Here is a 115,343-nt window from a genome sequence, read left to right on the forward strand (position 1 = left end):
GCGTGCTGTTGCTTGTTCTTGAGAGCGATGCCAAGCGCCAGATAGGGCGTGAGACCATTGATATGGCGCCGATGCAGCGCTTCGACATAGGCATTCAGTTCGTCGCGACGGACGCGAAGCCGCTCGTTGATCGCAATCCACTCCGCTGCGCCCACGCGCACGCCGCTTTCCCAGCTGATCCTGAGCTGGTTGAGAAAGTTGCGTCGGTCCGCCTTGCTGGAATGGAGTTCGAGACAATGCGCGCCCAGGCCATGTTCGCGAAGGCGGCGATACACCACATCGAGCGCCGCCGTCTTCTCGGCCACGAACAGCACGGTTTTGCCAACTGAAAGACAGTTGGCAATCATGTTGGCGATGGTCTGGCTCTTGCCAGTACCGGGAGGACCGATGATGACAAAGTCGCGACCCTCAGCGGCGGCAAGGCTCGCCGCGGTCTGTGAAGAGTCGGCCGGCAGCAGCGAAACGATATCGGACGGGGCATAGTGCCGATCGAGTTCGCGCTCGTCCCGGAATGATGAACCATTGCCCTCGAACGCTATCTCCGGCGTATCGATCAGGTGGCGTACGACGCGGTTTTCGCGCAGCGCATCGGTACGCTCGACCAGATCCTTCCACATGAGAAACTTGGCGAAGGAGAAGGTTGAGAGCGCCGTCTCGTCTACCACCTCCATGCCGGGGACGTCGCGCACTGCCTGTCGCATGAGACTTAGCAGACGCGGCACATCAACGCCGCTTTCGTCTTCGGGCAGCTCACCAGAGAACTGTGGCAGTTTGAGCTCGAAGTCGCGCTCAAGAAACTGCAACAAGGTTGCGTTGAACCGCGGCTCATCTTCATGAAAGCGCAAGGTAAAACGCGATGTTGCGCTGCGGCGCTCGATTTTGACCGGCACGAGCAACAATGGCGCGCGATAGCTGCGCTCGTCCTCCGGTTTTTTCTTCCAGCGCAGGAAGCCGACCGCCAGGAAAAGCGTATTCGCGCCGCCCTCAGCAAAGTCGTTGCGAACTTGTCGGTAAAGATCGATCAGTCGGGATTCCAATTGGTGTCCATCGAGCGTCGATGGGAGCTCGTCGCGCAGGAGCGCTTCTGCTGCAAAACCGCGCTGCAGGTCGCGTCCATGGACTTCGCGATAGAGGGCAGCATCACGCTCGCCCAATGGATTCTGTTCGGGTAGCGAAATGAGCCTGATCGAAGCGCCCGCCATCAGGCGATCCTCGAGATAGCCGACGTCAGTACAAAGAAACGGAATTGTCTTTTTGGAGTCCGGAAAATTGAGCAGGCGGTTCCGCAGCGTCAAATCCAGGAGCTTTTTCTGCCAGCGGTCGATCCGCCCGGCCGCCGTCGTCGGCTTCACCTCGACGATGTCGGCAGGCAGGGCTGTTACGGACGGTGCCGTTGGCAGCGGCAGCACGATTTCGGTTGCTACTTCGGCATCCACGCTGCGACGCATCGGTTCGTGCGAGGCAAGCGGCGTAATGCCGCCGCTACGGGAGCGGCGGATATCGATGGCGGCGACAAAGGTGCCCACCTGCGCTTCGTCGAGCCGCTGTTCGATTGCTCGTTGCGCAGCCTCCAGCGTCATCGCGGGCCGATGCGTTACGCCGGTCGTCTCGAATACGATCAGTTCGCGCGATGCCAGCGCCTTGCGGATCTCCATGGCATCGGCTTCGATGGCGTTGGCGAGCGTCTTTTGTGTCATCCATGCGCCGACGGCAGCGTGGCCTTGGAACATGAGCACGACGGGGTGCAGGCCCGTAGCCTCCAGGGCGGACGCGAACAACAGACTGGCATCGAGACAGGTTGCCAGCCTCTCCGCGGCAATTGTCGAGGGGCGTCGGATTTTTTGGCCTCGGCTTTCGAAACTGGCAGGTGGCTCAGCATAATGGAGCGATAGACCGGCAATGGCCGAATAGATTGCGGCCGCCAGCATGAATGCGCGTTGCGGATTGCCGCTTTGATAGCCATCGAGGCTGGAGGCATGACCATGCGCTGCGAGCCGCTCCGCTGCGGAACGCAGCAGTCCTGCGATCGCCGGGTCGTTCGGCATGACGAACGCGGGCAGCAATTGCGCCATATCGATGACGCCACCCCATTCGTCGCGAGCAAGCAGGCGCACCGCAACGCGCTGTTCGGCCAGCACTGCGCCTCCTGAGGTTAGGCGCAACGTTATCTCCCCGCGCTCAGCCTCGTTGAGACCGGCCAGATAGCTGGCATCGAGATCGATTTTTCGATCGCTTAAGGGAAGCAGGTCGCCAGCAACGATCCGATCAATTGTCCAGCTTTTGGCGCGCAAAAAAGGGGGGTTCGATGTCAGCTCGAGAGTGCATTTTTCGAAAGCCTGCTGGGTCGGGTTATTGAGTGCGATAGACCGGATCACCGGAATAGCATTTTGGAAGGACGCATATGTAAAGCTGGCGGCGATGTCCGCCATGACTTCTATTACGGGCGCGGCTGATATACCGGCGGCATCGCCAGTGTCCGAACTCGTTTCCATGCCCCGTCCCCTATTTTCATTTACGATAGAACTTTGCGGCCAGAATTTGAAAGTGAATTCTCGGTATGGTCGCCGCTTAGCTCTTCAGCAGCATGAATCTCTGAACTCGAAAACGCCTCCGTCAGCTCGACAGTTGTCGACCTCTGCAGGGATTGGTGATCCTTGCCGCCGGTGCCTCACGATATTTGTGATGAGGCAGTTGCTCGAGGAGCTTTCGAGGCAGCCGCGCTGCCTCCACGTTTCGTTGAGCCGCGCTGATCGCTCGCTTGAGGCCGGACTGCGGCGTTCGTCCGGACACGAATGGCGGGAGTGCGTCGAAGAGGCCGACTTACACGCATTTGTTCACGAGCCGCATATTGCGAAGAATTCAGTGTATCCAGTGTCTCGCATAGCGCCATGGCATTGACGGCTGTGGGTGCTGTCCAGTCTATTGTGGCCAATTCTAAGGGGTCCTACCGTGGCAGATGAAAATGAAGCCGACGACTTCAACACCGAGGCTGAAAACGATGAGGTACCGTTCGTCGAGTTCGATATCTCCGTCGCGCCATCGGACCCCACGCTTGAACTGCTGGCAAACCAAGTCACCCGCGGCGATATCATTGTTCCCTTCTACCAGCGCAAGTATGTCTGGAAGATCGAACAGGCCTCGCGATTGATTGAGTCCTTCCTCATGGGGCTGCCGGTTCCGCAGGTGTTTCTCTACGTCAACGACGAAGACCTGCTCGAAGTCATCGACGGCCAACAGCGCATCATGAGCGTGAAGTACTTCTTCGACGGTCTGTTCGGCGAAGCCGACAACCAGAATCGCAGGCAAATCTTCAAGCTGAAAGGTTTATCGGAACGCTCGGAATACAACGGCAAAACGTTCAACGAGCTCTCGCCGCGCGACCAACGCAAGCTGCGGAATGCGACGCTGCGCGCCATCAATATCAAGCAACTGAAGCCGAGCATCAGGAACGACAGCGTCTTCCACATCTTCGAACGCCTGAATACCGGCGGTACCCAATTGAAGCCGCAGGAGATCCGCAACGCCGTATACCGGGGCAAGATTGTCGATGCCATGAAGGCCCTTAATTTGACGCCCGGATGGCACAAGATCCTGGGCATTTCGAAACCAGACAAGAACCAGAAGGACGTCGAGCTGGTTTTGCGCCTGTTCGCCCTGTTCGAAGTGTGGGCCGACTACGAAAAGCCGATGCTCAGGTATCTCAACAGTCAGATGGACGCTAACCGTTCCTTCGATTCGGATCGGGCTAAGCGCTTCACTGAGCGTTTTCCCGCAGCGGTGGCCACTGTCAATGCTGCGCTGGCCAGCCCCTTCCGTCCCAAGGGCATTATTAACGCCGCGGTGCTAGAGGCTGTGATGGTCACCCTGCTCGAGCATCCGGAAATTACGGCGGAACAACTCAAGGTACGGTATGAGACGCTGGTCGACGACGTGTTTCTGTCCGACTTCGTAAGCCGCGCCACAACAGACACGGCTGTCTTGCGGCTACGACTTGAGGCGGCGAGAAACATCCTGACAAATGCCTAGGGCAGATCTCGATGTCCATTTCGATCGAATCGAGAAGCTTGTCGTCGAGATGGAACAGTTCGTTCCTCCGGCCACCAAAGGCGTCGCCGGTTTCCGCGCAGACCTTGCCGGACTCTTGGTTGTGACGATCGCCGCCTCATACGAATCCTGCGTTAAAGAAACCTTGGTCAGCTACGCCGGCCGTCACCACATTGCGTTCGCGAATTTCGCCACCAACAACTACAAGAAGCTGAACAGCCGGATCACGATCAATGACCTGCACGGCTACACAGGAACGTTTGACGACAACGTCTCCGTAAGGTTCAAGGCCCTGCTCAATGAACGACGGAAGCGTATCGACGCCCGCGTTGGCAAGAATATCGAGCAGGCCTATAAGCAGATGCTGAGTTGGCGGCATGACTTCGCCCACGCCGGCGTGCGCAACACCACCATCGAAGAGGCCATTGCCACCCACCGCCTCGCAAAGAGGGTTCTCTACGCATTTGACGATGCCTTCTGCGGCAAATGAGGGCGGTCGTTCAATCGTTGGGTGGCGCCAGTATCGGACGAGGTCAGCGTCTTCTGGTGTTGGTGGGAGCAGGCAATCTTGCCTGTTGTAGGAGAGCCGCGTGGATGGCTGCACTTGTCCTAATCCCGCATTACCCTGCAATATGTGGTGCCTGGAGACAAGTCTTGTCGAAAGAGAAACTCCTACGACGCTCGGAAGAAGCTTCTTCCTTGGTCGTAACTTTCAGCCTGCCCAAGCCGCACCAGGGATTGAAGGACGTCGCGCACATCGGCGACGGTTTCGTCCGGGGATGTGAAGGTTACGGCGATTTCCTCTGCTGATAGGGGCGCTTTCGCACGCGCCATGAGGTCGAGGACGACCCGCGCCTGGTCCAGTCGTGCCGCCGGGAACGGTGTCATCTTCGCCTTGACCTTGGTCGCCAGGATGGCTTGGACGCGGTCGCCACGATGCGCCAGCGGCCCGATCTTGTCGATCTGATACTCGGACCGCAGCCATTTGATGAAGCCCCGGCTCTCTTCGGCGGCACGCACTTCGTTCAGCCTGACCAGGCTGTCGAGGATTTGTTCGACGCCAATATCCGCGTGCCACCCATAGGATTTCGCAACGGCGGCGTCCAGCCGATCATGAAGCTCGCGCAGGATTAGAACACGGCCTTGGCTTCGGACATCTTGATCCTTCTGCGAGAATGCACCACCCGTCCGGACAGCTTCGAGAACATTATAAAGCGTGGTCAGAGTCAGGTCGGGATGCTCGGCAAGAACCCGCTTGCGCGTCTCATCGAGTTCTTCAGCGATGGCACCTATTTCGGCGCGGGCCGAGGCGTCGGCGTCGGGGAACGGGAAGGGATCGAAGCACAGGGATTTCGAATACCTCGGATCGTTGCCAACGCCCTGGCGGCCTCCGGTGCGCAAAGCCCAAGCCACATGCACCTTCGAAGATAGCACGCCGAGATGGAAGGAATCATCCGATGCAATCGCGACCAGCATGTTGTCTGGAAGCACTTCGGCCTCCATGAACTGGAAGATGCGGTGCTTCATGGTTTCGACAGTGGCGATGTAACGGGACAAGCCGTCCAATGCTGGCCGGAGTTCCCTTCGTGGCTCTCCGAACCACCACCATTTCTCTCGATATGAGGCCCGATTGTTTCGGTCTCGCTCCGGCTTCACCGTATCCAGCAGGTGTTGATAGACCTCGGGGAATTCTCGTCTGACCTCATCAGCGGCGGTGCCGAACAGGTCGATAACCATCACCCCACGCGGCCGTGATGTCAGATCCTTGCCGTTTCGGTATTCGCGGATATGCCGATCAAGACCCGGCCGCTTTCCAAGGCCGAGTTCAAAGGCTATTTCACGCGTGATGATGAAGCCATTTCCATGCAGCTTCACGCCCGGTGAGCAGATCGCGTCGTTGGCTACCAGTGCCTTCGATTTGGTGACATCTACGCCGATCGTGAGATCGGGATTGATCTTCCCCTCACGTTCAGCGAACTCGATCGTGGGCTCGTCGGTATCAAGGTCTGCCTCTCTCGTCACGTTGCGCACAACCCCATCTCGTTCACCGGCTTCAGCTACGGTCATGGCAATCCTGACCGCAGCGGCGTCCTTTGACGCCTTGGTCCATGGATGGTCAGGAATGGCGAACACGAGCGAAACTGGAGAAGTGCCTGCCAGATGTCTCTCAAGGACTCGCCGCTGGAATACCTGCGTTATAGAGTTCGTGGTAACGAAACCGAAGCGGCGCAGCCGGGTTTCCTTCCTGACGAGCAGATCGGCTGACCGATCCCACCAGTACATCACGAAATCCGCTGCAGGATTCATCTGCGGGTTGGCACTCCACAAGGCCTCGGCATAACCCGCGCCCAGCCGCCCGCGAATATCCTTCCCGCCTATGAACGGGGGGTTGCCGACAATGAAGTCGGCCTCCGGCCAGTCGGCGCTCATCGCGTTCGGATAGAAGTAGGTTTCGTTGCCTTGACCGTCGGGCACGGGCTTGCCGAGCGCATCGCTCTTGAGATGCGGATGGGGATAGCCCGACCAGGTAATCAGTGCATCCTTCGCGTGAACATGGTCGCTGCTGCCCAACACCGGTTCGGAAGGCACGGTGGACCGGGTCCGCATGTGCCACTGGATATATCCGATCCAGAGTACCAGCTCGGCAATCTCAACCGCCCGCCTGTTGATTTCCATGCCGAAGAACTGCTCCGGCTTCACCGAGATGTCAGCGACGCGTGCGACCGCTTCGTCGCCGCCGATATCCTGCAATTGCTTGAGCGCCTCGCCTTCCAACTGCTTCATCCGGCGGAGGGCGACGTACAGGAAATTCCCCGTGCCACATGCCGGATCGAGCACCCGCACGGATGCTAGATGCCTAAGGAAGTCTTCAACCTCGTGAATGGCGGCCGCCTTTGAGCCGTTGCGAATCGCACGCTCCGCTGCCGATTGATGGCCGATCCAGTCGTTGGTGAGGGGTTCGATAACTGTGGCATCCACAACCCGTTCGACATAGGCGCGGGGCGTGTAATGCGCACCGAGACGCTTGCGCTCGATCGGGTCCAGTGCCTGTTCGAACAGAGCGCCGAATATTGCAGGTTCGAGATCGCGCCAATCGGCATCCGAGGCATCGCGGAGAAGGCGTATTTCGTCCTTGGTCAGCGGCAGCGACGCGGCATTCTTGAAGAGTTTGCCATTGAACCGAAGCAGTCTCTCGCCGATGCCGGGCGAATAGTCTCCGCGATCCATATGCCGCCAGAGGTCGTCGATTTCGAAGGTAAACCGCGTGGGATCGTCGAGGCACTTCGTCAGAAGCTGCGTGAAGCCCTTCTTGCGGAGCAGCCCCACGTCTTCGACGAACATCGTGAAGAGGCACCGCATGAGGAAAACTGCTACGCTGCCGGCCTCGAAGCCTCGTCCTTCGAGGGCCTTCGAGATTTCTGCCAGCTGCCCGGCAATCTCTCTGGTAACCTTGGCCGTCTTCTGTGCTGGATCAAGTGATTGAGGTTGTTCCCATACCGCACGCAGCAGTTCGCGGGTATTCGGGCAGGCTAGCTGGCTGAGTTCGATGCGAAACTGCCGCGCATCGGGAAACTGGGCGTAGTGGCGTCCGTGACCGGAAAAATCAGCGTAGAGCTCGACCGCTCGTCCCACATCGCACGCGATGATGAAGGGCGGATATGGATGGTCGGAGGGCAACGAAGCTGCATATCGCTCGGCCTGCCGGCGCGCCTGGACCATGACGTGATCGAGGCCAGGCACCACCGTGTCAGCGGGTCCTCGTTCCGCAGCGGCGAACAGGTCTGCCTGGCCTTCAGGCACCGCTTTCTTGCCGCCACGGAGGCGGCTCTGCTTTGCCTCGAGTATAAAGCAACCTCGCCTGTAGAGATCGATGCGCCCAGCTTCGGTCGTACCGTCCGGACGTTTTCTTTCAACGCGCCGTTCGAATACGTAGTCGTTGAAGTCATGGGCGGCCAATGCAGGATCGGGTCGCCGGACTCCTATCACATCACACAGCTCTGCCAAGAAAAGAGAATAATTTGCCCGTTCTTGACCGCCATCAAGATTGGACCATCGCCTGATAAAATCGGCGATCGGTAATTCTCTATTAATATTCTTTTCTTGTTCCACGCAATAATCTGGCATTGCGTAGTTACCAAACCGATAAAGGGGGTGAGTTCCGTCCTCTGCTGATAAAGTGCTACTGACTTCAGGCTTTGACGGCGCAGTCGCTTGCGAGAAAGGAGAGATGCGGCCGAATGCTTCTACACACCTCAATGATCCTATTTGTCGTCTGCTTTTTGATGAGTTCTCTTGAAGCGGGCCGTCGGCTTACTGCCCCGTTGTGGCCATTTCTGAACTCCCCCATTTTGTTTTTTTCCAGCGCGAAATTGGCCTTGGGCGATGAATGGAAACCGGCCAGATGTTCCTGGTTTGTGCTCGAAAAGTCGCATAAATGGCAGTGTGGAACTTCAGTGCTGCCTCGGCTGCCCTGCGCGCTCGACGATTTGGTCGATCTGTCATCGCCGAACTGCAGCGGGGGCGGCCCCGTCCATAGCGTGCTGTCTTGCGATTGGTCGAGCTCGCCAAGAACATGCGAAGGGAGTACAAGACCGGGATGCGCGAGGGGAGCGTTGCTTCACGAGCCATGCTCGCCTGGCTGACGCGCGATCGCTTGCCGGAGAAAGCGTCGCAGGAGCGACGCGTCAGGGAGCATTCCCGGCGCTGACCATGCCGCGGATCGCCTTCACGCTAGAAACCGCGTTTCAGGGGCACATTGGCACCATAGGGTCAGACCCCAAGCCTGGTTACGCGTCAGGACCTCGTATCTATTTCACCCACTTGCGTACGCGGCGCACGATCTCTGATGTTGAGATCCCGTAGCGGTCGTGAAGTGTCGGTAGCGCGCCGGCGTCGAGAAATTCGTCGGGCAGTGCGATCTGGCGGAAGACAGGGGTCACGCCCTCGCGCATCAGCAGGCCAGCGACACCTTCGCCCAACCCGCCGATCATCGTGTGGTTCTCCGCAACGACCACCATCCGTCCAGCCCGGCGCGCGGCGGCAAGGATTGCGTCCGTATCGAGCGGCTTGATGGTCGGCACGTGCAGCACCGCGCAGTCGATGCGGTCCGCTTCAAGCGCCTTCGCGGCCTCCAGCACGCGCATGGTCATCAGCCCGCTGGAAATGAACAGCACATCCGCACCGTCGCGCAGCAGCCGCGCCTTGCCGATCTGGAATGTGTAATCATATTCGTCGAGCACGACGGGGACCTTGCCCCGCAACAGCCGCATGTAGACCGGCCCCTTGTAGTCCGCGATCGCCTCCGTGGCCTGTTCGATGTCGAGCGCGTCGCATGGATCGATGATCGTCAGGTTCGGCATGCCGCGGAAAATCGCGATGTCTTCCGTCGCCTGGTGGCTGGGGCCGTAGCCGGTGGTCAATCCCGGCAGAGCGCAGACAATTTTGATGTCGAGGTTCTCCTCGGCAATCGCCATGCATATGAAATCGTAGGCACGTCGCGAGGCAAAGACCGCGTAGGTCGTGGCAAAGGGCGTAAAACCCTCCCGCGCCAGGCCTGCGGCGGCGCTCATCAGCACCTGTTCGGCCATCCCCATTTGATAGAAGCGGTCGGGATGCTCCTGCGCGAAGACATGAAGGTCTGTATACTTTGCGAGATCCGCTGTCAGCCCGACGATCCCGGGCCGCTGGTGTGCCAATCTGGCGAGTGTGTGCCCAAACGGCGCGTTGCGGGTCGCAATGCCATCGGGCGCAATCGAGGCGATCATTGCCGACGTGGTTTTGCGCTCACCCGCGTTGACGGCGTGGCGCGGTGCGAACTTTGACAGCCTCACTGCGAACGTCCCCTTTCCAAAGCTTCGAGGGCCAGCGTCCATTCGTGCGGCTCGACCCGAATGAAGTGTGCGATGTCGCGGGATTCAAGGAACGGGACGCCCTTGGCCATGCGAGTGTCGCAGACGATGACACGCGGGCAGGGTTCCTTCAGCCCGCGCGCTAGATCGAAGGCCATGCGGACTGCCTCAATGTCGTTGCCATCGACACGCTGTGCGTGCCAGCCGAACGCCTCGAACTTGTCGGTTACCGGCTCGGAGGAAAGCATCGCGGTCGATGGGCCGTCGGCTTGCTGATTGTTGAAGTCGACGATGGCGATGAGATTGTCGAGCCCGTGGTGTGCGGCCGACATCGCTGCTTCCCAAGTCGAGCCCTCGCCGAGCTCACCATCGGACATCAGATTGTAGACGAAACTGCCGCTCCGCTTGCGTTTCAGCCCCAGGCACATGCCGACGGCGATGCCAAGGCCGTGGCCAAGCGAGCCGCCGGTGATCTCCATGCCAGGTGTGTACGCCGCCATGCCGGACATCGGCATGCGGCTGTCGTCGGTACCGTAGGTCTCGAGCTCTTCCTCCGGCAGCACGCCTGCTTCGATCAATGCCGCGTAGAGTGCGATCGCATAGTGTCCGATGGATAGGAGGAAGCGATCGCGTCCTTCCCACAGCGTGTCGTCCGGCCGGTAGCGAAGTGCATGGAAATAGGCGACCGCAAGCACATCGGCGACGCCGAGCGCCTGCCCGATATAGCCCTGGCCCTGGACTTCGCCCATGCGCACGGCATGTCGACGGATGCGATAGGCGCGTTCGGCAAGGCTGACATTGCTGCCCGCGCGTGGCATCTCGAATTCCGTTGTCCCGTCAGCCATGGATCAGCATCCCCCCATTGACGTCGATAACGGCGCCGGTGATGTAGCTGGCCAGATCGGAGGCGAGGAAGAGGTAGGCGCCCGCCACGTCACGCGCATCGCCCAGGCGACTGAGCGGGATACCCTTGATGATGTCAGCGCGCATGGCATCGGTCAGTTTGCCGCCGGTTATGTCGGTCTGGATCAGGCCGGGCGTGACGCAGTTGATACGAATGCCGTCAGGCCCGAATTCGCGTGCCATGGCCTTGGCGAGCCCGAGCACACCCGCCTTGGCGGCTGAGTAATGCGGGCCACCGAAGATGCCGCCGCCGCGTTGCGCTGAAACCGACGACATGCAGATGATCGAGCCGCCGCCAGTTTCACGCATATGCGGGATGAAGGCCTGGCTGAGATAGAGCACGCCGCGCAGATTGACATCGAGGATGCGGTCCCAGTCGGCCGGGCCGATGTCCAGTGTCTTTACGGGCTGCGTGATCCCGGCAATGTTGCATAACACATCGACCCTTCCGAACGCTTCGGTCACTTCTGCCGCAGCCCTCTTGCAGGCATCGAGGTCGGCGACATTGCAGGCGAGGCCGATGTGCTCGGGTCCAAGCGACGCCGCGGCGTCACGGGCTTGTTCCTCATCAAGGTCAAGAATAGCAATGCGCGCGCCTTGCTCCGCCATCAGCGTTGCCGTGGAGCGGCCAATTCCCCGGGGGCTCGCGGCACCCGAAATCACGACGGCCTTGCCCTTCAGCAACATGTCAAAGTCTCCTGCTGTTTCAATTGTTTCGGCGGATGGTCTAGAGCCGGTAGTACCGGGCTGCGTTGTCATGGAACAACGCAAGCCGCTCCTCGTGCGGGTAGTATCGTGTGATCTCCTTGAAGGCGTTCACGACCGCGTCGAAGCTCGAGAAAAGCTTGTCGACCGGAAAGTTCGTCGCGAACATGCTGCGGCCAACACCAAAGGCCGCGATCGCCTCCTCGACATAGGGGCGGATCGACGCCGTGGTCCAGGACCAGTCGCCCATGCCGAGACCGGAGATTTTGCAGGCGACGTTCGGCGCTTGCGCCAATCGGTGCATGCCTTTTTTCCAGGCCTCGAAACGCTTAGGGCCATCGACCTGCATGCCGGTGTGATTGAGAATGATCTGGACGTCGGGAAAGTCGCGCGCGAGCTGGAGAAACTCTTCCATCTGCGGATAATAGAGCTGCAGGTCGAAGCTTAGCCGGCGCTTTGCCAGTTCCCGGAAGCCGCGTCGCCATTCTGGCGTCCGGCTGACCTCTGGCCGCGCCTGATAGGTCTTGGCGGGGTCTGCATGATAGTTCATCGACTGCCTGATACCCCGGAAGTTCGGATACTCCAGGTGCCTGTCGAGGAGTTCGCCGACATCGGGTTTGGACAGGTCGGCATAGCCGACGATGCCATGCGGAAAGCCTCGCTTGTTGGCGATCTCCTGCAGCCAGCGCGTCTCCCCGACCGGATCGCTGGGATCGAACCCAACGTCCAGATGCACCGATTTCACGAGGTTCTGGTTCCTGGCGTCCTCAAGATAGTCGTCGAGACGATAGCTCTTGCGGATCGCTTCGTAGTCGCCGAAGGCCGACGGCTTAACCCCGTCGGTCAGCCACGGATAGTAATTAACTTCCAGGTCCCAGAGATGATGGTGCGGATCGATGAACGGCAGCTCGGCCACGGTCAGGATTCCTCGCTCGGGATCTGGACCCGCCGGCCTCTGCCGGCGGGTCCATTGGGTGGCGGTCAGTTGCTCGGGGGAAAGACGCGGGCGATGACCTTCTTGGCCTCGGGACTGTCGACCTTGTCGGCGGTAACGAGCGGCATGACCAGGGCCAGATCCTGGGTCACCGGCGCGCCCGTCAAGGCGTTGTAGACCTGTTGGGTGCCGTCGATGCCTTGGCCGACCGCCTCCTGGAAGAAGATGCCCTGGATCGCTCCCTTCTTGAGCAGCGCGATCGTCGTGGGCGAGCCGTCTGCAACGGTAATGCCGATCTTGCCGGTCAGGCCGCGGGTCTCGGCAACCTTGGCGGCGCCGGTGCCGGCTTCGTCATACATACCGTAAATGGCCTTGACGTCGGGATTGGCGGTTAAGAGGTCGTTTGCCTGGGTGACGGCTTCGTTGATGGTGAGGCCGCGTGTTTCCAGTATCTGGACGAGGTCGCACCCGTTGGCGGCGAAGGCTTCCTTGGCGCCCTTGAGATATTTCTGCGCATTCTCCCGATCCTGCGGCAGCGACAGCATGCCAACCTTGTTGCCGCCACGCTCCTTGGCGAGCTCGCAGGTGAATTTGCCTTGCGCCTTGCCGGTCTCATAGTTGTTGGCGGTGACCGAGCATGTGTAGTTGGTGAGGCCTGGCTGCGGCCCGATGCCGGCGAATGCGATCGGCACTTTCTGCTTCGCCAGATAGTCGAGCAGCGGCGGTGTCGATGTCGAGCTGACGGGGCCGATCACGATGGCCGAGACGCCTTTGGTCACCGCGGTCCTGGCATTGTCCATCTGCTTGGCGGGTGAGTTTTCCGACGTGTACTCGACATAGTCCATGCCGAGTTCCTTGGCCTTCTCCTTCACGCCGTAGCCGACCCATTGCCAATAGGAAATGTCGAGCGATGGGGCGATGTAGGCGACGGTCTTCTTGTCTTCGGCGTACGACGCGCTTGACAAGGCGGCCGTCGCCAAAGCTGCAATCAGGATGCTCTTCAACTTCATCTTGGTTCCTCCCGTTGATGATCTAGATGCGGTTCTTGTTGCTGAAGCGGTCGATCAAAACCGCGAGCAGGATTGCGGCGCCTGTGACGGAGCCTTGCCAGAAGCTGTTCACGCCAATGAGGTTCACACCGTTCTGGATGCAGGTGATCATCAGCGCGCCCAGCACGGCGCCGATCGCGCTGCCGGTTCCGCCAAAAAGGCTGGCCCCGCCAATGACCACAGCGGCAATCGCCTGCAGCATCAGGCTCGCCCCTGCCGTGGCTTCGGCGTTGAGGATGTAGCTGACCGTCAGCAGCCCCGCCAAAGAGGCAAGCAGGCCCGAAGCGACATAGGCCGCGAACTTGATGCGCAGAACCGGGATGCCAAGCAGCCGGGCCGCAATTGCCGACGAGCCGACGGCATAGAACCAGCGTCCGACCACGACCTTGCGCAGCACATATTCCAGCGCGACCATCAGTACGATGCAGACCACGAGATGGTTGGGCATGCCGGGGACGATCTCGCCGGAATTCAGGAGCCAGAAATCCGGTGCGCCGATCGGCATCGAACGGCCGTTGGTGACGATGAAGGCCAGGCTGCCCGCCACCGCGTAGGTGATGAGCGTGACGACGAAAGGCGCGAGCCCGACGACCGTGACCAGAAGACCATTGATCGCGCCGAACCCCAAGCCGACCGCCAGGCCGGCGGCGCTGGCGGTCAGTCCGTCAGCGCCATTGGCCATCGCCAGCGCGGTCACCATCCCGGTCAGGGAAAAGACTGAACCGACCGAAAGATCGATGCCGCCGGTGACCACGACCAGCAAAACACCGAGCGACATGATGATGAGAGGCGCGGCGGCCTGGACGATGTTTTGCAAATTACCCATGCTGAGTGCGGCGGGCACGAACATGCCAACGGCCAGCAGCAGGACCACGATTGCCGCTGCAATCGCGGCTTCCGTGCGGTAGGACAAAAGAACTGCTGGGACGCGTGACGTGGCGCTCCGGAGTTTGCTGGTGGTCGTGTTGCCGTTGGTCGCGTCGGTCATGCCGCCATCCCCGTCAGTTCGGCGAGCCCGTCTTCGGTGTAGTGCTCCTCAGGCAGGAATCCCTTTGGCTGCCCATCGGTGTCGAAGGCGAAAATGGCATCGCAAAGCTCGAGCAGTTCGACATTCTCGGTCGACCACCAGATGATGATCGCGCCGGCGTCGGCCATCTCCCGGATCAAGCCGTAAATGTCATGCTTGGTGCCGATGTCGACGCCCCGCGTCGGCTCTTCCAGCACCACCATCCTGAGCGGCAACCCAAGCCAGCGTGCGACGAGAAGCTTTTGCTGGTTGCCGCCGGACAGCGAAGCCGGCAGGTCCCAGATCGAGGCGGCTTTCAACTTCAGCGCCGAAACGAGATCGCGACATTCCTGCCTCTCGGCCGCGGCAACGATCCGCCGCCTCTCGCGAACCCTGCGTGCTGCAAGCACGTTGTCGACGATGGGAAGCTGAGAAAGGATGCCCTTGGTTGCCCGGTCGCCCGAGACGAAGCCAATGCCTGCGCGCGCCGCTGCCGCTGGAGACGAGAACCGGTCGGCAAAACCCTCTCCGGAAAGGCGCCAGCCAGCTCCAAGCCCGGCGCCCACAAGGGGAGCTATGAGACCGGTCGGACCCGCGGGTGCGCCGGCCAGTCCCAGGATGGTGCCAGACGAAATCGCGATCCTGACATCTCCAGGGCCAAGGAGTTCGACGGGGGCGCCCTGTCGGCGGCGTTTTTGCGGGTTGCGGTGCATTGCCGGACCCTGTGCGGGTTGTCCCATCTGCTGGACGATCTCGGCGTCGCTAAGCAGGGCAAGTGACGTGGCATTGGCGATCGTGGCGCCATCGCGCAAAATCGTGCAGACATCGCAGAGCGCGCGGATTTCCCGCATGCGGTGAGAAACAAAGACGATGCCGATGCCTTCCTCGTGCACCAACCGCTTGAGCACCCAGAAGAGTTTGGCTGTCTCGCCGGCGGTGAGGTTGGCCGTGGGCTCGTCGAGAAGCAGGACTTCTGCTCCAGTGGAAAGGGCACGAGCGATCTCGACAATCTGGCCTTCATGAAGCGACAATTTGCGTGCTGGCAGATCGATGATCTCTTCGCCGATCGCCGGGTCGATCAGCTGGAGCGCTCTAAGGGCAATTTCACGCATGCGGCGACGGCTGATCTGCGACCAGCCCGACCTTGCATGTACGATGCCGATGTTTTCCGCGACCGACAGCTCGGGCAACAGCGCTAGCTCCTGATGCACCACCGCGATGATCGGGCTGGTGCGGCCGGCCTTCGACGAGGCGACGTTAATTTCGCCGGCATCGCGTGATGTCAGCCCCGTGATGATGCGGATGAGAGTGCTTTTGCCGGCGCCGTTACCTCCCAGGAGCGCGTGGATTTCGCCAGCCCGGACCTGAAAGCTCACACCTCGTAGGACACGGGTTGCGCCATAACTTTTTTCGACATTGGCAGCTTCGATCAGGGGCTTCCTGGTCGATACCTGTCCAACTCCCGGCACGTTGCCGGCGCTACCCAAGCTTTGGGTTGAACCCGGTTCCATCCTGTATCTCCTCCCGAGACGACAGGATCATGCGACTGATTGACATTCGGCTCAATTCTCGTTTCTTAACATTCTGTGTAGCTGAACTTAACTAACTGACCAGAAAGATGTCGGATATCAAGTTCAATTCGATGACCCATTTCGAGGCCGTCGCCCGGCTCGGCGGCGTGGCAAAGGCTGCGCAGGAGTTGCAGGTGACACCTTCAGCGGTCAGCCAGCAACTGCGGTTGCTCGAACACCAACTCGGCGTGCGGCTTTTCCAGCGAGAAAAGCGCCATCTCTCGCTGACCATCGACGGCGAACGACTTTTCCAGACCACGACCCAGGCCTTCGAATCCATTCGTGAGGTGCGAAATGCCATTGTTCGCCAGCGCGAAAGCTTCCAGCTCAGCCTTCGCGTCAGTCCTTCTTTCGGCGAGAAGTGGTTGGCGCCCCGGTTGGCTGAGTTCAGCAAGGACTATCCGAGCTGGAACCTGCGGGTGGACGCCACGCCCAATTTCTCGGACTTCGAAACCGAGGTCATCGATCTCGATCTACGCTATGGCGACGGTGGCTGGGCTGGCCTTTACTCCGATTGCGTCGTCAACGACCTCATCCTTCCGATGTGCTCGCCATCCTATCTGGCGGAGCTGCGCGGACTGTCAGTCGATCCGCGCGAGCAGCTTCGCCATGCGAGACTGATCGACAGCGTGAAGGCCTATTTCCGGTGGGACTATTGGCTGCCGCGCAACGGTATCCAGGGCGCCCGCATGACGTATCCCTACCGTTTCGACCGTTCGTCAATGTCGGTTCAATTGGCCAAGGACGGAGCAGGCGTGGTCCTGGAAAGCACGACAATCGCGTTCGAGGATCTCGTGTCGGGTTCCCTGGTGCCGGTATCGACCGAGTTCGACGTCATTGAGTTTCCCGGCTATTGGCTGGTCTGTCCTTCCAGGCACATGAACCGGCGCGCGGTCCGCCTGTTTTCCGATTGGGTATCTCGGGTTGGCCAGCGCGACACCGATCGCGCACGTCAGTTTTTGTCGGAGAGCGGGCTGCATATATCGTTCGAACGACGCCCTCATTTTGGCACGCCGGATGACAGAGCGGCAACGATGTTGTGATCAGGATTTCAGAAGAGAACTGGTGGTCTTTCGCTTGCATCGTTCGGAATAATCGAGGCAGCTCTCGGCCCTCCCGCGAAATTTCAGATCAGGCGTACTGACACAGCCTTGCGCTTGTGGCCTCCGGTCGCACGTTGCAGTTCGCAGCGAAGGTCGACCGGATTTTCGCAGCCTCATCGACACCGTGGCAGGGTCTAGGCCACAGCGAAGCAATCTTTTGAAATGCGACGCTTGAAATCGGTCAATATGCGCATTGGGCTCACCCGCCCAGGCGGAATCCAAGCGGGGGAAATCTGGACTTAGTTCTAAGCGGTTAGCGCTGGCCGACGGCCGCTCAAGCCAACAGAAATACCAACAAAATTCTTCAGTGGATTGGTTCTGTTCCCGAATATTGCCGTTCCCCCAGCCCCATCGCTCCTGAACCTTATCTCTGGGGCCGATCCGACTATTTCTGAGTTTGGCTCGGATTGTCTCCTCGATTGCTTTCACAAATCGGGAGAGCCTCGAACGATCGCCGTCACCGAAGTGTTTGCCGGTCCGACTGCGCAGGAGCTCGCGGCCTCGTTCATCGTCAGTCCGATCATGTACCATTTGGGCGTATCCAGGTGCCTAAGAACGCAGGCTGCGGTCAGGTCGGGACCTGTCAATCGGGCGCAAAATGGATCGATTCTCTATTCACGGCGGAGACATGGAGTGAGACATGGATGAGAGGTGGCCGGATATCCCATATCTGCCGTGGCGCGATACAGCCGCTGCGCTGCAGCTCTACGCACAGATCGTTGGCAAATATCGGCTCGCGCGAACACCGTGGGTGAACCACTCATGGCATGCGATGTTCTACCCGAACGCCCGTGGGTTCACCACCGGCCTGGTGCCGGATAGCGTGGGTGAGATCGAGTTGAGCTTCGACCTTGTCGATCACCAGCTTGTCGGTACATCCACCGATGGACGGACAGCACGCGTCGCATGCGCTGATCGAGCGGCCCTATGACAGCGAGGCTGTCGCGCGGTCTTTAGGGCGTTCATATCAGTGTCGGTAGTGGTCCAAAGGTTCCGGGCCTCATATTTGGGCAAAGTCAGCCCCGTTCATCTCTTCTGGGGTAGCTTCGGGTATGCGTCGCATTCTTGCATCTACACGTTCGACGAGCTGCGGCAGATGGAGCTGCGGATTGCTGAAGTCAACCGCGAGGCGATTGCCTTTCAAAGCGATACCGCACGTCGATTAATGACTATCCCGGGCATTGGTCCACTCGCGGCGAGGGCGCTTTTGGCAGCAGCTGGATCTGCCCGACAGTTCAAAGAGGCCCGCGATATGGCAGCTCGGGTCTTGTTCCCAGAGAATACTCTACGGGAGAGAAACGAAGCTGTTGGGAATAAGCAAGCGCGGCAACCGATATCTGCGCCGGATGATCATCCATGGCGCCCGCTCCTGCGTGACACACCTTGATCGCTCGCGATATCACCTTGGCGCCTGGCTTGATGGACTTCAGGCACGCATGCACACTAACAAGGTCACCGTCGCCTTGGCGGCCAAGATTGGGCGGATCGCATGGGTAGTGATGACTAAGCCCGGCGCAAGCTACGAACGGCGGGATCCGGCCTCTAGCTGATCCCATTTGTTCCAGACTGCGAGGCTCGTGAAAGTGAGGACGAGACAGTCGATCGGCGCGCCATAAGCCCTGTGCAAAAAAGCGGGTTGTGAGCCCGACCACCATTTATTTGGGAACCGCACGGGCGGATCTCATCATGGCCTGGCCGCGACAGCGGCCCACTTGCAAGAGGCCGGATACATTTGTGCAGACTGCATCGTCCTGATCGAAACGACCCTTACACGGGGCGGGTCAACATTTTTTGAAAGCAGCTCGCGAAGGGCGGCCGCGTCGAGCATCTGCTCAGCCAGAAGCTTCTTCAGCTTCGCGTTCTCCTTTTCCAAGGCCCTCAGCCGCTTCGCCTCGGAAACGTCCATGCCGCCGAATTTGGCCTTCCAATTGTAGATCGTCGCTTCGGAGATCCCATGCTTGCGAGCCAAGTCCAGCATGTCCGATCTATCCATATTACGAGTGTAACCCGTTTCGACGTTGACGCTTCAGAATTTTGGATCTTCATTAAAGGACACGCTCAAATCGGCGCATTCGATATTGAACGGAGGTCCACTTGCCGCTCGGAAAACTTACATCATCTCACCCGAGGCTCAGTCAAAGTGGAAACAGCGTTCGGCTATCACGTGGATTGAGTACGCTCCTTGATAATGGCGGGTATTTTGCCGCTTGTGAAGCAGATACTTCCCCCCGGATCCCATTGCTCTCGGTCACGGCGAGAAATATCTCGATCTTGCCGATCAGGATCAGTGTCGGGTCCAACATGAAGCCGGAACTTCAGCTCCGGTAGAGGAAGCGCAAACTGGAGCGGCCGATGAGAAGGAGCAGCCATGGCTACCGTGAAAGTCGATATAAATAACTTCCAGTCGGAAGTTCTGGAATCCGCAGCACCCGTCGTCGTCGATTTCTGGGCCGAATGGTGCGATCCCTGCAAGATGATTGCTCCGAGCCTCGAGGAAATCTCCGTCGAGATGGAAAGCAAGATCAAGGTCGCCAAGCTCAACATCGATGAAAACCCGGAACTCGCCGCCCAATTGGGCGTGCGCTCCATTCCGGCGCTCGCGATCTTCAAGGGCGGCGAAGTGGCCGATTTCTCGGTCGGCGCCAAACCGAAGACAGCTCTTTTGAACTGGATTTCGAACGCTGCCTGATCGATATCGCTCAATCTGTACCGCAATGAAAAAACCGTAGATTCTCCCCGTAAAGCGGTAGGGTTCACAGTGATTTACGGGCCTTTGTACAGGGCTCAGCCCTTTGAGCTTCAGCCTGATGTCGAAGCGATCGAGTGGCGAAGAAGCTTTTCATTGCGGCGTTGTCGAGGCAGTTGCCGCTGCGTGAATGCTGCGGCTTTCAAGCATGCCGTTGCAGTCTCGCGTGACCGCCCTCAAACCAATGATGCCCTGTTGTTCACAGGCTTTAGGCGATGCGTTTTGCTGGATCGGAGAGGGAATATGGGCAGCACCGGAGAGTTGGTCGGACAAGCAGGGCGTCCTGATAGTGAAGGAGGCCCGCATCGCATCTCCGACGCAATGTCGGACCAGCATAAGGCGCGCGAAGAGACGCTTGCCATCGCCGGCGCGGTGGTTGCCCGCGACGGCAATCTCGACGGATTTTCGGATTCAGAGTTGGCCGATTTGGTGAACGGCTTCAGCAGATGGCCGGACCAGCAGAAGACGCGCGAAGCGACTGTTGCCATCGCCGGCGCGGTGGTTGCCCGCGACGGCAATCTCGACGGATTTTCGGATTCAGAGTTGGCCGATTTGGTGAACGGCTTCAGCAGATGGCCGGACCAGCAGAAGACGCGTGAAGCGACGGTTGCCATCGCCGGCGCGGTGGTTGCCCGCGACGGCAATCTCGACGGATTCTCGGATCAAAAATTGGCCAATCTGGTGAACGGTTTCGGCAAGTGGCCGGAAGAAGAAAAAGCACGCAAGGGGATCGTTGCCATCGCCGGCGAGCTCGGTTCCAAGGGCCGTCGTTTCACTACTTTCAGCACGCCTGCGCTAGCCAGGATCGCCAACGGTCTGTCGCGCGGTATCGAGGAGGGAGAGACCGCCGGCGAGGTCGCGGAACCCGCCTTGCTGAAGGACCGGCTGCATCAGCTGGCGCACTACCTCCAATATGCCGAGGATCGGCTGCAGCAGGCCGATGTCCATGCCATCGCGAGCATATTCAAGGCGTTGGGCAAGGCGCAGTTGTCGGACGATTTCGGTGCGCTGGCACAGCCGGGGCTGGACAGGCTCGAGGTGTTACGTGCCGCTCCCGGGTTTAAGCTCGACAACAACCTCGAGACGATGGGCAATCTTTGCGCCTCCCTGCTGCCACTAGCTCGCAGCCCGAAGCCGGTGTTGCGCTGGCACCGCAAATCGACGCTGAACCTGCTCAACGCCATCCAGCCGGTGGTGGAACACAAGATCGATGCCCATCTCAAACGAGGCCAGGCCGAGCGCACCAGCGACGCCAATGCAAGCCGCTGCCCGGCGCTTTCGATCTATCAGGTGCTCAAGACCCGGGCGGTGCTGGAGACGCTCTATCGGCGGCCCTATGTCGACGGCGACGAGCGCGCCTTGCAGGCCAGGCAGGAAGAGCTGCACGGCAAGACCAGGCAGATCCTGGACAGTTCCCGCGCCCTCATCTACGCCGACCTTTCCCACATGAGCTGGAGCGTGATCGCCGAGATCGAGGCGAAGGAGCCGCTCGAAGCGCTCGACACCTTCATGGCGCAGAACGCATCGATGATCCAGGCCCAGCATGCAGCCGCCAGCTTCGATGTCCATGGCGTCCTTCAGGCCATGGACCACGAGCCGAAACCGCCGCAAGGCGATGCCGGACTGATGCGGCTGCCGGTGGTCGACATGCAAGGCCGGCCGCTGGCCAGCGAAGCCGAGTTGCGATATTCCATTTTCCACCGCTTGACCTCGGGCTCGGTGAAGGTGTTGGCGGTGCAGCTAAAGGGAACTCCGACTGGCGCCATGCTGACACGCACGTTCACCGTGGAGGGCGTGCCCTACCGCATGGACCTGTTCGGCGGCAGCAAACTGAAGCCGCCGCAAAAGAGCCTGAACCAGCTTGCCTCTCACCTGCCCTTCACGGCCGCAGAGGCCCCAAGCGGCAAGCTTTTGGCGATCCCCTATGCCGAGACGGCTCCGGGTACGGCCTTTGAGCAGCTGTCGCGGGACTGGGCGCCATTCAAGGAAGCCTATTACTATACCCAGCGCCGCGGATTTGCTGCGCCGCCGGGCATCCCCGACATTGGCCCGCATGATTATGCGCTGGAAGGGTGCTTCAAGCTGTCCCTTCTGCCCGACCGCCCCGCAGGCGCAGTGCATCCCTTCCGGTTAGAGGGGCGAGACGGCGAGATCGCCTTGCGGCCGCATGACGGCTGCGGCTTCATCAGGGCCTCACTGGCCGAGCGCATGCCGTCCATTGCCCGGGCTCGCCACGACGCTCCCGAGCGGATGCCTGCCTATGCCGATAAAAAGCAATCGGCGGTACCGCCCTCGGCGCTGCAACATTATCCGCGCAGCGTCGAGGTGGCACAGGAGACCCGCGAGAAGGCTCTGGCTTGGCTCGAAACCCATCAAAGCCTCACCGCCGAGGAGCTGTTCCGGACGGTCACGGGCGGGCATATCGAGGGTCCGGGCGCTATCGCCGTGCCGTCCAGCGACGAATGCCTGCATGTGCCGACCGGCAAGAGCAAGACCTTGACCCGTGACGCTGGCGTGCTTGTCGGACGCTCCCCCTATGACAAGCCCAACCTGCGCCCGTTCGCCGCCGACCGGGTCAGGTCGGCGCGCGATGGCGATCGGACCGCGGCGTTCCTGGATCGGTGCGTGGCCTTCCAATACAGCTTCAACGTCGCGCACAGGTCGGGGGCTGGGCTTGCCGCCGACGACCCGACCTTCTTTGCCAAAGGCATCTTGATCGTTGTGCCCGACGAAATGTGGCCAGCGGCCTTCGCCGAGCGCGGGGTGGTGATGTCTGCCGAGGACGTAAAGTGCCATTCGCGCTGGCTGGAGAAAAAGGACCGGGTCAAGGCCGACACCGCGCTCGAGTGCGTCGGCATCCTGCAGGCGACGGAGGTGTTCGCGCCCGGCTCTTTGGTTGCGGTTCCGAGCGTCGAACAAAAAATGCTCGACGGCGATTTTGACGGCGACCCGGTCGTCATCATCGGCGACCAGCCTCGTCTTTACGAGCATGTGCGCCAGTTCGACGCGCAGCTGCAGGCGCGCGGCATCGCCTCGATGAAGCCGCCGAAGTCGCACACGCCGGCCATTGAGAAAGGCGGCTACCAGTTCAGCCGGTCCAAGCAGATCCTGTCGGCCACCGGGCTGGTGCTGGAGACCTACAGCTGCCTGCAGCGCGACCTGCTGGCGCAGCCGCTGGAGGCGCAACGCTGGTTTGCCGAGCGTGCCATCTTCGGCACCTACGAGGGAATTCATCATGAGCTCAAGGCCGACATCCGCGCACTGTTGCAGGAAGATCGGCCAGATGGCCAGACCCTCCGTGAGCTCATCGCCAGGGCGGGGGAAGACAGAAAGGCCGCCAGGCATCCGGTGGCCTGCGAACTGGCCGGGTTGCTAGTGGCCGAGCTCCAGGACTGGAACCTGCAGCTCAAGAGCGAGCCGGCTCATGAGCAGTCGGACGTCAAGCAGCAGTTAGCGCTATCCGTGGCCTCAACCGGCGCGAAGCCTGCCGTCAGCGCCGACGCCGGCGCGCTCTTGCCGCAACTCAGCGAATCCTATCCGGCAACCGCTGACGCCAGGAAGCGCATCGATTTCCTGCTCAACTGCTACCAGCCGCGCATTGATCCGCGGCCCGACGGCTACAAACCGGACGATCTGCATGAAAGCGCCATCAATCTGTTGAGCGTCGGCATCAAGGTCGGCACTGACGCCTACAAGTCCGATACCGGTGCGCGGATGTTCATGCAAAAAACCACCGGATTGCAGCGGCTCTTGGAGCGGAGGCCGGGCTTCAAGTCGGCGCCCTATGTCAAGGCGCAGGCGGCAAAGCTCCACCAGGGCCTGTTCGACGTCGATGGCAGCCTGGCAAATCTGAAGGACAACCCCACGCTGGCGGCCTCGGTCATGGAGGCCTCGATCAGCCTCGCCGTCGAAAAGCGCATCCTGCCCAGCGCCTTAGCAATCTCGGCCGACGACGACCGCGCCAGCAGGATAACGCTGAGCAGCGAACAGGCCCAGGAGCGCGCCAGGCTCGAAGCCGCCCCCGCCGAAGCGCAAGAAAGCGCGATTAACGAAACTGTGCATGCGGTTGCCGAGCTTTTGCGGCAGGACGGCATCGAGGTGAAGGTGCCGCATCTGGATCAACGGTCGCGCGGGCAGGTCTGGATAGCCGACGAGTTGACCGATCAGAGCGTGAACGCGCCGGAGGCCCAACTGGTCACCAATGCCGTGCGCCATGTCTTCGAGATCCCGGACGAGGCTTTTACGCGCGCCTTCAGGAAGGCGGCACTGGCCTTCGAGGAGCGGGACTGCAGCGAGGTCGAGACCACCAACTGGTTCATCAGGAAGGAGACGCCGGGGTTACGCGGCGTTCACACGGCGTTCAGAACCGCGCAGAACTATCGCTTCGAGGTCGAGTTCCATACGCCGGCCAGTTACCGGGCCGAGCTCGCGCAGCGCGCGCAGGGCGAATGCGAGGAGGTCCCCATTCCCCGTGGTGCCTGGGAGATATTACACTGGAGCTCGTCAGGAGAAAGCAGGTCGAGGGCGGCAGGGACCTCCAGATCGCCCACCGTCGCAAGACAACAGATTGCGGTCGCTCGCTCGCCGCAAGCCGGCGAGATCCTCGCGGCCCTCGGTACGCGGCCGGTCGTGCTCGTCGGCATGCCGGCGAGCGGCAAGTCGACCATCGGCGCTCAGCTTGCCAAGGAGTTGGGGGTGGAGTTTGTCGACATCGATAAGCGTATCGTCGCCGAGCACGGCAATCTGATGGAGATGTTCGCCGACCCTGACCGCGGCGAGGCGCACTTCAGGGACCTGGAGACCAAAGAGCTCGCCAAGCAGTTGGAGAGAGGGTCCATCGTCATCGCAAGCGGCGGAGGCTGCTTTGGCAAGGAGTCCAATCAAGCCCTGATTCTTAACAAGGCGAGGTCGATCTGGCTCGACACCGATCTGAAAGAGCTCCGCAGGCGCCTCAAGAAGGACACCAGCCGGCCGCTGCTGCAAGGCGCCGACATCGAGCAGAAGGTTGACCAGCTGTACGAAGAGCGCAGTCCGTCCTACCAAAAGGCCGACATCAGGTTGCCCCTCGTCCCGCCCTTTCAAAAGGACAAGAAGGACGCCCGCATTTGCGTGAAGGAACTCTACGCTTTCCTGTGCAGCGACAGAGAAGCCGCTCTGCCCGCTGCCGAGGGTTCACGTGTCTCCGGTGCTTCCGGCACAGCCATCAGCATGTCCCCAACAGCGCAGCGCATGCACGATGATCATAACAACGGCTACGATCGCGGGGGCGGCGTCGTGGAAATCATCCAGGCGCCGGCGGCACCATTGAGTGAAGGGGAACGCCCGCCGCCCCTCGACACCCTCACCGCCGACCCGCAGCCTTTGCTGGCCGGCAATAACGCACGAGCGGATTTAGCGTCTTCCACGAGAAGCAGAGAACGCTCAAGAGGACAATAAGCTTTAGCGGCGACAATCAAGGGTTCTTTCGCAGGTTTAGCGCAGGATGCGGGTTCGCGCCGAATGCTAACAAAAAGTGGGAATCGCATGCATAAGTCGTGAGAAGCCTGATGGCCGAGTTGATGCGGCCTGGATGACACAGGAGGATTCGCCGCACAAAGACGAACCGCCGGTGCCGGGTCGCGAGCCAAATCCTGGTGATAGACCGGGAAGGATCAGCTCCGAGTCTAAACGAGGGCATTACGTTGAAAGTACTTAAACAACGCGCTAAGGTCGAACGGAGAGTGAACGCCCGGATGTTCGCTGTCGATACGCCATTTGCGTCTTGTACCGTTACGCCGCTTTGGACAGAGGCTTTGCCACGACCGTTCTGGAGTGGAGTGGAAAGTGGCCCGACGAGCGCTTCTCAAAGAACACGAGCGAAAAGCGCTATTCGACATTGCGGTGAAGCCAGTCTGACCCTCCACTATTCTCCTTCGCCGGCCGATTTGATGGAAATCCAGCTACGGCGCCGTGAACACAATCAGCTCGGCTTTGCGATCCAACTTTGCATGTTCAGGTTGTATGCTCGTCGTGAGGAAACCCGCAGCAATCACCTTGCTCACCTCCTGGGTTATTTGCAGAAGCGAAACGCAACAGCCGAAGATCGGCGTGCCGCATTGCTGTCGGCAATCGAGAAAGCCTCAACAACAGACGCGGGTGCTTCGATAGCTGGCGTCATCGCAGCGGAGTTCCGCAATCGAAATTCGCTGCTCCGGCAGCCAACATCATTGAGCGGATGGGGATCGCGGCGCGGGCCATTGCCCGGCGACGGGCAGAGGGGCCACTGATCGAAGCGATACCAGCTGATCGGCTTGCATCGTTGGACGTGTGTTTGGAGGTCGACCCGACGATCAGTCAAACGCGCTTTCATTGGTTGAGATCAGCGTCAGAAGCGCCTGGAGCGTCAAACCTGGTTGGACTGACCGAGCGGATCACGTTTCTGCCGACGCTGGAGATCGACCCCGCGTTACATGTCCGCATTTCTTCGGGACGTTGGGATCAGATGATATACGAAGGCAATGCCACGCCAGCATGGCTGGCCAACGACTTCAACGCCAGCCGTCAGCACGCTCTGATCGTGGCGCAGGTCATCAAATTCGGCCAGAAGCTTACCGATGATGCCGTGACGATGTTTATCAAGTTGATGGGGAGGCTGTTCTCGCAAGCCAACAGCCGCAAGAAGCAGCGGCACATGGACTGACGACATGCCGCCCCTTCGCGTCGATTGCAGTGATATCTCGAAATCCATTTCGGATCCGCCGTCGACACACCTTAGCCCAGGCTCGATCACGTCAAGGCCGTTCCTGAGGACGCGTTGCAGGGCGAACTCATCTCTCTCTTATATCAAGTCATCGGATAGAGACGCGAGCCGGAATGCAGTTCTTGTTCCGATCCCTACAGGCGTCCCCGGTTACTCCAGACTGCCCGCCGTTCCCAATACGGGCTTTCTTGCTCGCAGAGAGTTCCTGAGCGTTGATCCAAGTCAACAAGGATATTCATTTTGAGCCTCCCCTCGCTCCAGGTCCGCGCGCGAGGGTTCTCCACATCTGCGCTGCGCTCTGCCCAGCACACAAGCACGGTCATCGACCGTACCGATTTCGGCGTGTGATCGATCCGCAAAAGGGGTAGCGATCTGCCGATCGCAAACGAACTCCCTGTAATGGCCGGAAAGGGCATAAGATGACTAAAAAGACAATTGATCGCGAAACGCTGCCTTATCGTCCCTGTGTCGGGTTGATGATCCTCAGTATCGACGGCCTGGTCTGGGTCGGGCGCCGCAATGCAGAACAGGACAATGAATATGCCGGTGCAACGCAACTGTGGCAGATGCCGCAAGGCGGAATCCAAGTAGAGAATATTTGAGTTCGTTTTCAATCGCCTCGGCATGGAGACTATTATGCTGGCATGGGTCGACCATCCGGAATTGGAGAGCTGCAATCAGGTAGTAGGTATCCCAGGTCGCGAGTTTTCGCTCCCTTGATGGATTGTTTTCCGGACATGGCTCGGATGAGGTTGAGGGCGAGGTGGCGGACCATGGCCATGTTTGTGGCGCGTGGCCTGGTCCTCCTTGAATTCACGTAGCCCTTCTCGATCCCCAATGGGGTGGCCTCGGCGAAGGTTTTTGCGGTGAGGATGCGAGAGGAGATGTAGCATCGTCGCTCGACCCTGACCTCGGCGCGGGTCTCGATGTGGGTCTCGACCATAGCGATGGTGATGAGGCCCTTGAAGCGCGGCTCGTCGGGATAGCGCCTTCTGCCACTCATCCAGTCGACGCGCTGTGAGACGAGATGACGGCGCGTCTAGATCGGCCATGGCCCCTTTCGACCTCGGTCATCTGCAACACGAGTGCCAACCTTAACGGACGTGGGTTCTTTCCGGATGCCGCGGCAGCCTGTGAGTGGGGACGCGTGGACCACGTTTGGTGCAATGGGCTGCTATTGACCAACCTGAAAAATCAACGACCGGTTGGCGAATGTGGTGCAAGCCGTTGAAATGACGTGAGCGCCAGAAACTTCTGACCGTCCGCTTCCGCCTGGCGGTTACGTGCGTGTAGCCGAATGGCGGATGATTCCTATGAGGGTAGTTGATGGCGCTGGCGCGTACTCTCAGACGGAAAAGGGTGCAGCGGTCGGCGGCCTGGGCTTCGCGGCCATAGGCGCTGCCGTGGCAAATGATCCGGTGCAAGGCGCCGTTGTCGGTGGCGCCGTCGGCGCCGTTGCCGGTGCGTTGATGGGCCGGGCCAATGAACCGGACCGCTGCCCCTGCCGGGATCGCTACGGGAAATTGTATGCGAAAGTCTTTGGTGGGGCGGCAGCGTTGCTCGCTGCCTGGCCGCCGATGGCCAGTGATGCGGTGTCGGCGGCGTCGTCATCAACGACATCGAGGCCCACGAGCTAGTCCGGCGGGAAATCTTCCTGGCGGGCTTCGTCGAATGCTTAGCATCTCGACAGCTTTGGCGGCTGGATCTCGTATCATGCCGCTGGGCGAGCCACTGGCTGGCTCAAACGCGACCGAAAAAGCCGAGGTCGCCGACAAGATCGAGATGCTTAAGGCCGACAATGTTTCCATTCTGCTGGTGGAGCACGACATGCGATCCGTGATGCGTCTTTGCGATCGGATCGATCCTCGAGAAGTGAGCTGCGCAACACTTCCGATCCGAAGCATCTCGCGCGCTGGGGGCTCGGAATGGCCCTGCCGGGCCCAGATGCGTCTCGCCTGGCAGCCGCCGCCTCAAAACATCGTTGATTTGTAGGTCCTTGGCGCGCTGTGCAATTTGGCGGACCATGTGTCGCTCAAGGGAGCGGATCAGCTTGCTTCGGCGTCGCACCTGATTTCCTTCAAGAAGAGATGCAAGAGCGTTCGATCCGGCACTGACCCTTAAGTGGGGGGCTGGTTTGAGCCGATGCCGGACCGAACCGTCTCAGGGCAACGCCGGCTTTCTGGTGGGCGATTGCGAGCAGGTCGCGGCTAAAACGTGGCGATAATGTGTCACGGAATCACCGATTCCAACACGCACTTCGAAAATGTGACTAGACGTTTGGGAAACGGCGCAGCGCAGCTGGCTTTGCTAGAGGTCTGCAGTTCGGCCGCGAAAGTGCGACTTTGGCTGTGGGAAGAGAACTGACCAGTTACAGCGATCGGATGGAGGATGGGGAAACGTTCACAACAGTGAGTCGGTAGCACGACGGGCGACATATACGGCGGCCAGCCGCCGCAGCTCGACCGGCGCGGACTCGACCAGATCCTCAGGCCTTAAGACTCACAATGGCACTGAGTGACGCGATCATCTTGCCGGTTGTCCTAGCCTCCCCGAGCGACGCGGACGATCGCCAGACTTGCCTGGTCAGGTAAGACGACGCGGCCCCATCGCTCGCTGTCGCGTCGACCCAGGTACTCACAGGAATGGTGAGTTCTGGGTGGCGGCCGCGAGAACTTCTGAATGCTCAGATGATCGCAAGTAATGAGTCTATGGTGCGCTGTCTTTGCGCTCGTCGACACAGCCGCCCATCTTAGCAGATGGGAGCGACCGGCTCGATCTTCACAACGTAGCTGTCGGTCAACAAGGCCTGAACGAGTTAGCGGTGGCAGCACCGGCTCGACTCCCCAACCGCCCGAAGGAGCCGGCGAGCACAAGGACCCTAGCGGACGCTGCCATGCTATCGCCACGCGGGCGCCGGACCACCCAAAGATCAGGCAGCAGTCGAGGAGCTCAAGGCGAAAGACATTCCGGTTTTCGCCGTTTCCGACTTCGCCCCCGGCGTGCGCGAGAGCTATATCGGCCTCAACAACCGCAAGGTCGGGGGGCCGCCGCTTGGATGTTTTCCACGGTCGCAAAACGGCCCGGCAACGGGCGGTCTTCGTCGGCAGCCACCGCTTGCAGGGGCACGAGCTACGCGAAATCGGCTTCGCTCCTATTTCCGTGACAACGCGCCGAGTTTCGAGGTGCTCGATACGCTCGTGACCCTCGAGAAGCGGCAGATCACATACGAGACCACGCTGGATCTCATGCACGGCAACCTGAGCTCGTCGGCTTCTGTATGGTCGGCGGGGGCAGGGGGCCATCAGGCGCTCCGCGAGTTGCGCAAAGCTCAAGACGCCGTCGCGATTGTGAATGAAATCATGCCGGAGTCGCGGTCGGCCCTCGTAGATGAGATCGTCGCGATGGTGGTCGCCACGCCACTGCGCCAGCTTTGCCAGGAGCTGATCAGGCTGATGGCCCTTGCCATCAGCACCGGCATCGCGGGGACGCCGGGGCAGACATTCTGTCGTTCGATATCATCTACCGGAGATATGAAACTGATGGAATTCTATCATGACCGCAGAGTTTCCTTGCGCGAATGAAAGAAAGCTCGATTGACTCTCCCGGCCCATTCCGGTCTCGTGAATCAACGTGCGGTTGCGTCGTGCAGAAGTCAGTCGACGGTCGCGATTCATGAAAGGAAACCCATGCGCCAGGCATCGCACCGCTGTGCACTCGACCACGTCGCGGCGCCTCGACTTACGGCTACAGCGTTTTTCGCGCTCGCCCGTGATCAGTCAAAATCCGCAACCAAGCGGTGGATCCGGCCTTCAACGCAGCCGACAAGGACGTGCTCGGGGCGTCCGACAACATGAAAGTGTCGTTCATCGGTGTACCCGTTCGCGTCGATGCGAACGTCGTGGGCACGCCGACCATCGACCGCATCCTGGACAACAAATCAAGTTCCCTCCTCGATTACGACCTCCGCCTCCTCACCACAATCGCCAATCTGGTTGGGCAGACAGTGAAGCTGCATCGCATGTTCCTGGCAGCGGGAGCGTCAATCGGCAGAAACGACTTTGACTGCTGCCACGGACAGTGTTTTTTCGCGGCGCCGTGGAAGAGCGGACCGGGCAACAAGGTGCCGCAACTGGGCCGATGATGCCAGACAGGCCGGCCACGCGGCCGACTGAGGCTGCTCCTTGGGCCGCCGCTACGGTCCCGTCCGTCGTCAGCGACCAGGCACCGCTGGCGCCTCCCAGCGCAGCCTCTTTAAAGGTACGAGTATGTCAAATCGCGAGCGTGTCATCGCGGCCGTGAAGAGATGGCTCGGTGCAGACAAAGGCGGCGCCTCCTTGGACTGACGCCGCGCCAGATTGGATACACGCTGAGGAAATACGGCATCAGATCAAGCGTCCTTGAAAGGCTGACCGAGGCAAATATCAGGGACAAATCAAGCGTTGGTGGTTGGCGGAGCCTTGGCCCGATGACGAGTGGATGCGGACTGAGCGTCGGGCCAATCCGACCCGGGAGGACAGCCCGCCCGACCTCGCGGGGTCAATGTGCTGACAACGGCGGTGTGAATGCACTGTTGGTCGGCCATGTGCTCTAGACCATCAGTTCATCCCGGATTCCCTCTGCGACTGAAACGGAGAAAAACATGTCCGATGCAAAACTTCAGAGTGTGCTGTCGTCTCTTTCGCAAGTGGCGAGACAGTTAGATGCTCTGCCATCCGATACACAAGCGCCGGATTCAAGTTGGGTAAAACTAAACACGAATGAGAACCCCTTCCCGCTTCCGGCAATCATAATGCAAAGTGCGATTGCAGCTCTCGAACGGCAGTATCTATATCCAGAAGACGATAACATCAGCTTGAGGGAAGCAGCCGCGAATGCCTACAGCGTTTCCATGGATCAGGTGATCGCCGGCAACGGATCGTCTGAACTGCTTGGACTTGTCTACAGAGCATTCCTTACCCCGGGGGATAGCGTGGCGATGATGTCGCCAGGCTTTTCGTTCAACCGCAAACTTGCAACGTTGCAGGGTGCTCAATTTGTCGAAATCGAATTTAGCGAAGATCATTCCTTGCCGATGGAGCAATTGCTCTTCGGTCCTGCAAAGGACGCCAAGTTCATTCTGCTAGCCAATCCGAACAATCCGACTGGAACGTTCGTTCCGGTGGCCGATATCGAACGCCTGGTAGCGAAATCGGACCGCTTGATCGTGCTGGATGAGGCCTACGTCGACTTTGCACCCGAGAATGGTCTACGCCTCATCAATCGCTATTCGAACCTTCTGGTCTTAAGGACATTTTCGAAAAGCTATGCTGCCGCCGGCGTTCGCGTCGGTTTCGGTTTCGGTCATCCTGAAATTATCGGCAGGCTACGCAACATCCAGAACGTCTTCAACATGAATGTGATCGGGCAGGCGGTTGGTATCAGCGTCCTTGCGCACCGCGCCGCCTATGCAGACAACCACAGACACATCAGGCATGAACGACGGCGAGTGATGCTCGCGCTGTCGCAACTTGGATTTTCCGTAATCCCTTCCCACGCAAACTTCTTGCTTGCCCGCGTGCCAACGGGACAGGACGGCTCATGGTGGCAATCAGCCTTCGCAAGGCAAAAAATACTTGTTGCCGTCTTTCCAGATAAAGGTTTGGAAAATTACATCCGCGTCAGCATCGGTACAAAAGAGCAAATGGATGCGTTTCTTCGTGCCGCTAGTCGTATTATCAGAATATTGAATATGTCAACACCCCCGCATTAGGTTGCTAAGGCTCTGCTTTAGCATTTCGCAGGCAATAATCCGAGCGATTACACGGCGAGAAATCTTTAAATTGCTTGGAATACGCAAGCAACCTGACTTGTTGCGTCAAAAATGGAGACAATATCATGGATAAGGCCTTTCCTTCAGGCCTAGCTGTCGGAATCTTCGATCATCTGGACGAGGACGGCCCCGATATCGCCCGACAGTACGAAGATCGCCTGATGTTAGCGGAGGCGTGCGATCACCTTGGGTTCTATGCATATCATCTCGCAGAGCACCATTGTACCCCACATGGGAGAGGTCCCTCACCGAATCTGTTCTTGTCGAGCGTAGCCCAGCGAACCCGGCGCCTTCGTGTCGGCCCGTTGGTAATGCTGCTTGCCCTCTATCATCCGCTACGTGCGTTCGAAGAGATCTGTATGCTGGACCAATTGAGCGGTGGCAGGCTCGAACTTGGGATAGGGCGCGGCTCGCTCCCGATCGAATTGGGTTACTTCGGGATTGGCTCGGACGCGGCGCCAAACCACTATGCGGAAGCCAGCGAAATTCTTATCAATGCGCTGAAGGGCGGCACGCTATCCTATCAAGGTCGCCATTTTGAGTTGAACAGCGTTCCGCTGACGCTAAGAACTCATCAGCGTCCACATCCGCCGACTTGGATCGCCACCAATCGACCGGAATCGGCAGTCTGGGCCGCTGCGAATGGCGTGAACATCGCGTGCGTGGGACCTTCCTCTTCCGTTCGAAGAATCACTGATGCCTTCCGCGCCGGTCGAGAGCACACCAGTGAGGCGGACGACCAAACGCCATTTCTTGGATTGCTCCGCATGGTCGTGATTGGGCGTTCTGAAACAGATGCACGTTCACTCGCCGCACCTGCTTACGAACGGTGGCTAAAGAGCTTTAAATTCCTTTATGATCTCAATGGCATGCCGTCTCCACCAAACCTGCCGCTGACCTTCGATGCAGCAATCGAGAAGGAATTGTGCGTAGTAGGAACGGCAGCTTCTGCGGGACAAGCTCTTCTTGATCAGCTGGAAGCGGCAGGTGCAAACTACCTCCTTTGTCAACCGGCGTTTGGGAATCTGTCGTTAGATGCTTCCCTATATACCGCAACGGCGATTCAATCCGCAATTATGGCTCGAGTTGGCTAACCCCGGTTCGAACGTTCGCTCACCCAACAACGTGCCAAGCGGCATGCGGTCGCTAGCGACGACTAGGTGCGGGTTTCGGATGACCCATCAACCTGTTGGCACAGAGGCATGCGGCTCCTTCTCAAAGCGGCGTGTTGTTCATGGGCGAAAGCGACCGTGTATGCCGCATTTTCACCCCTCGGATAGGGCCTTCATGTCCTAGAAGTAGACCCACGATCGCCTGCCAGACTTGATCGGAGCGTTGGATACGTTCGGCCCGATCAGCTTATCGGCCCGATGTCCTTCGATCCGGCAAGCGCATCGAAAACATGTTGCTTGGCTTGGCGCACGCTCGCTTCCAGCGACGCTCCAAGAGCAAGCGAGGCGGCGACTGCGCTGGCCATCATGCAACCCGTTCCGCGCATCCCACGCGGCAAGCGGGGCGCCTCGAACCGAACTGCAGGTTGGTTCGGCTGCAAAAGCACGTCGACGCAACGGGTTCCTTGTGCATGGCCGCCCTTGACGAGTACGGCGGTCCTCACCGTCCTCGATAGCTCTTCAGCCTGACGACAAGCCCCTTCTTCGTCCGCGGCCGGTGACGAGCCGGTAAACGCAGCCAGCTCGACCAGGTTAGGCGTTACAAGCCGGCAGATCGGCATCAGATCGTGGCGCAGCATATTAATGGCATCGTCCGCCAGCAGATTGCGTCCCGAGGTAGAGGCCAGGACCGGGTCGAGTACCACAGGCACTTGGCAGTTGACCAAAACAGCGCCGACTGCCTCAACAGCCGCCGATGTCCCAATCATGCCTATCTTGACGGCCGCGACAGCGTTGGCAGCGAACGCGGCGCGCATCTGAGCGGCGACAAGCTCCGACGGCACAAGCTTGACGTGCTCGACAGCCGAGTGCGTCTGGACTGTCACGGCGGTGATGGCAAGACAACTGCGCAGCCCGAAGGCGGAAACCGTTTCTATATCGCGGGCAATTCCAGCTCCACCGCTGGAGTCCGACCCGCCAACGACAAGCACATGGGGTTCTCGCCTCAGCGCCATCGCTCCGTCTTTTCGATCCATTCTCGTGTGCGCCCTTCGGGATCGGCATTCAGCGTGATGTCGGTGACCACCGCCGCGCTGTCGGCGTCAGCCGCGAAAACTCCGTCGAGCCTGTCAGGGTTGAGACCGCCAATCGCGACCAATGGGATTGGCGCTACCCGATGCTTCCACTCTCTGATCCGTTCGAGCCCCTGCGGCGCCCATTTCATCTTCTTCAGGATGGTCGGGTAGATGGGCCCAAGCGCGATATAGTCAGGCTCGGCGGCCATCGCCGTGTCCAGTTCGACACCATCATGCGTGCTCAGTCCGAGCCTCACGCCGGCTACCCGAATCCGCGAACGGTCGGCGGTTTGCATATCCTCCTGACCGAGATGAACGAAGTCGCAGCCTTCCTCGATGGCCAGTTGCCAGTAATCATTGATGATGAGCTGGCACCCGTATCGAGCGCACAAGGCCTTCGCTGTGCGGATCTCAGCGCGCAATCCGGCTTCGCCCATGGTCTTGATGCGAAGCTGCACCAGCTTGACGCCGAGCGGCACCAGCCGATCGATCCAGGCTGCACTTTCGACGATCAGATAGAAGGGATCGAGCTTCATGAAAAAACTGCCCTGCCGAATGTCGGTGTCGATGGCACGGCGACGTCACGCGGTTCAAGCATTCCCGAAATGAAGGCTTCGCGACCGGCGGCGACCGCCTTGCCGAACGCACGGGCCATGCCGACCGGATCGGCCGCCTTGGCGACCGCCGTATTCAGGAGCACGGCGTCAAAGCCGAGTTCCATGACGGTGGCCGCGTGCGACGGCCGTCCGAGCCCCGCATCCACGATCAGCGGGACGCCAGGGAGATGGCCGCGCATCGAACGCAGTGTCATCACGTTGACCGGCCCGAGGGCGGAACCGATTGGTGCGCACCACGGCATCAAGACCTTGCAGCCCCCCTCCAGCAGCCGCTCGGCGACGACAAGGTCATCGGTGGTATAGGGGAATACATCAAAACCGTCCTCGCACAGGATGCGGGCGGCTTCGACCAGGCCGAACACGTCCGGTTGCAGCGTGTCGTGGTTGCCGATCACTTCGAGCTTGATCCAGCTCGTGCCGAAGACGTCGCGCGCCATTTTCGCAGTGGTCACCGCTTCCTTGACGGAATGACAGCCAGCAGTATTGGGCAGGATTCTGACGCCCAGCGAGCGGATCAACGACCAGAATTTCTCGCCGGCCCGACCGCCTGCCGTCTCACGGCGCAGCGAGACGGTCACCACCGACGTGCCCGATGCCTTGACCGCATCGGCAAGGATGGCCGGCGAAGGATATTGCGCGGTGCCGAGAAGCAGGCGGGAAGGAAGCGTCGTCCCGAGAAGCTCGAACATGCTAGCCTCCCTGCATCGGCGAAAGGATTTCGATCCGATCGCCGTCGCTCAACCGGAATTCCGCCCGGTTGGCTTTGTGCACGAGGTCGCTGTTGACGGCGGTCGCCAGCCAATCGCCCTCATAGTCGAGCGCGGCAAGCAGCTCGGCCAGGGTGTTGGCGGCAACCTCATGCGCTTCGCCGTTGACCAACAGTTTCATGAGCTAGCTCCTTAGTTCCGTCATGATTGAAAACCAGGTCGGCCGCCTGGCGCGCCATGGCGGGCGCGAGAAGAAAGCCATGGCGATAAAGCCCGTTGATCGCGACGGTGCTTCCACATGCCTCGACACGCGGCAGGTTGTCTGGAAAGGCCGGGCGAATGCCGACGCCGGTCTCAATGATGTCAGCTTCGCCGAATGCCGGATGGAGGGCATAGGCGGCCCCCAAAAGCTCCATCATTGAACGAGCCGTGACAGGTCCAGTGGACTGGCTCTCGATCATCGTCGCGCCGATCATGAAACGGTGGTCGGTGCGTGGCACCATATAGAGCGGAAAGCGCGGATGAAGCAGGCGGACCGGGCGCGACAGCGAGACATCAGGCGTACGCAGGATCAGCATCTCGCCACGAACGCCACGCAGCCTTCCATCGACGGCGGACATTCCCGTGCAGTCGATTTGACGACCGAACCCGGAAACAGCCGGGGCATCGGCGCAGAAGTGGAATTCGACTCCCATCGCCGCCAGCCTGTCATGAAGTGCCGCCATCGCCTGGCGCGGGTCGAGATGGGCTTCGTCGGAGAAGAGCAGTCCGCGGCGGAAGCGGCCGGCGAGGTCAGGCTCGAGCAACGCGATTTCATCCTCATCGACGCGCCGATGACCCGACGTGCGGCTGGCGAACCGGTCGAGTTCGCCCGCATCGCGCGGCGCGGCCACGACCAGTGTTCCGGCCCGCGTCACCTGCCCGGGCGTTGCCGCCTCCCACCAGTCGGCGGCATCGCGTCCGAGATCCAGCACCGGTTGCTCGGCGCTTTCGCGCTCGCACCATGGCGCCAGCATGCCGCCGGCGAACCACGACGCATCGCCGCCGAGGCCATGTCTTGTCTCAGCAACTGTCACCGCCGCGCCGCGCGTGGCGAGTTCGAAGGCGACGGTGAGGCCGGCGACGCCGGCCCCTTTGACCAGCACCCTCATGACCGCTCATGCGCCTCCGGCACCAGCGGTGTGCCGGTCTCGTCCGCCGGCACGTAGAGATCGCCGCCCTCGCGGTATTTCGCCGCCATCGCCGCCATGCCTTCCTTCTGTGCCTCGGCGCGGATGTCGTGGGAAATGCGCATGGAGCAGAATTTCGGCCCGCACATCGAGCAGAAATGTGCCAGCTTGTGCGCCTCCTTGGGCAAGGTCTGGTCGTGGAAGGATCGCGCGGTTTCGGGATCGAGCGACAGGTTGAATTGGTCCTCCCAGCGGAATTCGAAGCGCGCGCGGGAAAGGGCATCATCCCTGACTTTCGCCGCCGGATGCCCCTTAGCCAGGTCGGCGGCATGAGCGGCTATCTTGTAGGTGATCACGCCAATCTTGACGTCGTTGCGATCGGGAAGGCCGAGATGCTCCTTGGGCGTGACGTAGCAGAGCATGGCGGTGCCGAACCAGCCGATCATGGCGGCGCCGATACCTGAGGTGATGTGGTCATAGCCCGGCGCGATGTCGGTCGTCAGCGGTCCTAGCGTATAGAACGGGGCCTCGCCGCAGACAGCGAGCTGCTTCTCCATGTTCTGCTTGATCTTGTGCATTGGCACGTGGCCGGGCCCCTCGATCATCACCTGGCAATCCTTGGCCCAGGCAATCTGCGTCAGCTCGCCGAGCGTCTCCAACTCGGCGAATTGCGCCGCGTCGTTGGCATCGGCGATGGAGCCCGGGCGAAGGCCGTCGCCGAGCGAAAAGGACACGTCATAGGCGCGGCAGATGTCGCAGATTTCGGCGAAATGCTCGTAAAGGAAGCTTTCCCGGTGATGGTGCAGGCACCATTTGGCCATGATCGAGCCGCCGCGCGAGACGATGCCCGTGACCCGGTCAACGGTCAGCGGGATGTAGTGCAGCCGCACGCCGGCATGGATGGTGAAATAATCGACGCCCTGTTCGGCCTGTTCGATCAGCGTGTCTCGGTAGACCTCCCAGCTCAGATCCTCGGCAATGCCGTTGACCTTTTCGAGCGCCTGATAAAGCGGCACCGTGCCGATCGGCACCGGTGCATTGCGCACGATCCAGTCGCGGATGTTGTGGATGTTGCGGCCGGTCGACAGGTCCATCACTGTGTCGGCTCCCCAGCGGATCGCCCAGACCATTTTTTCCACTTCCTCGGCCATCGAGGAGGTGACCGCCGAGTTTCCGATATTGGCGTTGATCTTCACCAGGAAATTGCGGCCGATGACCATCGGTTCGCTCTCTGGGTGGTTGATGTTGGCGGGAATGATCGCCCGCCCGCGCGCCACCTCGTCGCGCACGAATTCCGGCGTGACGAAGTCGGGGATCTCGGCGCCTAAGGCCTCGCCGTCGCGCTCAAGTTTGCCACGCAGGATCTCGCGGCCGAGGTTCTCGCGGATGGCGACGAACTCCATTTCGGGCGTGATGATGCCGGCGCGCGCATAGGCAAGCTGGGTCACCGCCTTGCCCTGCTTGGCCTTGAGCGGCCGGTTGCGAATGGGAAATTCCGGCGTCAGGCGCTCGCCTGCGGCGAATCCATTGTCTTCCGGCCGGACATGGCGGCCGTCATAGGCTTCGACATCGCCACGCGCCGTAATCCATTCATGGCGAAGCCGGGCGAGGCCTTTTTCGATGCTGGTTTCGACTGTCGGGTCGGTATAGGGGCCTGATGGATCGTAGACGATGACGGGCGGTTCGCCCGCCGTCGGATGGACGGAGATTTCGCGCATCGGCACTTTGATGTGCGGATAGAGGACGCCGGACTTGTGGATTTTCCGTGAGGCAGGTAGCGGTCCCGTCGAGACGGCTGGGGTGAGGGCATTCATCTTGAGGCTCCTTTGCTCATGCATTGGAGACCCAGTTCTGTGCCGGAAGGATGAAAAGACGCTTTGGTCGACCTGCCGCAACAGGACCTCGGGCGTAAACTCCCGCCAAGCGCTTACACCGTCCCTACGCCAGTATGAACTGGATCAGGTTCAACGGGTCACTGCGCCGCGAAAGCCAGCAGTATCTCAGCCCCTTGCCGGGACTCCCCTGGTGAATGCGTCGAATTGAACGGGCCGGCGCTGTTTTGTCAAGTGCATTCGGCCCGCGGCGATGATCGGCGACCAATCAAATCCAGCGGAAAAGCATGGTAGTATCGAGAGCAAGTCACGCCCAGACGAGCGGTGAAGCGCCCCCAATAAGGCGAGCCCTCATGCGGATTCGGTCCCTTTTCCAGCACGGTGTTTTCGGGGCTTTCCGGAACGACGCTGCTGCCGCCCAGTTGGGTGAGATTGCTATAGATGTCTGTCTTGCGCGTCGTCGGCAATCCTTCCCCTTCGGCTAGACGCCCCGTTTGTTTCCCCAGAGCAGAACATGAAGCTGCGGCAGTACACGCGCCTCGAACCACCTGTCACGGGTCACCTTTTCAACCAGCCATTCCATGCGCCTCATCACACCGGCCATGTCGATGAACGCGTCTTCGTCGCCGGGACGCGGCGGCGTGTGATTGCCGGGCTGCAGATAGACGGGTAATTGCGGGTAGCGCGCCGCGGCGTCTTTGGCATAGGCATAGTCATCATCGTCGAAGACAACGAGCTTGAGCGCCATCTGCGGCTTATACTGCGCCGCCTCTAAGCAGGCGTCGAACGCGGCCCAATCTGTCGTCATTTCGCTTGAGGGCGGCTTGGGGCTTAGTACCAGCACGTCGAGATCCGCGAACCATTGCTTAGACACCGAGCCTTGGGTTTCCAATGCAAAACGGTAGCCCTCACCATGCCCGCGGTCGATCAACTGGCTAAGCGGCTGGATGGCCGGATTGCCGCCCGACAGCGATACCATCACGGGCTGACCGCCGGAAAGCGCAATGACCTTTTGCCAAACCGCGTCGGGAGACATCATCTCCCAATCATGGCGGAAGCGACGGTCCACCGCATGCAGGCTGTCGCACCAGGAACAGCGATAATCGCACCCCCCGGTTCTTACGAACACCGTCGGCAAGCCGATCAGCACGCCTTCGCCCTGAATGGTCGGCCCAAAAATCTCGCTCACCCGGATTCCGGGATGCAACGCGCAAGTCATGGTCGGTATTCCGCCCAGGTTTTCGGCGTCTCGCTCACCCGCACGGCGGAGGTTTCGGGTAGCCGCACCTTGCACCAGTCGTAGAAGTGCCTGGCCAGACATTCCGCTGTGGCATGGTCATGCCCCAGCACGTCGTTAAGATGCCGATGGTCGAACGTCCCATCGATGTAGTGCTTGAACGCCGCCAGATCTTGGTAGTCGCGCACAAAGCCGTGTTCGTCCAGTTCGCCACCTGAAAGCTCCACTACGACGATGTAGTTGTGGCCGTGCAGACGTGCGCACTGATGATCTGGTGGCAAGGAGGTGAGCTGATGCGAGGCCGAGAAGTGGAACTCTTTGGTAATGCGGAACATCACGCGCTCCTTGTCTGGATAGCGTGGAGCCAGAAGTCTGCGTCCTCATAATCTGTCGGGTCGGTGATGCCGGCCAGATCGAATGCTTCGCGCCGTTCGACGCATGTCCCGCAGCGACCGCAATGACGTGCACCGCCCTTGTAGCAGGACCACGTCGCCTCGAACGGTGTGGCGTACTTTGCCCCCTCGCTGACGATGTCGGCCTTCGACATATTCACATACGGAGCGTACAGGCGGATATCGGCGTAGCCTGCGAGGGCATGGTTCTGCATCGTCTGAAAGGCGTCGATAAAAGCGGGCCGGCAATCGGGATAGATGAAATGATCTCCGCCGTGGACGGCAGTGGCCACCGCATCGGCCTTCTTCGCGGCGGCAACCCCGAAGGCGATGGCCAGCATGATGGCGTTCCTATTCGGCACCACCGTGATCCTCATGGAGTCTTCGGCATAGTGCCCGTCGGGCACGTCCACATTATCAGTCAGCGCCGAGCCGCTCAGGTTCCGGCCAACATCGCGGATATCGACGATCTGGTGCGGAACAGCCAGCCGCTTGGCGCAGATAGCGGCAAAGCCGAGTTCCTTTTTGTGCCTCTGGCCGTAATCGAACGAAAGCAGGCCAATGAGTTTCTGCTCGGTCGCCACCTTGTGAGCGAGCGAAACAGAGTCCAATCCGCCGGAGCAGATGACGAGGGCATTCATGGTTTGAATCCTTGTTTTGACCGGGTAAGGCTGCGACCGGAGATTTCTCTGCGTTCCCACTACTCCACGGAGCCGGTTTTGTGAATGGGGTGGACGCGATTGAGCGCACGTACCTTGTTGTCAGCGTCCCCAAGATGACTTGCACGCGACTTGTCGCGTATCTTCGACCGCTGGGGTGCTGACGCCGGCACTGCGTATATAGGCGTATAGATAATGCAGAAATCACTGCCGTGGCGCAGCAGCATTCCCGACACACCTTCGGCTTGTCCGGTTTGCCCCAGAACTTGACGTCCCGAGTTTCGGCGCTAACGCAAGGGTCGACCGGCAGTCCCAGGGAAAGGCTTCTGCCGCGTGCTTTGCCGTTTTCTGGTCTGCGCATAGATCGCCTCGAGCCGCCCGCGCTTCGTCATTGGTCAGAGCCGGGAATTCCTTTCCGAGGGCGCGGCTCGATAGGAGCCACCATTCTGGTTAAGGAAACGGAAGAGCAGATCGATCAGCCGCTTGGGCGTGTCGATAAAGGCATTCACCTGTTGCCGGAATTGATCGTAGCGCTGCAGAAAAGCTGTTTCGTAAGGAAGGTACCGTTCGATCGTCCGCCGAAGGCAGGCATAAAGAAATTCGGCGTGCGGGGTTGCATCGAAGTATCGGTAGAAATCCCCGGTGTCATTCAGCACCCGGACGTTGAATTGCGGCGTCGGTTCCCATTCGACCAATGGCAGAAGGCGCTTCGAATTGCTCTCCAGCACGCGCCTGTACTCGTCGATCTGGTCCAGGATCGCGGCCGAGACGGGAAACACCACTCCCGGCGATTGAAGCGGTGCATGGCAAGGAGGTGGTGGATCAGGTAGCGGTGAATGCGGCCGTTTCCGTCCTCGAACGGATGGATGTAGACAAAGCCGAAGGCGAAGATTGCGGCGGCGACGACTGCATCAAGGTTTTGCGCTGGGCCTTGATCGAACGCAATTCCAGAAACAACTTTCTGAAGGCGTCGCAAGGCAAGACATTGTCGGCGCTGATCGTCGCCCCAACTGATCCAAGCATCGGTTCCTGCTTGGGTCCAGCGCCCTAGGCGACGCCATGGTCGGCGAGCGCTCTGGCTGACCTTAATCCATTACCCAAGAATCACAGGGTTCCATTGCGCTGATCGAGACGGCTTTCTAGCCTTATCCATGCCATGGATGCGTTCCATCCAAACAACCAAGTTTACGGACCTGTCATGATGCTGCATAGCGAAATACCGGGAGGCACCGATCGATCACTCCACTTCCTTGATCATTAGATGAGCGCGCCAAAAGATACCATTAGAAGGAGAACTGTGGATGCCCCTGTGCCAGTGGATGCCCTGCTGTTCGGCGGAACTCTGAGGGGTCCTTACGCCACACCGTGTTGTAGAGACCGCATACCTGAACAGCAGGTGCCTGAGAACGATGGCGCTTGCAGTAGAAAGTACTAGCCCATTGCAACATTACCCCACCCTGCCTGTCCACTAGCAAAGCGAAATCATGAAATTCGGGTCAAGCGGCGTTCGAGGTTTGGCTTCGGAATTGGTCGGCAAGGCCAGCGGACTTTATACCGAAGCTTTCGCTTGGCGTTTGATTTCCAGCCGGGTTCAGCCGAATAGTTCGGTCTTCATAGGCCGCGACCTACGTGACAGCAGTCAGGCGATAGCCAACAATTGCATGGCGGCGTTGGCCGCAAATGGTTTCCAGCCGATCGATTGCGGCACCATACCCACGCCTGCCCTGGCACTATATGCATGCAAACACGGCGCGGCGGCTCTTATGGTCACCGGGTCGCACATTCCAGCCGATCGCAATGGCATCAAATTCTATGGCCCGAATGGTGAAATCAGCAAGGCGGATGAGGCCGCGATTACGCGCTTTGTAGCCGAAAGATCAAATGCGTATTGCTTACCACCAGCTTGTCCGGGAACGACGTGGCCTATGCACCGTGAAGAAGCGATCGCCTCTTATCGAGAGCGCGCCCATGACATGCTGGAGCCGGGCTCACTTTCCGGCATGAGACTTGGTGTCTATCAGCACAGTTCGGTCGCGGCGGAACTGTTGATACAGGTTCTTCAATCGCTCGGTGCCAGCGTGGTCGCCATCGGGAAAACCGGGACCTTCGTACCTGTCGATACCGAAGCCGTAGACACAGCAACAATTGCAAAATTGAAGAAGTGGGTCCGCGAATTCGGTCTCGATGCCATCGTGTCGACCGATGCGGACGCTGATCGGCCACTCATCGCTGATGAAAATGGCGATCTTCTTCGCGGCGACCTGGTTGGGCTTGCAACGGCTCTTTTCCTGAAGGCAGACACGATCGTGACGCCAGTGACCTCCAATTCGGGAATTTCGAAGGCCTTTGGTTTCGCGGTCCAGAGGACGAAAGTCGGGTCTCCATTTGTCATTGAAGCAATGGAAGCATTACACGGCGCCGGCGGCGTCATCGTCGGCTTTGAGGCCAATGGTGGTGTTCTGCTGGGCTCGGATTGTGTGGTGAATGGGAAGACATTGACTGCACTGCCGACGCGGGACTCATTCCTCCCGATTATGGCCGTCCTCAGTACCATGGCGTCGACAAAAAAGAAGCTGTCGCGACTGCGCGGGCTTTGGAATCTTCCTGTGTGCGCCAGTGACCGGCTTCAGAACTTCCCCGCGGAAAGTTCGCGCAGATTGATGGATCATCTCGCAAGCCGGAACGCACTGCAGCACTTTCTTGCCTCGTTCGGGACCGTCGCCGAAATTGACGAAACCGATGGCCTCAGGGCGCGGATGCTTTCAGGTGAGATCATACATCTGCGGCCTTCCGGCAATGCCCCGGAACTGCGCTGCTACTCGGAAGCTTCGACCGAGAGCAGGGCCATGGCGATCGTCGCCTCGACGCTGCAAGGGGCCCATGCGTTCGCGCTTACAGACGAGATAGAGGACCTTTGATGAAAGTGGTTCCGGTCATCATCAGCGGTGGAGCTGGTTCGCGGCTCTGGCCCGCCTCAAGGCAATCGCACCCCAAACCTTTCCTCAAGGTGGCGGATGGACTTTCGCTCATCCAGCACACCGTGTTGCGCGCCGCTTCGATGCAGCATGTCGTGGAGCTTGTTACCGTGACGTCCACGGGGCACCTCTTCCTTACGAAAGACGTTTTCGACGAGCTGGATTCCGTTGTTTTGCCACGCACCTTTCTGCTTGAGCCTGAGGGTCGGGATACCGCCGCCGCCGTCGCTGCGGCAACCGTCCATGCCAAGGCAACACAGGGTCCCGATGCTGTTCTGTGTGTTTTTCCCGCCGACCATATGATTGGTGATCTGCCCGCATTTCAAACCGCCATGAACCGGGCAATCGAACAGGCGCAGCAGGGGCGTATTGCAACCTTGGGCATAACCCCGGATAGGCCAGACACCGCATTCGGCTACATCGAGGCCGACGGTGAGAAAGTTGTCCGGTTCGTCGAGAAACCGAACGCCGAGACTGCCAAATCTTATGTCGCGTCCAAACGTTTCTTCTGGAACGCCGGCATCTTCTGCTTCAAGGCGCAGGTCATGCTCGACGAAATGGCTGCGCATTGCCCGCAGGTGATCGATGCCGTTCTCGATAGCTATGATAACGCTCGCGTCAGCCACGGCGAACATGTTGCCAGCGTCGAACTCTCATCTGAGCACTTCGCCATGGCGCCGCGTATTTCACTCGACCATGCGGTGATGGAAAAAACCCACAATCTCGCTGTCGTTCCCTGCGAAATAGGGTGGAACGACATTGGATCTTGGAACGCAATGGCCGAACTGGTCGCCGCTGACGGGAGCGGCAACAGGATTCGCGGCGATGTCCATGTGGTCGACACCGTGGGCAGTTACATAAGCTCGGACAAACGCGTCATCGGCACCGTCGGCATCAGCGACCTGGTGATCGTGGATTCCCCCGATGCATTGCTTGTTGCATCCCGCGATCGCGTCCAGGACGTCAAGAAACTCTTCGAGGGCCTCAAGGCTGCGGGACATGAAGCGCACTTGCTTCACAGTACCGTGCACCGGCCCTGGGGCACCTACACGGTTCTGGAGGAAAGCGAGCGCTTCAAGATCAAGCGCATCGAGGTGAAGCCGGGCGGACGCTTGAGCCTGCAGATGCACCATCACCGCTCCGAGCACTGGGTCGTGGTCAGCGGCACTGCGAAAATAGTCAACGGCGACCAGGAGCTACTCCTGACCACTAATCAATCCACCTATATCCCTTGCGGCCACAAACACCGGCTCGAAAACCCCGGCAATATCGGACTGGTGATGATCGAGGTCCAAAGCGGCGAGTATCTCGGCGAAGATGACATCGTGCGGCTTGAGGACGTATACGGTCGAACCTGACAGTCCCACGTCACATGCCCTGCGGTGGCTGGCAGACCGAACCTGCGTCGGCATGTGGGCTGTCAGGCGACCGGCGGCTAGGCAAGGCAAACCAGAACAGGTTTTATGAGTATGGCTAGTGAGCGATGTCGCAACGACAGGCTGGCCGAATTGTTGAGACGGCAGTTTTCCGGCGAGATTGTCAGACGACACTTGGGCATCCGATGTAACGGCATGCGCTGCTACAGCCGCTCGAGTTGCGGAAGGTGATCGGCAATATCAGTCGATCAGGTGCGCGATAAGGTTCGTTGCCATGTACGGCAGGCGCGACATGAGCGGCCTGGCACTCTGACGGGGTAGGCCAGCATGCGCCGGGCCTGACTGGCGGGGGCTCGGAAGAGAAACGCGGCACCGGCTGAGGAAGGTAATACGCTCCTGCGCGCCGGTGACGGACCGGGGCCATTAGGCGTAGGCGCATCGCTATCGCCATGCCACGTGGACAATCCTATTCGGGCTGGGCAGATGGACGGTAATTCCAGCTTTCGACGGCGTTGACTTCGTCGATGCAGACCGGCCCCGATGCACCGCAGTCCTCGCATTTCATCACAACGCGCGCCTCGTCCGTCTCATATGGCCTAACCTCGCAGCTTGTGCAGAACGGGCAAGGGATCGCTTTCATCGTGACGAATCTTCCTGATGGCCTCGGGTGGTTCCGCCGAAATCTTTCGTCTAAGCGCTCGACTTCGCAAGCGCTGATCGTTGTGCCGTAGTTCGGCGCCACCATCGGGTAGGGATATTTTGTCCACATGCCCTCGTACCATCAACGCGGCTAGCCGGTTCTCTCTATCCACAGATCTGGCCTCTCGTGCGGGCCAAGGTTACATCCGTGTCGCCCAGCATGAAGCCGATCTTCCGCAGAGCGAATCGATTCCGTAGAAATAAGAATTCTGCCACCGCCCCGCCGCCGTAAGGGCTTTGATATACCCTTGGGATTTTGATCCGACCTGGCAGGCGGCGGGTAATCTTCAGAGGCCGACGTCAGGCAGCGTTCGGGATACCCGAGATTTCATCGAAGATCCTCTCAGCCAAGCCAAGCGCCCGAGCGATCCGATCGCGATAGCCCTTGTCGAAACAATGGCCAGATTCGATCAGCCCGACCTCCTCGACTGTCAGACCGCTGGTCACGGCAATGTCCTCGGTCGAATAGCCAAGATGTTCCCGATATGCCTGAATTACGGGTTTTCCGTTTGAGATTGCGGTAAGCACTGCCTCGGGCAGCGCGAAAGGCGTTGCGGTCATTTTGCCTCCAAATGCAGAGAACGGCCATTCGATGACTCGAAACAAGCGGCGGCCGATGTTGAAATAGGATGCCGAAACAGCCCGAGCCGGCGGCATCCAAAAATGCGATCACTCTCGAACGTGTGAGAGGCGCTACGCTAATATGGCGGCCGCCGCCGTTTAGATCAAGAACCTTGGCTCGCTTTACGAGGATTGCTCCAGTGGCCACAATTCGACGACACAGTGCGCAGCGCCGTCATCACGCTCACATCGATGATTGCGCGGCCGCTTTAACGCGCCGTCGGCTTGCGGCGCGATTGAGGAGCCGCGATCTGGCGGTCGGGCACTAGGCGCACCAGCTCGCGGACCAGCGTCAAAGTATCTGCGGGGACTGTCTAGCGATGCTTGCCGGCGGCGTTCATCTTGAGCTTTAATACCGTGTGGTCCCCTCCCGCCCATGCAGGAGGCCGGTGCCCATCGGACAAGACGCTGAGGGACCAACATCTCTCTGTTTCAGCCCGACTGTTGGCTGTCAGATCTGCGACACCGGAGTAGGGCTGCGCTTTGCTGCGAATTCCTTCAACCTATTGAATGATGACCAGAAAATCCCCGGAGGTTCCTTCTGCTCAGTTGGCACGACTTTTGATGCTTCTCGAGAGGCGACAGGAGATACCGACTGGCGTTCATCGTGGGTGATATCGCGCAATGCAACGAAGGAAGACAATATGTCAGGTCCGCGTCAGAATCGATTTTATTCAAAGAGGATTGCCGCCTTTAGCGCAAGGCGTTCACGAACCGCATATCAACAATGGCTTCCGTGCAAAACGCAGGGAGATCACTTGTGAAAATCCTATTCACTACGGTGGCTGTCGCGTTGCCGGCCATCGCTTTTGCTGCGCAAACGATCCCCGTATACCTCAGAGAAACAGCACGGGCCACCTTCAAGCCTCTCCCATCCATCACGCCGACAGTCGCCAACAACCCGATCACACCGGAGAAGATAGCCCTGGGCAAGGCAATGTTCTTCGATCCACGCGTCTCGGCGTCAGGCGTCTTGTCGTGCAATTCGTGCCACAACTTGGCCACCGGGGGCGACGACAATCAAGAAAGCTCGATCGGCCATGGTTGGCAGAAGGGACCGCGCAACGCGCCGACGGTACTGAACGCTGTCTTCAACATAGCGCAGTTCTGGGATGGTCGTGCTGAAGACCTGAAGGTTCAGGCCAAGGCACCGATCCAAGCCGCTGTCGAAATGGCCAACACACCAGGTCAACTCATCGCCACGCTCAAGTCGATGCCGCAATATGTCGAGTGGTTCAATTCAGCTTTCCCGGGCGAAGCCGATCGCGTCACCTTCGAAAACGTCGCCAAGGCAATCGAAGCCTTTGAGGCGACACTGGTCACACCGGCGCCCTTCGATGCCTTCCTCAACGGCGATGACGCCGCTATGACTTCCGAACAGAAACAGGGCCTGACGCTTTTCATGGACAAAGGCTGCTCGTCCTGCCACGGCGGTATCAACGTGGGTGGGGAGGGCTATTCCCCATTCGGCCTCGTTGAAAAGCCCAACACCGATGTCCTGCCGGAAAACGACAAAGGCCGATTTGCCGTGACCCATGAAGCCGACGATTCCTATGTTTTCCGCGTGGCGCCGTTGCGCAACGTAGCACTCACCGCGCCATACTTTCATTCGGGCAAGGTTTGGGATCTGAAACAGGCCGTCGCCATTATGGGGATCACCCAGCTCGGCCAAGAATTGACGGAAAAAGAAGTCGACCTGCTCGTTGCCTTCCTTAATTCGCTGACCGGAAAAGTACCGGAGGTCGCCTATCCCGTCTTACCCGCCGAAACGCCGACAACGCCTCGACCTGTATTGCATATCCTCCCGCAATGATTGGCCGGAGCTGGCTAGTGAAGGTCGCAATCACGAATGATTGCGCCCTTCACTGGGACGAGACGATCATGACTTCCGGTGAGGCCTATCCAACTGGAAAGCTAGGGGGACTTTCATTTCCGAATTCAATTGAAACGCTAAATGAAAACCTGACCCGTCGACGCCCACTTGCGTCACGACAGCATGACCCGCCTTGCCGGCCACGTCGATCAGACGCTCCGACTAGCCGACTGTGTCGTGATGTGTCGTTACATGTACCCCCTACCCCCGCTTTAGATTCGCTGACAAGCTCGCAACCACCTGATCGAGCCATCGCGGACAATATTCCGCGAGCCGCTGGCGTCCGCCCAGCAGAAACCGGATGCCTTCAGATCCACCCCTTCAAAACGTGCTCGATGGCGTTGCGACGCGCGAGCCGCTGTTCCAGCTCTGCAAACGCATCGATATGAAAACAAAGCTGCGGTCAGCCAGCGACGTGGCCCGAGCATTTGTCAATGCACACCGCAAGTGCCGCTTGCTCTCGGACTATCTCATCCATATAGCTCGGCGCAACAGAGGAAGCGCCAGTTGTTCAGTCATCGTCAGCCGCGACCTCCTGTGCAATTCGTTCTAACAAGGAAGAAACTATGAGGCGGCAGACCCGACCGTTCACTGTGGAGGTCAAACAAAAGCGCAATTATCAAAAACGGGGCCATTCCATCTGGAGCGATGTCGATCTCTCCGCGGCTATAGCCGACACAACAAGGGAGCTCAAAGATATGGATCTGCCAAATCGTCGGCTGATTGACTCTAATGTCATAGCCCTTGATGCTGAACACGCGCACAAACCGCGAGCGGAGTATCTCATGGCAAATCCCCTAGACGCTGAATCAGTAGAAGCTGCAACCGAACACGCTCCCAAAGGAAGGACGCCTGAAACGAAGAAGAAAACCCCACCTTCGCGGAAGGCCAAGACTGAGCCTGGTCGCAAGAATGGCGCCAATACGGCGTCCCCGGCGGAAGCAACAGCAACAGCAGCGGCCGTGCGGAGCGCCCGGAAGGTCTACTCCGGAAAAGAGCGCGCCCAAATGCTCGCTCAGGTCGAGACGTCGATCAGCGGCGGCACCACTCTCAAGAGCGCCGTAAAGCAGGCGGGTATATCGGAACAGACCTATTATCACTGGAAGAAGGCCGCGGCGCCTAGATCCGATGGTGACGATCTGAAGGACTTGGTCGCCCTCGAGAAAGAAAACAAGCGATTGAAGAGCCTGCTCGCGGAACGCCTACGCACAGAGAACGCGGAACTGAAGAGGAAGCTAGGGCTGCAATAAGGCTTCAGAAGATGCCGCCATTCGACCGGCGGTCATGGGCGGCCGGTCGAACCCGAGGGACGCTCGCGCATGTGTCGGCGACAAACCAAGGTCCGGAAACAATGGGCGGATTAAGGGCACCGCCGTGCCGTCGGACTAAAGATCAATCCTTATGATGATCACGCCTTCAACCGCCACCAAAGGTTTGCCCGTAGATCGCCTCGATCCGCCGTGCCTTGTCATTGGTCAGCGCGGCGAATTCCTTATTGCAAGCACGGTTCGACAGGTGGCGAGCACGCCCCTGTGCTCGTTGATCTGGTCCAGTGTCGCGGCCGAGACAGGAAAAACCACTCCCGGCGGATTGAAGCGGTACATGGCAAGCACGTGTCAATCAGGGATCGGTGAATGCGGCCGAAGGCAAGGATGACAGCATCAAGGTTTTACGCTTGGCCTTGATCGAAGGCCACCATTCCATCGATGGCCGCGGCGGATTGTCAGGGCGAAGTCAATGGGACGCGGATGCTGTGGGATTATAGCCCACCCATGCACAGGTACTTCATTTCGAGATAATCCTCGAGGCCGTGGCGCGACCCCTCACGACCGATCCCTGATTGCTTCATTCCGCCAAAGGGTGCGGCCTCGGATGACATGCGTCCCGTATTGATGCCGACCATTCCGTATTCGAGGGCTTCAGCCACGCGCCACACGCGCTTTAGATTGGAAGCGTAGAAGTAGGCTGCAAGACCGTAAATCGTGTCATTCGCCTCGCGCACCACCTGGTCGGGATCGTTGAAGCGGATTATGGGAGCCAGCGGTCCGAAGGTTTCTTCCTGAGCGACCCGCATTGTCCTTTCGACGTCGGTGATCACCGTGGGCTCGAAGAAGGTTCCCGATTCGCCGATACGGTTGCCACCGCAACGGATCTTCCCACCCTGCCGCACAGCATCGCGAATATGATCTTCAATCTTTGCAAGCGCGCACTTATCGATCAGGGGACCGATCGCAACTTCTGGCTCGAAACCGTCACCGACGCGCAATGCACTGACGCGCTTGGTGAATTTGTCGCAGAATTCATTATACACGCTGGACTGTACGTAAAGCCGATTGGCTGAAACGCAGGTCTGGCCTGCATTCCGAAACTTTGCCTGTAGCGCACCATCGACGGCAGCGTCGACGTCTGCATCATCAAAAACAATGAAAGGAGCGTTACCACCAAGTTCGAAGCTGGTTCTTTTGATCTGATCCGAACACTCCCTCATGAGCAGCCGCCCGACCTCGGTCGACCCAGTGAAGCTGATCTTGCGGACCTTCGGGTTCGAGCAAAGTTCACGCCCAACCGCATCGCCTTCCGATGCGTAGATCAAGTTTAGAACGCCATCGGGAAAACCTGCCATCCGGGCAAGCGTGAACATAGCACCCGCGACAAGCGGTGTTTGCTCCGCGGGTTTCAGAACAATCGCGCAGCCGGCGGCAAGCGCAGGCGAAATCTTGCGAGCCACCATCGAGGCGGGAAAATTCCAAGGAGTAATGGCGCCGACAACACCGATCGGCTGTTTGATTACCAGCATACGCCTGTCGTTAGAAGGCGGCGAAATCGTCTCGCCATAGATGCGATTGGCCTCCTCGGCATACCATTGGAGGTAGGCTGCGGCATGGGCGATTTCAGACTTCGCCTCTGCAAGCGGCTTACCCATTTCAGCCGTCAAAATGGCTGCAAGGTCCTCGCTGTGGTCGAGGATCAGTTGGTGCCATTCCCATAAGATGTCGGAGCGCTCGCGCGCGGTGAGCGCCGCCCAATGTTCCTGCGCAGCTTCAGCCTTATCGATTGCCTTGGAAACGTCCCGGACATCCATATCTGGAAGCTCAGCCAACAGCTCGCCCGTTGAGGGATTGAACACCGAAAAACGCCTCGTGGATTGCTCCGCCTTCCGACCAGGCACACCGGCCAGATCGTCAAATAGCTCGGGATTTTTGAGACGCCTCGTCAGCGACTGTGTCACGGTCAAACCGTCGTCCCCCTTCATGGTTAAGTTACTAGCTTCGCAACGTACTAATAAGCACACCTTGTGCCAGATGATCGGACGAGATCGTTCCGGCCCTCCGTCATTGCAAGCGCAGCTTCCCGACTGATTAGCCCATAGCAATGACAGCCTCAATCACTAGTCGCGCTAAAGGCTTTCGCTCCATAACAGGCAAGCGCGCGGATAGAGCTCGTGAAGAGCTGGCATAGGCGGAGTCGATCATCGAAATCGCCGACGTTGGCAACAGCACTGCGGTATCATTCTTTGAGCGGCTTCCACGGCCGCTCATATCAGGCATATCGAAAACCGACCGCCATGGTCGATGTAGTGGCTTGAGCGCTGCTAAGTCTTGATAGTCGCGCACAAAGCCATGTTTGTTCAGTTCGCCACCCGAAAGCTCCACTGCGACGATGTAGTGTGGCCGTGTAGGCGCGCGCACTACAATATCACGCGAGCCCAAACCTTTTCCGACCGGCTCCGTCCCAAAAAAAGGGGGCGGCGTCGCTGCCGCCCTCTCGGTATCCGAAAGCTGATAGAGGCTAGATTAGAAATCCATGCCGCCCATGCCGCCCATGCCGCCGCCGCCCATGCCGCCAGGCATGCCGCCGCCGCCAGCCGATTCCTTCTTCGGAGCCTCCGCGATCATGGCTTCGGTGGTGACCAGCAGGCCGGCGACCGAGGCCGCGTCCTGGAGAGCCGTGCGCACGACCTTGACCGGATCGACGATGCCCATGGCGATCATGTCGCCATATTCGCCGGTCTGGGCGTTGAAACCGAAGGTCGCGCCCTTGTTCTCGAGGATCTTGCCGGCAACGATCGAGGCTTCCGCACCGGCGTTGGCCGCGATCTGGCGGGCCGGAGCCTGCAGCGCACGACGCACGATGCTGATGCCGGCGGTCTGGTCGGAGTTTGCGCCGACAGCGTTGATGCTCAGCGAAGCGCGCAGCAGGGCAACGCCGCCGCCGGGAACGATGCCTTCTTCCACGGCCGCGCGTGTCGCGTTCAGCGCATCGTCAACGCGGTCCTTCTTTTCCTTGACTTCGACTTCCGTCGCACCGCCGACGCGGATCACCGCAACGCCGCCCGCGAGCTTCGCGAGACGTTCCTGCAACTTCTCCTTGTCGTAGTCCGAGGTGGTCTCCTCGATCTGCTGCTTGATCTGGGCGACGCGGCCCTGGATTTCGGCCTTCTTGCCGGCGCCGTCGACGATGGTGGTGTTCTCCTTGGAGATCGACACCTTCTTGGCGCGGCCGAGCATGTTGAGGCCGACATTCTCGAGCTTGATGCCGAGGTCTTCCGAGATGACCTGGCCACCGGTGAGGATGGCGATGTCTTCCAGCATGGCCTTGCGGCGATCACCGAAGCCCGGAGCCTTGACGGCGGCGATCTTCAGGCCACCGCGCAGCTTGTTGACGACCAGCGTGGCCAGAGCCTCGCCTTCGACGTCTTCCGAGATGATGAGCAGCGGCTTGGAGGTCTGCACGACGGCTTCGAGAACCGGCAGCATGGCCTGGAGGTTGGAGAGCTTCTTCTCGTGCAGCAGGATGTAGACGTCCTCGAGCTCGGCAACCATCTTGTCGGCGTTGGTGACGAAGTAGGGTGAGAGATAGCCGCGGTCGAACTGCATGCCTTCCACGACTTCGAGTTCCGTCTCGGCAGTCTTGGCTTCCTCGACCGTGATGACGCCTTCGTTGCCGACCTTCTGCATCGCTTCCGCGATCATCTTGCCGACCGACTCGTCGCCATTGCCGGCGATCGTGCCGACCTGGGCAACCTCTTCCGAGGTCTTGATCTTCTTGGCGTTCTTGATCAGCGTCGCGACGACGTCGGTCACGGCAAGATCGATGCCGCGCTTCAGGTCCATCGGGTTCATGCCGGCGGCAACCGCCTTGTGGCCTTCCTGGACGATCGACTGCGCCAGAACGGTCGCGGTCGTGGTGCCGTCGCCGGCGATGTCGTTGGTCTTCGAAGCGACTTCGCGGACCATCTGTGCGCCCATGTTTTCGAACTTGTCTTCAAGCTCGATTTCCTTGGCGACGGTGACGCCGTCCTTGGTGATGCGCGGGGCGCCGAACGACTTGTCGATAACGACGTTGCGGCCCTTGGGGCCGAGCGTCACCTTCACCGCGTCGGCGAGGATGTTGACACCGCGCAGCATGCGCTCGCGGGCGTCACGGGAGAATTTTACGTCTTTGGCAGCCATTTTTAACTCCTGGGCATTTCGCCCGAAATTCAGATTGGATGGTACGGATGAAAGGCAGCGGCGTGTTAGCCGATGATGCCCATGATGTCGGCTTCCTTCATGATCAGAAGGTCTTCGCCATTGAGCTTGACTTCGGTGCCCGACCACTTGCCGAACAGGATACGGTCGCCAGCCTTGACGTCCAGCGGGACCAGCTTGCCGGCTTCGTCACGAGCGCCGGAGCCGACAGCAATGATCTCGCCTTCCTGCGGCTTTTCCTTTGCCGTATCCGGGATGATGATCCCGCCGGCGGTCTTGGATTCGGATTCGACCCGGCGAACGACCACGCGGTCATGAAGCGGGCGGAACTTCGACTTTGCCATTTTTTCTTCCTCGATGAGAACGGTGAGAAAAGCGTCCGGCGACGCCGGATAACTTACAAAGCTCGGCTATGCCGGCCTGCGGTTAGCACTCACCAAGGGCGAGCGCTAACAATGCGACGAGATAAGCCCTAGGCTGGGGCTAGTCAAGACAAGAGGGTGGGCGATCACGATTTTCCGGACGATGCAGCCCTGAAAGAGTCGAGCCAATCGATGGTGTTCGGAGGCTCGACCCACAGGATGAATCCACCCTGCGGATCGGTAACCATTGTGCCTTCCGCGATCTGCCAGCGCGCTTCGTCGCACCGTAGAGAGCGAGGTGAGGGGCTGAGCATTTGGTAGCGCCGAGACGTGCCGAGCTTTTGCGTGGAGTGGCCATGCGGGATGTCTCCTTTAGCATCATCTCCCGCACCAGAGGCTTGCCCGTTCATGGGACTGTATTTCTATCCACAGGGTGGATGCATCTCATCGAAACAAACGATTTTATCAATCTTCCGGAATCTCGCGTTTGACGTCAGCACCTCACACGCCCTGATCGCCCGCTCCCCTCACCAGAGCGGCAGATTTTTTGCAGAGGTACTCGGACTGAATACGCGTTCCCATTCACGTTAGTTGTGGATAACAAGGCTGAATTAACATGCAAAATCTGCGCATCTAAATCGATTTGAGCAATCACGGACGTTGCGGACCAGAATCGCCGTCACCCTGAAATCGACAAGGCATCGGCTATCCCAAAATCGGGGCTTGACGTTACGTAAGGTCCTATGTTTTCCGATGTGCGGGAACGACTTCCAGTCTCAGCCCAAGGGCAACGAAAATGAGGGGCAGCAATGGTGGCTGGCGAACCTAATGACGTGCGGGTCAAGCGTTGTAGTGGGGGATGGGTTGTTCATATTGTCGAGGACGGCAAACTGACAGTTCTTCGGTTCAAGACACAGTTTCCCGCCGAAAATTACGCCGATGGCCAACGAGCCAGGCTCGGTCTTGCTGCCAAGCCACCGATCGACGAACCTGATATGTAACGCGATCAGGCGTCGGATGGCTGGCGAGCCTTGGCGCCGGCGGGAAACACTTTGCCGAAGGCCCACCTCAATGCTGCTTGCGGCCGTTCGGCTAGCCATATTCGCGATGATGGTTGGCACCGCTGCCGATGCGGAAGACGGTGGCCTGCTTGATCGACACGGCGGCAAAGATCATGAAAAGCCAGGTCGTCAAGGACCCAGCCGCGGCGCTTGAGAAAGCAGAAAGAATTTGCAAGCCGCCACCGCAAGTAACCTGAGACAAGGGTCAGACATGCAAACCGCTGTTCGCGGATCAGCAGCTGCGAGACATTGCGCCATCCCACGAAGGCCCACGGTGCCCAAGGCGCAGTGGGCATCGGCCCTTTTTCAGCAACTTCGTCGAGTCTTAGACCAGACGCTCTTCAGTGCCGAGGCTCGCACATCTGCGGAGCGCGGCTCACGCCCCGGAAACCAAGGCTGGAATTGCCAAAGCTTCATTCGCCTCATCAAGGATCGAGAAACTGTAACGGCCGTCTGTGTCAAGATCGACGGAGTAGCTCAGGCGGTCGAGTATGTAGTTATCCTGGTCGAACGTGACGATGCGCGGCTTCAGCGAGGTGATATGCACTTCGTCCAGGTAGATGGAGTTGCAGACGATAATTGGGTCGTCGGGCTGACAGGTGCGAGCCGCCGCTCCGTTGAGGATGCAGCACCGTGAACCGCGCTCGCCGAGGATGACATAGGTCGAAATCCGCGCACCGGAATTCTTGTTCCATATCTCCACGAATTCCATCGGCAGGATCCCGGCTGCCTCGCAGTGGTCGGGGTCGAGCGTTATCGAACCATGGTAGTTGAGGTTCGCTTCGGTGACGTGGATGCCGTGCAGCTTGCCGGCGACTAGTTTTCGCATTGGTCGTTGTCCCTGTATTCATCGTTCAAGGTCAGTCTTGGCAGTTCGGTTCGCGTGGCTAAATTCCAACGACGATCGCACCGCCGCTAAGACCCGCACCCGCGGCCGCCAGAAGAACCTTCTCCCCCGGCCGGAACGGCGCCGCCCGATGGGCGAGCGACAGCGAGAGCGGGATCGTCGCGGCGGAAGAGTTGCCATACTCGGCGATCGTCTTGACGATCGCTTCATCGGCGATGCCGAGGTTTCGCCCGACCGCATCGAAAATGCGGGCATTGGCCTGGTGCGGCACAAACCGATCGATGTCCTGTGGTCGCACTCCGGCAACGGCAAGCGCGCTTGTAGAGCAATCGGTCATCATCTCAACAGCTTTGGCGAACACTTCGCGTCCGTCGGTCATCGTCATCCGAGTTTGCCCGAGATCCAGATCGTCATGGAATGGGATGCTGCTTCCGCCGGCCGGGATCTGGATCAGCCCGTAGCGCGAGCCGTCCGAATCCACCGAAGCGCCGAGAATACCTAGATCAGGGTCCTCGCACGCACCAATCACCAGGGCGCCGGCGGCATCGGCGAAAAGGACTGAGCTCGCGCGCTCGGCTGGATTGATGCGGCGGCTGAGGATGTTGGCGGCGATGACCAGCGCTGGTTTGCCGTGCAGGCGGGTGAACCCGTCCGCGAACATCAGCGCATAGATGAAGCCGGCGCAGGCGCCGGTTAGATCGACCGCGCCTGGGCGGCCAAGGCCGAGCTTGTGCGCGACCAAGGGTGCACTGGGCGGCAGAAGGTGGTCGGGCGTCGAGGTGGCAAGCAACAGCAGCCCTATGTCGCTGCGGACAATACCGGCGTTCGCCAGCGCCATGTCGCCAGCCTGCGTGGCAAGACCAGACAGCGTGTCTTGGTCCGTTGCCCAGAAGCGCGAGCGTATCCCGGTGCGCCGCTCGATCCAGCCGGGTTCTAGCCCGAGACGGTTTTCGATTTCCGGGTTCTCGACCTTGCGCGACGGCGCATGATGACCAAACCCGAGGACGCGCGACGATCGGCTCATGGCTTTGTGCCGAAGCGTTCGCCGGCCTCCTCGATGGCGTCATGGAGCCCGTCCAATTCCTCGCCGGTGATGCAATAGGGCGGCAGAAGATAGAGGACATTGCCGAGCGGGCGCACTAGCAGGCCGCGCTCGAGGAAGAAGGCGCGGAGCTTCGGCCCGATCTCGGCCAGATAGCCGGCTGAGCCGGTGCGCAGATCGAGTGCCGCGATCGTGCCGGTCGCCCGGCAGTCGGTGAAATATGGATTGTCCCGGAAGCGTTGCAGCCCGGCGGCCTGCATCACGCTCAAGGCCGCGATCCGCTCGGCTACTGGCTCGTCGCGCCAGATCTCGACATTGGCGAGTGCTGCCGCACAGGCAATCGGATTGGCGGTGTATGAGCTCGAATGAAAGAAGGTTTTCTTCCGGTCCGTCGAATAATGGGCCTGGAAGATGGCATCGGTAGCGAGCGTGGCGGCCAACGGGACCACGCCACCCGTCAGCCCTTTCGAGGTGCACAGGATGTCGGGAGAGATCGATGCCTGCTCGCAGGCGAACATGGTCCCGGTGCGGCCCCAGCCGGTCATCACTTCGTCTGCGATCAGCAGCGTTCCGGAGGCCTCGGCGATCTTCTTCAATTCGGTGAGAACCCAGGCCGGATACATCAGCATGCCGCCCGCGCCGAGCACCAGCGGCTCGACGATCAGCGCGGCGGCGTGCCGGTCGCGGGAGACTGCCTCGAACCGGTCCAGCGTCTCCTGCTCTCGCCCGGCGGCCGGGAAGGGGATTGTGTCGACCTCGAACAGCAAGGGCTCGTAGGCGGCGTTGAACACGCCTCGGGCGCCGACGCTCATCGTGCCGATGGTGTCGCCGTGATAGCTGTGCTCCATGACGACGATGCGCGAGCGCGGCGCGCCGATGTTGCGGAAATAGCCGAGCGCCATCTTCAGCGCGACTTCGACTGAGGTCGAGCCGCTGTCGGAATAAAACACCCAGTCGAGACCGGTGGGAGCGAGCCCGACAAGCGCCCTGGCCAAGCGTTCGGCTGGCTCGTGGGTGAAGCCCGCGAAGATGATCTGGTCGAGGCTCGACGCGGTCTTCTCGATGGCCCTGATGATGCGGGGATGGCGGTGGCCATGCGTGACGACCCACCAGGACGAAATGGCGTCCAGGATACGTGTGCCGTCAGCCTTGTAGAGGTAGGCGCCTTCCGTCCTGACGATTTCAGGGATAGCCGGCTCGAGCGCGTGCTGGGTGAAGGGATGCCAGACTTGAGACTGCGACATCACTCGCCTCCTGCGATCGCTGCGAGGTCGAAGCCGGCAACCATCGCTTCCCTCAGCGTCTCACTCGTCAGCGGATCGAGCAGCGGCAGCCTGCCAAGTTGGCGTATGCCGCTGAATTCCACGATTGTCCTTTGCGTATCTGCCACTTCATCGCCGATGAAGGCGATGCCGACGAGCGGGATCGAGCGAGCCCGCAGGGCCTCGATCGACAACAAGGTGTGATTGATGGTGCCGAGCTTGGTACGGGCGCACAGGATGACCGGCACCCGCCACTGAGCAAATATGTCGATGAACTTGGTCCGCCGGTTGAGCGGCACCATCAGTCCCCCGGCACCTTCGATGACGATCGGACCCGGCAAGTCCGGAAGCGAGAGCCTTGCCACGTCTATCGCGACGCCATCGAGTTCGGCCGAACGATGCGGCGACAGCGTCTCCTTCAGGCGATACACTTCCGGCAGCACGCGCCGCGGCGGAAGGCCGGCAAGCCGCGCAACAACCTCGCTGTCGGTCTCGCCGTCGAGGCCCGACTGCACCGGCTTCCAGTAGAAGCCGTTGAGGAAGCCGGCCAATCCCGCCGAAAACACCGTCTTGCCGATTCCGGTATCTGTTCCGGTGATGACGATGCGCTTGGTCATGTCGAGGCCAGCACCTCGACGAGCGCCTCGAGCATGGCCGAAATGTCGGCTTCGTCGACGTTGAGCGTCAGCGAAATGCGCAGTCGCGATGTGCCCTCGGGTACGGTCGGCGGACGAATGCCGCGTATGTCGAAGCCGCGCGCCTGCAGCGCCGCCGCCACCGCCATGGTGCGCCTGTTGTCGCCGATGACAAAGGACTGGATCTGCGAGCCGCTGGGCTTCACGCCGCAGCGCTCGGCCAATTGGCGGCCCGCGAAGGCTACGCGCTCCTGCAGCTGGACACGGCGTTGGGGCTCGTCGGACAGCATGGCCAGCGCTTCGCGCACTGCCACCGCCATCAGAGGCGACGGCGCGGTGGCGTAGATGAATGGCCGGCAGCGGTTGACGAGATAGTCGCATAGCGTTCCCGGCCCGGTGACGAGTGCGCCGGACGCGCCGAGCGCCTTGCCGCATGTGTGAAGTGCGACAATGTTGTCGCGGCCCTCGAAAGCGGCGGCCAGCCCGCGGCCGTCCGGTCCCCAGATGCCGGTGGCATGCGCCTCGTCGACGACGAGGAATGCCTCGTGCCGATCGGCAAGCGCGATAAGGCGCGCCATCGGGGCGCGGTCGCCATCCATGCTGTAGAGGCTTTCGACCGCGATCCAGATGCGGCCCATGCCGCCTTCGGCGCGCCAGCGGGTGATCGCATCCTCGACAGCATCGATGTCGTTATGCGCGGCGAGCTTGAACTCGGCGCGGCCAGCGCGGGCCCCCTCATGCATGCTGGCATGAGCAAGGTCGTCGAGGATCAAGAGGTCGCCCTTTTGCGGCAGCGTCGTCAGCAGAGCGAAGTTGGCGATGTAGCCGCTGCCGAAGAACAGCGCGCGTTCGGCGCCGAAGAACGCCGCGGCGTCTGCCTCCAGGGCCTCGTGCTCCGGTGAGTTGCCCCTTAACAACCGCGATCCGGTCGCGCCGACCGGCGTCCCCCGCGCAATCGCCGCCGCCACCGCTTCGCCAAGTCTTTTGGAGGCGGCAAGCCCGAGATAGTCGTTCGACGAGAAGTCGAGCCCGGCGCGCGGTGCAAGTGTGCGCAGCCGGTCCTTGCGCGCCAGTCCGCGCAAGGACGCGTCATAGCGGGCAAGAAGTGCCTCGTTCATTGCGTGCCGATTTCCATCGGCTCGATGCCGAGACGCTGGAACAGCAGAGTATCCTTGTCTTCGCCGGGATTGTCCGCCGTCAGCAGTGTGTCGCCGACGAAGATCGAGTTGGCGCCGGCAAAAAAGCACAGCGCCTGCATTTCATCGGTCATGGCGGCGCGGCCGGCGGAAAGACGCACGTGCGACTTCGGCATCATGATGCGGGCCAGCGCGATCACGCGCACGAATTCGATCGGCTCGATGGGTTTGGCCTCGGCCAGCGGGGTGCCCTCGATCGGGATCAGCATGTTGATCGGCACGCTTTCGGGATGCTCCGGCAGGTTGGCCAGCGTCACCAGCATGTCGATCCGGTCCACCGGCTCTTCGCCCATGCCGACAATGCCGCCGCAACAGACCTTAATGCCGCTGTCGCGGACATTGGCCAGCGTATCCAGCCGGTCGGCAAACGTGCGGGTCGAGATGATCTCTGAGTAATAGCGCTCGGAGGTGTCGATGTTGTGGTTGTAGTAGTCGAGACCGGCCTGTTTCAGACGAGCGGCCTGCTCAAGATCGAGCATGCCGAGCGTCATGCAGGTCTCCATGCCGAGTGCCTTGACACCCTCGACCATCGCCACCACCGCGTCCATGTCGCGCGCCTTCGGGTTTCGCCAGGCCGCGCCCATGCAATAGCGGGTGGCGCCGGCATCGCGTGCCTTGGTCGCCTCGGCGATGACGCGCCGGACCTCCATCAGCTTTGACGCCTTCAACCCGCTTTCGTGATGTGCCGATTGGCTGCAATAGCCGCAATCCTCCGGGCATCCGCCGGTCTTGATGCTGAGAAGCCGGCTCAGCTGGACCTTGTTGGGATCGAAGTTCTGCCGGTGAACGGTCTGCGCCTGAAACAAAAGGTCGTTGAATGGCGCGTCGTGGAGCGCTTGGGCTTCCGCTCGCGTCCAAGGGGGAAGCGCCCAACCGATTGGATCCGAGGTCAGGTTTGGGCTGAGTTCGTTCATAAGGTCTTGTTCTCCATAATCTTCCGTCCTTGACCTGGAGCGTTGCAGTGGATGCTGAAGACAAGGCGCATGCCAGCGGGAAGTCTTCTATCGAAACGCGACTGGTGGCGCTCTTGAGCGGACTCTCCAACTGCTGCCCGCAGGCTCAACTCACGTCATCCGTGGGGATTACGGTTTCCGTTATTTTACTGTGAGCACAGGAATGCTCCTTTCTGATCGCGTCGCAGGATTCGGTGAAGGCGACGTCCAGCAGATAACTCAGAAGTTCCAGCCCGTGAGAGGCCGCCAACTGGCGCATCTCGTCGAGTCGGCAGATGATGACGCCAAGGACTGCGACGCGGCTTTCTGTGCCTTGCTGGTCCGTCCCTCCCGCCTCCGTTGTTGAAGCGTGTCGCCAGGCGCCGAGAAGGCTTGCGTCGGCTATTGGTGGAACCGGGGACGTGCTGACGCAGGTTAGCCTGCGACCAAAGGAGTTCCTGCGATCCCGGTTCATGTCCTCTCCATCAGTTCAGATGCCTGTTGCAATTTCGGTCGGCCGGCATGTCGAGACCAATGTCGAGAATGGGCGCGCTGTGGGTAAGCCAGCCGACCGATATGAGGTCGACGCCGGTCGCCGCAATTGCCGGGGCGCTCGCCCGCGTTACCCGGCCCGAAGCCTCGGTGATCGCGCGGCCCCCGACCATAGCCACAGCCTGCGCAAGGTCCTCGACCGACATGTTGTCGAGGAGCACGGCGTCGACGCCCGCTGTAAGCGCGATCTCCAACTGGTCCAGCCTGTCGACCTCGACCTCGATCTTAACCATGTGACCGATGGCGCTGCGCGCCCGCTCGATTGCGGTGCGGATATCGCCGGCAATGGCGATGTGGTTGTCCTTGATCAGCACGGCGTCGTCGAGCGCGAAGCGGTGATTGGCACCGCCGCCCGCTCGTACCGCATACTTTTCCAGGACACGCAGGCCGGGCGTCGTTTTGCGTGTGCACACGATTTTTGCGTTATGGCCCCTCACCGCGTTTACGAGCGTAGCCGTTGCCGTCGCGATGCCGCTGAGTTTGCATAAGAAATTGAGCGCCGTCCGCTCCGCCGTCAGCAGGCTGCGCGCCGGCCCGTTTACGATCGCGATGGTCTGGCCGGCCGAAACCTTGCCGCCCTCAGGACACCGGAGCTGGATGCTGATCCCGGGATCGACCAGCAGGAAGGCAAACATGACCAAGTCGAGCCCGGCAACAACGCCTGCCTGCCGGGCATTCAACGCCAGCGTCGCTTTGCAATCGGCGGGGATGATCGCATCGCTCGTGATGTCGCCGGCTCTGCCCAGGTCTTCAAGCAGGGCAGAACGCACGATGGGCTCCATGATGATCTGGGGAAGTGGTGCAAGTGAAGTCATGTCAACGGCTCCGTTCGGATGCTTGCCATCTGAGCGTGACGGCATTCTCAAAAGCTGTGCAGAGCGTCAATCGTGAGGGGAGGGCGGCGGCATCGCGCCCGGGGAAATCGGATCGAAAGTGGGAGCCGCGGCTCTCCTCGCGCCGAAGGGCGGCGATCGCCATCAACAATGCCACCAAGGCCGGGTCGGCCGCGGCCGTCTCGCAAACAGAGATCGGCAGCAGTGTCGCGACCGTGTCGCACAATGATTTCCCATTCCGAACAATGCCAAGCGCATTGGACACAATCGTGCGAATAGGTGAAGGGTCGGGCCGGATGGGAACAGTTGCCGGAAGCCTAGGCCACTGCCAACCCGCAGAGGTACCCGCGACGCTTTCAGCCACCCAGGCGGCGGTTGCAACCGCTTCGGTCAGCGAGTTGCTGGCAAGCCGGTTGGCGCCATGCAATCCTGTGCATGCGACTTCGCCACAGGCCCACAGGCCGCTAACGGAAGTTCGCCCCTCGGCGTCAACGGCCACGCCGCCCATGTGATAGTGAGCAGCGGGCCGTACGGGAATGGGTTCCACCGCCGGATCGATGCCGGCATGCTTGCAAATAGCGTCGATTGCCGGAAAGCGTCTTGCGAATTTCTGCCCGAGACAATGTCGGGCATCGAGATAGACGCCATGCCCGGCTGCGAGCTGATCGGAGATCGCCCGCGCGACCACATCGCGCGATGCGAGTTCTGCCCCGGGCGTGTCTGCCAGGAAGCGATGGCCGTGCTCATCGATCAGCACCGCGCCTTCGCCACGCACTGCTTCGCTGACAAGCGGCATTGGCCGGCGCGCAATGTCGAGGGCCGTCGGGTGGAATTGCACGAATTCGAGATCGGCTAGTTCCGCTCCAGCACAGGCTGCAAGCGCCAGGCCGTGCCCGAATGAGGAGAGCGGATTGGTAGTATCGCAAAACAGGCCGCCTATACCGCCGGTCGCCAGCACCACGCGGCGTGTGGGCAATGCGAACACGGCGCCATGCAGGACAGTCAGCAAGCCAACAATGCTGCCCTCTGCGACAACCAAGCGAAGCGCTGTCATGCCTTCCATGATCGTGATCGAACGGGTTCGCCGCGCCACGCCGAGTAGCGCCCGAAACAACTCGCGGCCGGTTGCGTCGCCGGCGGCGTGCACGATGCGGCGACGCGAATGCGCCGCTTCCAGGCCCAGCTGCAGCCTCCCGTCTAGCGAGCGGTCGAAAGGAGCACCAAGACGAATGAGATTCTCGACGGCTTGAGGTGCGCTCTCTACCACCCGCCTGGCCATTTGTTCGTCGCAAAGCCCATCGCCGGCAGCAAGCGTATCGGCGAGGTGCAGGTCGGGGCTGTCGTCCTCCCCCAGACTCGCTGCGAGCCCGCCCTGGGCTAGAATGCTCGAGGCTTCGGTTCCGAGCGAGGTCCTTGACAGAAGGACGACTGGTTGCGGCGCCAAGTGTAGCGCCGTCATGAGCCCGGCGATACCAGCGCCGATGATGACCGGCGCTCCGCCAATGTGATGGATGTCCGCCGTCATACAAAGAGCATGCGTTCCACAGCCCAGCGGGCCCGTTCAGCGACATGAGGATCGATCGTGACGACGTGGCGGTTCTCCTCGAGCGCGGTCCGGATGTTACGAAGTGTGATGCGCTTCATATGCGGGCACAGATTGCATGGGCGCACGAAATCTACTTCCGGATGCTCGACCGCGACGTTGTCGCTCATGGAACATTCCGTCATCAGCACCACACGCGCCGGCCTATGCCGCGCGACATAGTCGGACATCGCCGCCGTCGAGCCGGCGAAGTCGGCTTCCGCGACCACTTCAGGCGGACATTCGGGATGGGCAAGTACACTGATGCCGGGATGGGCCTCACGCAGCTCGCGGATGTCGGCCGCGGTGAAGCGTTCGTGCACCTCGCAGCGCCCCTTCCAGGCAATGATCTCGACCTTGGTCTGCGCCGCGATGTTCTTCGCCAGATATTCATCGGGCAGCATGATCACACGCGGCGCGCCGAGCGATTTCACCACCGCGAGCGCATTGCCCGAGGTGCAGCAGATGTCGGATTCAGCCTTCACCGCGGCGGAGGTGTTGACGTAGGTCACCACTGGAACGCTCGGATAACGCTGCCGCATCAGGCGCACGTCTTCGGCGGTGATCGACTCGGCCAGCGAACAGCCGGCGCCGAGATCCGGGATGAGCACTGTCTTGTCCGGATTGAGGAGCTTGGCGGTCTCGGCCATAAAATGCACGCCCGCGAGCACGATGATTTCGGCATCGACCGTCATCGCCTTGCGGGCCAGCGCCAGGCTGTCCCCGACGATGTCAGCCACGCAGTGAAAAATCTCCGGCGTCTGGTAGTTATGCGCCAGAATGACCGCGTTGCGCTGTCGCTTCAGTTCCAGGATCGCGTCGATGTCCTCGACGAAGAGCGGCCACTCGATCGGTGGGATAACGCGCCGAACGCGGTCGTATAGTGAGGCGCTCGAAGGCAGGACGGCGCTCATCGAGCCTCCAGTTATAGTCAACGCGATTATAAGGCCTATATAATCGTTGTGACTATAAGTGGTGTCAAGCCCGTGCGAGCGGCAATTTTGTGCCGGCCACAGGCCTCTCGTCTAGAATGGCATGGTGGAAGCGGTAGAGCTGCGCCGGCCGGCCGCCGGTCTCGGCGGTCGTCGCCCCGGTCTTCTCAACCAGCTCCTGCTGCTCTATGAGCCGGCGAAAGTTCGGCTTGTTGATAAGCCTGCCGGAGAGCGCCTCCACGGTTCGTTGTAGCTGTAAGAGCGTGAAGAGCGGCGGCATCAGTTCGAACACAACAGGCCGGTATTTGATCTTGGAGCGCAGCCGCGCAATAGCCGTTGCCAGAATGCGGCGATGATCGGCGCTCATCGATCTGCCCGGCACCGGAGCGAGGATGGCCGAATCTCCGCCGCGTTTTGCTTCCTCCACCAGGGCGGCTTCATACAGCAGCTCGTAGCGCTGCAGCGTGAGCTCTTCGTTCCATGCCCGGTCGTCCAAGCCAAAGGCGACCGCCGCTCGCCGCCGGCGATCGAAGCGCGTCGCGGCGTCATCCGCGCCGTCCGCCCATTCGATAAGGCGCGGCCACAATTCTTCCAGCATCGGGGGCCTTCCGGAGCGATGATCCTCCCAGGGGAAATAGTCGTACCAGCTGGCCCAGCTGCGCCTGCCCGAGGCGCCCGCATCTTCTTCGCGGGTGAGTGCGAGATAGCTGATCGAGATCACGCGCTCGTTGGCGCCGATCCGATCGCGATCGGCGAAGGTGTAGAGCTGCTCGATATAACCGAGAGGCTGACCGGTCTGCAGTTCCACCCATGCTCGGAGGCCCGATTGGAGCGAACGATGAGCGAGCTCAAACGGGCCCGAGGGAAGGGCGGCCCCCTCTTCGATGGTTAGAACACAAGGTCCAGCGTCGTTCACGGCAACGACGACTGCGATGAGGTCCGCGTTGACGTCGTTGGTCTTGCCTATGACTCTGCCTTTCCTTGGTCCCTTTGCCTGATCCATAGTTCCTGACCTACTTGCAGAGCTCCGCCTGTCTAAACCGATTTAGTTCTGTTCTTTATCATACCACCCGTCGCGTCAACACCACGCGCTCTGGCGATTTTACCTCTTCGCACCTCGACAAAAATATGCCAAACGCGACACTGGCCGTGGGTGACGCTGGGTGAGGAGAGACGTGGATTGAGCGCCGCTGGTGTCGTCAAGGCGATCACGCCGCCGAACATCCGTGCGCGAAAGGGCAGCACGCCGCTGGTCTGCCTGACGGCCTACACCACGCCGGTCGCAAGGTTGGTTGACGGCCACTGCGACATCGTTCTTGTCGGCGACAGCGTCGGCATGGTTCTCCACGGCCTTCCCTCCACGCTCAGTGTCACGCTCGATATGATGATCATGCACGCCAAGGCGGTTCGGCGGGGAATGGAGCGGGCGCTGCTGGTTGTCGACATGCCGTTCGGCTCGTACGAGGAAAGCCTAGAGCAGGCCTTCCGCAATTCCGCGCGCCTTATGGCGGAGACCGGATGCGCTGCGGTCAAGCTCGAGGGCGGCGCGACGATCGCCGAGACGATCCGCTTCCTCACAGCGCGCGGAATCCCGGTCATGGCGCATGTCGGCCTGACGCCGCAGGCGGTCAACCTGTTTGGCGGATATCGCGTGCAGGGCAGGGGCGAGGATGCCGAGCGCATTTGGCGCGATGCTCTTGCGGTCAGCGAGGCTGGCGCCTTTTCCGTCGTACTGGAAAAAGTGCCCGAACCGCTCGCCCGCCGCATCACCGAGGAAATCCCAATCCCGACGATCGGCATCGGCGCCTCGGCGGCCTGCGACGGGCAGATCCTGGTCGTCGACGACATGCTGGGCCTGTTCGGCGACTTCCGCCCGAAATTCGTCAAGCGCTATGTCGAACTGGGAGAGGCCGCTTCGGCAGCGATCGAGGCCTACGCGTGCGACGTGAAGGAGCGCCGGTTTCCGGCGGCCGAACATGTCTTCGGCGATGAACCGAAAGCCATCAAAGGAGGAGAAGCGACATGAGCACACCGATCGTCCGGACCGCCACCGAGTCGCGCAAATCCGTGGCGGCATGGCGAAGGCAGGGCATGAAAGTCGCGGTCGTGTCAACCATGGGCGCCCTTGCATGAAGGGCCATCTCAGCTTGGTGCGCGCCGCACTTCAGGCGCCGACCGGGTGATCCTTACCCTCTTCGCGAACCAGAAGCAGTTGAACGACCGCCGCCGACGTTGCCGCCTACCCACCCACGGAGCATGAGGACGCTGCCAAGCTGCTAGGCGCCGGATGCTTTACGCGCCGCACGAGAGATGTATCTCGAGTGGTTGCCACCGCGGTCTCGGTGAGCGGGGCGAGCGAAGGCTGTGCGTCGCGTTCGGCCCCGGCCATTTCGACGGCGTGGCGCGATTGGTGACGAAGCTCTTTTCCAGGCCGCTGCTGGTCCGGCCTTCTTGGCGAGAAGGATTTCCAGCAGTTGAAACTCGTGCGCCGTCCTGCCCGCTTTCTCGAGATCATCGCCTTTCCGAAAAGGCGCGAAGCACATGGATGGGCGATCGCAATTCTCAGCTGCCGGCCGAGCAGCGCGTGGCGGTCCCCCAAAGCGAAATACTGTTAAAGCGGCCGAGAGGCTGGCCAAGGCACTGCGACAGGCGACGCCATCCTAGCCGCCGGCTACAGAGAAGTTGAATATCTCGGACTACGGGCCGACGATGATCCCGATCTGCTTTTACGGACCAGCCGACCGAGCTGCAACTACAGCATGTCCTGTGATGATGACTCGATGGTCATGTGACAGTTGCTTTTGTGCTGATTCAAAATCCTTCAACGGAGGTGAGCAGTCGGTGCGGATCAGCCAAAGCGCCTTGAGCGTCTGCCTTCGCGGGTCCGGCGAAGCTTGTGTTGATGGACGAGACCGACCTCTCATGCGACGCAGAAGGACGGCGAGCGCGCGGGCAACAGCAACAAGGGCCGGAGGCATACTGCGCAGTTGGCGACGTTCATGCCCCACGCTCTGAGGCCCGACCCTATCTTGCTGAGCACGAGCAGCGAATAAGCCACCTCGGAGAGCCGTGCTGGCCAGTTGGTCACTGCATCGGCCCAATGGCCCTTTGGCTACAAGCTGGCGGTCCTGCGCGGGCATCGCCAACATCCTCGTCCAGCGGTTTCGCGCGTCGAATGTCGCCAAGTGCAGGCCGCCGCGGTCCCGCCCGTCACTGAAGGCAGCAGGGCGAAGAGCACGTGAGAAAACATCCATCCGGCAAATGCATTCATAACGGCAAACGATTACCGCAATGGCTCGGTGAGCGGTATACGAAGTGCTTCGTCGCGGGGGCATCGGGAGACTGCAATGAGAAAGCTTGTCCTGCAGCTAAAACAGTTTCTTAGGGGTCAACCAACTCCCGAAGCAATCGAAAATGAGCGGGACGTTGTGAGCGTGGGACCTGACCGCAGCGACAGAACCGACGCTTGTCGAGGCGGCTCTCAATCTTTAGCCCGCGAGGCCGATCACCGACCCTACGGCGACAAGGCATGGCACGAACTCTCCGGTGACAGAAGCCGCGACAAACCGCACGTTTTTGGGCAGGACAATAACATGCTCTGCGGATCCGGCGAACAAGGCAGCAAGGATTACCTGACCGCGGGCGTTGACTCACGTTTCCAGGATCCGACGAACGATTTCGATCCGAGATTAGGGTGGAGGCCGCACGTCATCGCTCTCGTTGATATCGAACGCAATAGCTTCATCTTTCAGACGGTGGGGTACTACAGGGACGGTTCTGGCGCGAACTCCGTCGACAACGCCGGCGCACTGCCCGGCTACCCGGCGAACTGGTTTTACACAGGCAAATCCTCATTGCACTAGTTCGCAGAGCCGATCGACAGGACCGACAGAGCGACCATAACGGCGGGCCGTTCTTGGCGCCGATAGGGGGCTGGACCGCCTCGCGGAGGTCCGTGCCGAATGAACCAACCCTTGATTTGACCCAGCTATTCGCCTCGCTCGCTCTGTCGCGCGGCCCCCACATATCGAAAGTTCGACAGCCCGTTCAGAGACACTTGATCTCGATACCGTATTTCCTCAGCGCGTAGCCAATCTGGCGCGGCGTCAATCCAAGCAGGCGCGCTGCCTTTGCCTGTACCCAGCCGGATCTTTCCATCGTCGCGATGAGACGCTCGCGATCGGTCAGCTTCCCGTCGCTCACGAGGCCTATCCGATCAGGCGCTGGCAGTGCCTGCTCGCTGTCAACAGGCGGGGTCGCAACGGCGGGCGATGCAAAGGCACCAGATGATTTCATGGCCGGGTTTAGTGGCGATGGTGCGATCGCCTCGAATTTCGGCGAAGTCTCCTTAGACGCGTGCTTCCATAACATCGCGGAAAGGCATCGGCCGTGTGAGCAGTCAAAGTCGCTTCTGACGATTGACTTTCCCGCTGCGAGGGTCGCTGTCCGCTGCACGCAATTTTCAAGCTCGCGGACATTTCCGGGAAAAGCACAGTTCATCAGCACTTCAGTCGCACTCGCATCGAAGACCATCATACGGCCGTTCTCGTTGTTGAAATTCTTGAGAAACTCAGCGGCAAGGAGCGGAATATCACCGCGCCTTTCGCGCAATGGCGGCACCAGCAGGGGAACAACGCTGATGCGATAATAAAGGTCGGCGCGAAACTCGTTCCTTGCAACCGCGTCTTCCAGGTTCCTGTTCGTGGCGGCAATCACGCGAACGTCGACCTTAATCGTCTGGTTGCTGCCGACGCGCTCGAACTCCTGCTCCTGCAGCACGCGCAGCAGCTTTGCCTGGAACGAGGCCGAAATCTCACCGATCTCGTCCAGAAACAACGTTCCCTTGTCGGCGAGCTCAAAGCGCCCCTTGCGCGAGTTGAATGCACTGGTAAAGGCCCCCTTTTCGTGACCGAACAGTTCGGATTCCAGGACTGTCTCAGGGAGCGCTGCGCAATTGAGCTTGATGAACGGCCGCTTGGCGCGTCCCGACATCTCGTGAACGGCCTTGGCGACCAGCTCCTTGCCGGTCCCGGATTCCCCGCGCAGCAAAACGGTGCTGTTGGACCTGGCTACTAACGCGACCTTCTCAAGCAGCCCGCGCAGCGCCGGGCTGTCGCCAATGATCCCCTTGACATGAGCCCTTTTGCCCTCATGCCCAGGCTGCTTGAGTTCGCCGAATTGCTTTTGCATCCGGATTTTCTCGGCCATCAGTCGCTCGCGGTCGGAGGCGAACAGGCGATGCAGCTTCACTGTCTGTCCAACCAGATTAGCGATTGTGGTAAGGAGGCGCAGGTCGTAATCGAGGAGGGAGCCTGATTTGTTGTCCAGGATGCGGTCGATGGTCAACGTGCCCACGACGTTCGCATCGACGCGAATGGGTACGCCGATGAACGACACTTTCATGTTGTCGGACGCCCCGAGCACCTCCTTGTCGGCGGCGTTGAAAGCCGGATCCAACGCTATGTTCTCGGCGACGAGCGCCATGCCCGTCGTTATGATCTGGTCGACCGCCGCCCGTGGCAGATGCTTGCGGTAGCGCTCATCGCTGCCTTCGCTCCAGCCGGCGCCGACGGTCATGTCCGGTATGCCGGCACCGTCGCAGAGCGAGATGATGCCGTGCCGCACCTGCACCAACGATGGCAGGAGGTCGACGACGTTGGCCAACGTGGCTTCCAGCCCAGAGGGAGCGGTGAGCGCTGTCGACGTTTCAAAGATGTCCGGCGCCCTTTCGTGCAACGGCACAATAGGGACCACGTTATTCATCTCGGACTTTGAATTAGGGCTTTTCATTTTTGGAAGCGATATGCAGCATGACGAGATCTGCCTGGCACTTTGCTCGGAGTTGCGAGTATCGTGCATGTGATCATCCATCTCGCGCCATGAAATCGATGCCCGAGGCAAGTGCGCCTATTGTCCAGCGCGTGGATGTCCTTGGCGAATCGCATTCGTCGGCGTTTTCGCTCCGCAGGCCGCTGCACAATTGACGAGTTTGCTCGCCTCGCCCTTGCACGCCGGGATTCATTGAAACACGAAAAGGCGTTGATGAAGATAGTCATGACGATTGATCCGTTAGCAAGACGGACGTCTGCAGCCGGCTTTTCGCGCGCAATGAAATTGCCATCGAGATGATAGCTAATGTCGATGCCAGTCAGGCCCGGGCCGCGAGCAAGTGCGGCCCTGGCAAGATGGGGCGGCGTCATGCGGTCGATCGCAAAGCGGAGCGATGCTTGACGCATGGCTTTCCTCTCTCTTCATGAAGTGCGGGTCGTCGTTCTCGGCTGACTGGCTTCCGCCGCGCAGCAATCATTCGTTGTTAAACGAGACCGGAATGAGGCAGGTGAGTCAATCAAACTCCCGCTGCTTTTCTTTCATGAATGAAAGGAAATTAGGCTCTCATGATAGTATTTTATCAGTTTTTCAGATGTTTTCCGGCAGATAGATCTCAAACGGCAGAAAAGTCTGCCCAAGCGTCTCCGAAGCGCCGACCTTGATGGCCTGGGCCATCAGCGTCATCAGTTCCTGGCAAAGCAGGCGCTGGGGCGTGGCGACCGACATCGTGATCATGCCATCTGCGAGTGCAGCCCGTGACTCCGGTGTGATCTCGTTAACGATCGCGACGAGACCCCGGCTTTCGCCTTCTTCACGGAGCGCGGAGATCGCTCCCTCCATACCTCCGCCGGCCACATAGAAGCCGGTGAGTTCGGGTTCCCGTTGCATGAGATCCAGCGTGGCCTCGTAGGTGATCTGCCGTGCCTCAAGGTTCACGAGCGGATCGAGCAGCTCGAATGCCGGTGCATTCTCACGGAAATAGGAGCGAAAGCCGACCTCCCGCAGCTCCTGCCCCTGAAAACGGTGGCTGCCGACAAAAACCGCCACCTTGCCCGGCCGTCTTGCGACCTTTGAAAGCATCCACGCTGTCGTCCGCCCGACCTTGCGGTTGTCGAGGCCGATATAACCCTCACGAACACCTTCGGCGAAATCGGAAAGCAGCGAGAAAACGGGGATTCCTTTTGCCTTGAGTTCTTGGACGGCTGCCGTGATCGCCGGATGGTCCGGCGCCACCATGGCGATCGCGTGGCAGCGCGCGCCGAATTCCTTGAGCAGTGGAACAAGGTCGCACGGCATGTGCGACGGCGCGAATTCGATGAGCGAAGTGCCATGGAAGCACTTCGCCGCGTTGACCGCCGCTTCGACCTCACGCGCGAAGCCCTGGTAGAAGTGGTGAGTCGGTTTTCTCAAGATGAAGCCAAGCCGATATTGCGGCAGGTCCGGCTGCAGGCGCTGCTTGATAAGACCTGCGGCGTGATATCCGATGGCCTGTGCCGCCGCTAAGACCCGCTGCGCAGTCTCCTTCCGCACCGGATGACGGGCATTCAGAACTCGGTCAACGGTGGCAACACTAACCCCGGCTTCCCGGGCGATATCAGCAATTATGGGTCGCTTCGCCATTGTTCGAGTCTGATTAAACGACATCAAGAAGAAATCCGGCAAAGGTCGATTCAGTAAAATCTGTCATTCCTGCATTGATCCTGTTCGCTACCGAATTCTTGTCGTGGCATGGTGCGAGGTAGAAGCCGAAACGTAGAGCCTGGGCGAATTGTTCAGCCGTGCCGACGGCTCCGACCCAGCTCCGCGCCCGGTTCCACGAACCGTCGCAAACTTCGGAGGCATTAAGCGCATCATCGAGGGCTTGCGTGTCGTGACCGGTGCAAGACCTTCGCAAGGCGCAGATGATTTTGCACCCACTGCATTTCGGGATTGTTGATTTCATCGGCCCGCGAGAGTTTGTTTGGAACCCGCGGCCCGATCGTCCGGCGTTTGGGACCAGCCAGGCGGTTCAACCGGCAGCGATGCTGCCGAGTTGCTCGGCGCGGGCGTTATCAGTGGCTGGCCGGTTGATGTCTCGGCAGGCTGGTGGCCGCAGAATGCAGCTTTCAATTGCGCCTGATCCAGTTCGGCTTCCCAGCGGGCGACGACGAGCGATGCCACCGCGTTACCGACCAAATTCGTCAGTGCCCTGCATTCCGACATGAAGCGATCGACGCCAAGGATCAGCGCCATTCCAGCAACGGGAACTGCCGGCACTACGGAGAGCGTAGCGGCCAACGTGACGAAGCCGGCACCTGTGACACCTGCTGCACCCTTGGAGGAAAGCATCGCGACGAGCAGCAGCAGGACCTGATCGCCAACTGACAAATCCGTATTCGTCGCCTGCGCGATGAAAAGGGCCGCGAGGGTCATGTAGATATTGGTGCCATCCAGATTGAAGGAATATCCGGTCGGGATAACCAGGCCCACGACCGAGCGCTTGGCGCCGGCCTTTTCCATTTTCGCCATGAGAGAGGGCAGCGCAGCCTCGGAGGAGGACGTTCCGAGGACCAGCAGCAGCTCTTCCTTTATGTAGCGGATAAGAGAAAAGATCGAGAAGCCGTTGTAGCGACAGACTGCACCGAGAACCCCGAATACGAAGAGGAAGGCCGTGAGATAGAAGGTCCCGACCAGCATCGCAAGGTTGGCTACCGAACCGATGCCATATTTGCCAATCGTGAAGGCCATTGCTCCGAAAGCACCGATCGGCGCGGCTTTCATCAGGATGCCGACCAATTTGAAAACGGGTGCAGTGAGGTCCTGAAGGAAGGAAAGAACCGATTTGCCCGATTCTCCGACCATCGCCAGCGCGATGCCGAAGAGGACGGAGAAAAACAACACCTGTAGAATGTCGCCTTCCACAAAGGCGCCGACAATCGTGGTCGGGATCATGTTCATGAGGAAGCCKGTCACGGACTGCTCATGGGCCTTTGAGGCATAGCCATTGACGGCTTGGACGTCGAGCGAGGTCAGATCGATGTTGAGGCCGGCGCCAGGCTGAATGACATTGCCGACGATGAGGCCGACGATAAGCGCGAGCGTCGAGAAGGTGAAGAAATAGACCATCGCCTTGCCGGCAACACGGCCGACCTTCTGAAGATCGCTCATGCCGGCAATTCCAGTCGACACGGTCAGAAAGATAACGGGCGCGATGATCATCTTGACGAGCTTGATGAAGGCATCGCCGAGCGGCTTCAGGTTTTCTCCGATTTGCGGATAAAAATGGCCAACCGCAACTCCGAGGAGGATTGCGACAAGCACCTGCACGTAAGGCTTGGCAAAAAGGGTCTTGCGGGGTGCGCGCTTTACGCTTGGAGCCAGTGGGGTCAACATGTAAGTTTTCTCTCCCTGACCGGTTTGGGGCGGGCTGTTCCTCCCCGCGGCTTCTCCCATCGCGGCGCCCCGGTCGAACGCTGCTGCGTTGTTGACCGCAATAGCCGTGCCAAGCCAAGAGAGCGCGGAAATCGCCGGAGCCTCAGGTATCTTCAACAAATCGCGCAGCAAGATTGTGCGGTTTTCCGCACGGATCGCCTTCCCTTCTGGCGGAACCCCGCACTATGGTTCGTCAATGATCGGTTTTAAGAATACGATGGCAGAAGAAGAAGACATGGGTAATGGCGCCTTCCAGCGCGCCCCATTGGTCTTCCCTGGTAGATCCGGCGGTCGATCTCTCTGGCTTGTGGTTTTGCTTGCAATTCTTGGTGCGGCGCTCTGTTTCGTCGTCTTTGCAACGGGACGCATCGCCGGCACCAGAGCAGAGTATGCCCTAGGCGACCGTGCTCTTGCCGCGTTCCCACTTGCAGCCGACAGTTTGAAAGGAGAGATCGAGAAGCAGCGAATGATTCCGCTGGTTCTGGCACGCGACGGTGCCGTTCAGGAGATGCTTCGCAGTCCGAGCACTGCCAACGAAGCCGCGCTTGATGAGAAGCTTCGCGCCATCGCGCGCGACGCCGGCTCTTCTATACTCTACATCATTAATCCTGAGGGCGTAGCGGTTGCTGCGAGCAACGCCGGCGAGCCGACCAGTTTCGTCGGCAGCGATTACCGCTTTCGCCACTACTTCACCGAGGCGATGGCGGATGGCGCGGCTATGCAATATGCGCTCGGCACGGTTAGCGCGCGCCCTGGTCTCTATCTGTCGAGCCGGGTCGATGGGCCGGAGGGGCCGCTCGGTGTGGTTGTGGTGAAGGTGGAGCTCGACCGCGTCGAGTCGCGTTGGCTGGAGAGCGGCTTCGTGGTCTTCACGACCGATGAGCGAGGCGTGGTTCTTGCCACGAGCGTGCCCCAATGGCGTTTTGGCGCTCTCTCACCGCTTTCCGCAAAGGAGAAGCAAACCGCTCGCGATCGTCTGCAGCTAGACTTTCGAGCCGGTGCCGCTTTCCCGCCGCGGCGACAACCTGGTCACCGCAACTCCTGAGAGTCGATCAGCCGGTTTCGTTGCGGTTTCGCAGGATCTCGGCAAAGCAGTTCCGGGCTGGCGCATGTCGTTGCTCATCCCCGCCGACACCGAGATCTCCTCGGCGGTCATGACAGCCCGCGTGACAACGCTGCTTGCCCTCGTTCTCGTTGGATTCGTCATTTTCATCATTGTTCGACGGCGGCGGGCGGCCCGGCAGCGGCAAGAAGTGCTTGTGTTGCTCAATGCGGAACTGGAGCATCGCGTCGAACTGCGCACGGCGGAGCTCCAGAGCTCGAACGCAGCGCTCGCCGGTGAGATCGCCGAGCGAGAGAACGCTGAAGCAAGAGTGCGTCGCCTGCGCGACGAACTCGCCCAGGCGAACCGCTTGTCAATCCTGGGACAGATAACGGCCGGGGTCGCCCACGAGATCAACCAGCCGGTCGCCGCAATCCGCACCTATGCTGAAAATGCCGCGCGTCTTCTAGGGATCGGCCGGTCGCAAGACACCGCCGAGAATCTGACCTCGATCGTCGCCATGACCGGCAGGATCGGCACGATCACTGAAACGCTAAGGTCCTTTTCCCGCCGCGCCAGCGGATCGATGGGACCGATACTGGCGGACGACGCGATCGACGGCGCTCTGTCGCTTCTTTCAGGCCGAATTCGCGATTCCGGGGTGACGATTGAACGGAAGCGGATCGATCCGTCTCCAATTGTCATGGCAAGCCGCATGCGACTGGAGCAGATACTCGTCAACCTTCTCCAGAACGCGCTTGACGCTCTGAAGGATCAACCGGAGCCCCGCGTCGAGATAGCGCTCGCCGAAAACGGGGAAATGGTCGCTATTTCCCTTCGGGACAACGGCCCCGGCCTTGCCCCCGACATTCGCAGGAGCCTCTTCATGCCGTTCGTTACCAACAAGGAAAAGGGTCTCGGTCTTGGCCTGGTCATTTCGCAAGAGATCGCACGTGAGCTCGGCGGCTCGTTGCGGCATGATGATGCCAGCCACGGGAGAGGGACTTCCTTCACGGTCGAGCTGAGGCGAGCGGCATGAGTGCTGAATCAGGACCGGTCATTTTTATCGACGATGACGAGGATGTGCTTCGCGCAGCCACGCAGATGCTGAAGCTTGCCTCGTTCTCACCGAGCGTGTTCGGTTCGGCCGAGGCCGCACTCGCCAGAATCGACGGGAACTTCGATGGCCCTGTCGTGAGTGACATCCGTATGCCCGGGCTGAACGGACTTCAGCTCTTCGAGCGAGTGAAGGCGATCGACCCGGAAATTCCGGTTGTCCTGATCACCGGGCATGCCGACGTCGAGCTGGCCGTTGCCGCCATTAAGGATGGCGCCTACGATTTCATCTCGAAGCCATATGCGAACGACCGGCTTCTCGTGACGCTGCATCGCGCTTCGGAAAAACGGCGCCTGGTCCTGGAAAACAGACGTCTTAGGGATGCGGTTGTCCGATCTGCGGGCGATATCCCGCTGATCGGGGAGGCACCGACCATGATTCGATTGCGCGAAACTCTCCGCCAGATCGCCGATACCGATGTGGATGTCCTTGTGGAAGGCGAGACGGGCACGGGCAAGGAGGTGGTCGCGGATCTGCTTCACCGCTGGAGCAGACGACGCACGAAGCCCTTCGTTGCCCTGAATTGTGGAGCGCTGCCCGAAAGCGTCATCGATAGCGAACTTTTCGGGCACGAGGCAGGCGCCTTTACTGGCGCGCAGAGGCGCAGGACCGGTCGCATCGAGCATTCGAACGGAGGGACGCTCTTCCTCGACGAAATCGAGTCGATGCCGCCAGCACTCCAGGTGAAGCTTCTGAGGGTGCTTGAGACCCGGCAGATCACGCCGCTTGGCACGAACGAAACCCGCAGCATCGACCTTCGTGTCGTGTCGGCTACCAAGGCCGATCTCGGCGATCCGGCCGCCCGCGGAGATTTCCGGGAAGACCTTTATTTCCGGCTGAATGTGGTGACGCTCCGCATCCCGCCGCTTCGCGAAAGGCGCGAAGACATCCCGATGCTCTTTGGGCATTTCCTGGAACGCGCCTCCAAACGCTTCAGCAGGCCTGTTCCGGACATCAGCGCTGGCGTGCGCGATCGCCTCGTGAGCCACAATTGGCCCGGCAATGTCCGTGAACTCGTGCATTTCGCCGATCGCGTTGCTTTGGGACTTGAAAGGCTAGGCACGCCCATTGCATCAGGTCGAAAGGAACAAGCGGTATCAAGCCTCCACTTGTCCGAGAAGGTCAGCCTTTATGAGGCGACTGTCATCCGCGATGCCTTGCAGGAATGCGGCGGCGACGTGAGGCGAACGATCGAAGTCCTGGGAGTTCCCCGCAAGACCTTCTACGACAAGCTGAAACGACATGGGATAGACACGGCCGATTATCGAAAAACCGCCATTGGCTGAAGCCTTCTTGCTTGCATGTCGCGGAAAAGAAATTTCGCCATTCTCGTCCGACTCAAAGGATGCACTATGGGCTAGGTGAAGCGAGCCTGAGGTCGCTTTCGGAGCGCTATGGCATCAACCCCAAGACGGTCGCGAAGTGGAGAAGCGGAATTCGACCGCCGATCTGTCCACCGGCTCCAGGGAGTCGACAGTTCTGTCTGTCGAGGAAAACCGTTGTTGTGGCCTTCCGCCGCAACAAGGCTGCTGCCGCTCGACGATTGCCTCTACGCGTTGCAGCCGACGTCCCGCATCTGACGCGCTCCCACCGCTGCCTGCAGGCAAGCATCGGCCGATTGCCAGATGTCGACGGCGACAGGCCGGCGAGAAGAGTCGAGAGAATGAACCGGACCATCAAGACGCAACCGTCAAGCGCTTCCACTACGACGATCGCGACCAACTGCGTCGGCATCTTGCCGACTTCGTCGCGGCCTACAATTTCGGCCGCAAGCTGAAGACCCTCAAGGGCCTCACGCCCTGCGAGTTCATCTGGAAGGCATGGGCTTCCCAGCCCGAGCGTTCACTTTCAATCCGCTCCAGCAAATGCCGGGACTTCTCTATTCGGCGTGTTGAAGTCAATCGCTTTCAAGCTTCCTCTACCACGGGCATTTGATGTCTTTCGCGAGGCCTTGCTTCTCTTCGGGATCGGCGCTTTGGGCCCTCCCAGCATGGGATCAGTTGGAATGAAGGGGACAATCTAAACAGCGTTCTCACCATGTTGCGGCGGTGGAAACGAGTCCCGGCACGTCCTCTCTTCATCCTCCGTCCCGCGAAGGACATTCATCCGCCCCTGGCGGATCTCGTTATCGGATTTTCTCCCTTTCGTTTGGTGGACCCGGCTATATCATCGCCGTTGCTTCCTCTCGCGCCCAGCGGAACTCACTGCCGTCGGACCATATTCTGTGCATGATGACAGCCAATCTGCGAGCAAGGGCAACGGTCGCTCTTTGTCGGCCCCGGCGCTTAGCGACGTTCATCGCCCAAGCTTTCAGCCATGACCACTTTTTCACCACCGTCAGTAAGACTTGCGCGGCTTCATAAAGTAGCGTTCGCATCATGGCGTCACCGCAGAGGGAAACACGTCCGACGCGATTGTCCTCGCCTGATTGATGCAAGCGCGGCGTCAACCCGAGAGCCGGCCCTACGTCCTTCGAATTCTTGAAGCGGGCAGGAATGTCGACCGTGGCGTTGAAAGCCAGCGCAACGACAGGTCCGACACCAGGTACGGTCATCAACCGCCTGCAAACCGTGTCACCCTTCACGATCGACAACAGCCTTTCATGCAGTACCGTGAACTGCTCGCGAAGTTTCTGCCGGGCGGCGAGCAACACCTCCATGATGTCACGTAGCTCCGGAATGTCGCCGGAAAGGTCCTGGATGCGATCCGCAAATTTGGCAGCGCCGACAATGCCAACCTTGAGACCGAAGTTACGCAACAGGCCTCGAATGTCGTTCTCAATTGCGATGGCCTTTTCCTGCAGCAACTTGCGGGCTGTCAACAGCGCCCGGCGTTTCTGGCTCATCAGCGTCTTGACGTGCACCGGCCGGAACAAATTAACCCGCATCATCTGCGCGATGCCGCGCGCATCATTGCGGTCGGTCTTGTTGACCTGCGCCTTGAGAAAGGCCTTCGCATGACGGGTTTCGATGCAGATTGCAGGTAGTCCGGCTCCCGCCAGACCACTGAACAACCATTGTGATAAGGGACCGGCTTCAAGCCCGATCCGGGCCAGATTCCAGGCGGGATTCTTCAACGCCTCAATAAGATCGTCCGGATGGCTCGCAACCTTCATCTCTCTGCAAATTCGGCCTCCTTCATCCACGATGCAAACGGTCGTCTCTTTCACGGAGACGTCCAGTCCGGCATAATGCTTCATGCTGCGCTTCCTTTCCTGATGCTTGTGGCTGTTCACGCAGACCACGTTTTATCATCAGCTCGAAGCGCAGCACCTCAAACACCGTTCAAGACGTGGGGCAAAGCCGAATACCCCATCTAAACATTTAGCAAATGGCGGATGAGGTGCACGATGCAAGTTAGCACGTCGCCTGGGGAAAGGTGCGCCGATCGCCTCCCTCTTGGCCAACCAGTTCCAGCTTGCCGTCTTACCAGGCCCCCGCCAATCTCGTTGCGTTGTTGTTTAGCGTTGCAACAGATCCTTCAAAGAAATTCATGGAATCGTTGCGAGCGCAAATCGCTGTCAATGGTACGCTCATCACAACTTTCGAGATCAGTGGCGGCAGAAATCTGGTGTCGTTTTATGTTCCGCCGCCAAACAGCATTTGCGAAGAGCGCGAAATGACAAAGCCAGCAGGACGAGGGTACCAGCCATGCGCACATCGATTACACCCAAGTCGCCCGCGATACGATACTCGATATTGGCTACGACGATGCCATCGGTTTTGATGGTCGAAATTGCGCCGTCGTTCTGGCTCTCACCGGGCAGTCGCCCGACATCAGCCAGGGCGTTGATGAAGGACGATGGCAGGATCTCGAGCAAGGGCGGGATCAGGGCCTCATGTTTGGATTCGCATGTTTTCGATCTCCGACCGAAAGGCATCATCAAGATGCTTGATCTCGTACGCCCGATATACCGCAATACGGACACTTCGGCCGTGAAGAGCCTGAGTTCACCTGGGAGAAGACGGACAGAGCCGACGACTTGCTGCGTGAGGCAGGACCGGCAGCTGCGTGAGCGCCGCTGGATCAAGCGCATGCGGCAACCCTTTTCAACTCGCTAGCCCGCGCCCGCCGCGGCACGCGCTTCGACATCATGCTGACGGCTGTGTGATCGACACGGGCGGTTACCGGAAAGGCGACAAAAAAGTGCGTTACGACATCGTTATCATCGGAGGAGCCATCGTCGGCTCCTCGATCGCCTACTATCTGCGCGAGGAAGGGTTTTCCGGCTCGATCGCGCTGATCGAGCGCGATCCGCAGTTCGCGCACGCGGCAACGACGTTGTCCTGCGCCTCCATTCGCCAGCAATTCTCGATCCCGCAGAACATCCGCCTGTCGCAATTCACCATGAAACTGTTCCGGCGGCTGAAGGAAGAATTCGGCGCGGACGCCGACATCGGTTTTCGCGAGGGCGGCTTTCTCATTCTCGCTAGCGAGAACGGGCTGCCGATCCTGAATGCCAATCACGAAGCGCAGGTCGCCGAGGGGGCCGACATCGTGCTCGAGGACGCGGATCAGCTGACGCGCCGCTTCCCTTGGCTGTCGACCGAAGGTATATCCGCCGGCTCCTATGGCCGCAGCGGCGAAGGCTGGTTCGACGCGCATGCGATGCTGACGCTGTTCCGCAAGGCGCTGCGCGGCAAGAACGTGGACTTTATGACCGCCTCGGTCATCGGCATCGAGCGGCAGGGCCACCGTGTCACCAGCGTCAGGCTCGACAATGGCGAGACGATCGAAGCCGGCACCGTCCTCAATGCCGCCGGGCCGAATGCCGGCAAGGTCGCCGCTCTCGCCGGGCTGGCGCTGCCGGTCGAGCCGCGCAAGCGCAATGTCTTCGTCTTCGAGGCGCGCGAAAAATATGCCGATATGCCGCTGCTGGTCGATCCCTCCGGCATCTATGTCAGGCCGGAAGGCTCGGTCTATCTCACCGGCGGCGCCGAGCCGGAAGAGGGCGACGGCCCGGCCGATCCCCAGGATTTCGAGGTCGACTGGCCGCTGTTCGAAGAGGTGATTTGGCCGGTGCTGGCGACCCGCATTCCGGCCTTCGAGGCGATCAAGCCTACCCGCGCCTGGGCCGGGCACTACGATTACAACACGCTCGACCAGAACGCGGTGATCGGGCCGCACCCCAAGGTGAAAAATTTCCTCTTCGCCAACGGATTTTCAGGCCACGGTCTGCAGCAGGCCCCGGCGGTCGGCAAGGCGCTGGCCGAGCTTCTCGTGCATGGCGGCTACCGCACGGTCGATTGCTCCGCGTTTGGGTACATCCGTGTCGCCGAAGGGCGGGCGTTTAGGGAATTGAATGTGATCTAGCAACAACGGCGCCGCGACGGTCTCCTTTGGTGCCGGCGGGACAGAGGGGCGCGAAGGTTCGCGACAGGCGGTGCCGCGGTACAAAGGCCTTGATGTTTAGCTTGCCCTGTTCGGTTGGGATCTCCGCAATATCAATGTGGAAGAAGCCGATGCTTGCGCTGCAGACATCGGTGCAATGAAGAGCGCGTCAGATGCGAGATCGTCGGCTGCAAGGCCGTAGAGGCAATCGTCCAGCGGCAGCAGTGTGTTGCGGCGGAAGGCCACAACAACGGTCCTCTCCTACGGCAGACAGAACCTTCGATCTCGGCTCCCTGGGGCCGGTGGGCAGATCGGCGGTCGAACTCCGCTCCTCCACTTCGCGACCGTCTTGGGGTTGATGGCATAGCGCTTCGAAAGCGAGCTCAGGCTCGCTTACAGCTCGACGCATCGCCTCTTTCTTTGTGGCGCTCCCATGCAGAACCTGGCCCAGTCGAAGCTTCGTGGCCGCGGCCCGCGCTCATGGCCGGCTCACTTAGGTCGATGCTGCCTGCTGTCACCGTAAGGTTCCGCTGGGGTTAGCGGTGCGTCGAGCACAGCGAGAGGGTTCACAGCCAACGCTCTGGAACCCATGTCACTAGCCATCCATGGCGTGGATGCGTTTCATCGAAACAGACGATTTTACCGATGTTACGGCACGATGCATAGAAAGAATTCAAGAATGTAGCAGCCTTAAGGAAAGTGGTTGATGTTTGCGTTGGCTCCGAAGAGCATTTTCTGGTCTGCGCGGAAGACCAGCCCAGGCGCGCGTCCATCGCGGCCAGGCACTTCCGCGACAGACGCAAGCTACATCGCATTGGCACAGCACGACAATCTTCCCCGAATTGCGCAGGCGCTTGCCTCAAACGCAGCAGCAAAGCTGAGGCTTGTGGTGTTCTGGAGAGAGGCAATTTAGATGCTTGTTGATCGCTCAAGGAACGATCGGTTCGTTGTTTCTCGACGGCGCACGGGTCTCGGTGATTGCCTGTGGTCTCTCGCGTCGGCTTGGGACTACGCACATCGGACGGGACGAGCTTTAGCAATAGATTGGCGCGGCTCTTGTTACCTTGACAACCCGTTTGCGAATGCCTTTCCAGCTTTCTTCAAGCCAATTGAGGATATCGGTGGTGTACGGGTCATTTGCGATGACCAGATCAATCACGTCTCATTCCCTGGTCCCTTCTTCCCGTCGTGGTGGAACAAGCCATCCATCGACTGCGTGTACCGTCCGGATGAACAGATTTTCCAAGAACGTGACGAGCTTAACGATCTTTTCCAGGCCCAAGATGATTGTGAAGCCAACACGGTAGTGTGTGATGCTTGCTTGATGTGGCGCTGCGATGAAAAGGCCGAGCGAACCATATTTAGGAGCATCACACCGAGGGTCGAAATTGAGGATCGCATTGAAGCGCTCTACCAGGAACATTTTGACGGGCACAGCATAATTGGAGTCCATGTCCGCCACGGCAACGGCGAAGATATTATGGATCACGCACCTTACTGGGCTGATCCGAAGGTTGCCTTAGAGCAGGTATGCACTGCCATTCGTATGGCCAAGGCGCAACCGCATTCAAGACCTGTAAGGGTGTTCTTGTGTACAGACAGCGCCAAGGTTGTTGATCACCTGTCGGGCGTATTTCCCGAACTTTTCACCGTCCCAAAACGCTTCCAGGCGGATCAGGCCGGCCCCTTACACAGTGCAGCACTGGGCACCGACGGGGGATTTTCCGCGCTCGTTGAGATGTATCTCCTCGGTCGATGCGACACTGTTATTCGCTTTCCTCCGACTAGCGCCTTCACCCGCTACGCCCGCCTCTTCGTGCCACGAATTGTCGAATTCGATTTGAATGACCCGCGTCGTTTGATCTTGATCGACAACACTTTCGAACGTTCCCCGGCTCCATGAAAGGCTGGCATCCCGATCGAACTCTCCCTTGCCTTCGCGCAGAGGCCCCCGTTCGCCCTGCCCAATACGCCCCTTTCTCGCCACGCAATCCCGCCGCAGGCGAGCGTTTTCATGGGCGCGTCAAAATCAAAAGGATTCAAGCTTGTCAAAGAGAAAAGTAGCTTTAATCACCGGGGTTACGGGGCAAGACGGTTCCTACCTCGCAGAATTGCTTTTAGAAAAGGGCTATTCTGTGCATGGGATAAAGAGACGATCGTCTCTTTTTAATACGGGCCGTATAGACCATCTCTATCATGACCCTCATGAAAGTGGCGTTGATCTTACACTTCACCACGGGGACTTGACAGACTCGTCGAGCCTTACGCGCGTCATCCAACTGGTTCAGCCGGACGAAATTTACAATTTGGCAGCTCAGAGCCACGTTGCAGTCTCCTTTGAAGAACCAGAATACACCGCGAACTCCGATGCCTTGGGTGCGCTGCGTATCCTCGAGGCAATTCGGATCCTGGGGCTCGTCAAGCATACGCGCTACTACCAAGCCTCGACGTCTGAGCTCTACGGGCTGGTGCGGGAAACGCCACAGACCGAGACGACACCGTTCTACCCCCGGTCCCCCTACGCTGTTGCCAAATTGTATGCTCACTGGATGACCGTAAATTATCGAGAATCTTACAATTTGTATGCATGTAACGGCATTTTATTTAATCATGAGTCACCTGCGCGCGGAGAAACATTTGTAACTCGCAAAATCACGCGCGCCTTGACTCGGATTAAGCTTGGAATGCAGCGCACTCTATTCCTGGGCAACCTTAATGCGCGTCGCGATTGGGGGCACGCTCGAGACTACGTCCAGATGCAGTGGTTGATGCTGCAGCAGGAGCAACCTGAAGACTTTGTGATCGCTAGCGGTGAGCAACATTCGGTGCGCGAATTCGTCACCGTCGCGGCCGCTGAACTCGGCATCGATGTTCGTTGGGTGGGGGAAGGGGTCGACGAAGAGGGGTACGATGCAAAGACGGGAGCTCTGATCGTAAAAGTAGATCCCCGTTATTTTCGTCCTGCAGAAGTCGAGACACTTCTCGGCGATGCCCGCAAGGCGAAAGAAAAACTTGGGTGGGAGCCCAAAATCTCCTTCATCGAATTGGTTAGGGAGATGGTTCGCGAAGATTTGCGCATGGCAGAGCGTGAGGCAGTGCTGATGAAGCAGGGTTTTTATTCACACAGTCCACGAGAGTTATGCTGACAACGGCGGCGCCATGCTGGGTTGTTGTCAGTGCTATGGTGGCCTTCTTAAGGAGCGCCCAGAGCGCTAACAATGGAAAACAAAAAGATGAAGAAAGTCTATGTGGCAGGCCATCGCGGCCTTGTTGGATCCGCCACAATGAGAGCCCTCGAGGCGTTAGGATCCTATGAGATAATAACACGTACTCACGACGAACTGGATCTATTTGACCGGAGCGAGACGCGCAGGTTCTTCATGTCACAGCGGCCAGATTACGTCGTTATGTGCGCCGCAAAGGTTGGTGGTATACTGGCGAACGCTAGCTCCCCTGTCGATTTCCTTCATAACAACCTCGCGATTCAAGTCAGTGTTTTTGATGCCGCTTACGCTTCCGGCGTCGAACGGATGATTTTTCTTGGCTCCTCGTGTATCTATCCACGCGACTGTCCGCAGCCGATACGGGAGGAATACCTTCTCACCGGTCCGCTTGAAGCGACGAATCGTCCCTACGCTTTGGCAAAAATCGCAGGTGTCGAATCGTGCTGGTCTTTCAACCGGCAGTACAAGGCGCGCTATCTCGCGTTGATGCCGACCAATTTATATGGTCCCGGCGATAATTATCACCCCGAAAATTGTCACGTTCTGCCTGCTCTGATACGCCGCTTTCATCAAGCTAAAATGAACGGCGACTCCTCTGTAGGGGTCTGGGGATCCGGAAATCCTCGGCGAGAGTTTATGTATTCGTCGGATGTAGGCGATGCCATTGCGTTCCTGCTTGGCCTGCCAGATTCGGATTTTGACGCCTTGACAGCCCCCGACACTGCGCCCCTGATTAATGTTGGCGTTGGTGAGGACGTCACAATTCGCGATGTGGCGGAACTCGTCAAGGCGGCGGTCTGCTGGGAGGGCAATTTGGTGTTCGACACGACGAAGCCAGACGGTACTCCGCGCAAGCTACTTGACGTAACGCGCTTGCGTAACCTTGGCTGGAAAGCCAAAACGTCTCTTGGTGCCGGGTTGCAAGCGACGTATGAGGATTTTCTTCGCCTTCATGCGGCTTGATGTGGAAGCGCGCATCCAGGTTGGACTGCATGTCCGACCGGGTGCAAGCTCGCCCAGTCCGGCCAAACAGATGAGAGGGACGCATACATCCCGAGGCGGCCGCAATAGTGGCCTGTGCTGACGTTGCAGACCGGACCTCTCTGCGACCGGCGATGCAGAGGATCACCCAGAAGCTTGCCCAAGCCAAATGGGAAGGGGAAGGCCGCATAACCGGCCGCACCTGGAACGGCTGTGCGTGAGCGCCGTCAACTCAAGCCGCCAGTTAGAACTGCTCGACCTCGCGGGAGCCGCTGCTTACGAAGCTGGCATCGACAGGAAAGCCAACCAGGCCCGCATCATGCCTCGAGGCAGGCCTTATCCAAGGCGGTGCATGCGGAAATGGCGGGCGTCGACGTATGCTTTTCAACTCGCGCTTAGCCGCAGGCGGGATCGTGTCCCCCTGCGTGGTGGAGCTGGCGGCATTGGTCGCCGTGCTCTCCGGCATGGGCCGGGCTGATCGGATTGGTTCAGTCTGCGTTGTTAGCGCCGAACTCACTCGCCTCAAGGTCATGGCGCCACAAGCGCGGATTCGCGGCGCCGTGGTGCGGGCGTTTACAACTCATGCAGCAGCGGGTCTCGTTGATGGCGAAGCGGGCTGCCCTGAACCAATCGCTCGCGTCTGCGGCGCGCCAAGCTGTCGCGCAACGCGATCATCCTGACGCTCTGGGATGGCAGTGGCAGGTGACCGCCTATATGGCAGTGGCAGGTGACCGCCTATGCGGTGAGCACGCTTGGCCTTAGCTCGATTGGCATCGACCCCAACCGGCCCTGGTCATCGCGCCGTGCCACAGCTTTTACCGCCAAGTGAAGCCGATCAGCTGCGACCGCTCGCCGCGACAACCCTGGCGCCAGACTAGGCTCTGCTCGGCTGGTTCGAGCCCGTCGCCGCTGTGTTCATCCGCAGCATCGAATGCCATATCCGCTGCAGCCTCGAATGAAATAACCGTCGTAGCTTTTCAGAGTGCCTCTCGGAGTTGTTGAAAAACCCGGAAGTCAATTGCCCGTTTTACCTTTTCGGCAATGTTGAGGCGTCTGAGAATGGCTCAAACGATACCCCGTTTGGCTTCATGCAATGTCTCGCCCAGTCCGACGAGACGGGCTGCGGCCTGACCCGTCGGCATGTCAATGACCGTGATTGCGCTTGCCGCAAGGAAACGACGCTCGTTCTTGGTCAGCGTCGCTGTATCGATTGCCGCAAAATGTGGGCCATTGGAGCGCTTCATGATCTGCCGGGCATAGGTGCGCAGCATCTGATCGTTGAAGCGGCAGCCGATGAAGAAAAGACCACGGCTAGCTCGCCGTTCCTTCACCAGGTCAGGGATCGGCGTCTGGATGTCGATTTCGCTCAGCACTTCAACGTAGTCGGAATCTGCGACGAGGAAGTTTGCGGCCGGCCTGGCACCGCCATGAGGGGCGTAGAGAACCGTCTTCGCCGCCGGTGCGGATTCGAGTAATATCCCGGACAAATCGTAGGCTTTCGTCCAAATGTCACCGATCTCGTGCGCCCGTGTTACGCCCTGTATTTCGACGACGTCCGTTCGGCGGGTCTGTATTAGAGCCGCGCGCATGGCACCGTCGTACCAGCTGTCGACGATCACGGAGAGCGGCAGCGTTGCGAGCCAGGCATGCAAGATGGTCGGCACCACCGGGGCCGCGAATATTTCGGCCATCCAAACTTGAAGCGTCCGGCGGTGCCGGCGCTGTTCGATATACTGCGCTACCGACCACATGTTGGTGCGAATCTTCGAAGGGGCTGGCGTGCGCTTGTTGAGCGCTGCGGCAACGGCTTCGGGGGTATGCGGTACGGGCGGTCCCGCGGAGCGGATCTCAAGCAGACCCGGGCCGAGATAGGGAATGACCTGATCGGCCGCGAGCGCTTTCTTCAAAAGGTCAAGCTGCCTTTCGGCAAAACTGTCCCGAATGACGACGAGATGGCCCGAGGTCATTGTGTTCATGCTCGTATCCCTTTGCCGCTCTCTTTGTGTAAACCCGAAGGTCAGTCCTCGTCGGAAATCTTCCTTGCTTCGACGGTAATCGGCAAAGGCGTGTCCCACGGAAGGTCGGGCAGAACTAACCGCCAGCCGTTCTTCAGCGTCACAGCCCCGCCCCATAAGTGTTCGTTGTCGACCTTGATGATCGGCTCTTCGAGATCCTTTTTGGGAATATATGCCGATAAGCCAGCACCGGTCCTGCGGATCATTACCCTCATCGGGCCGTTCCTTTGTTAAAGCCGGCACCGATTTCGGCACTGGAAGGAGTCCGGGCCGTCTCAAGGCTCATGAGTTCACGCGCACGCATGCCGACGACGGTGCCGCGATCGACCCATTCGACCGCATAGATGTAGAACTGCTGGAGAAAGGTGCCGATGTCGCGCACATAGCCCTCGTCGCCTTTGCGCACCAGATTTTCACCGATCTCCTTGCCCGGATAGGTGCCGTCATTTTTTATGTGGTGTGTGGCGCGGACCCGCTCACCCGGCATGAATCGCGGGGGTGTACGGATTTCGATGTCCTGTTCGCGTCCGAGGCTCATGGCCGTTCCTTTCTCTCGGCTGCAGCTTTCCAACAGGAGGTCAATGGTCCTGCGGAGGCGCCTCGACCGTGTCGGTAGCCGAAATGGAGGTCAGGCAGGGACGCAAGTCTTCGACACCGGACATACCGAGGCGCATTGCTGCGTTTCGAAGGTCCCCTCGCATTCGGTGCACTTTTTCGGATCGATCACGTAGGTCTCGCCCTTGAACTTAATCGCGCCCGAAGGGCATTCAAACTCACAGGCACCGCACTGGGTGCATTGGGAAGCGATGATCTTAAAGGCCATTTTCAACTCCGGTTCGGTTAGAATGAGGCGGCTCAGGCCGTCGCAGCCAGTGGCTCACTCCCAAACTCGGCGGCGTAGAGCGCGCCGATCGCGGTCTCGATGTAGTCATACCCGTAAGCCTCCGTTGCTCGGATCCCACCTTCCTTGAGACGATCCTCGGGGCAATTTCCAATTCTCGCGCACAGCACGATGTCTACGCCTTCGAGCGTAGAGATGACGCCGTCGAGGCTCTTGTCCTCGGCCCGGCCGCCGAGGCAATACTGTTCGACCTTGCGATGACCGACGAAACTGATCCCTTTCGGCGAGGCCTCATAAACCTGGAATTCCTTCGCATGGCCGAAATGCTCGTTGATGCGGCCGCCACCCTTGGTCGCCACCGCTACCAGAAGCGATTTGCCGGAGCCTGCGGTCTTGACCATCCCGAGCGCCTCGCTCTTGGCCGCCAGGCGATCGCCCCGCTCGCGCGCGACCACTGCCCGATATGTCTCGCGCTTGCTGGCGTCGTACGTGACCTTGTCGGGAAGCCGGTCGAGCGTGAATTCCTGGCCACGATCCTCGCCGAGCAGGCCGACAGCATCGGCCCGGCACTGCCGGCAGTGGCGCATCAACTTGGCGCCGCCTTCGAGACGATCCTGAAGGGCCTTCAGCTCCATTGCCTTGGGGCCGCGCTGCCCACTCAGGCCGTAATGCGTACCGTGCGCCGGGTCGGAAATCAGCGGCATGACATTGTGCAGGAACGCGCCGCGCTCCTTGACCCATTTATTCACCTCGATCAGGTGCTCATCGTTTACGCCGGGGATCATTACCGAATTGATCTTGGTGAGGATGCCGCGCGCCGTCAGCATCTCCAGCCCCGACATCTGTCGTTCGTGCAGGATCGTGGCTGCCTCAACGCCGGTATAACGGCGGTTGTCATAGAAGATCCACGGATAGATCTTGGCACCGATCCGCGGGTCGACCATGTTGATGGTGATCGTCACGTGATCGACATTCATTTCGGCAAGCTCGGCGACGCGGTCTGGCAGCGCGAGCCCGTTGGTTGAGATGCACAGCTTGATGTCGGCGATTTCCTTGGCGACCCGTTGGAATGTCGCCTTTGTGTTCTTCCAGTCGTAACAGGCATCGCCCGGTCCGGCGATGCCAAGCACGGAAAGCTGCGGCACTTCGTTGGCAACCCCGATCACCTTGCGCAGCGCCTGGTCGGGCGTCAGCCTTTCCGAAACGACCCCAGGCCGGCTTTCGTTGGCGCAGTCATATTTGCGATTGCAGTAGTTGCATTGAATATTGCAGGCTGGGGCGACCGCCACATGCATGCGCGCGAAATAGTGGTGCGCTTCCTCTGAAAAGCAGGGATGATCCTTGATCTTCTCCCAGACGGCCGAGTCCATCTCGTGCGGCTTCGCGGAGGAGCCGCAGGATGAAGATGCGCAGCCACCGGATTTCGCTCTCGCCGGCGACTGATCGAAGACTGTCGTGCCGGAAAGGCCCTGTAGCGAAATCATCGGTGCGGACATGGAGCGGCTCCGTGCGTGGTGTGAACATCGCACTTCAGAGCGCAAGAGATATGCCAACTCCAAAAGCGGTCTTATCCGTCATGTTGGCTTTTACGTCGGCCTTTTGTGTCCAATTGTGTCCGTTTCCTGCGACACGGTTTTGTCAGGTCGCCGACAACGGTCAAAAGCAACGCGAAAAGTGCCGTCTTGTCTCAGTTACGCCCGGTGCGGGCAGCAACCGCGCCCCCACGTTTGATGTCATCAGGGACGTTTAGAACTTCTTCACTCCGATACGATGCCGGCGCAAAGCATAGCCGACCTGCCGCGGCGTGAGACCAAGAACACGAGCCGCCTTGGCCTGAACCCAGCCGGCTTTCTCCATCGCATCAATCAGCCGGTCGCGTTCCGTCAGACGCGGGTTCATTGCAGGGCAAACGGGATGGTGGGGGTCGCAGGTCTCGCCGGGCGATGCCTCATTCTGTGAGGGGCCGACTCGCATGGCAGGCAGCGGCGATCCAACCGGCATCATATTGCCACGTGCGAACTCGTCGACGGCATAGGCGCCGTGCGAACGGCCGACTCCTTTCCACAGAAGCGAAGACAGGCACTGGCTGTTCTTGCAGGCGAAATCCGACGCAGTTATTGTCGTTGAACGCGCAAGTGTGGCCGTCCGTCTCACACAATTCTCCAACTCACGCACGTTGCCAGGGAAATAGCATTGCGACATCAGGTCAAGCGCCGACGGCGTGAAGCCAAGATCGCGATGGTTCTCCTTGTTGAATCGGTCGAGGAGAGCGTTCGCAAGGCGTGGAATATCGCCCGGTCGTTCTCTGAGGGGAGGCAGGACTATTGGCACCACATTGATGCGGTAATAAAGGTCGGCCCTGAACTCTCCATTCCGGACAGCCGTCTCGAGGTCCTTGTTGGTGGCGCATATGAGCCGCACGTCAACTTTTAGGGTCCTGGTGCCGCCCACTCGCTCCAGTTCTCCTTCCTGCAAGACGCGCAATAGCTTGGCTTGAAAGGCAGGCGAAATCTCGCCGATTTCATCAAGCAGCAGGGTTCCGCCATTTGCCAATTCGAACCGGCCAGCGCGCTGCAGGATAGCCCCGGTGAAGGCGCCCTTCTCGTGGCCAAAGAGCTCCGATTCCAAAACGCTTTCGGGCAGTGCGGCGCAGTTCAATTTGACGAAGGATTTCTCCCTCCGATGTGAAAGCTTATGGATGGCCTGTGCAAAGAACTCCTTGCCGGTACCGCTTTCGCCTCGCAGAAGCACGGTGGAATTGGTCCTGGCCACGACCGAGACGATCTCCAGCACTTGCTTGAGTGCGGGACTTTCTCCGATGATTCCGTCGATCTTGACATGCGGATGTCGGGCCGCATGGGTCCTGTCCTCGTCGAGCGATTGCTCTGGTCTCGGTTGCTTCTCGATAAGTCGCTGACCAGCTGTGCTCAAAATGCGATGCAGGCGAATGGTCCGGCCGACCAGATTGGCGACCATGGCCAGGAAACGTAAGTCCTCCTCGTAACGGAACCTGGTGGTACCGTTCCTGACCCGGTCGATCGACAGGGTCCCGAAGATCTTTTCCTCAGCCTTTAGCGGGACACCGATAAACGCAGTTGCGATCGTGCCGCTGGTCGATTGAGGATCAGCCTGAAACAGCTCCGACGTGCTTGTGTCTTGTATGACGATCGGCACTCCAGTAGCGACGATTTTGTCTATTACGGGCTGGGGTATGACACTGCCGATGGCTGACTGAGGCACAGCGCCGCCGGTAGTTGCGCTAATCTGCGGCTCTCCTTCAGCGTCCAGGACGACGATTGCGCCATGACGCATTTGCACAAACGAGGAGAGGATATTCGCGACATTGGCAAGCGTAATCTCCAGCCGGGTCGGGGCAGTCAGAATCTTCGATATCTCGTAGATTCCCCTGAGCAAGCTGTCCGCATTGCGCGCCGCTTCGACCGCAGGTTCAGGCGGGGTGTTCCGAGATACAATTTCACCGACCTGATCTGGAAGCATGTGAGCCATGCAAACACCTCAAGGGTTGTCCAAGGTGCTCCTCCCAAGCCCTTTTTTGTATTTCGAGTTCCAGAAACATAGTATTTTCAGCTTTTCGGGCAATTGTGAACAATATTGACGGTCTTGACCGCAATTGCGAGCCTCTCGTTTCTCACTCTTTGCGGCAGTTATCCAAACTTGAAGAGAACGCCAAAGCCGCCGCGCGGGTAATTCCATACGATCTCACCGCTGGCCTCGCACAGCACGCGACAGGTGCCGCATTCCATGCAGCCGTCGGAAGTCGTCTCCACCTGTCCCTTGTCGTTCAACTCATAGCACTTAGCCGGGCAGATGTGTGTCAGCGCGAGCAGGTTCGCGCTCGGCCTCTCGTGCGGTCGCACTTTGATATGCGGGCGGCCCGGATCGACCAGATAGCGGTTCTGATAAAGCTTCTCCTCGACACGTAACTTCGTCACGGCCATCGTCATCCTGTTTCTCCTTCAGCGCCACGCGAGTGCCAGGCGGACCACATCGCTGATCAGCCCCCAGCGCGAACGCGCCTTGATGAAGGCAGCAGTGGTCGCCTTTTCCTTCTCGATTTTCGGGGTGCCGTCGACCCGCATGAAGTTCTGCGCGGCCTGCGACATCAACTGCGGGTAAGTCATGAAGAAATTGCGGGAATTGGTGTGTATCAGGGCCGGCATGTCCTTATATTTCATCAGGTCTTTGACTACGAAGGACTTGTCCAGCATGGTCTTGTAGAGGGCGAGGTTCCTCCTGATCATCGGCTGGTTGCGGCCCTTGATCTCAATGATTGCCTCGCCCGCGATGCGGCCGGAAGTCATGGCGAGGTTCGAACCCTCGCGGTGGATAGCGTTGTTCAGTTGGGCGGCATCACCGACCGCCACCCAACCGTCGCCGAAGAGCTGCGGAATTGCCTTGTAGCCACCTTCGGGAATGAGATGCGCGGAATACTCCTTGACTTCCGAGCCCGCGATCAGCGGCCGGATCGAAGGATGGTTTTTGAAGGCGTCGAGGAGGACGTAAGGGCTCTCCATTGTCTGGGCGAAATCGGAGACGAGGCAGCCGATGCCGAGAGAGATCGACTCCTTGTTGGTGTAGAGGAAGGCCAGTCCGGCCATGCTGCGGGAAATCGTGCCCGCCGCTTCGATCACGCAGCCTTCGTCGCCCTGGAGGCCGAACCGCTGCTCAATGACCTCATCGGGTAGGAAATGCATTTCCTTGACAGCGAGCGCCACGCTTTCTGGCTTCGGCATCTTACGCAGGCCGGCCCGTGTACCGAGCAGTCCGTTGACACCTTCTGCGAGCACGACGACGTCCGCGTAGATCGGCCCGCCAGCCCGGTCGGTGCGCACGCCGATCACCTTGCCGCTGGCACTGCGGACAAGTTCGGTCACCGTCGTCTCGCACAGCACCGTCGCGCCGGCTTGGCGCACCTTGCGCGAAAACCACTTGTCGAATTGGGCGCGGATGATCGTGTAGCGATTGGGCTTCGCCTCGTTGAAATCGTCCGATCGATACTGCATCCCGGTGTGGGAGGTGTCGTCCATCACCCAGAATCGCTGCTCGACCAGATGCCGCTCGAGAGGCGCATCATCCCGGAAATCCGGAATGATTTGCTCCAACATGTCGGCGTACATGATGGCGCCCTGGACATTCTTGGAGCCCGGATACTCGCCGCGCTCCAACTGCAGCACCGTCAGGCCCTGGCTTGCCATGGTGTAGGCGGCCGCGTTTCCGGACATACCGGCCCCGACGACGATGGCGTCGAATTCTTGCTCGATCATGGCCCTCTCCCTTAGCTCGCAAGCTTGTCGTGGCTGTGCGGCGACAGCCGCCGGGTGAAAGCTTCCGTCAATGCCGGCAGGAAACGGATTGCGTCGGTGACGATGCCGAGATGGGCAAATTCGAAGATCGGGGCGTTCGGGTCGGTGTTGATGGCCACGATCAAATCAGCCCCCTCCACGCCAACCCGATGCTGAATGGCGCCGGAAATCCCGGCCGCTATGTAAAGCTTTGGCCGGATGGTCTTGCCCGTTTGGCCAACCTGCCGATCGGCAGGCATCCAGCCCTTCTGGACCAACGGGCGCGAACAGCCATATTCGGCGCCGATTGCCCGCGCTAGATTCTTCACAAGCTGCAAATTCTCCGCTGAGCCGAGACCGAGGCCTCCGGCAACCACGATGTCGGCGTAGGCGAGATTTGCCTTTGCCGATTGGCGATCGAGGTTGAAGCCAAGGACTTTGGTGATGATCTCTTCCTCGGTCATTGACAGCTTGTGCCGGATGACACGCCCGACCGGCTTGTCCGTCCGCGGTGGCATGGCCATAACCCTCGGTCGTACCGTGGCCATCTGCGGCCGGTAGTTGAGCGTATAGATCGTGCATAGCAAGGAACCGCCGAAAGTCGGACGGGTCGCGGCGAGCGAACCGTCGACATCTACATCGAGTTCGGTACAGTCGGCAGTGAGCCCTGTCAGCAAGGTCGTCGCTACTGAGCCAGCGAGATCCCTGCCGAGCGTGGTCGCACCGAGAAGCAGGATCTCCGGTTTGTGGGTATTGACCAGATCCGTCATCGCCTTGGTGAAAGGCTCGTTGCGATAGTCGGCAAGCAGCGGTGCCTCGACGAGGTAGACAAGGTCGGCGCCGTAAGCAAAGGCCTCGGCAACGGCATGCTGCGTGGCCTCGCCCGGCGGTCCGAGCACGATCCCCGCAAGCTGGATGCCTAGCTTGTCGGCGAGCTTGCGGCCTTCGCCAAGCAGTTCGAAGGACACGGGATGGACCTCGCCGCGTTCCAGTTCGATGAAAACCCAGACGTGCCGATAGTCCCTAAAGTGCTCAGGCAATTCCCTCTTGATGCCGGCACGGCCGGCGGAAGGAGGGGCTTCGCGGTTCGCGTTCGACATCATCTCTCCTTGCCGTCCCGTCACTGGCCGCCGTCGAAGGCGAGTTCGTGTTCCAGCGCTGGCTGGCGGGAAAAGATTGCGGCGATCAGTTCGTCAGCGAGGTCGTGCTGCGTCTTGTCGGTCATGTCGATCTGCGTCGCCTTTTCCGCCCGCGTGGTTGGGGCGAAAACGCGCTTGACGACCGTCGGCGAGCCGCGCAGGCCGCATTTGTTGAGGTCCTCAATGCCAGCTTCGGCCGCGCTCCATTTCACGATCTGGCTGCGCGCGGCGCGCATGGCGTCGTCGAGCGAGCCCCTGCGGATTTCGTTGGTGCCTTCCAGCATTGTGATGAGGCAAGGCAGCCTGCTTTTCAGCACCTGCGTACCGCCTTCCGAACGGCGCTTGACGGTGATCTCGCGCGCATCGAGATCGATAGAGTCGATCTTCGCCACATAGGTGAACTGCAGGAGGCCGAGGCGCTTGGCGATGCCGGGCCCGACCTGGGCGGTATCGCCGTCAATCGTCTGCTTGCCGGCGAATACGATGTCCGGCGCGCCGAAGGTCTCGCCAATTCTCACGATTGCCCGAGAAAGCGCGAAGGAGGTCGCCAGCGTGTCGGAGCCGGCAAAACAGCGGTCGGTCAAGAGTACCGCGCGGTCGGCGCCATAGGTGAGCGCCTTGCGCAGCGCATCTTCTGCCATCGGCGGACCCATCGTAAGCACGGTGACCTCGCCGCCATGGGCGCCGCGCAATCTCAGTGCCTCTTCGAGGGCGAACAGGTCGTAAGGGTTGATGATGGTCGGCACGCCCTGGCGCATGATCGTGTTCGTCACCGGGTGGACACGTATCTGCGCGGAGTCCGGCACCTGCTTGATACAGATTACAATGTGCATTGCGTCTTTCTCGGCTCCAATCCGCAAGCGGCGCTGGCGTTCATCTCCTTCGCAGCATCATTCGTGCCAACCATTTTGCGTTGCTCTGTTCCCTTTTGACATGGGGTTGTTTTCTTCCGAACGGTACCGTCGTGATGACCGAGTTTGTCGGCTTTTCGACATTGTCGCGTCGCACTCGTGTCGCGTTATTCTGTCCCGAACCGCCTCAGGATCGACTCGAACGGGACAAAGGTGTGGTCCCGAGTGGCCGGTTTGTCGGGATCGTGCTCTTTGAGCACCTTGAAGACCCGTTGGGTGAGTGGCGAGGATGTCGCGAAATCCTCATAGGCGCGTTCCAACGTCGCACGCGCCCGCGCGGCGATCACCCCGTCGGGAAGACCGGCGAAATCCTCTTCAGCGAGATATTGGCCCATGCGCTTCAGGATATGCAGCCGTGAGACATTGAGCACCTTCGGATCATAAGAGATGCCAAGGGCTGCGAAGAACTCCTCCGCAGCCGACAGGCTCTTCAGCCGGGCGAGGATGTCGGTGACATCGATGGCGCGGCTTTCAGCGAAGCAACTGCGCATTGCATTCTCCTGGGCCGGAAACGGTGGTCGGGTTTGCCTTGTCGCCCAGGCCTGGAGCTGATTGAAGTCCTCTCGCCTGGCTGGCAGATGGGGAAAGCTCACGCAGCTTCTTAACGATCCCGGGCATGACCTCGAGCACCCGGTCGACGTCCTCCTCGCCGTTGTTGCGCGAAAAGGAGAAACGGATTGCCCCGTGTGCCGCGCTATTGGGGATATTCATCGCCACCAAGACGTGGCTCGGCTCCAGCGAGCCGCAGGCGCAAGCAGAGCCGGAGGAGCAGGCGATGCCCTCGCGATTAAGGAAATGCAATATGCCCTCACCTTCGATATCTCCAAAGGCGATGTTTGCGGTATTCGGCAACCGCTTTAGCAAATCGCCGGCGACGAAGGCGTCTGGGATGCTTTGGAGAAGTTCTTTCTCCAGGCGGTCGCGCAACGCCTTTACCCGTGTGTTCGCGTCGTCCATGAATTTCAAGGCAAGATCGGCTGCCACGCCGAGACCGACGATGCCTGGCGTATTCTCCGTGCCGGCGCGGCGGTTGCCCTCCTGGCCTCCCCCCTTGATCAGCGGACAGAAGCGCACGCCGCGCTTTACATAAAGTGCGCCGACCCCTTTCGGTCCGTGTAATTTGTGACCGGAGAGAGACAGCATATCGATTGCCGTCGATTTCAAGTCGATCGCAAGCTTGCCGACCGCTTGCACCGCGTCGGTATGAAAAAGGGCGCCGACTTCCTTGGCCAACTCAGCAAGCTCGACCACCGGGAAGATCGTTCCGGTCTCGTTGTTCGCCGACATGATCGAGACGATCGCCACGCGCGGGGTGAGGGCGGCCTTATAAGTGTCGAGGTCGAGCCGGCCGTGGCGATCCACCGGGATCCTATGCACCTTGATGCGGCGCGTCTTCTCAAGGTGGGCGCAAAGCGTCAGCACGGCCGAATGCTCGACTGCGGAAGTCACGATCTCTGTGCGCTCAGGCATCACCTCGAGCGCCGAGAGGATCGCGGCGTTGTCGCTTTCCGTCCCGCCCGAGGTGAAGGTGATCTCGTCCTCGAACTCCGCTCCGATCAGCGTTTGCACCCGCAGGCGCGCCTTTCTCACCGCCGCCCCGGCGGAAGCGCCAAAATCGTGGCTCGACGAAGGGTTGCCGAATTGGTCGGTAAAAAACGGCAGCATTGCTTGAACGACTTCAGGATCGACCCGTGTCGTTGCGTTGTTGTCCAGATAAACAGGTCTCATGGATGTGATCCTTCTCCTGAGCGCAATCACACAAGGCGCACGCCCGGTCTGTCATGATGATGATTAGCCGAAGGAGTTGCCGCCGCCACATTCGGCCTGCGCGCTTCTTGGCGCCGGCGCGGCAACCCGCCTCGACCTTGGTGCGCCAGCGTTGCGCCGGCTCGGCCCCCGGCAAGCGCGGTCTTTAGGCCACGGCGTTTTCGGTGCGCTTGATCGTGGACTGTCTCTCCTTCAGGCCGGAAGCGTTCGCGAACAGCTACGCATGGACCGTGCCAAAGAAGGGAATCATTTCAAAACAACATGATGGCTCTAACACAGCTATGTCGCATTTCCGACATCGGCGGGAATTGTTCAACGCGGAACGCCGTGGAATCGGGCGGGCGTAGATTCCGCCTCGCGTGAGGAGCAATCCTGTCGGGGCCGTTCGCCAAGGTTGCCCGCGCGACCGAGGCGTCCTGTCGGGTTTGTCGCGTGCGCGACACGGCACTGTTACGCCCCCGTTGCCCTGCTGAGATCTCGTTTGTCATTGTAGAATATGCAGAAAATGCTTCTGAGCTTCTTTCTGAGCCTTTGGCGCGGCTTTTGCGGTTCTCTCCTCGTAGGGCAGCGCGTGCCCGCGGCCGATATTCATCTCGCGGGTGACATCGCGATCGATGGAACGAAGGAAAGAAAGCAACATGTCAGGTCCAGATCAGCCACCCGCATTCCGAGCGATGTTTTCGTCCTCACGCAGACCTTCCATTTCGGGTTTCTTGAGACCGAGCGGCCTGCTTCGCTCGTACAAAGCCACGCGGCGTTTTCACATCGATCTACGCGGCGCCGCCTTTCGCGACGTTTTCGCCTTCACCATGCGCCACTGGAGCAGGCAACCGGTCCGGCTCGCGATCATCATGCTCGCGGTGCTTGTCGCAACGCTCCTTGACGTTCTGACGCCGCTCTATTCCGGACGGCTCGTAAACGCGGTCGCCCAAGGAGCGGCAGCCGACGCCGTCGTGTGGGATGCGGCTCTTGCGGCCTTTTCAATGTTGATTGCGCTCGCACTCGGCGCCGTCGTCATGCGCAACATCGCCTTCATTGCCGTCAATGACTTCATTCTGAAGATGATGTCGGACATCGCCAGCGACGCGTTCCATCGCGTCCAGCGCTTTTCGACCGATTGGCATGCGAAAACCTTCGCCGGCTCTACGGTGCGCAAGATCACGCGCGGCATGTGGGCGTTCTGCCTCCTTAACGACACGATCCTTCTTGCCTTGTTCCCGTCGCTCATCATGCTCGTGGGGTCGAGCGTTCTGCTCGGCTGGTATTGGCCGATGATGGGGCTGATCATCGCTTGCGGCTCGGTTGGCTATGTGGCGCTGATCATTGTCCTGTCGCTCGGCTATGTGGCGCCAGCCGCAAACCTCGCCAACAACTGGGACACGAGGCTTGGCGGCTCGCTTGCGGACGCGATCAGCTGTAACGCGGTGGTCAAAGGCTTCGGCGCCGAGGTGCGGGAAGATCATCGCCTGGCGAAAGTCATCTCCAAGTGGCGGCACCGCACCCTCCGGACCTGGGTGCGCGGGACGGTCAGTGCTGCATTCCAGGGGATCATGCTTCTTGCGATGAGAGCGGCTTTGATCGGCTATGCCTTATTTTTGTGGTCGCGCGGCCAGACTACCCCAGGTGACATCGCCTTGGTGCTCGCCTCTTTCACCGTCCTATATGGCTACTTGCGTGATGTTTCCATACACGTGCGCAACATCCAGCGCTCTGTAAATGAGATGGAGGAACTGGTCCAAACCTACAGCCAGCCGCCCGACGTGGCCGATGATCCGGGCGCCAAGCCGATCCGGATCACGAAGGGTCACATCGCTTTTGAGAGCGTCCACTTCCACTACGGCAATCATTGGTCGCCCTTTTACAGCGACTTGTCGATTTCGATTGAGGCCGGCGCGCGGGTCGGTCTGGTCGGCCCCTCTGGCTCCGGCAAGACCACCTTCGTCAAGCTCATCCAGCGGCTTTACGACCTGGATGCTGGACGAATCTTGATCGATGGGCAGGACATTTCGCGGGTGACGCAGGGTTCGCTGCGCTCGCAGATCGCGATCGTACAGCAGGAGCCCCTCCTGTTCCACCGCTCGCTGGCCGAGAACATAGCCTATGGGCGGCCGGGTGCTTCTCGGTCCGACGTCGAGCAGGCGGCGCGGCTCGCCAGCGCGCATGACTTCATTGCACGCCTGCCGAACGGCTACGGTACGCTGGTCGGCGAACGCGGCGTGAAGCTCTCAGGCGGCGAGCGCCAGCGTGTGGCGATAGCGCGCGCCTTCCTCGCCGATGCCCCGATCCTGATTCTGGACGAGGCGACATCAAGCCTCGACTCGGAATCGGAGGTGCTGATCCAGAAGGCGATGGAGCGGCTCATGGTCGGGCGCACCACGCTCGTCATTGCGCACCGGCTCTCGACGGTGCGGGCACTCGACCGGCTGCTTGTCTTCGACCGTGGTTGCATCACCGAGCAGGGCGACCATGCCGCGCTGATCCGTCGCGACGGCATCTACCGCCGCCTGTTCGAGCGGCAGGCCTTGGAACTGACAAAGGGGTGCGATGAGACCAATGTGCAACACGGTTGAACGCGGCGGGAATTCAGCTTGCCTCCCCAGCAATCCTGTCGGGCCGTTCCTGAAAAGGCGGCCGCAACCTGTCGTCGGGCTTGTCCAACCCACGACACGCCTGGTGCCGGCCTGTCTTCCTGCCGCGCTCTTGAGCAAACCCATCAATGCGATGAAGACAATTTTTTATGAGCTGCGTCCTGCGTTCCCGGCACGGCGCTTGAGGCTTCTCCTGAGGCGGCAGCCGCCGCGCGATCATTTAGATCCTGGTTGATGCGATCAATGGAGCGAAGGAAAGCAACGCGCCGGATCGACGCGAGATCCGCATTCTCTGGCATAGGGGCGTCGCCAAATCGACACCCTCACAATATGCTCTCACCGCCCGCGTCGACGTCGGGAACAAGATCTTGATTGTCGTCTGCGCTCAACCGCTCTTATGCCGAGCTCGAAGGATACGGACCTGCGTCTCGCCGCGCGGGATTGCATAAGCTGGCTGCAGCGTCTCGCCTACCATCGGCATGACCGGTTCGGCTTCGAGACGTTCCGGAAACCCGCCGAGGCCGGCACGCCGGCGATGCGGTCGTGGCCATCGAAGCGCGTCCCGACATGGCGCGGGCGTAACGACCGGCTTGCGAGGAAGGGGATCATGTCAGACCTTGCGCTGTTGCAGAAGAAGGTCCGCAAGCTGCAGTCGCGCGCGGGAGCCGCCAAGATGGAATTGCACGACCTTGCCGAGGACCTTCCGGTCAACTGGACCGAGATCAAGGCGGTCGCCTGGAAAGCCTTCGAGGTTTTTTCCGAGTTGGATGCGGCAAAGCAAGAACTCGCAGCGTTGGAGAATTCACAATGACGGGCTCTTTCGTCACCCGCGACGGCTCTCCCTGGACGCCGCACTATCTGACGGCGATCGATGGCGCGACCTGCATCGGCTGCGGCCGCTGCTTCAAGGTCTGCTCGCGCGAGGTCATGCACCTTCACGGCGTCGATGAGGCAGGCGAAATCCTCGGCATCTGCGCGGGCGAGGACGACGACTTCGATGGCGAGCTCAACCGCATGGTCATGGTCGTCGACCAGGCCGGCCGCTGCATCGGCTGCGGCGCCTGCGGCCGCGTTTGCCCGAAGAACTGCCAGACCCACCTTGCGGCCGACAAGCTTGCTGCATGAGCTGGGGACAAGACCAGCAGAACGGCGCCACGTTCGCCCATCACCGTGGCTGTTTCAGCACCAGCCAATGGCCGCCGACAGACCAGGCGGCGGCGTTCGACCGGCATGTGCTTACCTGTGTTTTCTACCTCGCGTTCGAGGAGGTCGAGGCCGGCAAGGCGACCGCGACCGAAGCAACCGGCCTTTCGCGTGCCGACCTGCGAGATGTCATGACACGCTATTTCCCGGCTGTTCCCGTCAACGCCTTCGCGCTGGAAAAGCTGACCGATCCCGAGCCGGATATGGAGGAAGGGCTTCTGCGCGACCTGCTCATTGGGCATGCCAGGCCAGGCGATCCGGCGAGCATCCTCTTCGCCAAGATCATCGCCAGGCGGAGTTTGCGCAATGACCATCTGTGGCAGGACCTTGGCCTTTTCAATCGGGCCGAGCTCAGCCAGTTAATCGCCAGGCATTTCCCGGCGCTGGCGGCCGGCAACACCAAAAACATGAAATGGAAGAAGTATTTCTATCGTAAGCTCTGCGAGGCTGAAGGCTTTTCGATGTGCACCGCGCCCAGTTGTCAGGAATGCGGCGATTTCGAAAGCTGTTTTGGCCCGGAGGAAGGCGAAAGCCACTTGGCACGGATCAAGAACGGGTTCGCTTTGGATTAAGAGCCGCTTTCGTCGCCGCCGGCGCCCGGGCTTGATTGGCATCGAAGCCGGACGCGCTTTTCCCGGCGACGTCGCGCGGAGGACGGGATGTTCAGCGCCTCACGATATTTCGCAACGGTGCGGCGAGCAATGTCGATCCCGGTTTCCTTGAGCCGGGTGGCGATGTCGTCGTCGGAAAGCACTTCGTCGGGCGATTCCACGGCAACCATCGCCTTGATTTGATGGCGGACAGCTTCGGCGGAGTACGCGTCGCCGCCTTCGGAGGAGCCGATCGCGACAGTGAAAAAATACTTCAGTTCGAACACGCCGCGCGGGGTCAGCATATACTTGTTCGACGTCACCCGGCTTACCGTCGACTGGTGCACGTTGATCGCATCCGCGACAGTCCTGAGATTGAGAGGCCGCAGGTGGGCGACCCCATGTTCAAAAAAGGCGTCCTGCTGGCGGATGATTTCAGCCGCTACCTTGAGGATCGTCTTGGCGCGCTGATCAAGGCTGCGGATTAGCCAGTTCGCGTTTTGGAGGCATTCGTTGAGAAATGACTGGTCTTTCGAATTTTGAGCGCTTAGGCGGGAGACCTGGGCAAAATAGTTTTGGTTCATCAGCAGCCTGGGCAGCGTGTCTGGATTGAGTTCGATTTGCCACCCACCTCCGGGAGAGGGCTGGACCAAGACGTCGGGAATGATCGATTCAGGCCCTCCGGATTGGAATCGGTTTCCGGGCTTGGGATCGAGCGCGCGGATTTCGTGCAACATGTCGAGAAGGTCGTCTTCATCGACACCGCAATGGCGCTTCAATGTTTGAAAATCGCGTCGCGCCAGCGCTTCAAGATTGGCGACCAGCGCTGCCATTGCCGGGTCGAACCTGTCTAGCTGCCGCAATTGTATCTCAAGGCATTCGCTGAGAGTTCGCGCAAAAATACCCGGTGGATCGAACTGCTGCAAGGTTCCGAGAACCCGTTCCACAACAGCCTCCCGGACATTCAGGCTGCGGGCCAGTTCCGAAAGGTTCACCGGAAGGTATCCGGTGTCTTCCAGATGACCGGCAAGCTCGCCAGCTATTCGCCGCTCCAGCGGCCCGAATGCGCTGAGAGCGATCTGACGAGCGACATGGTCGTGCAATGTTTCGATGGACGTCCAGGAATCTTCGAACGCATGGTTTCCCCCCGGTTGGACATTGTTTTTGCCGCGGATTGATTTCCACTGCGAGGCCCGATCCGATATTCCGCCCGTGGTCGGCCCGATGCGCGGGTTCCCGGCCGAAATCGACGGAATGTCCTTCGGCGCCCGGTTTGAGGCCCGTTCCAGAAAGGGGTTCTTCTCGATTTCCTGCTCGACGAACTGATGCAGTTCGGGATGCGCCAGTTGCAACAGGCGAATGGACTCCATCATTTGCGGCGTCAAAACCAACGATTGCTTCTGACGCTGAAGCAGGCTTGCTGAGGACTCCATGGCTAGCGTGAAACTCCTACCGAGCGACCTTCGCCTTGTGCAAGGGGATTTTCGAGACGTTGACTCGTCTAGATCATGCAGCCGTCCCGGCTTTCGCGGCTCTCAGCGTTTCAAGGACGTTCTGCGGCGACGATACGCCATAGGGGTCGGCCTCGCAGTTGTCGCAGAAACCGTCCTCCTCGAACCACTGCTCCACCACGCCATTGTTGATCACGGCAGCGTAGCGCCAGGAGCGCATGCCGAAGCCGAGATTATCCTTGGCAACCAGCATGCCCATCTTGCGGGTGAACTCGCCCGAGCCGTCTGGGATGAGCTGGACTTTCTGCAGCCCCAGGGCCTTGCCCCAGGCATTCATGACGAAGGCATCGTTGACGGAAACGCAGTAGATCGCGTCAATTCCCTCCTTCTCGAACTCGTCGTAGAGCATTTCGAAATCGGGCAACTGCAAGGTCGAGCAGGTCGGGGTGAAGGCACCGGGCAGCGAGAACAGGATGATGCGCTTGCCGCTGAAACAGTCGTCGGATGTCTTGTCTTCCCAGCGGTGCGGGTTTGGTCCCTCGATGGAATCATCGCGAACACGAGTGCGAAAGGTGACGAAAGGAACCTTTTTTTTGACGGTCATCAATGTGCTCCTGGAGGAAAACTGGTGGGCTGCTTTTTCGGTTGAAACTGACACGGCATCGACCGCGGCCGGCAATTCGGTCGAGCGCCGCGCGTTTTGCGTCGACCTTGGATCAGCCATGGCAAAACCGCTCGCGAGCACGGGCGTTCTCGATTTGTGGCGGCACGAGAACGGTTTCACTACGCGCTTGTACGGGGCGTCGCGATGTCAGCAATGGTCTTACTCCTGGCCACCTTGTGATGGGTTCTGCCGAGTACGACGCAAGCGCCATGCCATTTGATTTTTAGGCTGGGGGTCACACTGTTTTTTGCAGCGACACTCTTTGATTGAGCGGCCAAGACCGTGCCTTCGCCGAGAGCGAGCGCGCCCATAATCATCTGATCGTGAGCTCTGGGCAGAGGGGATCCCGTTTATGGGTATCAAGCCGCGCCCCTCTTTGTCCGAAGCTGGACAAAAATGTCGGAAGTCGGACCGGAGGGTCGCCGGGTCGCCGGCGCGGCGAACACGTGGCTCGTATTCGAAGCGAAAATCTGGGGCTCAAACTCGGAACGAGGGACAGGAGTCGATCGGGGTTAACCTGACGAGGGTCCCTATGGCCTCCGTTCTCAGGATTGAGACGGCTGACAGGCCCACGCGCTTCGCCCTATCGACGCTCGCGAGACCGCTTCGAAATCGACAACGGGTACAAAAAAGCCAGCACGTCCATTAGCAAGCTGGCCATGTGATCTTTCTGAACCGCGCTTGCGTGAGGCGGGCACGGTCCCGAGGTGACGGAAAAGGCCGCCTTGTGCTCTCGGAGCATTTTGAAGCTGCCGCGACTTTGCTGTCGGGTTTGTCATGTCCGGGACACGGCTTTGCTCCGCCAGGCTTGCGGCTGCGCATTCGTTCAAGCTGTTGAATGATATGTAGAAAATCTCCTGCAGGGCTCTTTCCGCGCCGCTGGCACGACTTTTGAAGCTCTCATGTGAGACGGCAGGAGATACCGACTGGCGTCCATTCGTGAGTGATATCGCGCTCAATGCAATGAAGGAAGACGACATGTCAGGTCAGCGTCAGTTCAGATTCTATCCGAAACGGGCATTGCCCGCGGAATGCAATATCGACCGGCGTGACTGGCGTCACCGTCACAACCGCCCGGCACCGGCCAATGGCCACCGATCGACCTGCAGATACGGTTCGACCAGAATGTGCTTGCTCCTGTCCTCTCGCCGGCGCTTGAGGAGACCGGCGAGCACTTCGGCGGCCAACCGGTCTTTCGCGTGCCGCGCTGCGGATATCCTCGAAGAGATGATCGACCCCGAACCGCTGTGGAGCAAGAGCTTCATTCCGGTTCGCCGTTCGAAGCTGGAAAACGCCGGGTCTCCGACGATTTCGCTCGTCGGCTCTTTGGCGGGCAGGCAGCGGTCTGGCCAAGAGGGCAACAAGCTTGCTGGATGGCCAAGATGCGATGGCGCGCGGCCTGGTTAGTGGTTAGACGGCAGGAGAAATGCAAATGGCGATCAACCCGGTTCCAGATCATGTCCCGCCCGAAATGGTGAGAGACTTCAGCCTGTTCACATCGCCAGGCATGCCACCAACGCCCAACGGGGATCCACACGCAGCCGTCGCTTGCGCCCATGACGGGCCTCCGATCTTCTATTCCCCCTACAACACGCAAGATGGCCGGGGCACCTGGGTCATCACCCGCGCCGCAGACCAGCGTAAGGTGCTGCAGGACACTGAAACTTTTTCCAGCCATCGCAGCATCTTCTCCTCCATACTGGGCGAAACCTGGCCGACGATCCCGCTTGAGCTCGATCCACCGGCCCATGGCGCATTTCGCTCACTGCTCAGTCCGCTGCTTTCGCCCAAGCGGGTGACGGCACTGGAACCGGCTGTCCGTGAGCGAGCGATAGCCCTGATCGACCGGATCACCGCATCGGCCACGAGCTGCGACGTCATGAAGGATTTTGCCTTTCCGTTCACTGTCAGCATCTTCCTTCGCTTTCTTGGGTTGCCGGATCAGGGACTCGATACATTTGTCGGCTGGGCGAAAGATCTGCTCCACGGCGACGATGTGGAACGACCTGTGGCTGCCCGCAAGATTGTGGCTTTCATCGATGAACTTGCAACCAATCGCCGCAAGAATCCGGTCGACGATCTCATGACCTTCATCGTGCAGGCACAGATCGAGGGCCGCCGGCTAACCGACGGGGAGATCCGTGGCATCGGCGTGCTTGTGTTCGTCGCGGGACTTGACACTGTCGCAGCAGCTATTGGCTTTGACCTGGCTTATCTAGCGCGCAACCTCAAGGATCAGGAACTGCTGCGCAGCGAACCGGACCGCATCCTGCTCGCAACCGAAGAGTTGCTGCGGGCCTATCCGCCCATTCAGTTGATCCGCGTGGCTACGAAAGATATCGACTTCGAAGGCGCGCCGATCCGAAAGGGGGACTATGTTTCGTGCGCCACGATGATTGCAAATCGCGACCCGGAGGAATTCGAATCCCCCAACACGGTCGATCTGGCGCGAGAGCACAACCGCCACGCCGCCTTTGGCTATGGTCCCCACCGTTGCCTTGGCTCACACCTTGCCCGGCGCGAGATTGTCATTGGCCTGGAGGAGTGGCTGGCGCGCATACCGACCTTCCGGATCAAGGAGGGTACAGCGCCCATCACCTGTGGCGGCCATGTGTTCGGGATCGAAAATCTGATCCTGGACTGGTCATGACCATCGCCGAGCCATGCCAAGACAATGGAGGCAGCGCTATGCGCATTATCGTCCACAATGCCAAATGCCAGGGTCACGCGCGATGCTGGGCGCAAGCGCCGGACATCTTCAAGCTTGATGACGATGGCTACATCCTGCCCGGTGACATTCAGGTTGCGGAGGGGGAGCAACTGCTTGCGTCACAAGGCGCGCGATCCTGCCCCGAACGTGCGCTGGAAGTCGATCACACCTCGGCAGCGCGGTTCGAACCAGCCGCCATGCAACCAAGAACTGGGGAAGCTTAGGTGGAATCGACGAGACGTGGCCCCACACCGCAAAGCAAGATGTCCGGCCGCTTCCCTGCCTACCTCCTCTCCGGCATCGAGACCTCAATGACACGCACGCGACACGTGAAGTTCGTCTCCGTTCTGGCTTCTTCAGTTGCCGATCGGTTCGACCTTGCACGCACCTAGAGGCACGAAACGCCTCTTCCAATCTCAAATTTGCGACAGAGCGATGGGCCAGGCAAAAATCACCGAACTGCGCGACCGCGAGGCGATCCGCGACTGCCTTTATCGGTACTGCCGCGGCATAGACCGCGCGGATGAGGCTGCGCTGCGCAGTGCATATTGGCCCGATGCGCATGACAATCACGGTGCCTATCGCGGCTCAGCCGAGGGCTTCTTTGAGTTTGCGCTTGGTCTCTTCAAAACCGGACCGCGCTTAATCCACCAGATCACGAACGTCTTGATCGAATTCATCGACCCGTCGGAGGCCGTGGTCGAAAGCTATTTCACCGCGCTGCAACGCGGACCAGACAATGACGGAGAAGCACGCCAGGTGCTTCTCTGCGGCCGTTACTGCGATCTTTTTCACAAGAGGGAAGGGGCGTGGCGCATTGCCGAACGGACCGTCGTTTACGATTGGATCGAAGAGCAGATCCCACCAGCGGTCCCCGAGGCAGAACGGTTCGGCTTGCGGCAACCGATCGGAGCAGCGCATCCCAATGACCCGGTTTACGCGCTCAGGAAGCGCCGCAGCTCGTCATCAAAATGAAAATGCCATGCATGTCACCACAATGCTTTCCAAGGCTCCCAATTGCGAAGCCGCGTCGCGGGAGCGGTCGCGGAACGCAACACGTCTACCCAGTATGGAAACTCGCCGTCACCAGGACGTCCGCGACCGGTCTTGCGGCTGACTCGGGTCGATATCTCTGACGCTGGCTGCGGAGAGGTTCATATGAAGCAGGCAGGACGGGTCGTCATCATAACGGGAGCGGCAGGCGGAATCGGCCGTGCGCTGGTCGAGATCGTTGCCGCCGATGGAGACATCGTCGTTGCGGTGGACCTTCCTGGCAGCGGCGTTCTTGAACTGGCCGGCGGTCTCGGCCATCCGCATCTGGGCCTCGAATGCGATGTCTCACGAGAACAGGACATTGTCGCCCTATACGGCCGCATCGAAGCGCAGTTCGCGAAAATCGACTCGTCAACAACGCGGCGATAGGACCCGCCATGGCTGCGACTATCGACACCGGTTTCGAGGCCTTCCGACGCGTGCTGGCAACAAATCTGATCGGGCCTTTCATCATGGCCGGCGAAGCGGCGAGGCGCATGCGGCCCGGCGCTGCCATTGTCAACGTCGCTTCGCTGGCGGGCGTGCTCGGCAATCCCAAGCGGCACGGCCGCGAGGTCCATCTTGCCCGCACGTTCCAGTTCCGCCACCATCGGCGTGCGCACGTATCCTGGCGCTACCGCCGTTACGCGGATGCCGCGCGAGGCCCACTCGCATGCAAGCGATCTCGTGAGAGCGATCAAGCCTGCCTTCGAGCTGGCATAGGCGTTGCGCCGCCGCGTGCCCATGGGGCGAATGGCGCGCCCCGACGAGATCGCTCGGGCCGTGCGTTTTTTGGCCAGCGCACAGACGGGCTACATCACAGGATCGGTGCTGACGGTCGACGGCGGTTGGATGTCGTTCAACCAGCCGGGCGACGCGCACCCGCCGGTCGACGAGACGCCTCGAGCCGAACTCTTCCGGCCGGCCGAACGAACTGGCGCGCGCACAGTGGTCGTGACGGGCGGCGCGAACGGTATAGGCGCCGCCGTCGTTCGCCGCTTTGCCGCGAACTCCGACACAGTCGTGATTGCTGATAAAGATGGTGCTGGGGCGGCAGAACTCGCTGATTTGCTGGGCGGCAGGCACGTGGCGAAATCCGTCGACTTGGCGGTCGAGAGCGACGTGGTGGCGCTGTTCGAGGAAATACGGGGGCGCTTCGGTTGCATCGAGGTCCTCGTCAACTGTGCTGCTATTGCCGATACGTTTGTGCGAGGGATCGAAATCCCGCAACAGATCGAGCGGGTGCTGGACGTCAATCTCACCGGCACCTTCACCTGCGCGCGCGAGGCGATCAAGTCGATGGACGCCGGCGGCGTAATCCTCAATCTTGGATCGATCAATAGTTTCCTGCCCTTCGTGCCGCGCCATGCCTATGGGGCGTCCAGGGCGGGTATGAACATTCTGACCCGGTGCATGGCGGCCGAACTCGGGTCGGTCGGCATCCGAACGGCCACCGTCGCTCTTGGCTATATCCGTACGCCTGACATTGCTCAGCTGGTCGAGTCCGGCTGCATCGATTCCGTAGCGATCAAACGGCGCATCCCGATGGGGCGGATGGGAGAGCCCGAAGACGTCGCCGAGGCAGTGTTCTTTCTGGCCTCGCCTGATGCCTCATACGTAAACGGCTCGACCCTCTACGTGGACGGCGGCTTGACCTCGTTGGCTGACGCGCGAAACGCCCAGCCAACCGATCAAGAAAATCCAACGGAATGTTCGCCGGCGACGGGTTGCGGTTCGTCGAAGCCGACGAGGTTCGAGGATTGAGACTGCGGCTGCATGGAACGTGCCAAGCGCGGCTTGCCAAGTGATCGTCTTCATCGGTGACGGAAAACTCGTCATCAGGGTCGAATGACTAGCCAGGTTTTGGCGCTTGCCTGCGGCTGCCGAACGATAAGCGGCTTTGCGCAAGATCGTCGACTACGTCGCCGCCAGGCCGCATCGATACCGCGGCCCACCCGCAATCGGCACAAGTCGAAGGCTTGATTGGCCACTTTGTGTAAACGAGGGACACGCCATGGAATTCGCGACGTTCATCTTGGCGGCCCAGCGAGGCTATCATCAATCGTGCGACAGCGTCATCGGTAACTCCATTGAACAGACAATCGCTTCGGAGCAGGCTGGCTTCAACACCGCTTGGTTCGCCGAGCACCACTTCAACAATTACAGCCTGGTTCCCTCGCCCTTGATGATGGTGGCGCACTGTGCTGGCCTTACGAGCACCATTCGCCTTGGCACCGGTGTGTGTGTGCTGCCGCTATATCAACCGCAGCGCCTGCTCTCCGAGATCGGCTTTGCCGATATCGTTTCGAACGGCCGCCTCGAACTCGGCGTCGGCTCGGGATACCAGCAGTTCGAGTTCGAGCGCTTCGGCGTCGATGTCGATCAGGCGCCGGCCGTGTTTGCGGAATACCTGGATATCCTTCTCAAGGGCCTTAACCAGAAGGTCTTCGAGCACAATGGCCAGTATGAGAAGATACCTTTAACGGCGATTTCGCTGCGCACCATCCAAAGGCCAGCCCCACCGATCTGGATCGCCTGCGGGTCCGCGCGAAGCATGTGCCGGGCCTATCGTGAGGGCCACAATCTTTTCGTCACGGCGTTCCACAACGGCTTGGAAAACTTAAGAACGCTGCGTGAGACCATCGAGGCAGCAGCGGCCTCGCGGGGTAAGGATGTCACCGCCGCCAAGATAGGGCTTCTGCGCTGCTGCTATGCCAGCGACGATCAGGCGGAGATCGACAGCTATCTCGACAATGCCCGCTTCCAGCGCCGGCTATCTGAAGCACTTCATCAGCGCCGCCAGCAGAGCCGGGACGGCTATCTGCTGCAGGAAACACCGACGCAGCAGGATCTGTCGTTCGAGACCATGCGCCAGAACCTGCCGATCGGCAGCGTAAGTCGCGTCATCGATCGCCTGCTGGAAGAGATAAGTATCCTGGAGCCGGACCAGATCGCAATTCAGACCCAATTGGGAGATTTCGACCAAAAGACGATGCTACGCCAGATTGAGCTCTGGGGAGACAAGATCATTCCAGCGATCAACAAGTCGCTTGGTCACGTCAAGGCTTGAAGTTCGGAACGGCCACTGGGGGAGCTGAAATCTCGCATGCCGATGCTCGACACTTCGTCCATGAGGCATGGATAAATAATCAAGCCGACTGGCGATCACCGGGATCGAAGACCAACGTCGTCCCTCCTTGCCTGCACGGACCGCCGGTCTTCCGCTCCCTGGCCATCTCGCTTGAGACCGTCGATCGGCAGCCTCGGAACGGCCGCCATGGCGTAGACGAATAGCCACTCCCGCTACCCCTCTTGTGTCCGAACTTGGACGAGGATGTCGGAAGCCCGACAAATGTCGAGAGGGGACCTGGCCCGCCGGTATGGAGAACTGGTGCGGCGCAGGTGGTTCGCCAATTCGGCACGCGCCTTGCTTCATTGATTCTGTATGTGTGCACGACAGTGGCAGATCGCCGATCGGTGGGCAGAGCGGTTCGCCTCTGAAAGTACTTCGTCGGCAGCGATGACAGGCTTGTCGGCTGGACAGCGTCGGTGGAGGTGAGACCGCATGGTGGAGAGGCAGTCTGGTGCGCAGACGCGAGAGAGCTTGCGCCGAATGATCGCGTCCAGTGAACTCGCCTTCGCAATGGAGGCTCATGACGGCCTTTCGGCGGCGATTGCCGAGCGCGCTGGCTTCAAGGCGCTCTGGGCGTCCGGCCTCTCGATTTCATCCAGTCTCGGATATCGAGATGCGAACGAAGCTTCCTGGTCCCAACTCGTCGATGTCGTTGAGCGAATTTCCGACACGGTGGACATTCCAGTCCTCGTCGACGGGGACAGCGGGTTCGGGAACTTCAACAATGCCCGTTTGGTCGCCCGCAAGCTGCGCCAACATGGCGCGAGCGGCATATGTATCGAGGACACGGCGTTCCCGAAAATGAACTCGTTCATCGGTGATCGGCACCCGTTGGCCGATATTCCCGAGTTCTGCGGCCGGCTTAAGGCGGTGAAGGACCAAGTGCCGGATGCGGAGTTTGTTCTGGTCGCCCGGATCGAGGCGCTCATCGCCGGCCGCGGAGAGGATGAGGCGCTGGCGCGAGCACAAGCCTACGCTGAGGCCGGCGCCGATGCTATTCTGATTCATTCCCGCAAGTCCAACGCTGAGCAGATTTTCGCCTTCACGCGCGCCTGGCAGAACCGCCTTCCGGTCGTGATCGTGCCTACGAAATATTACCGCACACCGGTCTCCGCGTATCGGGCGGCCGGAATCTCCACGGTCATCTGGGCGAACCACAACATGCGCGCGGCGATATCGGCCATGCGCCAGGTCTGCGACCGCATCCTCCGCGAAGAAAGTATCGCCGGTATCGAGGACGAGGTGGCGACCCTCGATGAACTCTTCGATCTGCTCAATTACCAGGAACTCTCAGCGGCGGAAGAGAAGTATCTGCCGCAGACGGCGACCGGCGTGCGGTAGCAGGCCCAGCCCGTCTTTTGAAAGCAAACGAAAACGGGAGCGCACATGCTTGCGCATCGGACAAACCTGTTTGGCACATCGGGTACCGCCGCGGCGCGCGCTGCCGCAAAAGCGGCGGCCGATGCCGGCAAGGAGATCATCGATCTGACCGCCGGCGAGATCTGGAGCGAGCTTGCTCCCACGATTCGCAACGGCGCGATCGACGCCATCAATAAGGGCGTCAATCGCTATACCGATACGGTTGGCATGGTGGAGCTGCGTGAGGCACTGGCGCGGAAGATCTCCCTCGATACCGGACAGATCTGGAAGGCCGAGGAAGTTGCCGTGACGTCCGGAGCAAAGCAGGCCTTGTTCAATGCCGCAATGGTGCTGCTAAACCCGGGCGACGAGGTCATCATCCCGGCGCCTTACTGGACAACGTTTCCGGCCCAGGTGCTAATCGCCGGCGGGACACCAGTCTTCGTCGACACCAAATCCAACGGTTACGTCCCGCGCCCCGAGCACATCAAGGACGCAGTCACCGAGCGCACGCGGGCGATCGTCATCAACACGCCCAGCAATCCGGCCGGTGCGGTCTACGATGTTGAGACCCTGATGGCCATCGCTCAATTGGCGGTCAGCCGCAACCTGTGGATCATTTTCGACGAGTGCTATGGCGACTTCGTGCACGGGGGTCATACCCACCATCCGATCGTCTCGGTCGCTCCCGAAATTCGAGCACGCGCGCTGATCGTCAATTCCTTCAGCAAATCACTGGCATTGACCGGCTGGCGCATCGGTTATCTGGCGGGTCCAAAAGAGGTGATCAATGCCGTCAAGGCCCTGCAATCGCACACTACCTCGAATCCAAACGTAATTGCCCAGCACGCGGTACTCGCCCATTTGCAAAGGGATGGATCGGACTATGAAGGCAAGCTGCGTTCACGCCTCACAAGCGCCAGACGGGTGGGTCTTGACGTGCTTGCTTCGTTGACGCGTGTCCCGGTCGCCAGGGCGCAAGGCGGCTTCTATTTCTATCTCGACCTTTCCCATCTGCTGCGATCGGCATCGGAAGACGGCGCCTCAACGACAGCCGACGATATCGTGACGGCTCTGCTTGCCGAAACTGGCGTCGCAGCTGTGTCGGGCGCCGCGTTCGGTGACCCCGCCTGCCTGCGCCTGTCCTATGGAATTCCATCTGAAAAACTCGCGACCGGCCTGGCCCGGCTCGTCGAATTCCTCAACGCCTGGAAATGACACCGCAACAAAACGAAAGAGGTGAATGAGATGCCTCCCGCTGCTCCCAGGAAAGCCGTCATTCTCGCTGCCGGCTTCGGCTCCCGCTTGCGTCCGCTGACCGATCTGTGTCCCAAGCCCCTCGTCGAAGTCAACGGCACACCGATACTTCACAATGCACTGTGGAACCTTCAGGCGGTGGGAGTCGAAGAGGTGACGATTGTTGTCGGCTATCGCAAGGATGCCATTCGCCATGCCTGTGGCGAACGCTTCGGCAGACTTGAAATCAACTATGTCGAGTCCTCGGTCTTCGACAAGACAGGGAGCGCCTACTCGCTCTGGCTGGCACGCGACACGCTTCTTTCCGGCGACTGTTATCTCCTCGAAGGTGACGTCTTCTTCGAAGAAGATGCGCTGCGCCACCTGATCAGGGTGGAGGCGGCCAATGCCGCCGCGGTCGCGCCGTTCGATCCATCCATGGAAGGGTCCGCGGCCGTCCTTTCCAGCAACGGCTTCATATCCGAAGTCCGGTTGAAGCAGACGGCGGCAAATCTGGTATCAGGCACCCCGGTGCTCTTCAAGATGATGAACCTCATCCGGTTCTCTGGCGCCGAACTCCAAACGGCGATCGTCCCGGTCCTCCACGACCTGATCGGCTCGGGCGCAATCAAAGCCTATACCGAGGAGGTGCTCGCGCATCTCATCGAGCAGCGCGGACTGCAACTCGCCGCGGCGCGATGTGACGATTTGCGATGGTACGAGATCGACAGTGAACAGGACCTGCGGGTAGCGGAAAGGATTTTCGCCTTCGAGCGACCTCACAGACATAGGGCCGACGCGGCGGCCACCGTGGCGGGGGTAGGAGGATGATCCGCTATCTGTTCGACGCTGCAAATGCCATTACGGCCCTTGGGCTGATCTTGGCCACCACGGCGATCTACTTTGCTTTGATCGGGCGCTTCGAGATTGGCATCTGTTTCGGCTTGTGGGCTCTTTTG

Annotated in this window: 92 protein-coding genes, 12 pseudogenes and 1 riboswitch (1 of these 105 running past the window's edge); of the genes and pseudogenes, 44 read left to right on the plus strand and 60 right to left on the minus strand. The window is 60.0% G+C overall.

Going from position 1 to position 115,343, the window contains the following annotated elements:
* On the minus strand, positions 1 to 2,492 hold a 2,492-nt coding region (locus tag AC1D1L_RS24655), incomplete at its 3' end, for a DUF4011 domain-containing protein (protein ID WP_477344034.1).
* 457 nt (positions 2,493 to 2,949) lie between these two features.
* Here AC1D1L_RS24655 and AC1D1L_RS24660 point away from each other — a divergent pair.
* Both AC1D1L_RS24660 and AC1D1L_RS24665 read left to right on the plus strand, forming a co-directional pair.
* Positions 2,950 to 4,026: a GmrSD restriction endonuclease domain-containing protein gene (locus AC1D1L_RS24660; protein WP_477344035.1), complete on the plus strand. Its 1,077-nt coding sequence runs from the start codon at positions 2,950 to 2,952 to the stop codon at positions 4,024 to 4,026.
* A gap of 49 nt (positions 4,027 to 4,075) precedes the next feature.
* Entirely contained in the window at positions 4,076 to 4,534 is a 459-nt protein-coding gene (locus AC1D1L_RS24665) for a HEPN domain-containing protein (protein WP_477344036.1), read from the plus strand.
* A 182-nt stretch (positions 4,535 to 4,716) separates the two neighbouring features.
* Here AC1D1L_RS24665 and AC1D1L_RS24670 read toward each other — a convergent pair whose 3' ends face one another.
* From AC1D1L_RS24670 to AC1D1L_RS24705, 8 genes are all read right to left on the minus strand, one after another.
* Positions 4,717 to 8,154: a class I SAM-dependent DNA methyltransferase gene (locus AC1D1L_RS24670; RefSeq protein ID WP_477344037.1), complete on the minus strand. Its 3,438-nt coding sequence runs from the start codon at positions 8,152 to 8,154 to the stop codon at positions 4,717 to 4,719.
* Between the two features lie 698 nt (positions 8,155 to 8,852).
* Positions 8,853 to 9,875, minus strand: a complete 1,023-nt coding sequence (locus AC1D1L_RS24675) for a transketolase family protein (RefSeq protein ID WP_477344038.1) — start codon at positions 9,873 to 9,875, stop codon at positions 8,853 to 8,855.
* Positions 9,872 to 10,711, minus strand: coding sequence for a transketolase (locus AC1D1L_RS24680; protein ID WP_477344114.1), 840 nt, complete (start codon positions 10,709 to 10,711; stop codon positions 9,872 to 9,874). Before AC1D1L_RS24680 ends, AC1D1L_RS24675 begins: the two co-directional genes overlap by 4 nt.
* Before the next feature lie 19 nt (positions 10,712 to 10,730).
* A complete protein-coding gene (locus AC1D1L_RS24685; RefSeq protein ID WP_477344039.1) occupies positions 10,731 to 11,483 on the minus strand; it encodes an SDR family NAD(P)-dependent oxidoreductase in 753 nt (250 codons plus the stop codon).
* 40 nt (positions 11,484 to 11,523) lie between these two features.
* Entirely contained in the window at positions 11,524 to 12,417 is an 894-nt protein-coding gene (locus tag AC1D1L_RS24690) for an amidohydrolase family protein (protein ID WP_477344041.1), read from the minus strand.
* A gap of 65 nt (positions 12,418 to 12,482) precedes the next feature.
* Positions 12,483 to 13,445 carry a substrate-binding domain-containing protein gene (locus AC1D1L_RS24695; RefSeq protein ID WP_010913492.1) on the minus strand — a complete coding sequence of 321 codons (963 nt, stop codon included), beginning with the start codon at positions 13,443 to 13,445 and terminating at the stop codon, positions 12,483 to 12,485.
* 22 nt (positions 13,446 to 13,467) lie between these two features.
* A complete protein-coding gene (locus AC1D1L_RS24700; RefSeq protein ID WP_010913493.1) occupies positions 13,468 to 14,472 on the minus strand; it encodes an ABC transporter permease in 1,005 nt (334 codons plus the stop codon).
* Positions 14,469 to 16,001 carry an ATP-binding cassette domain-containing protein gene (locus AC1D1L_RS24705; RefSeq protein WP_477344042.1) on the minus strand — a complete coding sequence of 511 codons (1,533 nt, stop codon included), beginning with the start codon at positions 15,999 to 16,001 and terminating at the stop codon, positions 14,469 to 14,471. The genes AC1D1L_RS24700 and AC1D1L_RS24705 overlap by 4 nt, the downstream gene beginning before the upstream one ends.
* A gap of 107 nt (positions 16,002 to 16,108) precedes the next feature.
* Between AC1D1L_RS24705 and AC1D1L_RS24710 the strand changes: the two genes are divergently transcribed.
* The 3 genes and pseudogenes from AC1D1L_RS24710 to AC1D1L_RS24720 all read left to right on the plus strand — a co-directional run.
* Positions 16,109 to 17,104 carry a LysR substrate-binding domain-containing protein gene (locus AC1D1L_RS24710; protein ID WP_477344043.1) on the plus strand — a complete coding sequence of 332 codons (996 nt, stop codon included), beginning with the start codon at positions 16,109 to 16,111 and terminating at the stop codon, positions 17,102 to 17,104.
* A gap of 700 nt (positions 17,105 to 17,804) precedes the next feature.
* A complete protein-coding gene (locus AC1D1L_RS24715) occupies positions 17,805 to 18,095 on the plus strand; it encodes a DUF5996 family protein (RefSeq protein WP_010913496.1) in 291 nt (96 codons plus the stop codon).
* Positions 18,096 to 18,242: 147 nt separating this feature from the next.
* Positions 18,243 to 18,714: pseudogene (locus AC1D1L_RS24720) on the plus strand (transposase); the annotation flags it as partial.
* Positions 18,715 to 18,929: 215 nt separating this feature from the next.
* On the opposite strand, the pseudogene AC1D1L_RS24725 reads toward AC1D1L_RS24720, so the two are convergent.
* Positions 18,930 to 19,136: pseudogene (locus AC1D1L_RS24725) on the minus strand (transposase); the annotation flags it as partial.
* 396 nt (positions 19,137 to 19,532) lie between these two features.
* Here AC1D1L_RS24725 and trxA point away from each other — a divergent pair.
* Positions 19,533 to 19,853 (plus strand): thioredoxin, encoded by a 321-nt coding sequence (gene trxA, locus AC1D1L_RS24730; protein WP_010913498.1) that lies wholly within the window; start codon positions 19,533 to 19,535, stop codon positions 19,851 to 19,853.
* Between the two features lie 150 nt (positions 19,854 to 20,003).
* On the opposite strand, the gene AC1D1L_RS24735 is transcribed toward trxA, so the two are convergent.
* A complete protein-coding gene (locus AC1D1L_RS24735) occupies positions 20,004 to 20,183 on the minus strand; it encodes a hypothetical protein (protein WP_168992077.1) in 180 nt (59 codons plus the stop codon).
* Between AC1D1L_RS24735 and AC1D1L_RS24740 the strand changes: the two genes are divergently transcribed.
* The 3 genes and pseudogenes from AC1D1L_RS24740 to AC1D1L_RS24750 all read left to right on the plus strand — a co-directional run.
* Complete coding sequence (locus AC1D1L_RS24740) at positions 20,154 to 25,346, plus strand: shikimate kinase (protein WP_477344044.1); 5,193 nt, start codon at positions 20,154 to 20,156, stop codon at positions 25,344 to 25,346. The genes AC1D1L_RS24735 and AC1D1L_RS24740 overlap by 30 nt on opposite strands.
* Positions 25,347 to 25,733: 387 nt before the next feature.
* Positions 25,734 to 26,586 (plus strand): annotated as a pseudogene (locus AC1D1L_RS24745) (DUF4158 domain-containing protein); the annotation flags it as partial.
* A gap of 482 nt (positions 26,587 to 27,068) precedes the next feature.
* A pseudogene (locus AC1D1L_RS24750) lies at positions 27,069 to 27,233 on the plus strand (RNA pyrophosphohydrolase); the annotation flags it as partial.
* 50 nt (positions 27,234 to 27,283) lie between these two features.
* Here the strand turns inward: AC1D1L_RS24750 and AC1D1L_RS24755 are convergent.
* Positions 27,284 to 27,652: a hypothetical protein gene (locus AC1D1L_RS24755; protein ID WP_477344045.1), complete on the minus strand. Its 369-nt coding sequence runs from the start codon at positions 27,650 to 27,652 to the stop codon at positions 27,284 to 27,286.
* A 301-nt stretch (positions 27,653 to 27,953) separates the two neighbouring features.
* On the opposite strand from AC1D1L_RS24755, the pseudogene AC1D1L_RS24760 reads away from it, so the two are divergent.
* From AC1D1L_RS24760 to AC1D1L_RS24785, 6 genes and pseudogenes are all read left to right on the plus strand, one after another.
* A pseudogene (locus tag AC1D1L_RS24760) lies at positions 27,954 to 28,178 on the plus strand (glycine zipper domain-containing protein); the annotation flags it as partial.
* Between the two features lie 184 nt (positions 28,179 to 28,362).
* Positions 28,363 to 28,641: a hypothetical protein gene (locus AC1D1L_RS24765; RefSeq protein ID WP_477344046.1), complete on the plus strand. Its 279-nt coding sequence runs from the start codon at positions 28,363 to 28,365 to the stop codon at positions 28,639 to 28,641.
* Between the two features lie 1,190 nt (positions 28,642 to 29,831).
* Complete coding sequence (locus AC1D1L_RS24770; protein WP_477344047.1) at positions 29,832 to 30,230, plus strand: hypothetical protein; 399 nt, start codon at positions 29,832 to 29,834, stop codon at positions 30,228 to 30,230.
* Positions 30,231 to 30,436: 206 nt separating this feature from the next.
* Positions 30,437 to 30,673 (plus strand): annotated as a pseudogene (locus AC1D1L_RS24775) (GAF domain-containing protein); the annotation flags it as partial.
* A 615-nt stretch (positions 30,674 to 31,288) separates the two neighbouring features.
* Entirely contained in the window at positions 31,289 to 32,398 is a 1,110-nt protein-coding gene (gene hisC, locus AC1D1L_RS24780; protein WP_477344048.1) for a histidinol-phosphate transaminase, read from the plus strand.
* A 125-nt stretch (positions 32,399 to 32,523) separates the two neighbouring features.
* A complete protein-coding gene (locus AC1D1L_RS24785; protein WP_477344049.1) occupies positions 32,524 to 33,552 on the plus strand; it encodes an LLM class flavin-dependent oxidoreductase in 1,029 nt (342 codons plus the stop codon).
* 260 nt (positions 33,553 to 33,812) lie between these two features.
* On the opposite strand, the gene AC1D1L_RS24790 is transcribed toward AC1D1L_RS24785, so the two are convergent.
* From AC1D1L_RS24790 to AC1D1L_RS24845, 12 genes and pseudogenes are all read right to left on the minus strand, one after another.
* Positions 33,813 to 34,583 (minus strand): hydroxymethylpyrimidine/phosphomethylpyrimidine kinase, encoded by a 771-nt coding sequence (locus AC1D1L_RS24790; RefSeq protein ID WP_477344115.1) that lies wholly within the window; start codon positions 34,581 to 34,583, stop codon positions 33,813 to 33,815.
* Positions 34,574 to 35,179 (minus strand): thiamine phosphate synthase, encoded by a 606-nt coding sequence (locus AC1D1L_RS24795; protein WP_477344050.1) that lies wholly within the window; start codon positions 35,177 to 35,179, stop codon positions 34,574 to 34,576. The genes AC1D1L_RS24790 and AC1D1L_RS24795 overlap by 10 nt, the downstream gene beginning before the upstream one ends.
* Positions 35,176 to 35,949, minus strand: coding sequence for a thiazole synthase (locus AC1D1L_RS24800; protein WP_477344051.1), 774 nt, complete (start codon positions 35,947 to 35,949; stop codon positions 35,176 to 35,178). Before AC1D1L_RS24800 ends, AC1D1L_RS24795 begins: the two co-directional genes overlap by 4 nt.
* A gap of 1 nt (position 35,950) precedes the next feature.
* Complete coding sequence (gene thiS / locus AC1D1L_RS24805; protein ID WP_006334020.1) at positions 35,951 to 36,148, minus strand: sulfur carrier protein ThiS; 198 nt, start codon at positions 36,146 to 36,148, stop codon at positions 35,951 to 35,953.
* Complete coding sequence (gene thiO, locus AC1D1L_RS24810) at positions 36,117 to 37,118, minus strand: glycine oxidase ThiO (RefSeq protein ID WP_477344052.1); 1,002 nt, start codon at positions 37,116 to 37,118, stop codon at positions 36,117 to 36,119. Before thiO ends, thiS begins: the two co-directional genes overlap by 32 nt.
* Positions 37,115 to 38,950: a phosphomethylpyrimidine synthase ThiC gene (gene thiC / locus AC1D1L_RS24815; protein WP_477344053.1), complete on the minus strand. Its 1,836-nt coding sequence runs from the start codon at positions 38,948 to 38,950 to the stop codon at positions 37,115 to 37,117. The genes thiO and thiC overlap by 4 nt, the downstream gene beginning before the upstream one ends.
* Before the next feature lie 103 nt (positions 38,951 to 39,053).
* A riboswitch (TPP riboswitch) is annotated at positions 39,054 to 39,170 on the minus strand.
* Between the two features lie 28 nt (positions 39,171 to 39,198).
* Complete coding sequence (locus tag AC1D1L_RS24820; RefSeq protein ID WP_477344054.1) at positions 39,199 to 39,435, minus strand: hypothetical protein; 237 nt, start codon at positions 39,433 to 39,435, stop codon at positions 39,199 to 39,201.
* A gap of 14 nt (positions 39,436 to 39,449) precedes the next feature.
* The gene (gene queE / locus AC1D1L_RS24825) at positions 39,450 to 40,187 is read right to left on the minus strand and encodes a 7-carboxy-7-deazaguanine synthase QueE (RefSeq protein WP_477344055.1); all 738 of its coding nucleotides are present in this window, start codon (positions 40,185 to 40,187) and stop codon (positions 39,450 to 39,452) included.
* Positions 40,184 to 40,540 (minus strand): 6-carboxytetrahydropterin synthase QueD, encoded by a 357-nt coding sequence (gene queD, locus AC1D1L_RS24830; protein ID WP_044548957.1) that lies wholly within the window; start codon positions 40,538 to 40,540, stop codon positions 40,184 to 40,186. The genes queE and queD overlap by 4 nt, the downstream gene beginning before the upstream one ends.
* Complete coding sequence (gene queC / locus AC1D1L_RS24835) at positions 40,540 to 41,238, minus strand: 7-cyano-7-deazaguanine synthase QueC (protein ID WP_010913518.1); 699 nt, start codon at positions 41,236 to 41,238, stop codon at positions 40,540 to 40,542. Before queC ends, queD begins: the two co-directional genes overlap by 1 nt.
* A gap of 413 nt (positions 41,239 to 41,651) precedes the next feature.
* The gene (locus AC1D1L_RS24840) at positions 41,652 to 42,035 is read right to left on the minus strand and encodes a hypothetical protein (RefSeq protein ID WP_477344125.1); all 384 of its coding nucleotides are present in this window, start codon (positions 42,033 to 42,035) and stop codon (positions 41,652 to 41,654) included.
* Positions 42,036 to 42,124: 89 nt separating this feature from the next.
* A pseudogene (locus tag AC1D1L_RS24845) lies at positions 42,125 to 42,232 on the minus strand (hypothetical protein); the annotation flags it as partial.
* 508 nt (positions 42,233 to 42,740) lie between these two features.
* Here AC1D1L_RS24845 and AC1D1L_RS24850 point away from each other — a divergent pair.
* Entirely contained in the window at positions 42,741 to 44,174 is a 1,434-nt protein-coding gene (locus AC1D1L_RS24850; RefSeq protein WP_477344056.1) for a phosphomannomutase, read from the plus strand.
* Positions 44,174 to 45,589, plus strand: a complete 1,416-nt coding sequence (locus AC1D1L_RS24855; protein ID WP_477344057.1) for a mannose-1-phosphate guanylyltransferase/mannose-6-phosphate isomerase — start codon at positions 44,174 to 44,176, stop codon at positions 45,587 to 45,589. Before AC1D1L_RS24850 ends, AC1D1L_RS24855 begins: the two co-directional genes overlap by 1 nt.
* 1,017 nt (positions 45,590 to 46,606) lie before the next feature.
* Here the strand turns inward: AC1D1L_RS24855 and AC1D1L_RS24860 are convergent.
* A complete protein-coding gene (locus AC1D1L_RS24860) occupies positions 46,607 to 46,963 on the minus strand; it encodes a transcriptional regulator (RefSeq protein ID WP_477344058.1) in 357 nt (118 codons plus the stop codon).
* A gap of 691 nt (positions 46,964 to 47,654) precedes the next feature.
* Between AC1D1L_RS24860 and AC1D1L_RS24865 the strand changes: the two genes are divergently transcribed.
* The gene (locus tag AC1D1L_RS24865; protein WP_436175384.1) at positions 47,655 to 48,740 is read left to right on the plus strand and encodes a cytochrome-c peroxidase; all 1,086 of its coding nucleotides are present in this window, start codon (positions 47,655 to 47,657) and stop codon (positions 48,738 to 48,740) included.
* A 626-nt stretch (positions 48,741 to 49,366) separates the two neighbouring features.
* Positions 49,367 to 50,050 carry a transposase gene (locus AC1D1L_RS24870; protein ID WP_107652201.1) on the plus strand — a complete coding sequence of 228 codons (684 nt, stop codon included), beginning with the start codon at positions 49,367 to 49,369 and terminating at the stop codon, positions 50,048 to 50,050.
* A 509-nt stretch (positions 50,051 to 50,559) separates the two neighbouring features.
* Here the strand turns inward: AC1D1L_RS24870 and AC1D1L_RS24875 are convergent.
* From AC1D1L_RS24875 to bioB, 9 genes are all read right to left on the minus strand, one after another.
* Complete coding sequence (locus AC1D1L_RS24875) at positions 50,560 to 52,053, minus strand: NAD-dependent succinate-semialdehyde dehydrogenase (protein WP_010913527.1); 1,494 nt, start codon at positions 52,051 to 52,053, stop codon at positions 50,560 to 50,562.
* Positions 52,054 to 52,594: 541 nt separating this feature from the next.
* Entirely contained in the window at positions 52,595 to 54,253 is a 1,659-nt protein-coding gene (gene groL / locus AC1D1L_RS24880; protein WP_477344059.1) for a chaperonin GroEL, read from the minus strand.
* 65 nt (positions 54,254 to 54,318) lie between these two features.
* Positions 54,319 to 54,615: a co-chaperone GroES gene (groES, locus tag AC1D1L_RS24885; protein ID WP_006333965.1), complete on the minus strand. Its 297-nt coding sequence runs from the start codon at positions 54,613 to 54,615 to the stop codon at positions 54,319 to 54,321.
* A gap of 1,455 nt (positions 54,616 to 56,070) precedes the next feature.
* Positions 56,071 to 56,523: an aspartate 1-decarboxylase gene (gene panD, locus AC1D1L_RS24890; protein ID WP_477344061.1), complete on the minus strand. Its 453-nt coding sequence runs from the start codon at positions 56,521 to 56,523 to the stop codon at positions 56,071 to 56,073.
* A gap of 58 nt (positions 56,524 to 56,581) precedes the next feature.
* On the minus strand, positions 56,582 to 57,565 hold the full coding sequence (locus tag AC1D1L_RS24895) for a beta-ketoacyl-ACP synthase III (RefSeq protein ID WP_477344062.1): 984 nt from the start codon (positions 57,563 to 57,565) through the stop codon (positions 56,582 to 56,584).
* Entirely contained in the window at positions 57,562 to 58,827 is a 1,266-nt protein-coding gene (locus tag AC1D1L_RS24900) for an adenosylmethionine--8-amino-7-oxononanoate transaminase (protein ID WP_477344063.1), read from the minus strand. The genes AC1D1L_RS24895 and AC1D1L_RS24900 overlap by 4 nt, the downstream gene beginning before the upstream one ends.
* Positions 58,827 to 59,462, minus strand: coding sequence for a dethiobiotin synthase (gene bioD / locus AC1D1L_RS24905; RefSeq protein ID WP_477344064.1), 636 nt, complete (start codon positions 59,460 to 59,462; stop codon positions 58,827 to 58,829). The genes AC1D1L_RS24900 and bioD overlap by 1 nt, the downstream gene beginning before the upstream one ends.
* Complete coding sequence (locus AC1D1L_RS24910; protein ID WP_172352502.1) at positions 59,459 to 60,598, minus strand: 8-amino-7-oxononanoate synthase; 1,140 nt, start codon at positions 60,596 to 60,598, stop codon at positions 59,459 to 59,461. Before AC1D1L_RS24910 ends, bioD begins: the two co-directional genes overlap by 4 nt.
* Positions 60,595 to 61,590, minus strand: a complete 996-nt coding sequence (bioB, locus tag AC1D1L_RS24915) for a biotin synthase BioB (protein WP_477344065.1) — start codon at positions 61,588 to 61,590, stop codon at positions 60,595 to 60,597. The genes AC1D1L_RS24910 and bioB overlap by 4 nt, the downstream gene beginning before the upstream one ends.
* A gap of 47 nt (positions 61,591 to 61,637) precedes the next feature.
* Here bioB and AC1D1L_RS24920 point away from each other — a divergent pair, with 47 nt between their 5' ends.
* Positions 61,638 to 61,784, plus strand: coding sequence for a hypothetical protein (locus AC1D1L_RS24920; RefSeq protein ID WP_477344066.1), 147 nt, complete (start codon positions 61,638 to 61,640; stop codon positions 61,782 to 61,784).
* 309 nt (positions 61,785 to 62,093) lie between these two features.
* Here the strand turns inward: AC1D1L_RS24920 and nadC are convergent, their stop codons facing one another.
* From nadC to AC1D1L_RS24940, 4 genes are all read right to left on the minus strand, one after another.
* Positions 62,094 to 62,975, minus strand: coding sequence for a carboxylating nicotinate-nucleotide diphosphorylase (gene nadC, locus AC1D1L_RS24925; protein ID WP_172352500.1), 882 nt, complete (start codon positions 62,973 to 62,975; stop codon positions 62,094 to 62,096).
* Between the two features lies 1 nt (position 62,976).
* Positions 62,977 to 64,518, minus strand: coding sequence for an L-aspartate oxidase (locus AC1D1L_RS24930; RefSeq protein ID WP_477344067.1), 1,542 nt, complete (start codon positions 64,516 to 64,518; stop codon positions 62,977 to 62,979).
* The gene (nadA, locus tag AC1D1L_RS24935) at positions 64,515 to 65,489 is read right to left on the minus strand and encodes a quinolinate synthase NadA (RefSeq protein ID WP_069091028.1); all 975 of its coding nucleotides are present in this window, start codon (positions 65,487 to 65,489) and stop codon (positions 64,515 to 64,517) included. The genes AC1D1L_RS24930 and nadA overlap by 4 nt, the downstream gene beginning before the upstream one ends.
* Positions 65,490 to 65,553: 64 nt before the next feature.
* Positions 65,554 to 66,510 carry an NUDIX hydrolase gene (locus AC1D1L_RS24940; protein WP_107652857.1) on the minus strand — a complete coding sequence of 319 codons (957 nt, stop codon included), beginning with the start codon at positions 66,508 to 66,510 and terminating at the stop codon, positions 65,554 to 65,556.
* A 177-nt stretch (positions 66,511 to 66,687) separates the two neighbouring features.
* On the opposite strand from AC1D1L_RS24940, the gene panB reads away from it, so the two are divergent.
* The 3 genes from panB (at position 66,688) to AC1D1L_RS24955 (ending at position 69,370) form a co-directional block, all read left to right on the plus strand.
* Positions 66,688 to 67,533 carry a 3-methyl-2-oxobutanoate hydroxymethyltransferase gene (gene panB / locus AC1D1L_RS24945; RefSeq protein WP_069091030.1) on the plus strand — a complete coding sequence of 282 codons (846 nt, stop codon included), beginning with the start codon at positions 66,688 to 66,690 and terminating at the stop codon, positions 67,531 to 67,533.
* Entirely contained in the window at positions 67,530 to 67,640 is a 111-nt protein-coding gene (locus tag AC1D1L_RS24950; RefSeq protein WP_340163197.1) for a pantoate--beta-alanine ligase, read from the plus strand. Before panB ends, AC1D1L_RS24950 begins: the two co-directional genes overlap by 4 nt.
* Positions 67,641 to 68,854: 1,214 nt before the next feature.
* Positions 68,855 to 69,370 (plus strand): hypothetical protein, encoded by a 516-nt coding sequence (locus AC1D1L_RS24955; protein WP_477344069.1) that lies wholly within the window; start codon positions 68,855 to 68,857, stop codon positions 69,368 to 69,370.
* Positions 69,371 to 69,554: 184 nt separating this feature from the next.
* Here the strand turns inward: AC1D1L_RS24955 and nifA (AC1D1L_RS24960) are convergent, their stop codons facing one another.
* The 3 genes from nifA (AC1D1L_RS24960) to AC1D1L_RS24970 all read right to left on the minus strand — a co-directional run bounded on the left by nifA (AC1D1L_RS24960) (position 69,555) and on the right by AC1D1L_RS24970 (position 74,708).
* Positions 69,555 to 71,270, minus strand: a complete 1,716-nt coding sequence (gene nifA / locus AC1D1L_RS24960) for a nif-specific transcriptional activator NifA (RefSeq protein WP_477344116.1) — start codon at positions 71,268 to 71,270, stop codon at positions 69,555 to 69,557.
* A gap of 654 nt (positions 71,271 to 71,924) precedes the next feature.
* Positions 71,925 to 72,956: a LacI family DNA-binding transcriptional regulator gene (locus AC1D1L_RS24965; protein WP_477344070.1), complete on the minus strand. Its 1,032-nt coding sequence runs from the start codon at positions 72,954 to 72,956 to the stop codon at positions 71,925 to 71,927.
* 318 nt (positions 72,957 to 73,274) lie between these two features.
* A complete protein-coding gene (locus AC1D1L_RS24970; protein ID WP_477344117.1) occupies positions 73,275 to 74,708 on the minus strand; it encodes a dicarboxylate/amino acid:cation symporter in 1,434 nt (477 codons plus the stop codon).
* A 274-nt stretch (positions 74,709 to 74,982) separates the two neighbouring features.
* Between AC1D1L_RS24970 and AC1D1L_RS24975 the strand changes: the two are divergent.
* From AC1D1L_RS24975 to AC1D1L_RS24985, 3 genes and pseudogenes are all read left to right on the plus strand, one after another.
* Positions 74,983 to 76,828: pseudogene (locus AC1D1L_RS24975) on the plus strand (sensor histidine kinase).
* Positions 76,825 to 78,192, plus strand: a complete 1,368-nt coding sequence (locus tag AC1D1L_RS24980) for a sigma-54-dependent transcriptional regulator (RefSeq protein ID WP_172352494.1) — start codon at positions 76,825 to 76,827, stop codon at positions 78,190 to 78,192. The pseudogene AC1D1L_RS24975 and the gene AC1D1L_RS24980 overlap by 4 nt, the downstream one beginning before the upstream one ends.
* A gap of 59 nt (positions 78,193 to 78,251) precedes the next feature.
* Positions 78,252 to 78,801 (plus strand): annotated as a pseudogene (locus tag AC1D1L_RS24985) (IS3 family transposase).
* Between the two features lie 266 nt (positions 78,802 to 79,067).
* Here AC1D1L_RS24985 and AC1D1L_RS24990 read toward each other — a convergent pair.
* Both AC1D1L_RS24990 and AC1D1L_RS24995 read right to left on the minus strand, forming a co-directional pair.
* Complete coding sequence (locus AC1D1L_RS24990) at positions 79,068 to 80,105, minus strand: IS110 family RNA-guided transposase (protein ID WP_477344072.1); 1,038 nt, start codon at positions 80,103 to 80,105, stop codon at positions 79,068 to 79,070.
* Between the two features lie 351 nt (positions 80,106 to 80,456).
* Positions 80,457 to 80,726, minus strand: a complete 270-nt coding sequence (locus AC1D1L_RS24995) for a hypothetical protein (RefSeq protein ID WP_210382572.1) — start codon at positions 80,724 to 80,726, stop codon at positions 80,457 to 80,459.
* A 326-nt stretch (positions 80,727 to 81,052) separates the two neighbouring features.
* Between AC1D1L_RS24995 and AC1D1L_RS25000 the strand changes: the two genes are divergently transcribed.
* Complete coding sequence (locus AC1D1L_RS25000) at positions 81,053 to 82,219, plus strand: NAD(P)/FAD-dependent oxidoreductase (RefSeq protein WP_477344073.1); 1,167 nt, start codon at positions 81,053 to 81,055, stop codon at positions 82,217 to 82,219.
* A 73-nt stretch (positions 82,220 to 82,292) separates the two neighbouring features.
* Here the strand turns inward: AC1D1L_RS25000 and AC1D1L_RS25005 are convergent.
* Positions 82,293 to 82,688 (minus strand): annotated as a pseudogene (locus AC1D1L_RS25005) (transposase family protein); the annotation flags it as partial.
* A gap of 462 nt (positions 82,689 to 83,150) precedes the next feature.
* Between AC1D1L_RS25005 and AC1D1L_RS25010 the strand changes: the two are divergent.
* From AC1D1L_RS25010 to AC1D1L_RS25020, 3 genes are all read left to right on the plus strand, one after another.
* Complete coding sequence (locus AC1D1L_RS25010; protein WP_096453585.1) at positions 83,151 to 84,140, plus strand: nodulation protein NodZ; 990 nt, start codon at positions 83,151 to 83,153, stop codon at positions 84,138 to 84,140.
* A gap of 142 nt (positions 84,141 to 84,282) precedes the next feature.
* Entirely contained in the window at positions 84,283 to 85,383 is a 1,101-nt protein-coding gene (gene gmd / locus AC1D1L_RS25015) for a GDP-mannose 4,6-dehydratase (RefSeq protein ID WP_477344074.1), read from the plus strand.
* Between the two features lie 72 nt (positions 85,384 to 85,455).
* Positions 85,456 to 86,424, plus strand: a complete 969-nt coding sequence (locus tag AC1D1L_RS25020; RefSeq protein ID WP_477344075.1) for a GDP-L-fucose synthase family protein — start codon at positions 85,456 to 85,458, stop codon at positions 86,422 to 86,424.
* Between the two features lie 1,082 nt (positions 86,425 to 87,506).
* Here AC1D1L_RS25020 and AC1D1L_RS25025 read toward each other — a convergent pair.
* The 13 genes from AC1D1L_RS25025 to AC1D1L_RS25085 form a co-directional block, all read right to left on the minus strand.
* Positions 87,507 to 88,418, minus strand: a complete 912-nt coding sequence (locus tag AC1D1L_RS25025) for an SIR2 family NAD-dependent protein deacylase (RefSeq protein WP_006333887.1) — start codon at positions 88,416 to 88,418, stop codon at positions 87,507 to 87,509.
* 41 nt (positions 88,419 to 88,459) lie between these two features.
* On the minus strand, positions 88,460 to 88,672 hold the full coding sequence (nifT, locus tag AC1D1L_RS25030) for a putative nitrogen fixation protein NifT (RefSeq protein WP_069091042.1): 213 nt from the start codon (positions 88,670 to 88,672) through the stop codon (positions 88,460 to 88,462).
* The gene (locus AC1D1L_RS25035) at positions 88,669 to 88,995 is read right to left on the minus strand and encodes a nitrogen fixation protein NifZ (RefSeq protein ID WP_172352487.1); all 327 of its coding nucleotides are present in this window, start codon (positions 88,993 to 88,995) and stop codon (positions 88,669 to 88,671) included. The genes nifT and AC1D1L_RS25035 overlap by 4 nt, the downstream gene beginning before the upstream one ends.
* Positions 88,996 to 89,085: 90 nt before the next feature.
* Positions 89,086 to 89,280: a 4Fe-4S binding protein gene (locus AC1D1L_RS25040; protein WP_010913566.1), complete on the minus strand. Its 195-nt coding sequence runs from the start codon at positions 89,278 to 89,280 to the stop codon at positions 89,086 to 89,088.
* A 32-nt stretch (positions 89,281 to 89,312) separates the two neighbouring features.
* Positions 89,313 to 90,794: a nitrogenase cofactor biosynthesis protein NifB gene (nifB, locus tag AC1D1L_RS25045; protein ID WP_107652841.1), complete on the minus strand. Its 1,482-nt coding sequence runs from the start codon at positions 90,792 to 90,794 to the stop codon at positions 89,313 to 89,315.
* A gap of 250 nt (positions 90,795 to 91,044) precedes the next feature.
* Positions 91,045 to 92,805, minus strand: coding sequence for a nif-specific transcriptional activator NifA (nifA, locus tag AC1D1L_RS25050; protein WP_477344076.1), 1,761 nt, complete (start codon positions 92,803 to 92,805; stop codon positions 91,045 to 91,047).
* Positions 92,806 to 92,963: 158 nt separating this feature from the next.
* Complete coding sequence (locus tag AC1D1L_RS25055) at positions 92,964 to 93,263, minus strand: ferredoxin family protein (RefSeq protein ID WP_006333856.1); 300 nt, start codon at positions 93,261 to 93,263, stop codon at positions 92,964 to 92,966.
* A 12-nt stretch (positions 93,264 to 93,275) separates the two neighbouring features.
* On the minus strand, positions 93,276 to 94,583 hold the full coding sequence (locus AC1D1L_RS25060; RefSeq protein ID WP_477344077.1) for an FAD-dependent oxidoreductase: 1,308 nt from the start codon (positions 94,581 to 94,583) through the stop codon (positions 93,276 to 93,278).
* 11 nt (positions 94,584 to 94,594) lie between these two features.
* Entirely contained in the window at positions 94,595 to 95,701 is a 1,107-nt protein-coding gene (locus AC1D1L_RS25065) for an electron transfer flavoprotein subunit alpha/FixB family protein (RefSeq protein ID WP_006333854.1), read from the minus strand.
* A 20-nt stretch (positions 95,702 to 95,721) separates the two neighbouring features.
* Entirely contained in the window at positions 95,722 to 96,573 is an 852-nt protein-coding gene (locus tag AC1D1L_RS25070; RefSeq protein WP_477344078.1) for an electron transfer flavoprotein subunit beta/FixA family protein, read from the minus strand.
* Positions 96,574 to 96,758: 185 nt separating this feature from the next.
* The gene (gene nifW / locus AC1D1L_RS25075; RefSeq protein ID WP_006333852.1) at positions 96,759 to 97,142 is read right to left on the minus strand and encodes a nitrogenase stabilizing/protective protein NifW; all 384 of its coding nucleotides are present in this window, start codon (positions 97,140 to 97,142) and stop codon (positions 96,759 to 96,761) included.
* Positions 97,123 to 98,379: a cysteine desulfurase NifS gene (gene nifS / locus AC1D1L_RS25080; protein ID WP_477344079.1), complete on the minus strand. Its 1,257-nt coding sequence runs from the start codon at positions 98,377 to 98,379 to the stop codon at positions 97,123 to 97,125. Before nifS ends, nifW begins: the two co-directional genes overlap by 20 nt.
* Positions 98,380 to 98,902: 523 nt before the next feature.
* Positions 98,903 to 99,058 (minus strand): hypothetical protein, encoded by a 156-nt coding sequence (locus AC1D1L_RS25085; protein ID WP_198292776.1) that lies wholly within the window; start codon positions 99,056 to 99,058, stop codon positions 98,903 to 98,905.
* 34 nt (positions 99,059 to 99,092) lie between these two features.
* Here AC1D1L_RS25085 and AC1D1L_RS25090 point away from each other — a divergent pair, with 34 nt between their 5' ends.
* The 4 genes from AC1D1L_RS25090 (at position 99,093) to AC1D1L_RS25105 (ending at position 102,781) form a co-directional block, all read left to right on the plus strand.
* Complete coding sequence (locus tag AC1D1L_RS25090) at positions 99,093 to 100,988, plus strand: ABC transporter ATP-binding protein (RefSeq protein WP_477344120.1); 1,896 nt, start codon at positions 99,093 to 99,095, stop codon at positions 100,986 to 100,988.
* A gap of 625 nt (positions 100,989 to 101,613) precedes the next feature.
* Positions 101,614 to 101,817: a CCE_0567 family metalloprotein gene (locus tag AC1D1L_RS25095; RefSeq protein ID WP_109671407.1), complete on the plus strand. Its 204-nt coding sequence runs from the start codon at positions 101,614 to 101,616 to the stop codon at positions 101,815 to 101,817.
* Positions 101,814 to 102,131: a ferredoxin III, nif-specific gene (gene fdxB / locus AC1D1L_RS25100; protein WP_477344080.1), complete on the plus strand. Its 318-nt coding sequence runs from the start codon at positions 101,814 to 101,816 to the stop codon at positions 102,129 to 102,131. Before AC1D1L_RS25095 ends, fdxB begins: the two co-directional genes overlap by 4 nt.
* Positions 102,128 to 102,781 (plus strand): nitrogen fixation protein NifQ, encoded by a 654-nt coding sequence (locus AC1D1L_RS25105; RefSeq protein WP_477344081.1) that lies wholly within the window; start codon positions 102,128 to 102,130, stop codon positions 102,779 to 102,781. The genes fdxB and AC1D1L_RS25105 overlap by 4 nt, the downstream gene beginning before the upstream one ends.
* Here the strand turns inward: AC1D1L_RS25105 and rpoN are convergent.
* Both rpoN and AC1D1L_RS25115 read right to left on the minus strand, forming a co-directional pair.
* Positions 102,778 to 104,232, minus strand: a complete 1,455-nt coding sequence (gene rpoN / locus AC1D1L_RS25110) for an RNA polymerase factor sigma-54 (RefSeq protein WP_477344082.1) — start codon at positions 104,230 to 104,232, stop codon at positions 102,778 to 102,780. The two genes, AC1D1L_RS25105 and rpoN, sit on opposite strands and share 4 nt — an antisense overlap.
* Before the next feature lie 73 nt (positions 104,233 to 104,305).
* Positions 104,306 to 104,854 (minus strand): redoxin family protein, encoded by a 549-nt coding sequence (locus tag AC1D1L_RS25115; protein WP_477344083.1) that lies wholly within the window; start codon positions 104,852 to 104,854, stop codon positions 104,306 to 104,308.
* A gap of 1,492 nt (positions 104,855 to 106,346) precedes the next feature.
* Between AC1D1L_RS25115 and AC1D1L_RS25120 the strand changes: the two genes are divergently transcribed.
* The 4 genes and pseudogenes from AC1D1L_RS25120 to AC1D1L_RS25135 form a co-directional block, all read left to right on the plus strand.
* Positions 106,347 to 107,564, plus strand: coding sequence for a cytochrome P450 (locus AC1D1L_RS25120; protein ID WP_477344084.1), 1,218 nt, complete (start codon positions 106,347 to 106,349; stop codon positions 107,562 to 107,564).
* A 38-nt stretch (positions 107,565 to 107,602) separates the two neighbouring features.
* On the plus strand, positions 107,603 to 107,848 hold the full coding sequence (locus AC1D1L_RS25125; protein WP_436247819.1) for a ferredoxin: 246 nt from the start codon (positions 107,603 to 107,605) through the stop codon (positions 107,846 to 107,848).
* 211 nt (positions 107,849 to 108,059) lie between these two features.
* Positions 108,060 to 108,599: a nuclear transport factor 2 family protein gene (locus AC1D1L_RS25130; RefSeq protein ID WP_477344085.1), complete on the plus strand. Its 540-nt coding sequence runs from the start codon at positions 108,060 to 108,062 to the stop codon at positions 108,597 to 108,599.
* A gap of 183 nt (positions 108,600 to 108,782) precedes the next feature.
* Positions 108,783 to 109,156, plus strand: a pseudogene (locus AC1D1L_RS25135) (SDR family NAD(P)-dependent oxidoreductase); the annotation flags it as partial.
* A 135-nt stretch (positions 109,157 to 109,291) separates the two neighbouring features.
* Here the strand turns inward: AC1D1L_RS25135 and AC1D1L_RS25140 are convergent.
* A pseudogene (locus tag AC1D1L_RS25140) lies at positions 109,292 to 109,402 on the minus strand (SDR family oxidoreductase); the annotation flags it as partial.
* Positions 109,403 to 109,409: 7 nt separating this feature from the next.
* On the opposite strand from AC1D1L_RS25140, the gene AC1D1L_RS25145 reads away from it, so the two are divergent.
* From AC1D1L_RS25145 to AC1D1L_RS25170, 6 genes are all read left to right on the plus strand, one after another.
* The gene (locus AC1D1L_RS25145) at positions 109,410 to 110,420 is read left to right on the plus strand and encodes an SDR family oxidoreductase (RefSeq protein ID WP_477344086.1); all 1,011 of its coding nucleotides are present in this window, start codon (positions 109,410 to 109,412) and stop codon (positions 110,418 to 110,420) included.
* A 250-nt stretch (positions 110,421 to 110,670) separates the two neighbouring features.
* Positions 110,671 to 111,726 (plus strand): LLM class flavin-dependent oxidoreductase, encoded by a 1,056-nt coding sequence (locus AC1D1L_RS25150; protein ID WP_477344087.1) that lies wholly within the window; start codon positions 110,671 to 110,673, stop codon positions 111,724 to 111,726.
* 495 nt (positions 111,727 to 112,221) lie between these two features.
* Positions 112,222 to 113,130 carry a phosphoenolpyruvate mutase gene (gene aepX, locus AC1D1L_RS25155; protein ID WP_202330552.1) on the plus strand — a complete coding sequence of 303 codons (909 nt, stop codon included), beginning with the start codon at positions 112,222 to 112,224 and terminating at the stop codon, positions 113,128 to 113,130.
* Between the two features lie 45 nt (positions 113,131 to 113,175).
* Positions 113,176 to 114,366, plus strand: coding sequence for an aminotransferase class I/II-fold pyridoxal phosphate-dependent enzyme (locus AC1D1L_RS25160; protein WP_477344088.1), 1,191 nt, complete (start codon positions 113,176 to 113,178; stop codon positions 114,364 to 114,366).
* A 30-nt stretch (positions 114,367 to 114,396) separates the two neighbouring features.
* Complete coding sequence (locus AC1D1L_RS25165; RefSeq protein ID WP_477344089.1) at positions 114,397 to 115,215, plus strand: phosphocholine cytidylyltransferase family protein; 819 nt, start codon at positions 114,397 to 114,399, stop codon at positions 115,213 to 115,215.
* Positions 115,212 to 115,343, plus strand: the 5' portion of a protein-coding gene (locus AC1D1L_RS25170; protein ID WP_136617683.1) for a CDP-alcohol phosphatidyltransferase family protein. Its footprint extends 468 nt past the window's final position; only the first 132 of its 600 coding nucleotides appear in the window; its start codon is at positions 115,212 to 115,214; its stop codon lies beyond the right edge, outside the window. The genes AC1D1L_RS25165 and AC1D1L_RS25170 overlap by 4 nt, the downstream gene beginning before the upstream one ends.

It is taken from the genome of Mesorhizobium sp. P2_D6, from assembly GCF_056404315.1.

Excerpts from the sequence above, each read along its gene's own strand:
- AC1D1L_RS24875 (WP_010913527.1), bottom strand. The coding sequence starts at position 52,053 with ATGAAGGGGGACGACGGTTTGACCGTGACACAGTCGCTGACGAGGCGT.
- AC1D1L_RS25150 (WP_477344087.1), top strand. The coding sequence starts at position 110,671 with ATGGAATTCGCGACGTTCATCTTGGCGGCCCAGCGAGGCTATCATCAA.
- AC1D1L_RS24990 (WP_477344072.1), bottom strand. The coding sequence starts at position 80,105 with ATGAAGCATTATGCCGGACTGGACGTCTCCGTGAAAGAGACGACCGTT.
- AC1D1L_RS24705 (WP_477344042.1), bottom strand. The coding sequence starts at position 16,001 with ATGGAACCGGGTTCAACCCAAAGCTTGGGTAGCGCCGGCAACGTGCCG.
- AC1D1L_RS24755 (WP_477344045.1), bottom strand. The coding sequence starts at position 27,652 with ATGAGTGGCAGAAGGCGCTATCCCGACGAGCCGCGCTTCAAGGGCCTC.
- AC1D1L_RS25035 (WP_172352487.1), bottom strand. The coding sequence starts at position 88,995 with ATGAGCCTCGGACGCGAACAGGACATCGAAATCCGTACACCCCCGCGA.
- bioD (WP_477344064.1), bottom strand. The coding sequence starts at position 59,462 with ATGACCAAGCGCATCGTCATCACCGGAACAGATACCGGAATCGGCAAG.
- groL (WP_477344059.1), bottom strand. The coding sequence starts at position 54,253 with ATGGCTGCCAAAGACGTAAAATTCTCCCGTGACGCCCGCGAGCGCATG.
- nifS (WP_477344079.1), bottom strand. The coding sequence starts at position 98,379 with ATGAGACCTGTTTATCTGGACAACAACGCAACGACACGGGTCGATCCT.
- trxA (WP_010913498.1), top strand. The coding sequence starts at position 19,533 with ATGGCTACCGTGAAAGTCGATATAAATAACTTCCAGTCGGAAGTTCTG.
- queD (WP_044548957.1), bottom strand. The coding sequence starts at position 40,540 with ATGTTCCGCATTACCAAAGAGTTCCACTTCTCGGCCTCGCATCAGCTC.
- thiO (WP_477344052.1), bottom strand. The coding sequence starts at position 37,118 with ATGAGGGTGCTGGTCAAAGGGGCCGGCGTCGCCGGCCTCACCGTCGCC.
- AC1D1L_RS24700 (WP_010913493.1), bottom strand. The coding sequence starts at position 14,472 with ATGACCGACGCGACCAACGGCAACACGACCACCAGCAAACTCCGGAGC.
- AC1D1L_RS24795 (WP_477344050.1), bottom strand. The coding sequence starts at position 35,179 with ATGAAGCTCGATCCCTTCTATCTGATCGTCGAAAGTGCAGCCTGGATC.
- AC1D1L_RS24910 (WP_172352502.1), bottom strand. The coding sequence starts at position 60,598 with ATGAACGAGGCACTTCTTGCCCGCTATGACGCGTCCTTGCGCGGACTG.
- AC1D1L_RS25095 (WP_109671407.1), top strand. The coding sequence starts at position 101,614 with ATGTCAGACCTTGCGCTGTTGCAGAAGAAGGTCCGCAAGCTGCAGTCG.
- nifT (WP_069091042.1), bottom strand. The coding sequence starts at position 88,672 with ATGAGGGTAATGATCCGCAGGACCGGTGCTGGCTTATCGGCATATATT.
- groES (WP_006333965.1), bottom strand. The coding sequence starts at position 54,615 with ATGGCAAAGTCGAAGTTCCGCCCGCTTCATGACCGCGTGGTCGTTCGC.
- AC1D1L_RS25115 (WP_477344083.1), bottom strand. The coding sequence starts at position 104,854 with ATGACCGTCAAAAAAAAGGTTCCTTTCGTCACCTTTCGCACTCGTGTT.
- AC1D1L_RS24930 (WP_477344067.1), bottom strand. The coding sequence starts at position 64,518 with ATGACGGCGGACATCCATCACATTGGCGGAGCGCCGGTCATCATCGGC.
- AC1D1L_RS25125 (WP_436247819.1), top strand. The coding sequence starts at position 107,603 with ATGCGCATTATCGTCCACAATGCCAAATGCCAGGGTCACGCGCGATGC.
- AC1D1L_RS24680 (WP_477344114.1), bottom strand. The coding sequence starts at position 10,711 with ATGCCACGCGCGGGCAGCAATGTCAGCCTTGCCGAACGCGCCTATCGC.
- nadA (WP_069091028.1), bottom strand. The coding sequence starts at position 65,489 with ATGAGCGCCGTCCTGCCTTCGAGCGCCTCACTATACGACCGCGTTCGG.
- aepX (WP_202330552.1), top strand. The coding sequence starts at position 112,222 with ATGGTGGAGAGGCAGTCTGGTGCGCAGACGCGAGAGAGCTTGCGCCGA.
- AC1D1L_RS24870 (WP_107652201.1), top strand. The coding sequence starts at position 49,367 with ATGAGGCGGCAGACCCGACCGTTCACTGTGGAGGTCAAACAAAAGCGC.
- AC1D1L_RS24950 (WP_340163197.1), top strand. The coding sequence starts at position 67,530 with ATGAGCACACCGATCGTCCGGACCGCCACCGAGTCGCGCAAATCCGTG.
- AC1D1L_RS24800 (WP_477344051.1), bottom strand. The coding sequence starts at position 35,949 with ATGTTCGAGCTTCTCGGGACGACGCTTCCTTCCCGCCTGCTTCTCGGC.
- AC1D1L_RS24900 (WP_477344063.1), bottom strand. The coding sequence starts at position 58,827 with ATGTCGCAGTCTCAAGTCTGGCATCCCTTCACCCAGCACGCGCTCGAG.
- AC1D1L_RS24740 (WP_477344044.1), top strand. The coding sequence starts at position 20,154 with ATGGGCAGCACCGGAGAGTTGGTCGGACAAGCAGGGCGTCCTGATAGT.
- AC1D1L_RS25090 (WP_477344120.1), top strand. The coding sequence starts at position 99,093 with ATGTTTTCGTCCTCACGCAGACCTTCCATTTCGGGTTTCTTGAGACCG.
- nadC (WP_172352500.1), bottom strand. The coding sequence starts at position 62,975 with ATGACTTCACTTGCACCACTTCCCCAGATCATCATGGAGCCCATCGTG.
- AC1D1L_RS25055 (WP_006333856.1), bottom strand. The coding sequence starts at position 93,263 with ATGACGATGGCCGTGACGAAGTTACGTGTCGAGGAGAAGCTTTATCAG.
- AC1D1L_RS24895 (WP_477344062.1), bottom strand. The coding sequence starts at position 57,565 with ATGAGCCGATCGTCGCGCGTCCTCGGGTTTGGTCATCATGCGCCGTCG.
- AC1D1L_RS24695 (WP_010913492.1), bottom strand. The coding sequence starts at position 13,445 with ATGAAGTTGAAGAGCATCCTGATTGCAGCTTTGGCGACGGCCGCCTTG.
- fdxB (WP_477344080.1), top strand. The coding sequence starts at position 101,814 with ATGACGGGCTCTTTCGTCACCCGCGACGGCTCTCCCTGGACGCCGCAC.
- nifA (WP_477344116.1), bottom strand. The coding sequence starts at position 71,270 with ATGAATAACGTGGTCCCTATTGTGCCGTTGCACGAAAGGGCGCCGGAC.
- queC (WP_010913518.1), bottom strand. The coding sequence starts at position 41,238 with ATGAATGCCCTCGTCATCTGCTCCGGCGGATTGGACTCTGTTTCGCTC.
- thiS (WP_006334020.1), bottom strand. The coding sequence starts at position 36,148 with ATGAAACTGTTGGTCAACGGCGAAGCGCATGAGGTTGCCGCCAACACC.
- AC1D1L_RS25065 (WP_006333854.1), bottom strand. The coding sequence starts at position 95,701 with ATGTCGAACGCGAACCGCGAAGCCCCTCCTTCCGCCGGCCGTGCCGGC.
- AC1D1L_RS25070 (WP_477344078.1), bottom strand. The coding sequence starts at position 96,573 with ATGCACATTGTAATCTGTATCAAGCAGGTGCCGGACTCCGCGCAGATA.
- bioB (WP_477344065.1), bottom strand. The coding sequence starts at position 61,590 with ATGAACGAACTCAGCCCAAACCTGACCTCGGATCCAATCGGTTGGGCG.
- AC1D1L_RS25160 (WP_477344088.1), top strand. The coding sequence starts at position 113,176 with ATGCTTGCGCATCGGACAAACCTGTTTGGCACATCGGGTACCGCCGCG.
- AC1D1L_RS25085 (WP_198292776.1), bottom strand. The coding sequence starts at position 99,058 with ATGTTGCTTTCTTTCCTTCGTTCCATCGATCGCGATGTCACCCGCGAG.
- AC1D1L_RS24865 (WP_436175384.1), top strand. The coding sequence starts at position 47,655 with ATGGCTTCCGTGCAAAACGCAGGGAGATCACTTGTGAAAATCCTATTC.
- AC1D1L_RS24710 (WP_477344043.1), top strand. The coding sequence starts at position 16,109 with ATGTCGGATATCAAGTTCAATTCGATGACCCATTTCGAGGCCGTCGCC.
- rpoN (WP_477344082.1), bottom strand. The coding sequence starts at position 104,232 with ATGGAGTCCTCAGCAAGCCTGCTTCAGCGTCAGAAGCAATCGTTGGTT.
- AC1D1L_RS25145 (WP_477344086.1), top strand. The coding sequence starts at position 109,410 with ATGGCGCGCCCCGACGAGATCGCTCGGGCCGTGCGTTTTTTGGCCAGC.
- AC1D1L_RS24860 (WP_477344058.1), bottom strand. The coding sequence starts at position 46,963 with ATGCCGCCGGCTCGGGCTGTTTCGGCATCCTATTTCAACATCGGCCGC.
- AC1D1L_RS24790 (WP_477344115.1), bottom strand. The coding sequence starts at position 34,583 with ATGGCGCTGAGGCGAGAACCCCATGTGCTTGTCGTTGGCGGGTCGGAC.
- nifW (WP_006333852.1), bottom strand. The coding sequence starts at position 97,142 with ATGCGCAGTTGCTTCGCTGAAAGCCGCGCCATCGATGTCACCGACATC.
- AC1D1L_RS25130 (WP_477344085.1), top strand. The coding sequence starts at position 108,060 with ATGGGCCAGGCAAAAATCACCGAACTGCGCGACCGCGAGGCGATCCGC.
- AC1D1L_RS25020 (WP_477344075.1), top strand. The coding sequence starts at position 85,456 with ATGGAAAACAAAAAGATGAAGAAAGTCTATGTGGCAGGCCATCGCGGC.
- nifB (WP_107652841.1), bottom strand. The coding sequence starts at position 90,794 with ATGTCCGCACCGATGATTTCGCTACAGGGCCTTTCCGGCACGACAGTC.
- nifA (WP_477344076.1), bottom strand. The coding sequence starts at position 92,805 with ATGGCTCACATGCTTCCAGATCAGGTCGGTGAAATTGTATCTCGGAAC.
- AC1D1L_RS24785 (WP_477344049.1), top strand. The coding sequence starts at position 32,524 with ATGGATAAGGCCTTTCCTTCAGGCCTAGCTGTCGGAATCTTCGATCAT.
- panD (WP_477344061.1), bottom strand. The coding sequence starts at position 56,523 with ATGCGAAAACTAGTCGCCGGCAAGCTGCACGGCATCCACGTCACCGAA.
- AC1D1L_RS25165 (WP_477344089.1), top strand. The coding sequence starts at position 114,397 with ATGCCTCCCGCTGCTCCCAGGAAAGCCGTCATTCTCGCTGCCGGCTTC.
- AC1D1L_RS25120 (WP_477344084.1), top strand. The coding sequence starts at position 106,347 with ATGGCGATCAACCCGGTTCCAGATCATGTCCCGCCCGAAATGGTGAGA.
- AC1D1L_RS24965 (WP_477344070.1), bottom strand. The coding sequence starts at position 72,956 with ATGGCGAAGCGACCCATAATTGCTGATATCGCCCGGGAAGCCGGGGTT.
- AC1D1L_RS24715 (WP_010913496.1), top strand. The coding sequence starts at position 17,805 with ATGGATGAGAGGTGGCCGGATATCCCATATCTGCCGTGGCGCGATACA.
- AC1D1L_RS24765 (WP_477344046.1), top strand. The coding sequence starts at position 28,363 with ATGCCGCTGGGCGAGCCACTGGCTGGCTCAAACGCGACCGAAAAAGCC.
- AC1D1L_RS24980 (WP_172352494.1), top strand. The coding sequence starts at position 76,825 with ATGAGTGCTGAATCAGGACCGGTCATTTTTATCGACGATGACGAGGAT.
- AC1D1L_RS24850 (WP_477344056.1), top strand. The coding sequence starts at position 42,741 with ATGAAATTCGGGTCAAGCGGCGTTCGAGGTTTGGCTTCGGAATTGGTC.
- AC1D1L_RS25040 (WP_010913566.1), bottom strand. The coding sequence starts at position 89,280 with ATGGCCTTTAAGATCATCGCTTCCCAATGCACCCAGTGCGGTGCCTGT.
- AC1D1L_RS25010 (WP_096453585.1), top strand. The coding sequence starts at position 83,151 with ATGCTTGTTGATCGCTCAAGGAACGATCGGTTCGTTGTTTCTCGACGG.
- thiC (WP_477344053.1), bottom strand. The coding sequence starts at position 38,950 with ATGAATGCCCTCACCCCAGCCGTCTCGACGGGACCGCTACCTGCCTCA.
- AC1D1L_RS25025 (WP_006333887.1), bottom strand. The coding sequence starts at position 88,418 with ATGAACACAATGACCTCGGGCCATCTCGTCGTCATTCGGGACAGTTTT.
- queE (WP_477344055.1), bottom strand. The coding sequence starts at position 40,187 with ATGACTTGCGCGTTGCATCCCGGAATCCGGGTGAGCGAGATTTTTGGG.
- AC1D1L_RS24665 (WP_477344036.1), top strand. The coding sequence starts at position 4,076 with ATGGAACAGTTCGTTCCTCCGGCCACCAAAGGCGTCGCCGGTTTCCGC.
- AC1D1L_RS24940 (WP_107652857.1), bottom strand. The coding sequence starts at position 66,510 with ATGGATCAGGCAAAGGGACCAAGGAAAGGCAGAGTCATAGGCAAGACC.
- AC1D1L_RS25060 (WP_477344077.1), bottom strand. The coding sequence starts at position 94,583 with ATGATCGAGCAAGAATTCGACGCCATCGTCGTCGGGGCCGGTATGTCC.
- AC1D1L_RS24955 (WP_477344069.1), top strand. The coding sequence starts at position 68,855 with ATGAGAAAGCTTGTCCTGCAGCTAAAACAGTTTCTTAGGGGTCAACCA.
- AC1D1L_RS25105 (WP_477344081.1), top strand. The coding sequence starts at position 102,128 with ATGAGCTGGGGACAAGACCAGCAGAACGGCGCCACGTTCGCCCATCAC.
- hisC (WP_477344048.1), top strand. The coding sequence starts at position 31,289 with ATGTCCGATGCAAAACTTCAGAGTGTGCTGTCGTCTCTTTCGCAAGTG.
- AC1D1L_RS24855 (WP_477344057.1), top strand. The coding sequence starts at position 44,174 with ATGAAAGTGGTTCCGGTCATCATCAGCGGTGGAGCTGGTTCGCGGCTC.
- AC1D1L_RS24685 (WP_477344039.1), bottom strand. The coding sequence starts at position 11,483 with ATGTTGCTGAAGGGCAAGGCCGTCGTGATTTCGGGTGCCGCGAGCCCC.